Raw genomic sequence first — 93,098 nt, 5'->3', positions numbered from 1 at the left:
TCCACGTGCCGCGCGGGCCAAGCTCCGCATCCCCGAACCGCCTGGCCCGGCCACAACCTGTCATCCTGAGGAGCGCAGCGACGAAGGATCTCGCCTGTGTGGCTTCCGGCGCCGCTACGAGCACGCAACCCGGACACGTGACCGACGAGCCTTCCGGCATTCGGCCGCGTCGCCCTGATTGCCGAATCGAGGTCCTTCGGCCCGCCTGAGCGGGCCTCAGGATGACACCCGGGCGCGAACTCGCGACCGTCACACCGTCGCCGTGCCGCTCAGGATGACACCCGAGGGCGAACTCGCGACCGTCACATCGTCCACGTGCCGCTCAGGATGACATCCGAGAGTGACCCGCGATCGCGCGCCGCCCTCGTGCCGCACGGGAGTCACCGAAGTCCTCTTGCCCGCGCCTACCACGGCCCGCCGGCCGCGGCGCGGTCGGCCTCGACCTGCTCGAACCAGGTCTCCAGCGCGTCGGACATGCGGCGCACGCGCCGCGGGTGCTCGCCGGCCAGGTCATGCTCCTCGCGCGGGTCGTCGGCGATGTTGTACAGCTCCAGCGGATGCGGCTCCGGCAGTTCGCGCGGCGGGTAGGCGCCGGTGATCACGTCGTGGCCCTTCCACGGCTCGTTGCGGTAGGCGCTGTCGAGCTCCTGTTCCGCCGGGTCCGTCCGGAACGTCTCCTCGATCGACGGCCGCACGAGCTTCCAGTCACCGTCGCGCATCGCGGCGTTGCTCGTAACGACGGGCTGGTAGCGGTTCCACTGCCAGAACCGAACGGTCGGCACCTGGTTGCTCTCGCCGCGCAGCGCGGGCAGGACGTTCGCGCCGTCGACATCCAGTTCGGCAGGCACTTCGAGGCCGGCGGCGGCCAGCAGCGTCGGCAGCCAGTCGCAGAAATGCACCATGTGGTGCAGCTCCCGGCCGCCGTCCATCCCGGCCGGCCAGCGGAGGATCGCCGGCACGCGGATCCCCCCTTCGTAGACGAAGCTCTTCGAGCCGTGGAGGCCGCAGTTGAAGCGCGTCGTGCAGTCCTCGCCCCGGCCGCCGAACTGCGGGCCGTTGTCGCTGGTGAACAGGACGATCGTGTTGTCTTCCAGGCCCTCCCGGCGCAGCGTCTCCAGCACGCGCGCCACGCCGGCGTCCATCCGGTGGAGCATGCCGTAGATCGTGCTGACCCCGCGGTTGAACTTGCCGGTCTCGGCGAACGGCCGCACCTCGTCCTCGGGCGTCTGCAGCGGCGTGTGCGGCGCGTTGTAGGCCAGGTTCAGGAAGAACGGCCCGCCCTTGCGGCGCCGGATGAAGTCTACGGCCTCGTCCGTGAAGACATCGGTGAGGTAGCGGCCGTCGGATCTCTCGAAGCGGTCGTTGCGCTCCAGCACCCAGTGGAAGTAGTCCTGCCAGCCGCTGCGGAATCCGGCGAACTCGTCGAAGCCGCGCGCGTGGGGGTGGAACTCCTTGCGCAGACAGCCGTTATGCCACTTGCCCACGAGGCCGGTCGTGTATCCGGCGCGCTTCAGCAGGTCGGCGATGGTCGTCTCGCGCAGGGCCATGTTGCAGAGCCCGCGCAGTTCGCGCGTCTCGATGGCGCCCGTGCGGTGGGGATAGCGGCCGGTCATCAGCGCCGCCCGGGCGGGCGCGCAGATGGGCGAGGCGCTGTAGTGCTGGGAGAGGCAGACGCTCTGCTGCATCAGCGCGTCAAGCGTGGGCGTACTGGACAGGCCGCCGTTGAACGCGCTGAAGTCCCCGTAGCCCATGTCGTCCACAAGGATCAGCACGATGCTGGGCAACGTGCACGGTGCAGGCATACCACGATCCTCCGGAGTGGGCCGCAAGCCGGGCGAAGGCCGCCCCTAACCTGCCCTGCAGAGCGGGCCGCAGGTGCGGATCTGTTCGAGGAACGCCTTGCGGTTGCCGGGACGGCAGGGCCGCCAGGCCGTCAGGAGGATGCCCGTGCCGCCGTAGCGCAAGCAGGCGTCGCGCCAGGCGCGCACCAGCTCCGGCTTGCCGCCGGTGGCGCCCCAGACTTCAAAGCCCTTCCGGCGCAGATGGCGCACAAGATCCGGACTCGCGGCGCGGTAGCCCCACGGCACCTGGACGACGTCCTTCGGCGTGGTCTTCTCGGCCGCGCGGCTCTTCTCGCCCGGCCCCTCCCAAATGCCCGGCGTGATGATGGGGCTGTCCTTCCACATCACCGCGCGCAGCCCGCGCTCCTTCACGCCTTCCGCGAGCGTCCGCACGGCCAGGGCGAACTGCCGGTGCGAGCGGTCCATGTCCTCGTCCATACCGATGTGGACGAACCGCTCCGGCTCGCAGGCCGCGACGGCTTCGTCGATCAGCTCGAAGGCCAGCTTGTAGTACTGCTCGCTGTCGAACCAGCCGTGCGGGCGGAGCCACTGGTGGTGGAACTGGTAGCCGCTCTGCGAGAAGTTCAGCTTCGGCACCACTTCAATCCCGCGCTTGCGTGCGTACTGCGCCAGGCGCTTGAGCACACCCATCGGGACGCTGTAGGGACGCGTCAGTTCGGGATGCGACTTGTACTTCACGCCGTCCGCGATGTCGATCACCAGCAGGTTCATGTCCTCCTGCGCCATGGCGTCGATGACGTCGTTCGCCACCTTCGGGTCGAACGGCTTCTCGCGCGACTTCTTCTTCCACCACACCGGGTCGTAGTGGGTGACGTGGATCATGAACGCGCGCACCGGCAGGACCGTCGCGGCCATCGTGCTGCTCCTTCTGCTGGGAGGTGCGTGCAGCATACCCCCCGGCGCACGCCGGCGTCAAAGCGCGCTGCACGGTGCTCGGCCGGATGTCGCAGACGGTCCTGGAGACGGCCTGCCGCATGCGGGGCGTTGACCGGCTGTTCGTCGACCTCTGCGAGCGGCGCGCGGTGCGTGCGGACGCTGTTCGAGACGCCGTGCCGTCAGCGCTCCACGCGCGTGACCTCGTCGGGTGCCGCCGGCGTCAGGTCGGCGTCGGGAAAGGCGCCCGTCTCGGGCAGCACCAGCGTGAGCCGCGGCGTCAGGTCCCACTCGACCGTCCCGTGCTCCACCTCGAAGTCGAGCACATGCCCGCCGGCCTTGCGGTCGGCCGTGATGAAGTGCAGGTGGTAGCCGCTCATGTTCACGCCGTCCAGGTATTCCGGCAGGCGGAAGCCGACGAGGTCGCCGTCCACCTCGCGCAGGTCGAAGACCGGCTGCTCCTTCGTCACCTCGACAAGGCGCCGATACGGCGGCGTCTGCCGGGGGACGGCGCGGGTCTTTGCCCGGATGAAATGCCCCCGCACGCGCACGGCGAGCGGCACGTTCGGCGCGCCCGCAAGCCCGTCCAGGAACGCGCCGATGCTCGCCATGTCCGTCCCCGAAGGCACGGGCGCCGAGCCGTCGGGCTCGAAGAACGTCACAGCGGCGAACGGCGTGTGCCAGGCGCCGTCCGCCTTGTACGCCACGCCGTCGGACTTCATCTGGTAGACGTGCCCGTCGATCACGGCCATCTCGCCGTCGGCGCCGTCGAACGTGCCGATCCCGAGGTCGCCGTGCGCCGTCAGTTCCTCGATGGTGGTCGGCCCTTCGTAGAGCCCCGCCAGCAGCGCGTTGAGCGTGGAGACCTGGTAGAGCGTGTCCCGATCCCGGCCGACCGCGCATCCGCACAGGGCGGCGCACAACCCGAGGACGAGGACCAGCCGCGAACGCGTCCGTATGCTCTGCTGCATTGCGTCACCTCCCACCCGAGTTGCAGAAGGAGTGCCATCCGTCCTCCACGGTCCCGGGGGCCGGCGTCCCCGGGGCACGCGGCATGCCCTCCGAATGGACAGGGCGGGCATCCCTCCCCGCGGCCTCAGTGCAGCAGGACCATGAAAGACACGTGTGAGACCGCTCAGCCCGCCACTGAGCCGGCGGCTCGCACGGCGTCCATGCTACCACATGCGGCGGCGGTTTACGCACGGGCGGGCGTTTGGTATCATACGGTCCCGCGTGGAGCCGTCGGACCGGGGTGCCGGCAGAAGCGGACGCGCGGCGAGACCACCTTGTGAAGAGAGGGTGTGCCATGTCACTAAAGACCGACGTACGGCCGACCGGAACGTGTCTGCACTTCCTGCCCATCGAGACGCGGGTGCCCCTCAAGTTCGGGCCGGAGACGCTGACGCACGTCACGCTCGCACGCGTGCGCCTGACCGTGCGCGGAACCGATGGCCGCACGGCGGAGGGCTGGGGGGAGACCCCGCTGAGCGTCCAGTGGGTCTGGCCGTGCGACCTGAGCTACGAGGTGCGCAACGAGGCCCTGAAGGCCTTCACGATCCGCCTGGCGGAGGCCTGGGCGCAGTTCGACGTCTCCGGCCACCCCATCGAGGTCGGGCACGAGTTCATCTTCAAGGCCCTGCCCGGGCTGCTCGACGCCTTCAACGCCGGGGGCAATGCGCCGAAGCCGATGCCCTGGCTGGCCGGCCTCGTCTGCTGCTCCCTGTTCGACATCGCCCTGCACGACGCCTACGGGCAGCTCCACGGCGTGCCGGTCTACGAGACCTACAACAAGGACTACATGACGGCCGACCTGGCGCAGTTCATCTCGCCGGCCGAGGGGAGCAAGGTCTCCTTCGAGGGCAAGTACCCCGCCGACTACCTGGTGTTGCCGCGGGACCAGGTTCTGCCCGCCTGGCACCTGGTGGCCGGCAAGGACGTCATCGACGAGTCGGAACTGACCGGCACCGAGCCGGACGACGGCTACCCCGTGCTGCTGCGCGACTGGATCCGCAAGGACGGCCTGCAGTGCCTCAAGGTCAAACTGCGCGGCAACGATCCCGTCTGGGACTACGACCGCCTGACGAAGGTCGGCCGGATCGCCGCCGAGATGGACGTGCCCTGGCTCACCAGCGACTTCAACTGCACGGTCATGGACCCGGCGTACGTCACGGAGATCCTGGACAAGCTCAAGTGGGACGACCCGCTCTGCTACGGCAAGATCCTCTACGTCGAACAGCCCTTCCCGTATGAACTGGAGGAGCACCCGATCGACGTCCACAGCGTCTCGGCCCGCAAGCCCCTGTTCATGGACGAGAGCGCGCACGACTGGCGCCTGGTACGCCTGGGCCGCACGCTGGGCTGGACCGGCGTGGCGCTGAAAACGTGCAAGACGCAGACCGGCGCGCTGCTGACCCTCTGCTGGGCGAAGGCGCACGGCATGACGCTGATGGTGCAGGACCTGAGCAACCCGACGCTTGCCCAGATCCCCCACTGCCTGCTGGCCGCACACGCCGGCACCATCATGGGGGTCGAGACGAACGCCATGCAGTTCTACCCGGAGGCGTCACTCCCGGAAGCCGAGGTGCACCCGGGCGTCTACTGGCGACGCAACGGCTGCGTCGATCTGTCGACGCTTCAGGGCCCCGGCTTCGGCTATCGCATCGACGAGATCAAACGCGAGCTGCCCGCGCCGGCCGCCACCTTCGGCGGTTAGGTGACCGACGCGTGTCCTCCACGGTTCCGCTGAGCCGGCACCGCCGGGCGGGACTCACGGTTCGACTGGCGAAGAAGAGGAGAGGAGACACATGGCCTCGAAGACGCTCAAGAAGGTGCGTTTCGGCATCGTGGGCGCCGGTTACATCGGGAAGTGGCACGCCCAGACGATCCTGAAGCAGAGGAGCCCGAAGATGACGGTCGGCGCGATCGCCGACAGCTTCGGCGACGCGGCTCAGCGCGCGGGCGAGCAGTTCGGCATCCCCGCGTTCACCGATCCGGTGAAGATGTTCGAGTCCGGCCTGATCGACGCCGTCATCGTCGGCACGCCGCACTTCTGGCACGCGCCGGTGGCCATCCAGGCCGCGCGCGCCGGCCTGCACGTGATGTGCGAGAAGCCCCTGGCCGCCACGATCGGCCCGGCCCGGGCCATGGTGGAGGCGTGCCGGAAGAACGGCGTCGCCATGGGCTCGATGCTGCAGTTGCGCACGGCGCCCGCCATGCGCAAGATCAAGGAGATGGTCGACGGAGGGCGCCTGGGGGACCTCCTGCGCGTCAGCCTGGTCTGCACGAGCTGGTACCGCACCCAGGCCTACTACGCCAGCAGCCCCTGGCGCGGCACCTGGAACGGCGAAGGGGGCGGCATCCTGCAGAACCAGGCCCCCCATCAGATGGACGTGTTCCAGTGGATCGGCGGCATGCCGAGCAGCGTCACCTCCGTCATGAGCACGCGGCTGCACGACATCGAGGTGGAGAACACGGCGCACGTCGTGTTCGGCTACGAGGGCGAGAAGACGGGCTATTTCTTCGCCACGACGTCGGAGTTGCCGGGCGGCGACACGTTCACGCTGGTCGGCGACAGGGGCACCCTGGTGTGGGAGAACAACACCCTGCGGTTCGGGCAACTGGCCCAGCCCGTCTCGAAACACATCTTCGAGTGCCAGGAACCCCGCGCCGACTTCATCCCCGCGCCCAGGTGCACGTGGAAGGAGGTCAAGATCCCCGCGCGGTCCGGAGGCTCGCACATCAACGTCTTCCGGCCGTTCGTCGACCACCTCCTCAAAGGCACGCCGATGGTGGCCTCCGGCGAGGACGGGCTCAACGAAGTCGAACTGGCCAACGCCGCCTACGTGTCCGCGTTCAAGGGCCGCACCGTGCAGCTCCCGGTCGACGCCGAGGAGGTCGAGCGCGTCCTGGCGAAGCTGGAGAAGGAACGCTCACGCGACGGCGGCGTCAGCCAGCGCGCGGAAGCCCGCAAGGCGCTCCGCAAGCTGGTCGGTTCGTAAGGGCGCCCGCGAGAGGAGCACCATGCCGTTCGCCGGCAGGGACAAGACGTTGTTTCGCCTGTTCGGCCTGCCGATCAGGGCCAATGCGTCCTGGCTCATCCTGGTGGCCCTGGTGTTCCTGACGCTCGCGCAGGGGCCGTTCGGCGTCGGGCTGGGACCGGATGCGCCGCGGCTGCTCCGGTGGGGCCTGGCCGCCGCCGGCACGGCCGGGCTGTTCGCGTCGCTGCTGCTCCACGAGGTGGCCCACTCGCTCGTGGCCCGCGGGATGGGCATGCGCGTGGCCGGCATCACGCTGTTCGTGTTCGGCGGGGTCAGCCGGCTCGAGGATGAGCCCCCGACGGCCGCGTGCGAGTTCTTCATGGCCGTCGCCGGCCCGCTCACCAGCGTCGTGCTCGGCCTGCTCTCCACGGTGCTGCTGCTGGCGGCCGCCGCGCTGGGATGCCCGCGTGCCGTGCCGGCGCTCCTCGGGTTGCTGGCCGGGGCGAACTTCATCCTCGCAGCATTCAACAGCCTCCCGGCCTTCCCGCTCGACGGCGGCCGCGTGCTGCGCAGCGTCGTCTGGGGCGTCTCCGGCAGCCTGCATCTGGCCACGCGCGTCGCCGTCGGCATCGGCTCGCTGGCCAGCATGACCATGATGGCCGCCGGCGGGTTCCTGGTCCTGTTCCCCCCGCACAACCTGGGGGGCGTCTGGCCGATCATCCTCGGGTTCTTCGTATACCGGGCCGGCCGCAGCAGCATGCAGGCCGTCGTCCTGCGCGAGCAACTGACCGGAGAGACGGTGCGCCCGTTCGTGACGCCGCAGATGGTCACGGTCCCCGAGGACCTGAGCATCCACGCCTTCGTGCGCGATTACGCCTTCCGCTACCGGTTCAACTACTACCCCGTCGTCGATGCCTGGGGCCGGGTGGCCGGGCTGCTGGATGCCCGTGCGCCGGGCCGGGTCCCCGCCGAGTTCCGGACGCGCGCGGACGTGCGCGCGGTCATGCAGCCCGTGCACGAGACCAAGCTCCTGCACCCCGATACGCCGGCGATGGACGCCCTGCACCTGCTGCACCGCAGCGAGCCGGACGTGGCCCTGATCGTCGATGAAGGCCGGCCGGTCGGGATCGTGAGCATCGGGGCCCTGATGGAGTTCGTGTCGCTGAAGATGGCCCTGTCGCAGACGGCCCGCCTCAGGTAGCCGGCTTCCGGGAGCGCCGGGCGGGCCGCTTCGCCCGCACGTATTCCGTCAGTTCGTCGGCCCCCATGCAGTTCAGCACGTCGCCCGGCTCCAGCCAGCCCCGGCGCGCCGTGCCGATGCCGAGCGCCATCAGGCCGAAGTGCTCGGGCCGGTGGGCGTCCGTCCCGATCATCACGCGCACGTCGGCGTCCTTCGCGCGTCGGCAGATCGTGTCGTTGATGTCCAGTCGCTCGGTGTGGGCGTTCAGCTCCAGGGCGGTGCCCGACTCGGCGCAGGCCTCCAGGACCCGCCCCACGTCCACGGCGTAACCCTCCCGCTGGCCCAGCAGGCGGCCCGTCAGGTGGCCGATGGCCGCCACGTACGGACTGCGGACGGCCGCCAGGATGCGCTCGGTCATCTCGTCCTCGGCCATGCGGAAGTGGGTGTGCACCGAGGCGATCACGAAGTCCAGGCCGGCCAGCACCGATTCCGGGTAGTCCAGCGTGCCGTCGGGCAGGATGTCCGCCTCGGTGCCGCTCAGGATGCGGAAGCCCGGCAGCCGGCGCCGCGCCGCGCGGATCTCCTTCTGCTGCTCGCGCAGGCGTTTGGCCGAGAGCCCCCGCGCGATGCCCAGCGACGGGCTGTGGTCGGTGATGGCCAGGTAGGCGTAGCCGAGTTCCTGGGCGGCCGCGGCCATCTCGAACACGGGCAGCACGCCGTCGCTGTAGTCGGTGTGCGCGTGAAGGTCGCCGCGGATGTCGTCGAGCGTCACCAGGCGCGGGAGCGTGCCGGCCTCGGCCGCCTCGATCTCCCCGCGCTCCTCCCGCAGTTCCGGCGGGATCCAGCGCAGGCCCAGCGCCTCGTAGACCTCCTCCTCGGTCGCGCCGGCCACGCGGCGGTCCCCCTCGAAGACGCCGTACTCGTTGACCTTCAGGCCCATCTCGATGGCGCGGCCGCGGAGCCGGACGTTATGGGCCTTCGAACCGGTGAAGTAGTGCAGGGCCGCCCCGTAGCTCTCCGGCCGCACCACCCGCAGGTCCACCTGCAGCCCGTCCTCCGTGCGCACGGACCCCTTCGTGTCGCCGGCCGCCAGCACCTCGGCCACGCCCGGCAGCGCCGCAAAGGCGTCCACGATCCGCCGGCCGGCGGCGGCTTCGTCTCCGGGCGCCGCCTCGACGGTCGCCAGGATGTCGATGTCGCCGACCGTCTCCTGCATGCGCCGCAGCGAGCCGGCCGCCGTGATCGCTTTCAGGTCGCAGCCCTCCCTGAGCGCCCCGATGATCCGTTCGGCCACCGGCAGCGCCCGGCCGAGCAGGATGCGGCCGGCGCTGCGCTTCAGGAAGTCGATCCCGGACAGGATGTTCGCCACCGTCTTCTCGCCCATGCCCGGCAGCCCGGTCAACCCGCCCGTGCGGGCGGCCTGCTCCAGCGCATCGAGGCTGTCGATGCCCTTCTCGGCCATCAGCCTCCCCACCGTCTTCGGCCCCAGCCCGGGCACCCTCAGCATGTCGAGCGCGCCGAGGGGAAAGCCGTCCAGAAGCTCGTCATACGCCGCCACGCGGCCGGTCTCGAAGTACTGGGCGATCTTCTCCGCACTGCTCTGGCCGACGCCCGGCAACTCGGTCAGCTCGCCCCGCGTGTGGATCGCCTCGAGGTCCTCGGTCAGATCGCGCAGAATCCGGGCGACCTTGCGATAGGAGTTGACGCGGAAGGCGTTCTCGCCCTTGATCTCCATGACGTCGGCCATGGTCTCGAACAGCGCGGCGACGGCGGCGTTCTTCATCGGGCCCCCCGTTTGCCGGCCCCCGGCCCGCGCCGGACACGCTCCGGTCCGGCACCCCCGGATCCACAGAGTGGAGGAGAGACAAGGAAAACGGGCCGCAGCGTTCGGCTGCGGCCCGCAGACTCCTGCGTCAACGGTGCGGCGGTTCTCAGCGCTTCAGGTCGCCCATGAACGTATAGGCGGCGTCGCTGTACAGGTCGACTCCGACGAATCCCAGCATGAAGTCGAGAATCTGGGAGGGATCGACGCCGATCCGGCCGTAGAAGCCGGAGTGCAGCAGGAACGGCTCCGGAAAGGCTATTTCGAACGAGATCAGGCCCCAATCCTGCCAGCCGTGCGCCAGGTAGCGCGACGGCCGGGGATCGGACACGCCGGCGATGTAGTACTCATCGTCGTATTCCGGACGGGGCTCGAAGATCATGACCTTCGCCGGGCTGTGGAAGAGCGGGTCCTTGAGATCCAGCATGTGCTGGCGCCAGCCTTCCAGGTCGCTCTCGGGATCCTTGTGGCCCGTCGTGCACACGGGGCACTGCTCGATGGACACATAGTGGAAGGGGCCCAGGCCGAACTTCGCGCGCTTGTCGAACACGACGCCCAGGCTGCGACGGTCCCACTCGAGGTCACCCGTGAACTTGTAGAGCGCCCCCAGGTGGAACAGGTCGGTCGCCTGCATGTAGACACCGATCGCCGGCGGCACGAAGCCGACGGCTTTCGGGCCGTCGGCCGTCGGCACCACCGGCGGAACGATGCCGTGCGACCACATGCCGATGTCGAGCGCGTCGTCCCGCAAGTTCTTCAGATAGCCGCAGCCCGTGGTGCTGAACACCAGACCCACAAGTGCCAGCATGCCCACTACCCGCCAGGTCTTCCCGCGCGCCATGTTCGCCTCCCTGAACGTGATCAGCTCATTCCCTGTTTGCTGTGTGCAGCGAACGGAATCACCCGCGATGTTACTGTCCCCGGGGGGCAACGTCAAGCGTCTTTTCCGCAGCCTGACGCCGGATCGTCCCGACAGCGCAACGGCCGCCAGTAGGGTATAATGCTGTGAAACAGTCCGGACACTCTCGGAGACAAGAGCAAGGGAGGGGCGAGATGAGAACGAAGGTGGAGGTCCTGCTGGTCCTGGGGGCCCTGGTCGCACTGACGGCGGCCGGGCGCGCGGACGAACCGATGGCCGCACCGTCGCCGGCGGCCGATCCGGCGGTGGCCGTCGAGACGCCCGCGGCCGATGGAACGGTGCCGATGGTCCGGCTGGAGCTGCCGGGCCGGACCGTCGAGGGCCGCCTGGTCTATGAGGACGACGTTCTGCTGCGCGTGGAGCCCATCGGGGCCGGCATCATCGGCTACACCCGCGCCACCGTCCGCGACATGCAGCGCTTCACGATCACGGCGGCCGCCTTTGCCGAGCGCCAGGGCGACTTCCACCTCGGTCGCGCCTGGGAGGCCGAGGACCCGCCCGCCGAGTTCGTCCGCGCCCGCCAGGCCTACCAGCGCGCCGTGCTGGCCGGCCTGACGACCGAGGACCGCGACCGCATCAATGCCAAGCTCGAAGTCCTGTCCGACGAACGGGAAGAGTGGCAGCAGGAGGCGCTGCGCATGCAGGAACTCGACTACGGACGGCATCAGATCGACCTGGCCGTCCTGGAGAAGCAGTTGACGTCCCAGCGGATCGAGGCCCTGCAGCGGCAGGAGCAGGAACTGGCCGCACTCCGCACGGCCGTGCAGCGGCTCCAGGCCGACGGGCAGTTCCTCACACAGGTCGTGGAGAACATGCAGGCCGACCTGATGGACCTGCGCGACGACGTCCACGACCTGGGCAACGTGTTCGTCCACGTGAACACGTTCGCCGACCTGCGGCGCGCCCACGACCGGCTCGAACGCGACGTGCAGCGACTGGAACGCGCTATCGAACGCCGGTAGCCGCCGCGTCGCCGCGCACGTGCACGCACCACGGCCGGATGCAGCAGCCGACACACTGCGGCGAGCGGGCATGGCACACCCGCCGCCCGTGCGCGATGATGTTCAGGTGCCCGCTGTACTTGCGATCGTCCGCAACCAGCGCGTCCAGCAGCCCGTGCGCCTTCTCGCGCCCGCACCGCTCGGGCACCAGACGGAGCCGCCGGCTGACGCGCACCACGTGCGTGTCGACCACGAACACGGGACGGCCGAAGCCGAACAGAAGCGTCAGCCGCGCGGTCTTGATGCCCACGCCCTTGACCGCCGTCAGCGCCCGCTCGGCCTGCGCGGCGTCCAGGTCGGCCAGGAACTCGAGCGAGTAGCCCCCGCGGCCCCCGAGCCACTCCAGCACCGCCTTGATCGCCGCCGCCTTCTGCCCGGCCAGGCCCCCGCAGCGGACGGCACGGGCCACCTGCCCCACGGGGGCGGCGGCGACCGCTTCCCAGGTTCCGAACTCGCCCATCAGCTCGTCGAACGCCCGCGCACTGTTGACGTCGCTGGTGTTCTGCGACAGGATCCCCCGCACCAGAACGGCCAGAGGCTCCTCTCCCCCCTGCCACCGAGGGCGGCCGTAGGCCGCTTCCAGGGCATCCAGAACGGGCCCGATCTTCCGCTCGGGCGGCAGGGCATGGCGGGCCCGCCTCATGGTCGGGCGTCCTCCCCGGCAGCCTCGCGCACCCGCTCATAGAGGTCGCCGCCGTGGGCGTCGTTGACGACGACGGCCGGGAAGTCCTCCACGATCAGCCGCCGGACGGCCTCCGGGCCGAGTTCGGCGTAGGCGACCACCTCGACCTGCCGGATGCAGCGCGCCAGCAGGGCACCGGCCCCGCCGACGGCGGCCAGGTACAGCGCCCGGCACTCGGCCACGGCCCGGCGCACCTCGGGGGACCGGCCCCCCTTGCCGATGGTGGCCCGGATGCCGGCGCGGTAGAGGGCGGGCGCGTAGGCGTCCATGCGGCCGCTGGTGGTCGGGCCGGCGGCGCCGATGACCCGGCCCGGCGGGGCCGGCGACGGCCCCACGTAGTAGATGACCTGCCCCCGGGGGTCGAACGGCAACTGCCGGCCGGCCGCGAGCGCCTCGACCATGCGCTTGTGCGCAGCGTCGCGGGCGGTATACACGACGCCCGTCAGCACGACGCGGTCGCCGGCGTGCAGGGGCAGCACCCGGGCGTCGTCCAGGGGCGTGGTCAGTCGGCGGGGGCCGTCCGGATCGGATCCCTGCATGAGACCTCCAAGGAAGCGCCACGGGCGATCCGCCTCGCCCGGTCGGGTCGCCCCTATTATGCGGCGCCCCGGTCACAAGTCAAGCAATGGCCGCGTTCCGCCGGCGCCGACGCCGATGCGCCTGCGGACACTTGAAAAACGGCGTGCGCCGAATCAGAATGGCCGCGCAGGGCCGCGAAGGCTCGGCACATGGGAGTGGCGCTCGGCACACAGGAGGAAGGGCGATGGGCGAGACAGCACGACAGGTGGTATTCCCGGCCAAGGACGTAGTGGCAATCGAGGAGGTCGATCTACACGAGCCCGGCGAGGGGCAGCTTCTCATCGAGATGAAAAGGACCCTCATCAGCACGGGCACCGAGCTGGCCTACCTGCAGGGCATCACGGCGCAGATCCAGGCCGGCAAGCACAAGTACCCGATCGTGCCGGGCTACTCGTCGGCCGGCGACGTCATTGCGGTCGGTCCGGGCGTCACGGACTTCAAGGTGGGCGACCGCGTCTGCGGCTCGGCCAAGCATGCCACGCGCATCGTCGTGCCGGCCCGGGGTAGCGCCCACATCCCGGACGGCGTGTCGTATGAGGACTCCACGTTCTCCACCCTCGGCCTGGTCAGCATGAACGGCCTGCGCCTGGCCCAGCCGCAGCTCGGCGAGGTGGTCGTCGTGATGGGCATGGGCATCGTGGGGCAGCTCGCGCTGCAGTTCGCCCGGCTCACAGGCCCGCGCCTGCTCGTGGCGGTCGACGTGAGCAACGAGCGCCTGGCCATGATCGAGGGCATGGGCGCCGACGCGAAGATCAACCCCGCCGAGACCGACGCCGCGGCCGCCCTGAAGGATCTGACGAACGGCGAGATGGCCGACGTCGTTCTGGACGCCACCGGCTCGAACCGGGCGTTCAACACGGCGCTGGAGATGGGCGGGGAGCGGGCGCGCGTCGTCGCCGTGGGCTCCACGCGCGGCCTCGTCCCAGAGGTCGACGTCTACACGCACATCCACTGCAAGGGGCTGATCGTGATCGGCGCGCACGCCGGCACAAGTCCCCAGCATGCCACGCCATACAACAAGTGGACGCGCGAGCGCAACCGCCTGCTCACCCTGCAGCTCATGGCCGAGGGCAAGGTCAACGCGGCGCCGATGGTGACCCACAGGTTCCCGTTCGACGACGCCGTCCAGGGCTTCGAGTTGCTCGTCAAGGACCGCACGAAGGCCGTGGGCGTGATCATCGAGTACTGACGCGATCCCGACGGACGCCGTCCGCCCGATGGGTGGGGGCGCCCGCCCGTGCATGCACGCGCGGGCGCCCCGCCGTGGGCTATCCCCCCAATGGATAGGCACGGCCGCCCCCGGCCGTGCAGGTGTGTGCCGGACAGCGCCGCAGGACGCTTGTTGCCCGCGTCCAATCTGCGTGTCCCCCGGCGAGACGCCGGGGGCTACCCGCGATTGACACGCCACGCGCTACCCGACATCGCCGCCGGGGGCTACGCGTGCGATCGTGCCAGAGCCTCCTGAAGCAGCCGCACGTCCTCGCGCAGCATGTCGGGCTTGTCCTTCGCGTGGATGCCCACGCAGACGGCGTCGCCCGGCCGCATCTTCGCCGCCGCGTAGGCCAGCGCCTCGGCCGGATCGTTCCGCCCGGCCGCCAGCACCTTGTAGTGGATGACGGGCTTCGAGAGCGTCCGGATCAGTTCCGTCATCTCCTCCCGGTCCGCGGGGTCAAAGACCTCTTCGTCGCTGGAGGCGTGCTCGGCCGACGCGGTGCGGTCGATCGAGCCGTAGTAGGCGCACATGTAGTAGTCCACGGCGAGCCCATGCTCCTCGGCCCACCGGAACGTGCCCGGGTCGTGTCCGGCCAGGCCCACGGCCAGCCCCAGCGCGTGCCCGTACTGGACCGTCGGGATCAGTTCCGCCAGGCGCCCTGTCGCCAGCAGGTGGTCGGCATAGCCGCCGTGGATGTGGCACGCGGGCGCCCCGGCGCCGGCCACGCGCTGCAGGCAGCGCTCGGGCGACGCCACCTCGGGGCAGGTCTGCCCGAACCAGCGCACGGTGCCCCCCTCGTCCCAGTGCTCCAGCAGGACGCGCAGCATGTGGAAGTCCGCCCGCGCGATGATCGTGTCGATCCCCAGTGACTCCGCCTCGCGGATGGTCTCCTTGATGCGCGCGCACGTGTGGTAGTGGATCATCTCCCGGTCGCGGCGCGGTCCCTGATGGGAGAAGCCGCTGAAGGGGTTGCTGCCGAGGATGAAACGGCTGACGCCCAGGCCGCCGATCTTGACGGTGTCCACGATCCTGCTCCTGCCCGACCGCACGGGACTACATGTTGTCGATGACGGCCTGCCCGAACTCGCTGCATTTCAGCAGGGACGCGCCCTGCATCTGGCGTTCCAGATCGTAGGTGACCTTCTTCTGCGCGACGGCGGCCTTCAGGCCCTTCAGGACCAGGTCGGCGGCCTCCGTCCACCCCAGGTGCTCGAGCATCATGCGGGCGCTGAGGATCAGGCTGGAGGGGTTCACCTTGTCCTGGCCGGCGTACTTCGGCGCCGTGCCGTGCGTCGCCTCGAACAGCGCCACGCCGTCGCCGATGTTCGCGCCCGGCGCGATGCCCAGCCCGCCCACCTGCGCGGCCAGCGCGTCGGAGATGTAATCGCCGTTCAGGTTCGGGCTGACGATGACGTCGTATTCGTCCGGGCGCAGGAGGACCTGCTGGAACATCGCGTCGGCGATGCGGTCCTTCACCAGCACCTTGCCCTCGGGCATGGTGCCGCCGTGGGCGTCGTAGAGCTCCTGCTCGGTGACCGCCGCGCCCGCGAACTCCTCCCGCACGACCTCGTAGCACCAGTCGCGGAAGGCGCCCTCGGTGTACTTCATGATGTTGCCCTTGTGCATGATCGACACGCTGCGCCGGCCGTTGTCCAGCGCATGCTGCATGGCCATGCGCATCAGGCGCTTCGTGCCGAACTCGCTCATCGGCTTGATGCCGATCGCCGAGCCCTCGCGCACCGGGCGGTGGAGTTCATCGGCCAGGAACGCGGCCAGCCTGTCGGCCTCCGGGGAGCCGGCGGGGAACTCGATGCCGGCGTAGACGTCCTCGGTGTTCTCGCGGAAGACCACCACGTCGAGCTTCTGCGGCTCCTTGACCGGGCACGGCACGCCGGGCACCCAGAAGACGGGCCGCACGCAGGCATACAGGTCCAGCACCTGGCGCAGCGTCACGTTCGCGCTGCGATGGCCGCCGCCGATGGGCGTGTTCAGCGGCCCCTTGATGGCCATGCGGAAGCGGCGGATCGCCTCGAACGTCTCCTCCGGCACCCATTCGCCGAACAGCTCCAGCGCGCGGTCCGCCGCGTAGATCTGCGTCCAGCAGATTCTCCGATCCGTGCCGTAGGCCGTCCGCACGGCGGCCTCCACGACGGCCCGGGTCGCCCGCCAGATGTCCGGCCCGGTGCCGTCGCCCTCGATGAAGGGCACGATGGGGCGGTCCGGAACCCGGAGCCTGCCGTCGGAGTACTCGATCAGAACCCCGTCCTCGGGGACTTGTGGCTGCCTGCTCGGCTTCGCGCTCATGGTGCGTGCACTCGTCGGATGGAAGGGAATGGAAACGGCTCTACCGCCTCAGGAGGTTCAGACGTCCGCCGGCCAGAACGATCTCCCGCTCCCTGTCGCTCAGCTCGGCCAGCGCCTCGAACCGCGGGCCGTCCGCCCCGGCCCGGACGGTCAGCCGGCCGGCCTCGAGCCCGGCGGCCACGTCCTCGATCGCCAGGCGCGCGCCCTGCTCGACGCGCTCGTAGTCGGCCGGATCGGCGAACGTGAGCGGCAGGATGCCGAAGTTGACCAGGTTCGCCCTGTGGATGCGGCTGAAGCTGCGCGCCAGGACGGCGATCAGGCCCAGGTGCATGGGCGCCAGCGCCGCGTGCTCGCGGCTGGAGCCCTGCCCGTAGTTCTCGCCGGCGACGACGAACCCGCCGCCCGCCTCGCGCGCGCGCCGCGGAAACGTCGGGTCGATCCGCTCGAAAACGAACTCGCTGATGGCCGGGATGTTCGAACGCAGCGGCAGCACCTTCGCCCCGGCCGGCATGATGTGGTCGGTCGTGACGTTGTCGCCCACCTTCAGCAGGACGACGCCCTCGAGCCGGTCCGGCATCGGGCCGCGCCGGGGGATCGGCTTGATGTTCGGCCCGCGCACGATCTCGACGTCTCCGCCCTTCTCGGGCGGGAAGATGAACCCGGCGTCGTTCCGGGCGAACGCGGCCGGCCGTTCGATCGGCGGCGGCGCGTCCGCCAGCGTGCGCGGATCGGTGATGCACCCGTTCAGGGCCGACGCCACGGCCACGGCCGGGCTGCACAGGTAGCTGCGGGCGTCCGGCGTGCCCGAGCGCCCCTCGAAGTTGCGGTTGAACGTGCGCAGCGTCACTGCCCCGCTCGGCGGCGCCTGCCCCATGCCGATGCACGGCCCGCAGGCCACCTCCAGGATGCGCGCGCCGGCGTCCACCATCCGCGCCAGGGCACCGTCGGCCGCGATCGTGCTGAGCACCTGCCGGGAGCCCGGGCTGATGGCCAGGTCCACGTCCGCGTGCACCCGCCGCCCGGCCAGCAGGGCGGCCGTCAGGGCCAGGTCCTCGTAGGAGGAGTTCGTGCAGCTCCCGATCAGCACCTGCTGCACGCGCGTGCCGGCCGCCTCGGCCACGGGCACGACGTTGCCGGGGCTGTGCGGGCAGGCGATGAGCGGCTCCAGAGACGCGAGGTCCAGCTCGACGACCTCGTCGTAGCGCGCGTCGGGGTCGGCAGACAGGGCCCGGAAGTCGTCCTCGCGTCCCTGCGCGCGCAGCCAGGCGCGGGTGACGTCGTCGGACGGGAACACGCTGGTCGTCGCGCCGAGTTCAGCGCCCATGTTCGTAATCGTCGCGCGCTCCGGCACGCTGAGCGCGGCGACGCCCGGCCCGGCATATTCGAACACCTTGCCCACGCCGCCCTTGACGCCGAGCCGGCGCAGAAGCTCCAGGATGACGTCCTTGGCGCTGACCCACGGTGCCAGGGCGCCCGTCAGAACCACCTGCACGACGCGCGGCGCCGTCAGCTCGAACGGCAGGCCGGCCATCGCGCAGGCCACGTCCTGCCCCCCCGCGCCGATGGCGATCATGCCCAGGCCGCCGCCGGTGGGCGTGTGGCTGTCGCTGCCCAGCAGCGTCTTGCCCGGCACGCCGAACCGCTCCAGGTGCACCTGGTGGCAGATGCCGTTGCCCGGCCGGCTGAAGACGATCCCGTAGCGGGCGGCCACCGACCGAAGGTAGCGGTGGTCGTCCGCGTTGAGGGGGTCGGCCTGCAGCATGTTGTGGTCCACGTAGCTGACCGACAGCTCCGTGCGCACGTGGTCGACGCCCATCGCCTCGAACTGCAGGCAGGCGGCGGTGCCGGTGGCGTCCTGCGTCAGCGTCTGGTCGATGCGGATGGCGACCGGCCGCCCCGGCTCGGCCGTCCCTTCGGCCCGGTGCGCGCCGATGATCTTGTACGTCAGGCTCTCGCCCATGGAACCCCGTCCTTCCTCAACCCTGTATCTCGAAGAACCTGCGCAGACGCTCCTCGTCCTCGTAGACGAACTCGCTGCGCCAGTGGTCGGCCGCCCACCGGAAGCAGTCCCAGAACGACATCCCGCGCGCGGCGCCGGACCGCTGCAGGTCGGCCTCGCTGACCTCGCTCACCGCGCCGTCGGCGTAGAGCACAAACCGGACGTCTCCGTAAATGCCCTTGCGCGAGTAGGCGATGATGAAGTTCCCCGGCACGTTCGGCGGCACCTCGCCCGCGTAGAGGTAGCTGGTCGGCAGGCCGGATTGCGGATCGACCTGCGGCGCCGGGTCGGCGGGGTCGATCAGCATGTCCCGATCGGTCAGGTAGCCTTCGTCGAGCAGGGCCTTGAGGCTCGGCGGAAACTGCTGCTGGTGGTCGGCGCGGTACAGCACCATGCTCGTGAACAGGTTGCGGAGGTTGGCCATTCCGACGGCCGTCTGCGCCTGGGCGCGCGCCCGGCCCAGCGATTGCCCGAACATCATCATCTGCATGAACAGAGCCCCCTGGAGGGCCTGCGTCTGCTGCGGATTCAGGTCGATGCTCGCGCGGAAGTCCGGCCCCTCGGCCGTCAGCTCGATCGCGTCGAGCACCATGGCCGCCGAGGCCCTGACGGCCGCCATCGCGGGGTCGCCCTGAGCAGCCAGTTCCGTCCGCAGCGCGGCAATCCGCTCCTGTGCCGCGCCCCGCACGGCCTGCGCGGCGTCGGGGTTCAGGAACTTCAGATGCACGCGCGCGGCCAGGTTGGGTGCCAGATCGCACCCGAAGCCGGCGCCCGTCAGCTCGCGGATCCATTCGGGAGAGTCCTCTCGCGCGGACTCCGGGAACCCCTCCGCCAGCGGACGGGGGAGGGCCATGCCGCCGAAGAGCGTCCGGCCGGCGTGCGGCTCCGTGATGGCCTTCAGTCCGCCCGTCAGGCCCGCGCCGGCGCCCGCCCGGACGACCCGAACGGCCGCAGCCAGGGCGTCGCGGTCGCTCCCGAAGACCAGGGTCGTGTCGTCGACGAAGGCCGCCAGCAGGTCTGGGCCTCCGTAGACCGCGAGCCCCTCCAGCGGCTCGTCCTGACGCGCCCCGGTCAGCTCGGTCTCGAGCGCCCCGCGTTTCCCCTCGGCCAGCTCGACCAGCCCGCAGACGCGGCGCGGGCCCTCGTGCTCGTCCAGGGGCGGCTCCATCGGCAGGGCGAACGCGGCAGCCGTCCGGATGCCGCGCGCCTGCCTGGCGATGTCGGGGGCCATCATCGGGAGCGGCGCCAGCATGGGCGCCGCCAGCAGGCGCTCCAGGTCGACCGCGCCGGCCGCCCACGTGCCCTCGGGGGCGAACCGCAGCAGTTCGGCCGTCCGGCCGGCCACCGCCACGTCGCCGGCCGCCACGGCCCCGGCGGCCGCGACGGCCAGGACGGCCACCATCAGAAGCCCCGCACAGAGCCCCCGTCGCCTCGTTCCCAGCGCCCGTCTCGGTTCCATTGTCCCGCCCTTCCGTGCTCGAGTCGCGTACGGCCTCCGTCGGGTGCTGAGTCTGCCAGAAGCCCGCCACATTTTCAACCTGCGCCCGCGCCCGCGCGCGCCGCCAGGGCGCGTATCTCGGCGGGCGTGGCCGTGCCGGTGGTGTGCAGCTTCCTGACGGTGACGGCGGCGGCCAGGTTGGCCACGAGGGCGGCCGTGCGCGCATCGCCGCCGGAGCCCATGACGGCCGCCAGGGCGGCCACGGCCGTGTCGCCCGCCCCGACCGGATCCAGCGGCCCCTCCAGGGCGATGCCGGGCACGTGATCGAGGCGCCCGCCGTCCGCCACGCAGATGCCGTCGGCGCCGCACGTGACGAACGCGGGCCGGCCGGTGCGTCCGCACAGTTCGCGCGCGCACGCCTGCGCCTCCTCGCGGGGCACGGGCACGCCGAGCGGGCGCGGACGTCCGCACAGCCGGGCCGCCTCGTGCGCGTTGACCTTCAGCGAGCCGCCGCGGTAGAGCGCGGCGCGGTCGCGCGAATCGACCAGGAACGCGGGCGCCGGGTGGGCGGCCACCACGGCGTTGAGACGCTCGATGACGCCGGGCGGGCACGTCCCGCCGGGCACCTGCTGGTTCAGCACCACGGCCGTACAGCGGCGCGCCGCCGCGTCGAGCGCCCCGGCGAGCGCATCGGCGGCCCCGGCGGACGGCTCGTTGAACCCTCCGAAGTCGATGCGGTTCTGTTCGACGCCGCCGACGTGCGGCTTGCCGAAAACCATCGTCTGCCAGCCCGGTCCGCCGTCGAGCAGGCCGGAGACGTCCGCGCCGGCCTCGGAGAGGATGCGGCGGAGGAGGGGGCCGAAGACGTCGTCGCCCGCCAGGCCGACCACGTGCACCTCGCCCACGCCGAGCGCGCAGAGGTTGGCGACCACGTTGGCCGCGCCGCCGGGGCTGTAGTCCTGCGTGCGCACGCGGCGCACGGGCAGGCCGGTCTCCACGCTCACCTCGCCCTCGTCCGGGTCGATGTCCCAGTAGGCGTCCAGGCAGAAGTCGCCGCAGACGGCGACGTGCGCCTGCGGAAGGCGGGCCAGGGCCTCCGACAGCCGGGCGGTCATGGGGAAGTTCTCCCTCGCGGGGTTGTGCGCTCGGTGGACGGGATCAGTGCAGGCCGGTGGACCCGAAGCCGCCCATGTGCCGCTCGGTGCGGTCCAGGGCGTCGACCTCCACCAGCTCGGCCCGGCAGGCGCGGCAGATGACCATCTGGGCGATGCGCATGCCGCGTGTGACCGTGAACGGCTCGCGGCCGAAGTTGGCCAGGATCACGCCGACCTCGTTGCGGTAGTCGCTGTCGATGGTGCCGGGGGCGTTCAGCACGGTGACCATGCTCCGGAGGGCGAGTCCGCTGCGGGGGCGCACCTGGGCCTCGAAGCCGGGGGGCACGGCCACGTGCAGGCCGGTGGGCACCAGGGCGACCGCACCGGGGGCGATCGTCAGTTCGCCGTCGACGGCGGCGTGCAGGTCCATCCCGCTGGCGCCGGGGCTCTGGTAGCGCGGCAGGGGCAGGTCGTCGCAGCCCTCACGGCGACGCACGTGCACGCGGAGGGCGTTCGGGGGCATCTGTTCGCACATGGTGCGGGGGTCCTCCTGCGGTCTCGGTCCTTCGGGGACGCGGCCGGGGGAGTTCAACGGCGCAGGGCGGCGTTGACGGCCGCCACCACCTCCTGGACGGACGCCATGTGGCCCATGCCGGTGCGGCCGCTGGCCAGACGGCCCTCGACGGGGCCGACGAACGTCACCCCTTCGAGGGCCTGCAGATAGGCACAGTTGCGCTCGACGGCCGGGCTGCACCACATGCGGTCGTTCATGGCCGGGGCGAGCACCTTGGGGCAGTCGCAGGCCATCCACGTGCACGTGAGGATGTCGTCGGCCAGGCCGTTGGCGATCTTGCCCAGCACGTTGGCCGTGGCGGGCGCGATCGCCAGCACGTGCGCCCATTCGGCCAGCGAGATGTGGGGCAGGCTCGCGTGGGCGTCCTCGGCGAACATCTCAGTGAGGACCGGGCGGCCCGAGAGGGCGCGGAACGTCGCCGGGCCGACCAGCCGGCAGGCGGAGGCCGTCATGACCACCTGCACGGCGTGGCCCTGCGCGGTGAGGGCGCGCACGACGGCGGCGGCCTTGTAGGCGGCGATGCTGCCCGTCACGCCCAGGATCACGTTGCTGCTCGTGGGTTCCATCGGGGGAACTCCGGCGCATGGCGCGCGTCGGGGCGCGCGTCAGATCTGTTCGTCGGCCCCCAGCAGGTCCGACGGCTGCAGACCGGGCTCGATCTCGGCGCCCGGCTCGCGCTCTGCGAGCTGAATCGTGCCGTCCTCGATCTCATCGAGGATGTAGTTGAACAGCTCGTCGAAGTTCCGCACGCTGGGCATGAACGTGCGGCCGGCGGCGTAGTACTCCTGCGCCTGCTTCTGGATCAGCACGGTGAGCCGGAAACGGCCCCCGACCAGCTTGCTGAGTTCCTCCACCCGCCCTTCCTGGCTCTTGCTCTTCATCCGGCTCCCTCACACTTCAGGAACGTGTCTCGTCGTGTCCCGCACGCTGCGTCAGGATCTCGGCCACCGTCTCGACGGCCGTATCGAGGTCATCGTTGACGACGCGGAAGTCGTAATCCGCCGCCAGTGCACACTCCTCGAGCGCTCTCCGGATGCGGCGCTCGATGGTCTCGGCGTCGTCGCGTCCTCTGGTCCGGAGCCTCCGGCGCAACTCCGCCTCCGACGGCGGCTCCACGAAGATGAGCGTCACCGCCGGGAACCGCCGCTTCAACTGCAATCCGCCGTCCACGTCGATCGTCAGCACGACGGGCCGGCCCGATGCCCCGGCGGCCTCCACGGAGGCCAGGGGCGTCCCGTAGCGGTGGCCGACGTAGCACGTGGATTCGGCCAGCCGGCCCTCGCGAAGCCACCGGCCGAATTCCTCCTCGCTGACGAACAGGTAGTCGCGTCCGTGCTGCTCGCCGGGCTTGGCCGCCCGCGTGGTCGCGGTCACGGCGCGCACCGCCAGGCCGCGCGCACGCAGCCTGTCGGCGATGGTGTTCTTCCCCACGCCGCTCGGGCCCGAGAGGACGAACACCCGTCCGGGCCGGGCCAGCCGGCCGGCCGCGTCTCTGTTGCTCTTCGGTGCCAATCGCTCCGCCCGAAACCCTCCGGCTACTCGACGTTGCGCACCTGCTCGCGCACACGGTCGATCAGGCCCTTCAGATCCATCGCGTCCCGGATCTGATCGCCGGCCGGCAGCTTGGCCGCCATCGTGTTCGCCTCGCGCAGCATCTCCTGCCCCAGGAACTCCAGGCGCCGGCCCACGGCCTCCTCGTCGCTGTCGAGCGCATCCCGGAACTGCGCCACGTGGCTGCGCAGCCGGGCGACCTCCTCGCTGACGTCCGCCCGCTCGGCGAAGTAGGCCACCTCGCGCGCCAGCGCCTCCTCGCCGGCGGCCACGCCGGTGCCGTCCAGCAGCGTCTCGATCCGCTCCGTCAGCCGGTCCCGGTAGGCCGCCGTCACGTCCGGCACGGCCACCTCGATCCGGGCGACGGCCGCCTCGACGGCCGCACAGACCTCGTGGAGCTGCACGGCCAAGTTCGCTCCCTCGGTCTCGCGCATCGAGACCATGGCGGCCAGGGCCGCCTCGACCGACTCGAGCACGGAGGGCCAGAGCCGACCGCGCAACTCTCCGTCCGTCGTCACGTCCCGCAGGACGCCGGGCAGCCGCAACAGCCCCGCCAGGTCGATCTGCACGGGCACCCCGCCGCGTTCCGCCAGGGCCTTGAGCACCCGCACGTACCCTTCGATCTGCGCGGTGTCCACCAGCACGTCCGTCTGATCCGCCTTGACCTGCACGGAGACCGCCAGGCGCACGTGGCCGCGGCGCGCGCGCGCCTCGATGAGCCTCTGGAGTTCGATCTCCTTCGCGCCGAACGCGTCCGGCACGCGGAAGGACACCTGCAGGTCGCGGTGGTTGACCGAGCGCAGCTCCGCGCGCACGGTCCACTGCTCCGCCTGCACCTCGGCGGCCCCGAACCCCGTCATGCTCCTAATCATTGGCGACCGCCTCTTCCGGCTGCGGGGCCGCACCCGATTCCGGCTGGGCCGGCGGCGCGCCGGCATCCGCCGGGACGGCATCGGCCGGGGCGCCGGCATCGGCCGGCGCGCCGGCATCGGCCGGCGCGTCGGTCAACGGCGGCAGATCCCCGAGGGGCAACTGCACCGGGGCCTCCCTGACCGGCACGATCCCCTCGACCTCCTCGCGCGCGGGGCCCAGGCGCGCCGTGAGGATCAGGATGAAGAGGCACAGGGCCAGCATGATGTAAGTGGCCTTGGCGATGGGGGTGGCCGAATGGCTGCCGAGCATCGAATCGACGCCGAGGCCGCCCAGGGACGCGGCCAGGCCGCCTCCCTTGCCGCTCTGGATCAGGATGGCCAGCGTGGCCAGGAAGCCGACGACGATCACGTAGGCCACGAGCGCCGCGCGCCATTTCAGCAGGTAGAAGATCAGGGCCACGGCGAAGAACGAGGCGATCACGGCCGCCTTCTTGATCAGTCCGCGCAGTACCTCAGGTTCCATCCGTCCGCCTCATCGCGTGAGATTCAGGGCGGCGTGGATGATGCCGCCGAAGGAGTCGGCCTTCAGGCTCGCCCCGCCGACCAGCGCGCCGTCGACGTCGGGCATGGACAGCAGCCGCCCGGCGTTGTCCGCCTTGACGCTGCCGCCGTACTGGATGGCGGTGGCCTCGGCCGTTTCGGCCCCGTAGGCGTCGGTCAACAGGCGGCGCAGCAGGGCGTGGACCTCCTGGGCCTGCTCGGGGGAGGCGGTGCGCCCGGTGCCGATGGCCCAGACGGGCTCGTAGGCGATGGTGAGGTCCTCCATCTGCCGGGCGGAGACGCCCTGCAGGCCGCTCTCGAGCTGGCCGGCGATCACCTCGTCGGTGCGGTCGGCCTCGCGCTGTTCGAGCGTTTCGCCCACGCACAGGATCGGGGAGAGGCCCGTCTCGAGCGCGCGGTGGACCTTGCGGTTGATGAACTCGTCGCTTTCGCCCAGCACGTGGCGGCGTTCCGAATGGCCCAGGATGACGTAGCGGCAGCCCGCGTCGAGCAGCATCGAGCCGGCGACCTCGCCGGTGAAGGCGCCGGAGGGCTCGCTGGACATGTTCTGCCCGCCGACGGCGACGGCGCTGCCGGACAGCACGTCGGCGACGGACTTCAGATAGACGAACGGCGGGAACACGGCAATCCGCACCGCCCGCGTCTCGCCGAACTCGTTCCGCAGCGCGCCGGCCAGGGCCACGGCCCCTGCGCCGTCCAGGTTCATCTTCCAGTTGCCTGCGACGAACAACGCTCTCATGTGTTCAGCCTATTCTCAGGGTACGTGAAACGCCGAGGCCCCGGACGCTCAGCCCTCCCAGCGGGCGAATGCGCCGAGCACCTTGAAGGAGACGCATTCGGCCTCCATGGCCTGAAGCGCGCGTTGCGTCTCCTCGTGCTCGGGATGTCCGAGGAAGTCGACGAAGAAATGGTACTGCCAGGGGGCGGTCGGCGAGGGAAAGGACTCGATCTTCGTCATGTTGATGCCGAACTCCTTGAACGGCTCCAGCAGGTCGTGGAGCGCCCCGACCTTGTCGCGCACACTGCACAGGACGGCTGTCTTGTCGTTGCCCGTCGGCTCGCTCATGCTCCGCCCGAGCACGAAGAACCGCGTGGCGTTGTGCGCGTAGTCCTCGATGCGGTCCGCCAGCACGCGCAGGCCGTGCACGGGCGCCAGGCTGGCGCTGCCGATGGCGGCGGCGTCCGGCTCGGCGGCGGCCTGGGCCGCCGCCGCGCTGGTGCTGCGCATCTCGGCCAGCGCCACGCCGGGCATGTGCTCCTGGAGCCATCGCCGCGTCTGCCCCAGCACCTCGCCCTTGCTGTAGATCTTTCGCACGTCCTCCTGCGGGCACCGGGCCATCAGGGCGTGGTGGATCTCCAGCAGCACCTCCGCGCAGACCTTCAGCGGGCTGGACAGGAAGCGCGTGAGCGTCTCGTGAATCCCTCCGCCGGTTGAGTTCTCCACCGGCACCACGCCGTGATCGGCGCGGCCCCGCTCGACCTCCGAAAACACCTCATCCAGCGTGGCGGCCGGCAGGTAGCTCACCGAGTCTCCGAACTTCGTCCGTGCGGCCACGTGCGTAAAGGTGCCTTCAGGGCCCAGATACGCCACCTTCAGGGGCGTCTCCAGCGCCAGGCACCCGCTCATGATCTCCCGGTAGACGGCCTTCAGACACCGGTCCGGCAGCGGCCCCTCGTTGAGGGCCGAGATGTTGTCGTAGACGGTCTTCTCGCGCGACGGGACGTAGAGCGCGTTGTTGTCGCGCCTCTTCAGATGGCCGATCTCACAGGCCACCTTGGCCCGCTCGTTGACCAGGCGCACGATCTGCCTGTCGAGTTCGTCCACCTGTCTACGGAGTTCGTCCAGTGTCATCGCGACACTTTCGAAACAGGGCGGGCTTGTGCGCGCCGGCCGTTCCGGAGAAACGAAGTCCCCTGCTGCGCGTACACCGTGGGATCAGTATATGGAAACGGCCCCGGGCTGTCAAACGAAATGGGCCCGCTTCGCTGGCCGGGCCGGCCCGGCCGCGCTATAATGGAGGCGTTGGTCCCGCCCCGTGCCTTCGCGTCCTCACTTCAGTCAAGGCGGGATGTCGGATCCACTGGACAGGATCGGCGGCCTGGCCTCGGTGAGGCGGCTGCCGGACCTTCTGCGCGCCCGCGGGAAGGTCACGGTGATCGGCGCGGCCGGCAGCGGAGCCGCCCTGCTCGCTGCCTGGCTGGCGGAGAACGTACGTACGCCGACGCTGATCGTCTGCGCCACGGGCGAGGAGGCCGAGGAGTTCGCCGAGGACGTGGACCTGTTCCGCCCGGCGCTCGCCTGCCACTTCCCCCCCCTGGAGGTGCTGCCGGGCGACGCCGACGAGCCCAGCGAGGTGGTCCTGAGGGCCCGCCTGCACGTACTGCGCCACCTGGCCTTCGGCCCGGACCCCGACGACGGCCCGCCCGAGGCCGACGCCTACCTGGCCCCCACCGCTGCGACCCGCGTGGTGGCCGCAGCCGTCAACGCGCTGATGGAGCCGACCTCCTCGGCCGACGCCCTGCGCGAGGGCTCGCGCACCATCCGCCGCGGCGAGGCGGCGGACCCGCACGCGCTGGCCGCCTGGCTGGCCGACCACGGCTACCTGGCCCTGCCACAGGTCGCGGCCCCCGGGCAGTACGCCCTGCGCGGCGGCATCCTGGACGTCTATTCGCACGGGGCCACGCGGCCCGTACGCATCGAGTTCTTCGGCGACGAGGTCGAGTCGATCCGCAGCTTCGATCCCGCATCCCAGCTCTCCGTCGACCGGGCCCAGAGCTGCCTGCTGGCCGCCGCGGAGCATACGGGCGCGGGCGAACGGCCCTCGGCAAGCCTGCTGGACCACCTGCCGCAGGACGCCGCCGTGTACCTGGTCGACCCCGACCGGCTGCGCGGCCGCGCGCAGGAGGTCTATGACCAGGCCGAACAGAGCGGCCTGCTGGTGCCGCCGCCGGCCCTGTGGGCGGCGGTCGAGGGACGGCCGCGCGTGGAGTTCCGCACCGACGGCGAGGGGGCCGACGGGGACGTAGTCCGGGTGCCGATGGCTCAGCGGGACGTGTTCGGCCCCGACCTGGATTCGACGTTCGCAGAGCTGGCGCGCGTCTGTCGCGCGCACGACGCGGCGACCGTCTACTGCATGAGCGAGGCCGAGGCCCGCCGCCTGCGGGCGCTCCTTCAGGGCCGCGGGCCGAACGGGCTGGACGGCCTCCGGTTCGGCATCGGGCGGCTCAATCACGGCGTGCTCTGCGCGGAGGCCGGGCTGGCGCTGATCCCCCATCACCGCCTGTTCGGCCGGTATCGGCAGCGGCGGTTCGTGCCGCACGCGCAGGAGGGCCGGCCGGTCGAGTCGGTGCAGGACCTCTCGCCCGGCGACCTGGTCGTGCACGTCGATCACGGCATCGGGCGGTTCCTGGGCACCGGCGTGCTGGAGCAGGGCGGGCGCACGCGCGAGTACCTGGAGATCGAGTTTGCCGAGCAGGTGCACGTGCACGTGCCGTGCGACCGCATCGAGCTGGTGCACCGCTACATCGGCGTGGGCGGCCGCCGGCCCGAGCTGAGCCACATCCGGAGCGCCGGCTGGTGGCGCGCGAAGGAGCGCGCCCGAGAGGCGATCGAAGACATGGCCGCCGAGCTGCTCGAGGTGCAGGCCCTGCGCGAGACCCAGCAGGGCATCGCCGCCCCGGACGACACGGAGTGGCAGCAGCAGTTCGAGTCCGAGTTCCCCTACGAGGAGACCGAGGACCAGCTCCGGGCGGCCGAGGAGGTGCGGCGAGACATGTGTTCGCCGCAGCCCATGGACCGCCTGATCTGCGGCGACGTCGGCTACGGCAAGACGGAGATCGCCATGCGGGCGGCCTTCCGCTGCGTGATGGGCGGCCGCCAGGCGGCCATGCTCGTGCCCACCACCGTGCTGGCGCAGCAGCACTTCCGCACCTTCTCCGAACGCATGGCCGACTACCCCGTCCGCGTGGAGATGCTCAGCCGGTTCCTGACCGACGCCGAGACGCGCCGCGTGCTGGCGGGCCTGGCCGAGGGCACCGTGGACGTCGTCATCGGCACGCACCGCCTGGTGCAGAGCAGCGTCCGCATCAAGAACCTGGGGCTGGTCATCATCGACGAGGAGCAGCGGTTCGGCGTCGAACACAAGGAGTCCCTCAAGAAGCTGCGCCGCACCGTGGACGTGCTCACCCTGTCGGCCACCCCCATCCCCCGCACGCTCCACATGGCGCTGATGGGGCTGCGCGAGATCTCGGCCCTCCAGACGCCTCCCCACGACCGCCAGGCCATCGAGACGAGGGTCTCGCGCTTCAGCCCCCAGATACTGCGCCACGCCGTCCTGCGCGAGCTGAACCGCCAGGGGCAGGTCTTCGTCATCCACAACCGCGTGCACTCGATCACGGACTTCGCCGACCGCGTCCGGTCCATCGTGCCCGAGGCCACCGTGGCCGTCGCCCACGGCCGGATGCCCGAGAACGAGCTGGCCGGGACCATGGACGACTTCATCGACGGCAGGATCGACGTGCTGGTCAGCACCACGATCGTCGAGAGCGGCCTGGACATCCCGAACGCGAACACGATCGTCCTGAACCGGTCGGACCTGCTGGGCCTGGCGGAGATGCACCAGTTGCGCGGCCGCGTGGGCCGCTACATCCACAAGGCCTATGCCTACTTCTTCGTGCCGGAGAGCCGCCCCGTCACCCCCGAAGCCCAGAGCCGGCTGGACGCCATCCGCCGCTACTCGCACCTGGGCGCGGGGTTCGACATCGCCCTGCGCGACCTGGAGATGCGCGGCGCAGGCAACATCCTGGGGCCCGCCCAGTCGGGCCACATCGCCGCCGTCGGCTACAACCTCTACTGCCGCCTGCTCGCCCAGGCCGTGCGCGGACTCAAGGGCCGCCCGCCCGAGGAGCCGCCCGACGTGACCGTGGAACTGGGTCTGGACGCCTACCTGCCGGACGATTACGTGCCCACGCCGCGCCAGAAGATGGAGATCTACCGCCGGCTCCATCGCGCCACCGGGCTGGCCGGCATCCAGGAAGTCCGGGCGGCGCTGCGGGATCGCTTCGGACCGCCGCCCCGCCCGGCGGAGAACCTGCTCCTGCAGGCCGAGCTGCGCGTGCTCGCCGCGCGCGCCGGGCTCGCCGCCGTCCACGTCCGCGACGGCCGCATCCACCTGAGCGTACGGGACGAGGCGGCCATGGAACGCTGGTTCGCCACGGCGCCGGCCCGTCCCCGCAGGATCGCCGAAGACCTGGCCGTGATCGACCACGGCTTCCCGGCCGACAGCCCGGAAGCCACGGCCGCGTTCCTGCGCAAGCTGCTGGGCCGCGCGCCGGCCCGCGTGCCCTGACCGCCCGTCGATGGAGTGTGGAACCGCCCCCCGCCCTCGGCGCGTGACAGGCCGCACGCAGCGACGTATACTGCCCGACCGTTTCGACACTCTGGCTCGAGGGGCGCCCCGCCCTGCCGGGGCAGGAGGAGAGCATGGCCTTCCGAATCTGCACCATCGGCTGCGGCGGCATCGCCACCGGGCGACACGGCCCGTCCTATGCCGCCTATGCGGCCGCGCGGCCGGACACCGAGTTGGCCGCCTGCTGCGACCTGATCGCCGACCGCGCGGAGCGATTCCGCGACAAGTTCGGCTTCGCCCGCTGCTACACCGACCTGGACCGGATGCTCGAGACCGAGCGGCCGGACGCCGTCTGCCTGGTCTCCCCGGTGCCGGTCACGTGCGAGTTGTCCTGCCGGGTCATGTCGATGGGCTACCCCCTGATGATGGAGAAGCCGCCCGGCCGCACGCCCGAGGAGCTGGAGCAGATGATCGCGGCGGCCGAGGCGGCCGGCGTGGCCCAGCAGGTGGCGTTCAACCGGCGTTACGCCCCGCTGAATCGCGAGTTCCGCCGCATCCTCACCGAGGAGATCCCCCCCGAAGCCGTCCAGCACATCCGCTACGAGATGGTGCGCGTGCAGCGGAAGGACACGGACTTCTCGACGACGGCCATCCACGGCATCGACGCCACTCGCTTCCTGATCGGCAGCGACTACGCGCACGTGCGCTTCCACTACCGGGAGATGCCCGAGCTGGGGCCCGGCGTCGCCAACATCTTCATGGACTGCACGTTCAAATCCGGCGCGACCGGCCACCTGAGCTTCTGCCCCGTGGCGGGCATGACGGTCGAACGCGCACAGCTTCACGCGCTCGATCACACGATCGTCCTGCACCACCCCGTCAGCGGCTCCGACGTGGAGGGCCGGCTGGTGCACTTCCGCACCCGCGAGCCCGTGCACGACGTGACCGCCACGAAGCTGGCCGGGACGGACGAGGCGTTCGTCCTGGACGGCTTCTTCGGCGAGAACGCGTCGTTCTTCGACGACATCCGCGCCGGGCGCCGCCCGGTGGGCGACCTGCGCAGCGCGCGGCAGTCTCTCAAGATCGCGCAGTGCATGAGCGCGCGCCGGGACGAGTACACGGCCGACTGACGGCGCCCCGGGCGGTCCACCCGCCCGCCGTCGTCGTCCCCGTAGCGACGGCGGTGCCGCCGCCTGTCGAGGCCGCGGCCGGTTACACGTGCAGGCGCATCCAGGCGCGGGTGAGCGTCATGAACGGCACGGTGTAGCCGTGCGACTGGCCGCCGAGTTCCACGTAGGCGCGCGTGCCGGGCAGGCGCTCGAACAGCGCGCGGATGGTCTCCGGCGGGCAGGTGGTGTCGACCGAGCCCGCCGTCAGCAGCACCGGCATGGACAGCCGGTGGGCATGGCTGAGCGTGTCGACGAAGCCGAGCGCCTTCCACCCGGCCGCGAGCCGCTGCGGCCCGTCCTCGGCCAGGGCTTGGAGCGGCCCGGTGATCCGGGCGTAGGCCGCGCCGGACTTGTGCTCGTAGACCCACGCGAAGTCCGTCAGGTACGGCACGTCCGCCGCAACGGCCCGCACGCCCTCGTCGGCCAGGATGCTGCCGAGCAGCAGCGCGCCGCCGCCGCCCTGACTGGTGCCGAAGAACGCCGGGCCGTCTCCCCTGACGCCGTCCTGCCGGAGCGCCCAGAGGGTGGCCGCCGCCGCCTGGGTGAGCCAGTCGAAGTAGCCGCCCTCGCCGAGCGTGCGCACCGTGTCCGGCAGCACCGGCCAGGCGTCATCGACACGCTTCGAGAGGTCCGGCCCCTCGGGGGTGACGTAGCCGAGCGGGTTGACGTGCAGCACGTTGTAGCCGTCGGCCGTCAGTTCCGGATGCGCGCTCATCTCGGCCGCGTAGCCCGGCACGTGGACGAGCAGGGGGCCGCGGCCGGACGGGCACGGCTGCCAGATGCCGTACCACGTGCCCAGGGCTACGGAGTGGAACGCCACATAGCGCATGCGCGCGTGCCGGATGCCGCCGACGGCCGACCAGGGCAGCGGGTCCAGCAGTTCGCCGCCCACGTCGGCGCCTTCCGCGCGCCGGAACACGGCACGGCACCACCCATCCACTTCCGTCGCCGACGGATACCATTTCCGCGGGGATTCCATGCAGCCTCCATCAGTAGAAGACTCTTCCTCCGTGCACGTCACGCGTCCAGGCGCGGCAGTCCGTCGAAGGTCATCTGCGCGCCGATCTCGGCCACGCCCTGGAGCGTGCCGTTCGTCAGCGGCCGCATGCGCTCGATGTGCGCGTTGAGCCGCCTGGACAGGTCGGCCGTGACGTCGGGGTGCTGCGCGGCCACGTTTGTCAGTTCCTGCGGGTCCGCTTCCAGGTCGTAGAGCTTCTCTTCCATGTTCAGCGATCCGAACAGCCGGCCCTCGCGGACCTGCGTCGTGGCGGCCTTGAACCACGGCCGCACGTAGTTCCACTTCGCGGTGCGGCAGCAGGCATGGAAGCAGAAGGCGCTCACGACGTGGTCGGGCGCGCCGCCCTGGCCGAGGGCCTGCGGCCAGAGGCTGCGGCCCAGCACGCGGTCCGGCACGGGCTCGCCCAGGATGTCCAGGGCCGTGGGCATGATGTCCTGATGCTGGCAGAAGCCGGGCACACGCGCCCCCGCCGCCCGTCCGGCCGGGTGGCGGACGATCAGCGGCAGCTTCGTCACCTGGTTGTGCAGGCGGTCGGTGCCCTTGTGGATCAGGCCCTGCTCGCCCATCATGCAGCCGTGATCGCTGGTGAAGATGACCAGGGTCTCGTCCATGCGGCCGGTCTCGCGCAGGGCGTCCAGCAGGTGGCCGGTCCAGCGGTCCACCAGCGTCACCTCGCCGGCGTAGGCGGCACGGATGTTGCGGAAGTGCTGGTCGTCGCGCACGCCGTCCATGGTGGAGGGTGCCAGGCAGCCGTCCAGGCTGTCGCCGTAGTCGCGTTCATAGCGCCGGGCGTACTCGGCGGGCGGGTCCCAGGGCTCGTGCGGGTCGAAGACCTCCACGTGGAGGTAGAAGGGCTTGTCGAGGCTGTAGCCGCGCACCCAGTCGGCCGCGCGCGTCATGGTGCGGCCGACGATGGTGTCGGCGTCGCTCTTCCACTGCCGGCGCCGCAGCAGATGCTGGATGATCCAGGCGTCGTCGGCGATCTCCCGCCCCGGGGCGGCCCGCTCCAGCAGGTCGGCGACCTTCGCCCGGTCGGGCAGGATGTCCGGGTCGCCTTCCTGGCCGCGGACCCACTCCCACTGGCGGAATCCCCGGTGGAAGTTCTTGCCGGGCTTCATCAGGTGGTAGACGTCGTTGAAGAGGGCCGTGAAGTACCCGCGGTCGCGCAGGTGCTCGGCCAGCGTTACGTCCTCGTCATACAGCGGGTGCCAGCCGTGCTGCTGGATGGGGTCGGACCTTTGGGGGCGGTACTGGAACGGGAAGATGTGCCGCCCGGTGTAGATCACGCGCCGGGCGTTGATCGTCGGCAGGCCCTCGGCGAACGCGTCCAGGAACACGGTGCCCTCGGCGGCCAGCCTGTCCAGGTTGGGCGTATGGATGCGGTCGTTTCCGTACGCACCCATGTAGTCCCAACGAAACGTGTCGCTGACGATGATGACGAGGTTCACGATGCCTCCTCCCTCTCCGGAGGCGGACCTTCCAGCCAGACCCCCTGCTCGATGAGCGAGCGGCGCACCTGCACGCCGTCCACTTCCGCCGGCGACGCCTGCTCGCGCACGGCCAGGGCCGCCGCCGTGCCGGCCGCCTGCCCGATGGTGCAGGCCGGCGGCATGACGCGCATGGACGAGTGCACGGCATGGTCGACGCTGATGGGGCGGCCGGCCACCAGCAGGTTCTCGCAGCCGCGCGGCACGATGCAGCCGTAGGGTATCTCGTACCACTCCCCCGGCGGCATGGACACGATCTCGGTGCCCTCTCCCGTGGGGCTGTGGATGTCGATCACGTAGTTCACACGGCATATGCCGTCGGGGAACTTCGCGGCGCTCTCGTAGTCGCGGCGCGTCAGGTAGGCGCGCCCGCGCACGCGGCGGCTCTCGCGCACGCCCATCGTCACGGCCAGCGCGTGCAGCCGCGCCCGCTCGAACCCCGGCACGTCGCGCCGCAGGAACTCCACGTACTCCACGACCTGGCGGCGCCCCTCGACCTCGGCTTCGGAATAGGAGAGCGTGTCCGTGGCCCTGTACCCGACGATGCGCGTGGTGTTGAAGTGGATGCGGTCGGGTTCCAGCGTGCGGAACCAGAGCACGTTTTCGCGCGGGCAGTGCACCCGCCCTTCCGCCCGCGCCTTCTGGTACAGCTCGTTGATGACGTGTTGCCCGGGCATGGCGGCGAGGTCGACGCCGGCCATGTCGAAGCAGAGCGTCATGGGCTGCACCTGCCCGTCTTCGGGCCGGCCGTACTCGATGCGGCAGCCGGCGCGCGCGGCCAGGTCGGCATCGCCCGTGGCGTCGACGAAGACGCGGGCGCGATGGGCCGTCAGGCCGCTCTTGCCCAGCATCAGGACGCAGTCGATGTCGCGCCCCGCCATCACGGGCCGGTCCAGTTGCACGTGGTAGAGGAGCTGCACGCCCGCGTCCAGGCAGAGGTGTTCGGCGGCCAGCTTGGCGACTTCGGAGCAGAACGTGCTGCCGTTGGGCGCCAGGCCCCCCATGCGCTCCATCGCGGCGCACCACTCGCGGAAGATGCCCGTATCGAACCGCTGCCCCTCCAGGCCGCTCCACATGAACGGCTCGACGAGCCCGGCCGTGGCCATGCCGCCCAGGAAGCCGTACTGCTCGCACAGCAGCGTCCGGGCGCCCAGGCGGGCGGCCGCCACGGCGGCGCCGATGCCGCCCGGTCCGCCGCCGACGACGATCACGTCCACGTCATGAAGAACGCGGATGCCGCGTTCCTCCGTTCGCACGACTGTGTCGGTCATGGGGAAGCCCTCCCGGAACGAGGAGTCCGACCGGCCTCAACGGAAGTCCAGCCCGTGGGCCTCGAGCATCTCGTCCAGCAGCGGCGCCGCGACGTCCAGGTCGCCGACCAGCGGGTGGTTCAGCAGCGCCTGGAGGGCCGTCTTCCGGCTGCGCGTGACCGCCGCCTGGACCGTGAGCGTCTCGTACGCCTTGACGGCCAGCACCAGGCCCCGGAACGCCGGCGGGATCGGGCCGACGGGCACCGGGACGGGCCCCCGGCGGCCGAACCGGCAGACGACCTCGACCGACGCGTCGTCGTCGATCTGCTCGACCGTCCCCCGATTGGGCACACTGCACGCGATCTCGGCGCCCGTGTCGTTCCGGATGGCGTCCATGACGGAGAAGGTGACGTTCGAGTAGCCGCCGCCCCCGCGCTTCGCGAGCGCCTGGGGCTTGGTGTGCACGTCCTGGCGGGCGGCCTCCTCGAAGACGTCCTTCTGGATCTTCATGATCGCCTGCGCGCGCGTCTCGGGTGCCGCCTGGGCCTGCTCCACGCGCTGGCGGCGCCGGTAGAAGTAGTTCACGTAGCTGATCGGCACGGCATCGATCGTGTTGACCAGCCGGGCCACGGCCATCTGGGCGTTGTCCACCCCCGCCCGTTCGTCCTGCGAGTAGAGCCGCGCAATGGCGTCGGCCGTCACGTCGCGCCCGTCCGAGACCATGCGATGGACGAACCCGAGGTGGTTCAGGCCGACGCAGTAGACGTGCAGGTCGGGGTAGACGTCGGCGAGCTTCTCGCGGATGCGCTGGGTGATGCCCGGGAGGCCGGAACAGAGCCCCACGAAGCGCGCGCCCGTGTGTTTGGTCACGGCCTCGGTGACGATGCCGCTCGGGTTCGTGTAGTTCAGGATGAAGGCGTCGGGGCAGACGCGCTCGACCGCCCGGGCGATCTCGATCATGGGCGGGATCGTGCGCAGGGCCTTCATCATGCCGCCCGGGCCGGTGGTCTCCTGGCCGATGATGCCGTATTTCAGCGGGATGCTCTCGTCCAGGTAGCGCGCCTCCATGCCGCCGACGCGGACCTCGGTGACGACGAAGTCCGCTCCCTGAAGCATGGCGTCCAGCGAGACGTCGTCGCGGACCTCGACGTCGCTGCCCGCTGCGGCCACCATGCGGCGCGACAGGCCGGCCATGATGGAGAGGCGGCGCTCGTCGATGTCGGTCATGTGCACGGCGCCGATGGGCAGACGCTCGGGCGAGAGTCCCAGCAGGCCGTGCACGATCTCGGGCGTGTAGGAACTCCCGGCCCCCACGAGGCAGATGGTCAACCTATCGGTCATTGCCGCGTTCCCCTGACAACCCGTTGAAGAAGCCTTCCTGTGTGGCACAGGCGGCCTCGCCTGTGCGTCCTGGCCTGCAAGCCGGCCGTCACGTCCTCACTACGGACGGCCGCCGGCTCCAGTCCGTCCTGAGGGACTCGAACAACGCCGCCGGGTCTCCGCCGGCGTAGAAACAGCCCATGATGGCCGCCCCCAGGTCCGGCGGCAGTTCGGGCGGCCGCACGACGGCATCGGGGCACTCCGCCTTCACCCGCGCCGTCAGCATGCTCCAGAACTCCGGGGGCGCCTGCCGGATGACGCCCCCGCCGAAGATGGCCTCGGCCGCGCCGCCGCCGACGCGCCGGATCATGGCGCAGGCGGTGACGGCGTAGTCTGCGGCGGCCTGGGCGACGATCTCGGTCGCGACCGGATCGCCCTGCTGCCAGGCCGCGAACACCAGCGGCGCGCTGCGCGAGCGCGAGCCGAGCGGCACGCGGCCCTTGTAGACTCCTTCGGGGAACTGCTCCTCCGTCACACCCATGTAATCGAGCAGGGCGTCCTTCAGCGGCGTCACCTGCGTGCGGCCGTCCAGCATGCGCCCGACCTGGCGCACGACCTCGGCCCGCAGATCGAACTGCCGGCCGACGTTCAGATGGTCGAAGAGCCGCTCGGTGCCGTACCCGTTCCGATAGGCCGACGTGAACCCGGAGCCGTGCTGCAACAGCACCGCCCGCTCGGCGGCCGTCGCGCCCCAGAGCGCGCCGATGCCGTCGTTGGCCATGAAGCTGCGCTCGACCGGCACGCCGATCGCGTCGGCAACGACGCCGCGCTGCAGGGGCAGGTCCGCGGGGAAGTCCACTCCGTTCAGCGCCAGCCCGGCGAACGCGATGTCGCCGGCGCCGATCCCGGCCTGCCCGCAGACGGCGTCCACCAGTCCCTTCAGGACCGCGCACGCCTCGTCCGACGGGCGGCCGACGAACGCCGAGCGCCCGGCCAACTCGCGCGCGAGCAGGCGGCCCCCCTGGTCGACCAGGACGCCGGCCGTCTTCGTTCCTCCGCCATCGATACCCAGAAACATGACGCCTCCGCAGGCCGTGTGGGGGACCGTCCCATACGCGTCCCGGCATTCTACCGCCCGGCCGTCGCACCGGCAAGCCGCCCGGGGCACGCTACAGGACGGGCGGGAGGGTGCTCCAGCACCGCTCCGAGCGGGTCCGCTCGTGGACGGCGCGCAGCAGGGCCACGTCCTGGACCGTCTGCTCGATGCTGCGGCGGGCGAACATGCGCCGCTGGGTGGTCACGGCCTGGTCGATCGTGCACTCGGTCATCTGGCCGAACGAACGCGCGTAGTTGCAGAAGCTCGGCACGTTCTGCCCCACGAAGCCGTACAGCATGCTGGAGACGCCGATGATCTTGCCCGTGAAGATGCTCGTGTTGATGGCGCTCTTGGAGAAGTCGCCGATCACGCAGCCGAGGAACTGCAGGCCCGTGTCCAGCTTGCGCCCCTGGTGCTCCACGCGCACCGTGCCGTAGGTGTTCTTCAGGTCGCTGTTGCTCGTGCCGGCACCCAGGTTCACCCACGAGCCGACGTAGGCGTGCCCCAGGAAACCGTGATGCTGTTTGTTTGTGTGCGATTCGATCACCGAAGCCTCCACCTCGCCGCCGATCTTGCACAGGCGGCCGATGGAGACGGACTCCTTGACCGACGCGCGCTCGATGATGCGCGAATGGGGGCCCACGTAGAGCGGGCCGACCAGGTATGCGAACTCCATCACCTGCACGCCGTCGTCCAGCACGACGGGGCCCTTGTCGGCACGGACGACGGCCGTCTCGGCCAGATCGACGTCCGTGCCCACGAACACCCCCGGCCGGACCTCGCGAAGGCCGCCGGCGGCGATGCGCGCCTGCAGGTTGGCCGGGAACAGCTCCTCGAGCACGCCGATCAGGTGAAACGGGTAGTCGAACGTCCGCAGCCCCTCCTCCTCGCGCAGAGGCAGGCCGCGCTCCAGCAGCCAGGGCATGGCCGTGGCGGGCGACAGGTCGTCCGGCAGCGGCACCCCGGCCGGCACCAGGGCGGCCGCCACTCGCCGGCCGGTCGTGCACAGGAACGGCTCGCCCGCCGCCAGCAGGGCGCGCAGGCGCGCCACGTGCCGGGCGTCCGGCGCCAGGGCGGCGTTCAACATCAGCGTCGGGCCGGCCGCCGGCCGCTCGTCCGCATACAGGCACGCCGTCGTGTCCGCCAGGTAGTCGCGCACGACGTAGCCGACGCGCTCGCCGACCATGCGGGCCACGTCGTAGAGGTTCAGCGCGCCGCAGGTCACGGCGAACGCGGGCCGCGTCAGCGTGATGGGGTACATGTCGCTCACGAACTCGTCTTCGAACAGAACGACGCTGCCTTCGGGCATCGGTCTCACTCCACGGTAACGCTCTTGGCCAGGTTGCGCGGCCGGTCCACGTTGCAGCCCCGCCGCACGGCCACGTGGTAGGCCAGCAGTTGCAGGGGGACGACGGCCAGCATGGGCACCAGCGGGTCCAGCGTGGCCGGCACGAAGACGGTGCGCTCCGCCAGGCGGGGCAGCCGGTCGTCGCCCGCACGGGCCACGGCGATGATGCGCCCGCCGCGCGCACGAATCTCCTCCACGTTGTTCATGACCTTGCCCAGGACGCCCGACTGCGCCGCCAGCACGACGACCGGCATCTCCCGGTCCACCAGCGCGATCGGCCCGTGCTTCAGCTCGGCGGCCGGAATGCCCTCGGCATGCACATACGAGGTCTCCTTGAGCTTCAGCGCCCCCTCCAGGGCCACCGGGAACTCGTAGAGCCGCCCGACGTAGAGCGCATTGGCCGAGCGGAAAAACTCGTCGGCGATCTCCCGGACACCGCCCTCGCAGCCCAGGGCCTCCTCGACCTGCTCCGGCAGCCGCTCCAGCGCGTCCAGATACCGCAGCGCGTCGCGCAGCGGCATGTCCCGCATCCGGCCCATGTGCATGGCCAGCAGCGCCAGAACGGCCACCTGCGAGGTGAATGCCTTCGTGCTCGCCACCCCGATCTCCGGGCCGGCGTGCAGGTAGACGCCCTGCCCGCATTCGCGCGCAATGCTGGAGCCCACCACGTTGCAGACGCCGATCGCCGGGGTGCCCTGCCGCCGCACCTCGCGCACGGCGGCCAGGGTGTCGGCCGTCTCGCCCGACTGGCTGACGGCGATCACCAGCGTGCCGGGCTCGATGACCGGGCGCGCATAGCGGAACTCGGCCGCGTAGCTCACCTGCGTGGGCACGCGCGCCAGGTTCTCCAGCAGGTACTTGCCCACGAGCCCCGCGTGCCACGACGTGCCGCACGCCACGATGTGGCACCGGCGCGCGGCCCGCAGGAGGCGCTCGTCGATGCCCCCCAGCTTCGCCATGCCCGCCGCGCGCACGATGCGTCCGCGCAGCGCGTTGCGCACCGTGTCCGGCTGCTCGAATATCTCCTTGAGCATGAAGTGCGCGTAGCCGCCCCGCTGGATCTCCGGCAGGTCGCACGCGATCTGCCGGACCTTCTTCGTCAGCGGCGCCGAGTCCAGGTCGAACGTCTTGAAGCCCTCGCCCGTCACCGCCGCCGCCTCGCCGTCGTCCAGGTAGACGGCATCGCGCGTGTGGTCGATCAGCGCCGCCACGTCACTGGCCAGCAGCATCTCGCCCTGTCCCACGCCCAGCACCATGGGGCTGCCGCGCCGCGCCGCCAGGACGACGCCCGGCGCCGTCAACGAGAGCGCGGCGACCGCGTAGGGGCCCTCCAGCACCTTGAGCGCGCTCAGGAAGGCCGAGCGGAAGTCCTCGCCGTCCTTCAGGCACTCCTCCATGAGGTGGGCGATGACCTCCGTATCGGTCTCGCTGCGGAAGACGTGCCCCCGCGCCTCGAGGCCGGCCCGCAGTTCCGCGTGGTTCTCGACAATGCCGTTGTGCACCAGCGCCAGCCGACCCGCGCAGTCCGTGTGCGGATGGGCGTTCCGCTCCGTGGCGGGCCCGTGCGTGGCCCAGCGCGTGTGGCCGATCACGCCCCAGCATCCGGCGGGGTCGGCGGCCGGCGGCGGAGCAGCCGATATCTCCCCCGCCCGACGGTGGATCAGCAGCCCGCCGGCGTGCCCGAGGGCGAATCCCCACGAATCGTAGCCCCGGTACTCCAGCCGCTTCAGGCCCTCCATCAGCACGCGCACGCCCGCGCGTGGTCCGACGCAGCCGAAGATGCCGCACATGCCCTCTGTCCCCTCTGGCCGATGCCCCCTTGGAGGCACCACATTACCGCAGACTGGCAGCCCGCGTCAACGAGCGCCTGCGCCACCGTGCGTGGGGGCGCGTGCGCCCGTGCACGCGCCCCTGCCCGCGCCGCCCCCCCGCCGGGCGAGGGCGCCCGCCGCTGCCCCCGCACGTGCCCGGCGCCAACCCCAACACAGGAGGAACGGCTGGCGCGTGCGCCCGTGCGTGCGCCCGTGCACGCGCCCCTGCCCGCCGCCGCCCCCGTGCGCGCCCGGCGCCACCCCTGAGGCGACGAGCCCGCCGGGACGGAGCGATTTCCGTTGACACGCGGCCGCCGCGTGGTATACTGAACGACATTCATTTCCTGAGTCCAGTTCAGAGAGGGCGCGATTGAGCACCGGGGAACGGCGGGAACGGGAACGGCAGGAACGGCGCCAGGCCATCCTGGCGGCCGCCCGCACGCTGTTCTGGAGGCACGGATACGCCGCCACGACCGTGCCCCGAATCGCGCGCGCCGCCGAACTGGCGCCCGGCACGCTCTACCTCTACTTCCCCGGCAAGGGCGCCCTCTACGCCGAACTGCTCATGGAGGGCTTCGACCGCCTGATCGAACGCCTCGGCGGCGCCGGCAGCCCCTCCGACGATCCCCGCGTACAGGCCTCAAGGCTCATCGACGCGTTCATCGGGTTCGCCCGCGATTACCCGGAGTACTTCGACATCATCTTCTTCGTCATGCAGCGCGAGAAGCCGTACACGCGGGAATCGGCGCTCGACGAGGACCAGTTGAAGCGGCTGCGTGCAAAGGAAGACGCCTGCAAAGCGCTGGCTGCCCGCGCGCTGGAGCGCGCCGCCAGGCTGCACGCCCTGGAGGACCCCGCAGCCACCGTCGACGCGGTCTGGAGCATGCTGGTCGGCCTGGTGTTCTACTTCCGCAAGACGGGGGAGGAGACGTTCGCCCGCGTGGCGGCCCGCGCCAAGAGGCTGCTGCTGGATGCGGCGTTCGAACCGGGTTAGGCCGCGGGGCGGTCGGGGCGGGACGCCAGGACGCGCGTGTCTGTGCCGGTGGGCGAATGAGGTCCAGTCTGTGGATCGCGGACTTCTTCTCGGGGCTGGAGGGTGGAGGATGCCGGGGCTGACGGTACTTCGGTGGGCGACGCGGGCGCTCGGCGTTGCATTGGCATCGCGCGCGGCTATAATGGCCATTTCCACCCCGAGACGCAGTGCGGATCCTGTCCGACTCGCTCGTGAGGCGTCGGCGGGGCCATCGCCCCCCCGTCCGGGGTGGCGGCCGGGTGGCCGAACACGGACTGACGGGGCCGATACGGGAGGATCAGCTTGGCCATGGGCATGACGATCACCGAGAAGATCCTGGCGGCGCACAGCGGCGAAGAGGCCGTGGCGCCGGGCCAGTACGTGATGGCGAGCGTGGACCTGTGCCTCGGCAACGACGTGACCGCGCCGATCGCCATCGAGGAGTTCGAGAAGGCGGGCTTCGAGCGCGTGTTCGACGCGAAGAGGATCGCACTGGTGCCCGACCACTTCACGCCGAACAAGGACATCAAGGCCGCCACGCTGGGCCTGGCTCTGCGCAAGTTTGCCGAGAAGCACAAGATACGGAACTACTGGGAGGTGGGGCGCGTCGGCATCGAGCACGCCCTCCTGCCCGAGCAGGGCCTGGTGGGGCCCGGCCATCTGGTCATCGGCGCCGATTCGCACACGTGCACCTACGGCGCCGTGGGCGCCTTCAGCACGGGCGTGGGCAGCACGGACCTGGGGGCATGCTTCGCAACCGGCAAGGTCTGGCTGCGCGTGCCGGAGTCCATGCGGTTCGTCTTCACGGGCGAGCGCCCCCGCTGGGTCGGCGGCAAGGACCTGATCCTGCACACGATCGGCCAGATCGGGGTCGACGGCGCGCTCTACCGCGCCATGGAGTTCTGCGGCCCGGCCATCGAGGCGCTGCCGATGGACGACCGCTTCACGATGTGCAACATGGCCATCGAGGCGGGCGGCAAGAACGGCATCATCGCCCCGGACACCGCGACGAAGGAGTACTGCAAAGGCCGCCTGAAGGGCAAGGCCGTGCACTACGCCAGCGACGAGGACGCCCGGTACGTCGAGACCCGCCAGTGGGACGTCAGCGGCCTGAGCCCGCAGGTGGCCGCGCCGTTCCTGCCGTCGAACGTGCGCCCGGTCGAGGAGTTTGCCGACGTGTCGGTCGACCAGGTGGTCATCGGTTCGTGCACGAACGGGCGCATCAGCGACCTGCGGCTGGCGGCCGAGGTCCTGCGAGGCAAGAAGGTGGCGGCCAGGACCCGCCTGATCGTCTTCCCCGCCACCCAGGCGATCTACCGCCAGGCACTGGACGAGGGGCTGATCGACGTGTTCATCGACGCCCAGGCGGCCGTTTCGACGCCGACCTGCGGCCCCTGCCTGGGCGGCCACATGGGCGTGCTGGCAGCGGGCGAACGCGCACTGGCCACGACGAACCGCAACTTCCGCACGCGCATGGGGCACTTCGACAGCGAGGTGTACCTGTGCAACCCGGCCGTTGCAGCCGCCAGCGCCGTCACGGGCCGTATCACCCATCCGGACGACGTGGCCTGAGGGCCCGCCAGGGAGGTCCCGTCCGGCGGGGTCGGGCGGGACTGCTGCTGAGAGCGAACAAACGTGGGACAGGGATCATGTCGCACTACGTAGGACTGGATGTCGGTTCGATCAGCGTCGACGCCGTCGTCGTCACCGACGGGGCCGAGATCCTCGAGGCCCGGTACGTCCGGCACCTGGGGCGTCCGCTCCCGGCGGCCCTGGAGGTCCTCGAGTCGGTCCTGGCCGACCACGGCCCGGTCGAGGGCCTCTGCCTGACCGGCAGCGGGGCCTGTGTCATCGCCGACCTGCTGGGCGTCCCCTTCGTCAACGAAGTGATGGCCCAGGCCCGTGCCGCCGCCGTGCTGGCGCCCGGCGTGCGGACGGTCATCGAGATCGGCGGCACCGAGTCAAAGCTCATCGTGCTCGGGCGCTCTGCCGACGGCAAGGTGCGAGTCGAGGACTTCGCCATGAACTCGCTCTGCGCCGCCGGCACGGGCTCGTTCCTGGACCAGCAGGCCTCGCGCATGAAGGTCGACATCGAGGAGTTCAGCCGGCTGGCCCTGCGCAGCGAGACCCCGCCGCGAGTCGCCGGCCGCTGCTCGGTGTTCGCCAAGAGCGACATGATCCACCTGCAGCAGCTCGGCACGCCGGACTACGACATCATCGCCGGGCTCTGCTACGCCATGGCCCACAACTTCAAGGGCACGGTCGGGCTGGGCAAGGCCTTCGACCGGCCCATCGCCTTCCAGGGCGGCGTGGCCTCCAACGCCGGCATGGTCCGCGCCTTCCGGGACGTGCTGGGCCTCCACGACGGCGAGCTGATCATCCCCCCGCACTGCGGCTGCACCGGCGCGATCGGGGCCGTTCTGCAGACGCTCGACGAGGGCCGCGACTGCGCCCTGAAGGGGCTCGACCCGCTGCGCAACTACGTGAACGAGCCGCACCGGGAGGCCGTTCGGCTGCCGGCCCTCCGGGGCGACGACTACGCCCTGGACGTCGATCCCCGGCCCCTGCCGCAACGAGACGGCCCGGTCGACGTCTACGTCGGCGTGGACATCGGCTCGATCAGCACCAACGTCGTCGTCATCGACGCCGAACACAACGTGGTCGCCCGCCGCTACCTGATGACCGAGGGACGCCCCATCGAGGCCGTCCGCAGGGGCCTCTCCGAGGTCGGCCGGGAACTGGGCGACCGCGTGACCGTGCGCGGATGCGCCACGACCGGCAGCGGCCGCTACCTGATCGGCGAGCTGATCGGCGCCGACCTGATCAAGAACGAGATCACCACCCACGCGCGGGCCGCCGTCGAGGCCGACCCGCGGGTCGACACCGTCTTCGAGATCGGAGGCCAGGACGCCAAGTACATGTCGCTCCAGGACGGCGCGGTCGTGGACTTCGCCATGAACAAGGTCTGCGCCGCCGGCACGGGCTCGTTCCTGGAAGAACAGGCCGAGCGCCTGGGCCTGAAGATCGAGGAGGAGTTCGGCCGCGAGGCGCTCTCCAGCACCGAGCCCTGCAAGCTGGGCGAGCGCTGCACCGTCTTCATGGAAAGCGACCTGACCTACCACCAGCAGCGCGGCGTGCGGCGCCGCGACCTGGTGGGCGGGCTCTGCTACTCGATCGTCTCCAACTACCTGAACCGGGTGGTGGAGGGCCGCAAGGTCGGCGAGGTGATCTTCTTCCAGGGCGGCGTCGCCTTCAATCGCGGCGTGAAGGCCGCCTTCGAAGCCGTGCTGGGCCGGCCCGTCATCGTGCCCCCCCACCACGACATCCTGGGCGCCATCGGGGCGGCGATCCTCGCCCACGAGCACGCGGGGCCGACGTCGGCCTTCCGGGGCTTCGACCTGAGCAACCTGCGCTACGAGTTGAAGACCTTCGAGTGCACCAGGTGCGCGAACCGGTGCGAGATCCACCAGGTGGCCATCGAGGGCCGAAAGCCCCTGCATTACGGCAGCCGCTGCGGCCGCTTCGACGACGAAGCCCGGCACGACCTGGGCCGCGGGCTGCCCCGGCTGTTCGCCGAACGCGATGACGCCCTGCTGAACGCCTACCCGCAGGCCGAACCGCGCGAGCCCATCGGCCTGAGCATCGGCATCCCCCGGGCCCTGTCGTTCTTCGACCGCTACCCCTTCTGGAAGGCCTTCTTCACCGAGATCGGCTGCCGCGTCGTCCTCAGCAGCCCGACCAACAAACGGATCGTGCGCCTGGGCAGCGAGGCCATGCACACCGAGACCTGCTTCCCCATCTGCCTGGCCCACGGCCACGTGCTGGACCTGATGGACCAGGGGGTGGACTACGTGTTCGTGCCCAGCGTCGTGGACCTGGAGCACGAAGCCGAGGACGCCGTCCGCTCCTACGCATGCCCCCTCGCCCAGAGCCTGCCCTACCTGCTCAGGGCGGCCCTGCGCCCCGGACCGGACGGCCCGCAGTTCCTGGCCCCCGTCCTGCACTTCGCGTCCGGCCGGGCAACCGTCGACAAAGAGTTGCACCGCCTGGGCCGGGGCCTCGGAGTGCCCGCCGGGCGCGTGCAGACCGCCCTGGACGCCGCCTGGCAGGCCCAGGAGGCGTTCCGCCGCCGCCTGCTCGATCGCGGACGCGAAGTGATCGACGGACTCGGGAAGGACCAACACGCCGTCGTCATCGTCAGCCGGCCCTACAACGGCTGCGATCCCGGCGCCAACCTGGGCGTGCCGGACAAGCTGCGGGACATGGGGATGACGGCCATCCCGCTGGACATGCTGCCCCTGGACCTGCCGACGCTCGGACGGGACTTCCCGCACATGTACTGGAAGTACGGCCAGAGCATCCTGGCGGGAGCCCGCTACATCGCCGAACACCCGAATCTGCACGCGATCTACGTCACCAACTTCCGCTGCGGGCCCGATTCGTTCGTCACGAAGTTCTTCGACCGGATGCTCGGGCAGCCCTACCTGACGATCGAGATCGACCAGCACAGCGCCGACGTGGGCGCGCTGACGCGCTGCGAGGCGTTCGTGGACAGCATCCGCGGCGGCCGCGCGCGGGGCGGCCGCCCGGCCATGCGCACCGCCGCGGCCGTCACACCCCCCCGTCGCGACCGGCTGCGCACGGTCTGCGTCCCGCACATGGGCGACCACTCCATCGTCATGGCCGCCTGTGTCCGGGCCAACGGACTCGAAGCCGAGGCCCTGCCCATGTCCGACAGCGAGAGCCTGGAACTGGGCCGCCAGTTCACCACCGGCAAGGAATGCTACCCCTGCATCCTGACCACCGGCGACATGGTCAAGAGGACGCGCCGCCCCGACTTCGACCCCGAGACTACGGCGTTCTTCATGCCGCAGGCCTGCGGGCCGTGCCGGTTCGGCCAGTACCATCACTTCCACAGAATGGTGCTGGATGAACTGGGCCTCCGGGACGTGCCCATGATCGTGCTGGACCAGGGCCGGGGTTTCCGGAAGGACGTGCGCGGGTTCGGCCCCGGGTTCTACCGCACATGCTGGCAGCTCACGCTGATCGTCGACTTCCTGCTCAAGGCCGTGCACGAGATCCGCCCCTACGAGGTCAACGAGGGCGAGACGGACCGGGTCTACCAGGAGGGTCTGCAGGAACTGGCCGAGGTCGTGGAAGGACACGGAGACCACATGGCCAGGGCGGCCGAGATCCGCCGGCGCCTGGAGTCCATCCCGACCGACCGCTCCGAGCCGCGGCCGATCGTGGGCATCGTCGGCGAGATCTACGTGCGCAGCCACGCATTCGCCAACTCGTTCCTGGTCCGCAAGTTGGAGCGCCTGGGAGCGCAGGTGCTGCTGCCGCCGTTGCAGGAATGGCTCGACTACATCGCGGCCGAACGGCGCGCGACCTCCCGGCAGCGCGGGGCGTTCGGAGAACTCGCCCTGGAGGCCCTGGCCCAGTGGGTCTGCCGCCGGGACGAACGGCGTGTGGCCGCCGTCTTCGACGGACTGGCCGGCCCCATGCCCCGCGAGTCGTCCATGCGGGACGTCCTGCGCATCGGCAGCCGCTACCTCGATCCGTCCGTCAAGGGCGAGGCGATCCTCAGCATGGCCCGGGCGGCCGAGTACGCCCACCACGGGGTGCACGGCATCGTCAACGTCTCGCCGTTCGGGTGCATGCCCGGGGCCATCGTCAACGGCCTGCTGGAGGAGTTCCGCCGCGACCATGACGCCATACCGGTCCTGCGCCTCGCCTTCGACGGCGTGGACCAGCCCGGCGAGGACATGCTTCTGGATGCCTTCGTGCACCAGGCCCGGCAGCGCCTGAACGGCCGGCCCTGACGCAGAGCGCTGAAGCGCCGTTTGAGAGGAGCATTACCGTGGAAGGCAAGTGCTGGAAGTTCGGCGACGACGTCAACACCGACGAGATCATCCCGGCCCGTTACCTGAACGTGACCGACCAGGAGGAGCTGGCCGCCCACTGCATGGAGGGCGTCGACCCCCAGTTCGTCCGCAAGGTCCACCTCGGCGACATCATCGTGGCCGGCAGGAACTTCGGATGCGGCTCCTCGCGAGAGCACGCCCCCCTGGCCATCAAGGCATGCGGCATCCACTGCGTCGTTGCCGAGTCCTTTGCCCGCATCTTCTTCCGCAACGCCGTCAACATCGGCCTGCTGATCGCCGAATGCCCCGAGGCGGCGCGCGAGGCGGAGACCGGCCACTCGATGGAGGCCAACTTCGCCCTCGGCCGCATCGTCAACCACTCCACGGGCAGGAACTACGCCTTCCCCCCCTTCTCGCCCGAACTGCAGGCCATCGTCGACGCCGGCGGCCTCATGGCCTTCGCCAGGAAGGAAGCCGGCGGGTAGTCACGCGCGCACCACGCCCTTGCAGTCGGGATACCCCGAACAGCCCCAGAACTGCCGTCCGGCGTTCTTGCCCGTGCGCGCCGTGCGCAGAACCGTGGGCTTGCCGCAGAGGGGGCACGGCGGGATCGGATCGGGCGGATCCGACGGATCAGACTGATCGGCTTCAACGGCCCGCTCCCGGCTGCGCTCCGCAAGCCGGGCGGTGGCCAGTTGCTCACTGTAGCCGCCTTCCTTCACAAACTGCTCCTCGAGCGCAGCGATCTGCCGGTCGAGCAGGTAGTTCGCCTGGTTGATCAGGCAGATGAGCGCATTGGCCCGTATGGCTCCTTCCGCATGCTCCAGCCACGGCGCATAGAGCGCCCAGCGCTGGGCGTCCGTTAGGGCCGTGAGATCAGTCGGATCCGACCGATCCGACTGATCCTCCTTGAACTTGCGCGGCACATCCCGCACCGCCTTCGCCTCGGCCGAATCCGGCGCCCACTGCGCCAGGCGCCTGTGCCGCAGGAAGTCCTCGTAGTCGAGCAGCAGTTCCTCCAGGCTGGAACGCGCCACGTTCAGCAGGCGCAGCTCCGTCTGCGAAGAGGTCGCCGCTGCGCGGCTTCCTTCGGCGATGTTCTGCCGGCCCGACCGCGCGGCCTGCACCATCTGGTCTACAGTGCGCGAACGTTGATCGACAAACCGCTCGCAAAACCAGTACGTGGCATCATAGATGACCGTCGCCGCCTGGAAACTGACTGTGTTCCGGTACCCTCCGCCAGGCCGCAGCTTGCGCGCCATCGCCGCCTCCTCCCCGATGATCAGTCCGATCCGACCGATCCGTCTGATCGGCCGTCAGCGCCGCCATGCCCCCGCCGCCAACCTGTCCATCTCAGGTACCCGGGGGGGGCAGACTCAGGGCGTGGCGGGTTCTATCGGCGCGACGCCCTGCCAGTCCACGTGTTCCGCCTCGCCCCAGAGCAGTTCCAGGTCGTAGAGCCGCCGCGCCTCTTTCGTGAAGACGTGGACGACGACGTCGCCGAGGTCGATCAGGACCCAGCCGCAGTCGGCCTCCCCCTCCACGCCGATGACGCGGTGGCCGAGCCGGGCGGCCCGCTGGCGGACCTGCGTCGCGATGGCGGCGATCTGCCGCTCGTTCAGCCCGGTGGCGATCACGAAGTAGTCGGACACGAACGTCAGGGGTTCGACGTGGAGGACGACGACCTGCTCGGCCTTGCGTTCATCGGCCACGTGCGCACAGGTGCAGGCGAGGGCCTCGGCCTGGTTCGTCACGGGTGACTCCATCATTCTCGAGCGCGTGCGGACGCCCGCCGATTATAGGGTGCGCCCGGCTGCGGGGCAAACGGCGGACCGGTTCGGCCAAAGAGACGGCCCGGCGGCGCGGAGCCGTCGGGCCGTGCGTGTTCGCGACTGCGGGGAGCGCGTCAGACGTCTTCCATGCCAAGGCTCTCGCGGATCGTCGCGGTGCCCTTCAGCCCCGGCTTGAGCCGGAGGGCCTGGGAGAAGATGCTCTTGGCCTGCTTTTCGTCGCCGATCCGGCAGTAGACCTCCGCGATCTTCTTCAGGATGAACGCCTTCTCGCTCTTGTCGAGGTCGAACTTGAGGATGCGCTCGTAGCAGGCGATCTCCTCGTCTGCGTTGGCGGCGTCGCGCGGGAGCTTGCGGCTGTAGAGCTTCTTGATGCGCGCCTTGACCTCTTCGAAGAAGTAACGCTGGCGCGGCGGGTCCTTCTCGGCCTCGTAGAGTTCCTCGTAGAGCCGCGCCGCCTCCTTGAAGCGGCCGGCCCGCTCGCACTGCTCGGCCAGGAGGAACACCGCATCGAGGTAGTCCTTCGGCTCCAGGTGCTCCTTCAGGCTGAAGTCCGCCCGGGCGGCCAGGTGGTCGTATACGTTCAGCGCCTGGCGCCCGCGCCCTGCCAGCAGGCTGTGAAGCACGTCCTCGGCATACTCCCGCAGGGTGCGGGCCTCGCTGCGCCTGACCTCCTGCTGATTGGCGGGGCTCGCCTGCATCAGCACGTCGTACCGGGCGCGCTCGCGCTCGTTGCTCAGCACCCTGTAGGCCGTGATCACGCGCTCGAGCTTCTTGGCGGCCCGGTCATCTTCCCGATTCGTGTCGGGATGGTACTTCTTGGCCAGCCGGCGAAACGCACGCTTGATCTCGGGTTGGGTGGCGGTCCGCTGCACTGCCAGGACGTCGTAGTATGTCTGTTGCTGGGTTGTGGCCATCGCTACGAAGTTTCTCTATTGCGGGTAAACCCTGAATCGCCCGAATCCGAGCAGGCCGTCCGTGCCGACCCGCACGCTCTGAAGTTAGTGCCGGAGGCGCGTGTTCAGTTCACCAGGAACGCTGAATGCACCCCCATGGAATCCCAGACTGAAGGGGCTCGGATACCGCGACGCAACCCCTCCGAGGGAGCGGCAGGTGCAGAGACGACCCCCGGGCTTCCCAGATCATGGTACTATAACATATTTGCCCCGGTCCGGTCAATGGGCAAAAACGGCCCCGCCGCGATCACGGCCCCGTCACGCCCGGCCCGCCGGGGCACAAGGCGGCGGGCCTCCATGGCGCAGCCAACCGCCGGCGGGTGCCGGGGCGGCCCCTCAGTGGGAGAATCCCGCATTTCGGCGAATCCCGCACTTGACAGCGCGGGTTCCTGCACCTATAAACACCGTGGGTATTTATGCTTATTCCGAGGTGGGGAAAATGGCCCTGAGAGTCAAGTGTTCCGCGCCGGGATGCGGTGCCGTCTTCGAAGTGTCGGACGACCAGGCCGGAGAGACGGTCCTGTGCCCCGAATGCGGGGCGGGTATGGAGGTCCCGAGCGGTGAGGAGGACCACTTCGGCGACATCAAGGCGGCCGCCGGCCAGGAGGGAAAGGTGCTGCACCCGGCCCGCCAGCAATGCCCCAGTTGCGGCGCCACCCTCGGCGTCCGGGTCGCCATCTGCCCCCAGTGCGGTGCCGACATCCGCACGGGTGCGGTCACCCAGGTGACCCGACGGAAGGTCCGCGACTGGACGCCCTTCCTGATCGGCGGCGGCATCGCCGTCAGCCTGGTCGTGCTCGTCGTCCTGATCGTCGTGGCGGCCGGCCTGCTGAAGGAGCGCAAGCAGCAGACCGAACTGGCCACCCGCGAGCAGCAGCCCGAGACCGCCCAGCCCGTCGATGGCGAGCCGGTGGAGGTCCTCCCGCACGTCGAACTGGCCGAGGCGGACTTCGGCACGCTGGGCCGGCAGGAACAGCAGATCGCCGAGAGCGTCCGCACCTACCGGACGAGGCTCCGTGACGCGCTCGGGCAGATCCACGAATCGGACGCGACGAAGGCCGCCACGCTCTGGGCCGACCTGGCCGCGTTCTGCCGGGAGAACAACCTCCCGGCCGAGGCGGACCTGTGCTGGATCCGGGCCGCCCGCCTGGCCCCGCGCAGCGCATCGGTGAACGACAGGCTCGGACGGACCGAGACCTTCCGGGGCCACGCGGTCACGCCGGAGCAGAAGCAGTTCCTCGAAGGACTGCGCCCCACCATCCGCCTGCAGAACCAGTCCGCCACCCTCTCTGACCACACGGTGAAGGTCGGCGACGCCGCCGCGCAGGCCTTCGGGTGGAGCGATCAGCCGGTGGTCCGGGTCGACGCCGGCTCCGTTCGCATCGCCGTCGCCCCGGCCGGCAACTCCACCGAGGGGACGCACGCGATCACGCTGCCCGTGCAGGACGGCCTCGGCTACACGGTCACGTTCCGCGATCCCGCCGCCGCCCCGGGCCTCTCGTTCACCGAGCTGGAGAACCTGTTCACCGCAGTGATGGGCACGGGAGACGCCGAAGGGACGTCCGTCGAGCGCAACTGGCAGAACGAGGTCACGCTGGCCCGGTCCGGCCGGCTGGTCTTGACGGGCACCGCAGACGTCCCGCTCTCGATGGCGCTCGTCGCGCCCGGAGTCCTGGCCGTCTCGGGCCTGCTCACGCAGGAGGCCGGCGCGAGCGGGGACGGGGCCGTCTTCTGGGGCAGCCAGGAGGACCCGATCCTGTTCCGGATCAACACCGAGGCCAAGAGCGCCGCGTTCACCGAAGGCACCTTCTGCGTGGTGCGCAGGGACCTCGCCGACGGCCTGATGGGCGTGCTGGCAACCGCCCACGGAGACGCCGCCGACGCATGGGCTTACCGGCAACTGGCCGCCCGCGCGCGGAGGCAGGCCCGGGCTGACGTCGAGAAGGAGGCCCGCGGCGACTTCGCAGCCCCCTGGCGGGCTCTGGAGGCCAACTGGGAGGAGATGACCCTCCTGAAGGCCGAGGTGGACCGGCAGATGCAGTGCATCGACCACGCGGCCCGCAGGCCCGCAGGGATCGACAACGCCCGCGCGCTGGGCCTGTCCGACCGCGCGGCGAACCTGTACCTGAACTGGGAACGGTTCCGTCCCGCGCTGACGTCACTGACGGGAGACTGCGCCGATCTCCTGATCGAGGTCGCGGGACCGCAACAGCAGGTGACGGAACCGATCGAGGATCAGGGGCCGGCCGCCGGAACCCGGGGCCCGCGCGGGCCCCGGCGGAGGACAGGCCACGCGGGCGTCACCGCATACGTGCCGACCGCACGGGAGATGATCTACTCATCAGCCCCCGGCGTGCACGGCGGCGTGCCGATCACCATCCCCACGCCGACGTCGCCGCTGGCCCCGAACAGCCCCAGGCTGGACGAAGAGGCGCGCCGCTACGGGCTGATGAAGATGCTGGCCGTCCTCCCGGACGACCAGGCGCTCCGGCACGCGCGCAACTACTGGAACGGCCTGGACTACGACGGCAAGGTCACGGCCCTGGTCTCCCTGGAGCAGGTGGCCTCGCCGCAGGTGGTCGCCTTCCTGGCCGAACTCACCCAGGAGCTGAGCGACGTGGACGTCGTCGTCGCCGCCCTGCTGTCGCTGGGCAGCATCGGGACGCCCGAAGCCCTCCAGCACACCGAGACCCCGACCGTGCACCAGGAGATCCGCTGGGCCGCCGTGGTGGCACACGTCATCGCGGGCCGGCCGAAGGCCCTGGACGACCTGCCGCACACGCTGAGCAGCGCCGGCGAGGATGCCCGCAAGATGATCCTGAGCTTCCTGGCAGACACGGACGCCCCCGCCACTCTGCCGGCCCTGTCGGCCGCCATCGACGCCTGCACCGACGCCGAGAGCCGGGCCCGGATCGCCGCCGCACTGGTGCGGATCGGCGGACACGCCGCGATGGCCGAACTGGCGCGCCTCATGGAGTCCGCCCAGGACCTCTACCCCGCCCTGCTGCCGTCCGTCGCGCCGGAGGATGCGCTCCTCCTGGTGCGGCCCATCGGCACTGCGGTCGCCCGGGGAGAGGGCACGCCCGAGACGGTGAGCTTCCTGCTCGAGCACGGCGGCCCGGCCGGACGGGCGTTCCTGCGAGCGGCGGCCGTCAACCACGGCAGCCCGGCCGCCCTGTCCGCCCTGATCGAACTGGGCGACACCGAGTCCATCCGAACCCTCCTCGACACCTATCATCACACAACGATCGACACCCTCAAGCAGGTGCGGGGCCACTGGCTGGTCACGGACCAGAAGCCGGACGGATGGCAGTGGAACTCCGGGATCGACTCCCCGGCGGCCGGGGGGTACCTGCGCACCGTGCTGGAAGAAAGCAAGGACCCGAAGGTCCGCCTCGGTGCGGCCTGGATGATGATGCAGGTCGGCGAGCCGCCGGATGCCCGGCAACTGCTGACCCTCGTCGAGATGCCCGAGCCGGAGACCGGAGTGCGCCGGCCCAGAGGAACGCAGGCCGACGCCCCCGAACGCAGCGCCCGGGGCACCCGGGGCGGGTCCGGGCGCGGGATGTCCGCAGCGGGCACGCAGACACGTCGGCCGGCCGGCGAATACGCCCCGGAGGGGTTCACCGAGCCGGCGGGCAGGCCGCGCATTCCGTCCGACCTGCAGATGGACGACAAGCCGGCCCTGTACGCACTGGGCCTGCTGACCCGGGTCGGTGACGCGTCGATCGCGCAGGAACTCCGCACCCTCATCGACTCCTGTCCGGACGAAGAAGTCGTCCGGGCCATGTTCCTGACCATCGCCGCCATCGGCGGCCCGCAGGACATCGAGTTCCTCCGGGAACAGGCCCTCGTGCGGGCCGACACCTACGCCAACACCGCCGACGTGGCCGCGGAACTGCACGGCCGGCTCGTGGCTCTGGCCGCACTCGGCAGGGCCCGCGACGCCGACTTCCTGCCGCGCCTCGACCAGATGCTGGACGAAGCGCCGCCGGCCGACGACGCCATCACCGACGTGGCCGACTACGACACGCTCAATGCCTGGTGGCAGACGCGCCTCCGCCAGGAGGTCTGCGACACAATCGTCGGCGTGTGCACCGAGAAGCAGTTGTTCGAGCTGACCGGCAACGGCGACCTGCAGCGTCGCCTGACGGACCGTCTCCAGAGGCTGATCGAGAATCCGGGCGGAGGCGGATCCAGCCTGGCCGACGCACGCGACCGCCTCAAGGCCAGCGCGCTGAGGGCCTACGCCCGGTGCGCCAGCGCGTATGATGGGAACACCCTTCTGCTGCTCAAGCACGTGGCCCTGGCCCTGTCGGCGCCCGGCTCACCCGCGAGCCGTGCGCCCGCCTCGCGCCTGGCCTCGGGAACGCGGACCCAGGCACGGGACGACATGACCGACGACTCGCTGGACTATGCACTGCGCGACGCGGTCGTCCGCGTCGCCCTGCACGGCGGCGGCCCGAACGTGCTGCAGGAAGTCCGCGGCATTCTCCCCGCCGCAGGCCAGACGAGCGAGGCATGGGGCCGTCTGCTCTGCGACCTGGCGGCGGCCCCGTCGCCGCAGTTCTTCGAACTGGTCAACATGGTCTCCGGCTCCCTGACGGACGAGAGCCGCCAGCGGGTCTTCGAGACCGCGCGAAGCCGGGTGGACAAGTCGGACCGGGGCTACGCCCTCTTCGTGGCCGGGATGATCCGGCGCCCGACCCAGGACCGGACGGTCGAGGACGAAGCCGCCGTGGACATGGTGGTGTCCGCCGAGGAAGCCCAGGAGCTGATGGAAATGCCCCCCGAGGCCATCGAGATGATGCGGGAGCAGGAGAGGATCGAGGACGAGGTGCGGATGGGCGCCCTCGGAGTGAGGGATCGCGTGCCGGCCGGGCGCCGCCGCACCCAGGAGAAGCGCGAGCAGAAGGCGTACAGCCGGCTCGGCTCGCGACGCCAGGGGCTCTGGGCGTACTCCCTGGAGGACACCGCCGAGGACATCCGGATCCTGCGGCGCAAGTGGGCCCTGGTGGAGCACATCTTCGAATGCGGCCCCACGGCCGTGGCCGTGGCCATCCAGGATGAGCAGCTCTTCAACCACCGCGACTTCGGGCCCGAGATCGCCGTCCGCTACGCGCGCATGTCCAATGCCGCTCGGAGCTTCGTCCTGCAGAACATGCGGGACCTCCTGATCGGCGAGACCGAAGTGGTGCCCGCCGGCCCCCGGAGCCGCACAGCACAACTGGTGCGAAGAGAGGCCGCCCTGACCGCCCGACGGAGTGCCACCCTTGTCCTGCGGAGGCTGGGCGACGACCAGGCCGCCGCGGTCCTGTATGACGCGCTGGTGGGCCCTCCCACGGAACGGATCGAGATCCCCCTGCTGCCCGGGGACGACCCGGTCGCGCCCCCCGACATCGAGCCCGGGCGCCCGGGCGCACGGCGCGGCGGCGAGGTCGACGAAGGAATCGTCTACGTAGCCCGGGCGCTGGGCAGCATGGGGCACGTCGATCTGCTCCGAGCCGCACTGAACGCACCCGGCCGGTCGCTGTTCGACCGCAACTCGACGGGCGTCCAGACGGCCGCCCTGGAGGGCATGGTCTTCCTGCCGGACCGGATGCAGGCGCTGGCCGTCCTGACCGAGCTGTTCGGCCTGGCCGGCACGCCCGAACTGCGCAACGCGGTCTCCACCGCCATCCTGAAGACCCTGCAAAGGACGCTGCCGGCCTGAACGCGAGCCGGCGGGCGGGACGCCTCCCCGGCCCCGCCCGCCGCGGCCGCGCGGCCCGAACGGCCGTGGGGCCTTGTTCTCATACTCCGAGGCCCGGCCGTGACTGAGCAGAGCCTGCGCAGACTCGTTCGCCTGCACTATGACCGGCTCTTCCGGGCCGCCCGGTTCATGTGTGGCAATGTGTCCGTCGCCGAAGACCTGGTGCAGGACACCTTCCTGGCCGCCGCCAAGTCCCTGAAGACCTTCGAGGGACGCTCTTCGCCGTACACCTGGCTCTACGGCATCCTGCTGAACAAGTTCCGCCAGTGGCTCCGTCGCAAGGACTCCGCCGCGGCCCCCCTGCACATGGGGCACCCGGACGGGGAAGGCGCCGCACCGGAGGACTTCCTGCCCTCGTCCCTGCCCGGCCCCGAGGAACTGGCCGAGCGAAGCGAAGCCGCCCGCATGGTCCGCGCCGTGCTGGACGAGCTGTCCGAGGACCACCGAAGCGTCGTCACCCTCCGCTTCATCGAGGGCCTGTCCTATGAGGAGATCGCCGAAGCCATCGACTGCCCGATCGGCACCGTCAAGTCCCGCATCCACTACGCCCTGCGGAAGATCGGCGAGCGATTGACCGAGGAAGGGCTGTCCGCACCCGAGGACTGAGAAGCGCATTTGAACCCTGCGGCCTCTGGCGACACTAACACTGCGAAAGGAGTTGCCGTGGACTGCGCCGAGTGCAAATCCTGGATGATCGAGGCCGCCGAAGGCGATCTCGCCGAGGAACGCGCGGCTTCGTTCCGCAGCCATCTGGCCTCCTGCGAATCCTGTCGCACCGCTTTCGACCTGGTGGAACGGGGCGCCGGCATCCTGCGCGAGACAATCCCCTTGCTGGCGCCCCGTGAGACCTACCTGACGCGCGCCCGAATGGACCAGATACTGGCGGCCCGTTCCGGCGAGACGAAGATCTTCCGGCTGTTCTCATACCGGCAGTTCGTCTCCGCCGCCGCAGCCGCCGCCATCCTGATCTCCGCCGCCTTCATCGCCGGAGGCCTGGCGAGCATGCGGAGCGCCCCGCCCGACGAGACGCCCATCGCACGCGTGGCTCCGGCCGAATACCTCCCGATCGTGCTGGCCGCCACAGGTCGCGAAGACCCCGGCCACGCGCTCGGCCACATGGCCGTGGTCAAAGGGGCCCGCACCTCCTGGGCCTGGAGGCCCCAGGGCGAACGCCCGGTGAGCATGGACTCCCCCGGCGTCGTCGTGCCCGTCCAGCACGCCTTCTACGATCCGGCCGAGTCTCCTTACTGGTGGTAGCCATGCGCCGAAGGCTTCCCCGGGCGCTTGCCGCGTGCGCGGCCCTGCTGGCCGCCATGGCGGCCCGAGGGGCCGCACAGGACCCGCGGGCCGCTCTCGAACGGGCCGCGCCCGTGGTCGCCTGTGTCCGTTCCACCCTCTCGCTGCCCGAGGAATCCCCCCCGGCCGGCGAGGCGCACTTCTCCAACGCCGGCTTCTTCGTCGGCACCCAGGGCGAGATGCTCACCAGCCTGCTCGGGCTGGCCGGATGCCGCGAAATCCGCGTGTTCTGCCCGGACGGACGCCAGTCCGAGGCGACCGTCGCCGCCCTCGACCAGGCCAGCGGGCTCGCCCTGCTGCGGACGGAACTGCGCGACACGGCCCCCTTCGCACCCGCCCCCGCCCTGCCGAGCCCCGGCGCCTGGGCACTGGTGGCCTCTGTGCGGCAACGGGCCGACGGCCTCTCGACCGTCCTCTCCCCCGGCCTCGTCACCCGGCACAACGCCGACGTCCGCATCCACGGCGTCGCCTGGGACGGCATGCTCGGCCTGGCCGGCCACGTCTGGTCCGGATGCGCCGGGGCCCCCGTCCTCGACATGGAGGGCCGCCTGGCGGGCGTCGTGCTGGCGGTGACCTACGAGGCAGCCCGGGAGCCGGAAGTCCTGGTGCTGCCGGAGGGCGACCTGGCCCCGATCCTCGCCCGCCTCAAGCAGGGCGAGACGCGCCGCCTCGGATGGCTCGGCATCACGCTCACCGGCGAACCGGGCGCCCGCGAAGGTGCCCGCATCCGCTCCGTACTGAAGGACTCGCCCGCCCAGAGGGCCCGCCTGCACGCCGACGACATCATCCTGCAGATCGGCCCGCACGTCGTCGACGACCCCGCCGTCGTCGCCCGGCACGTCGTGGAGGCCGGCCCGGGCCGGACGGTCGAACTGAAGGTCCTCCGGGGAGACGCCATCCTGACCATCCCGGTCGCGCTGGAGGCCCGCCCCCTGCTGGTCTCCGGCGGCATGCGCCAGCCTCCGCCCGATCGCATCCGCCCCTGGCCGACCCTGGACGGCATGCCGCTCGCCCCGGAGTTCGCCGACCTCGTCCGCGAGAACCAGCGCCTGCAGGAACGCCTCCGCGAACTCGAACGCCAGGTGCAGGCGCCGGCGCTCCAACGCCGCTGACCGCCGCACGGTTCCGGCGCCTTTCTGGTGCCCTCGGGCATTGCCTGCAGGCCCGGCGCCCTGTATCATGGTTGAATAACTGCGCGGGAGGAGCGTATCGTGTTATGTCCGGCTTGCGAAGACGTCGAGATGTTCACGCTCGAATTCGAGCAGGTCGAGATCGACTACTGCCCGGGCTGCCGCGGCGTGTGGCTGGATTCCGGCGAGCTGGCGCTGGTCGGCCGGCGGGCCGGCGCGCTGCGGATGGGCATCCTCGATGAGATCGAGACGCGGTCCGGACGGCAGACGAAGGCCGAGCCGTCCCGCCGGTGTCCGGTCTGCGGCAAGCGCCTCATCGAGGTCCGCGCGCAGGGCGAGCCGGGCATCGTGGTCGACCGATGCCCCCGCGGGCACGGCCTGTGGTTTGACCGTGGTGAACTGGAAGCCGTCGTGGCGCGCGCAGAGGCGGAGGAGGGCAACGTCCTGGCCCGGTTCTTCGCCGACCTGAGCGGCCCGCAACGCGCCTCGTGAGAGGGAAGGAGAGCTTACGATGACCGGAGGGGTGATCGCTTTGATTGTAGTCGGCGGCCTGCTCGTTCTCGTTGTGCTCTGGGCCATCGGCACCTACAACGGGTTGATCCGGCTGCGCAACCAGGTCGAGAATGCCTGGGCGCAGATCGACGTGCAACTGAAGCGCCGCCACGACCTGATCCCGAACCTGATCGAGACCGCCAAGGGCTACATGACCCACGAGCGCGGCACGCTCGAGGCGGTGGTCAAGGCGCGGAACCTGGCCGCCCAGGCCGCCGGGCCGGGCGAGGCGTCCCAGGCCGAACAGGGCCTCAACGGCGCCCTGAGCCAGTTCTTCGTCGTCGTCGAGCGCTACCCCGACCTGAAGGCCAACCAGAACTTCCTGGCCCTGCAGGAGGAGCTGGCCTCGACCGAAAACAAGATCGGGTTCGCCCGGCAGTTCTACAACGACCAGACGATGCAGTACAACATCCGGATCCAGAGCTTCCCGGCGAACATCCTGGCCGGGATGTTCAACTTCGCCCGCAAGGACCTGTTCGAGCTGGAATCCGAGGCCGAGAGGGCCGTGCCGAAGGTCCAGTTCTGACGATCGATCCTCGGCCCGGGGCCGCCTCTCCCGGCGGCCCCCGCCCTGCCTGCAACACGTGCCGGGCCTATGTGGGAAGCCATACGCGCCAACAAGCAGCGGTCCGTCCTCCTGATCGCCTCGATGGGCCTCATGCTGGCCGGAGCCGGCTATGCCCTGGGGCTCATCTGGGCGCCCGAGGCGGCTTCCCTGGGCATCGTCGCGGCCGTCGTCATCTGGATGGTCCTCTGGATGATCGCCGTGAGCGCCGGCAAGGACGTCATGCTCGGCAGCATGAAGGCCCGCCGGATCGAACACGACGACTACCCGATCCTCTTCAACATCGTTGAAGAGATGAGCGTCGCCGCCGGCCTGCCCGGAGTGCCGGACGTCTACATCGTGGACATGGACGCCCCCAACGCCTTCGCCGTGGGGACGGAGAAGAAGGCGACCGTTGCGGTCACGGCCGGGCTGCTCAGAACGCTGAACCGCGATGAACTCCAGGGCGTCATCGCGCACGAGATCGGCCATGTCAAGAACCACGACACGCGGTTCATGGTCCTGGCCGGCGTCATGATGGGGGCGATCCTCCTCCTGTCCGACGTTGCCCTGCGCAGCATGTTCTACGGCGGGGACCGACGGCGCTCGCGCGGCCGCGGCGGCGGACAGGGCCAGGCCGTCGTCATGATCATCGCGCTGGTGTTCATCATCCTGTCGCCCATCCTGGCGCGGCTGCTCTACTTCGCATGCTCCCGCCGGCGCGAGTACCTGGCCGATGCCAGCGCCGCGCGCTTCACCCGGTATCCCGAGGGGCTCGCCCGGGCGCTGGAGAAGATCGCCGGTTCGGCCCGTGCCACCGCACCGGTCAACCGGGCCGTCGCCCCCATGCTCACGGTCAACCCCCTGCGGGGCGCCGCCGCGCGCAGCCTGTTCAGCACCCATCCGCCGACGGAGAGCCGCGTGCGGATCCTGCGCGCCATGGGGTCCGGGGCCGCCTACGCGGACTACGAGGCGGCGTACGAGAAGGTCAACGGTGGCCGCATCCTCGGCGAGCGCACCGTCGCAGAGTCCCACCAGCTCGCCGCGCGCGGGCCCTCGACCGAGCACGAACCGGATGAAGTGGACCGCGCCCGCGAGACGGGCGACCTGCTCCACCGGGCGGCCGGCATGCTCTTCCTCACCTGCGCCTGCGGCCTGAAGATCAAGCTGCCGCCGGGCTTCAAGAGCCGGGAGGTCGACTGCCCACGGTGCGGCCGGAGCCTCCCCGTGCCCGTGGCGGCCGCCGCGCTGGCCGGAGCCGCCGGGCTCCGCGACGAACTGGGACGCGAACTGGCCGGGGAGCCGCAACCCTCCGAGGCCCCCGAGGCCGCCGTCACCTACCGGCCCGGCCGGTGGCAGTCGTTCCGCTGCCCGTGCGACCGCACGATCAACCTCAGCCCCAGCTTCCAGGGCTCGCACGTCGACTGCCCGTCCTGCGGAAGGTCCATCCGCGTAGACCGCGCGTGAGGATTCCCGGACGGATCACCGCAGGTTACCTCCCGTCCGGCCGTTTAACCCCTCAGAACCCGATACACGCTCGAGGTATGAACATGAACAAGACCACAACGGAAATGACCGCCGCACTGCACCTGGCCGCCGCCCAGGGCCATTCGGACTTCGTCGAGGCGCTCCTCGCCAAGGGCGCACAGGTCAACGCCTGTGCCGACGGGGGCATCGCCGCCATCCACCTGGCCGCCGAGAGCGGCAACGCTCGGGTGGTCGAGCGGCTGCTGTCCCGCGGAGCCGATCCCAGCGCACGCACCGCCAGCGGATGGACCCCGCTGCACGGCGCGTGCGCGGCCGGCCACGAGAAGATCGTCCGGCTGCTCCTGCAACACGGCGCCGACCCCGGCGCGCGCGACACCGCCGGTTCCAGCCCCGCCCACGTCGCACGCTTGCTGCACCGCGACCCGCTCGCCCGCCTGGTACAGAAGTATGCCGAATGCCCCCTCGCTGCCGCCGTCTGAGCAGCCACCCGGCCCGGCTCAGCGCGTGGCGCGCATCCGGTCCAGCATGTCGTCGGCGTTCACCTCCCGCGTCACAACGTCCGCGTGTCCCTCCGTGTCGATGAGGACGATCGTGGGGACGCCCCGCAGGTTGTACGCCTCCCGCATGCGCCGAGTCTGCTCCTCACTGAGGGCGTCCACGTCGATCTTCGCGCAGACGAAGCGGCGCGACTCGGCCACGACGCGCGGATCGACGAACGTCGTCCGGAACATGCGCAGGCAGGGCGCGCAGGTCTCGGACCAGAAGTCCAGCAGGACCGGCCGGCCCTCCGCTGCGGCCAGGGCCAGGGCCTCCTCCTCGGACTCCAGCCAGTCCACCCCCCGCTCCTGACCCGCCGGCGCCGCGCCCGGAAGCGCGCGCGTCCACACCGGCTGCACGAACGCCATGACGGCGCCCGCCAGAAGAAGCAGGCCGACCGCCTTCCGCAGACGCAGGCGCCGGCCGGCATCGGGGGCCAGGGAGTCGAACGCGCCGACGAACACGCTGCCGACGAGCAGGCCCCCCCCGAGCAGCATCTGCGCCCACAGAGCGGGCAGCAGCCGGCTCTTCATCACGAACCACACCGCGCACGCCAGCAGCAGGCCGCCGAGCGCGTGCTTCACCGTCACCATCCACTGCCCGGACTTCGGCAGCGACTGCGCCAGCCCCGCGAACGTGCCCACCAGCACCAGCGGCGTGCCCATCCCCCAGGCCATCGCGAAGAAGACCGTCCAACCCAGCAGCAGGCTGCCGCTGGTCGCCACGTAGCCCAGCGCCGCAACGATGACCGGCGCGATGCACGCCGTTGCGGCCGCCCCGGAGAGCATGCCGATGGCCAGCACGCCGGCCAGCCCGGCCTTGCCGCGCAACGCCAGTTGCAGACGCTGCAGGCGCTGCGAACTCAGGTCGATCGTGTAGACGTCGAACATGCCCCCCGCCAGCAGCACGAACGCCACGGCCAGCGCGATGCTGACCGCCGGGCCGTTCGCCACCTGCCCGAACAGGCCGCCGCCCGCCGCGGCCACCACCCCCACTGCCGAGTAGGTTATGCTGATGCCCAGCACGTAGAGGAGCGACCGCAGGAGTGCGCCCACGCGGCCTCCGGCCGACGTGGCGCCCACCACCCCGATGGTGACCGGGATCAGGGGATAGACGCACGGCGTCAGCGTGAGCCCCAGGCCGAGCAGATAGGCCAGCAGGACCACGACCAGCGGGCTGTGCCCCGCAAAGGGATCCTCGCCCGCAGCCGCAGCAACCAGCTCGGCCGCCTCCGGCGGCGAACCGGGGGGCTCCGGACCCGCCGCAGGCGCCGCGGCCGGATCCACGACGAGCGTGACCTGCAGGGCGGCCTGGTCGAAGCGGCACAGGTCGGGCCCGCACAGCGTGTAGCGGAGCGTCAGCCTCACGGGGTACTCGCCGGGTGCCGCCCCATCCGGCACGCGCAGCCCCACGCCGACCTCGAACGCGCCGTCCAGGTAGGCCACCGTCCGCTCGAGCGTCTCGTCGTACTTCTCCTTCGCCGGCGGCAGGGCCAGGCCCGTCACCGTCAACCCGTCCGGCCCATCGCCCAGAGTCGCGCGGAAGGAGTCGTGCCAGGCGTAGTAGTCCGGCGGGCAGTCGACGCGAACGGGCACCGACGTCCACGAACCGGGGCGCACGGCCGCCGGCTCCGAGGCCGTCACGGTCGCCGCATCCCGGGGGGCCGCACGCACGGGCCCGCCCGGAAGGCCCTCGACGCCGATTCCGAAGCCGGCCCCGCCGGCGGAGACGGACGCCCCCGACAGCGCAGAGGCGATCAGCACGCAGAGCAGCGTTCGCAGCACGGGCGGCATATCGGTTCCCCCACCTCTCGCACGGAGTCACCCCGGCGGCCCGGGCCCGGCCGCCGCCTCTCCCCATATTAGCAGACCGCTGCCCCGCCGGCCATTCCCCCGGCCGTGCCGGCAGCCGGACCGCCGCGGGGCGTCCCTTGGACGCGCGGCGCCGAACCTGCGACAATACGGCCGCTTCAGCGGGAGCTGCGCGTGAAGGATTCCACGGCCATCGGAGCCGCGACGTTTGCCGATCTGGAGGCGGCGTTCGTCCAATGCCTGGGGGAGACGGCGGGCCGACCGCCGGGGACGGTCTGGGTGCTCGTGCCCACCAACCTGCTGGGCCTGCACCTGAGGCGGCTGGCCGCGCACCGCCTGGGCGGCCTCGCCGGCGTGGAGTTCCTGACGCTGCAGGACGCCGCCCGGCGCCTGGCTCTGCCGGCGCTGGCCCGGCGGGGCGCACGCCCGTTGCCGGCGGGCGCCGCGGAGCTGTTCCTCAAGCGCCAACTGGACGCCGTGCCGGCCGGGTCGTACTTTCACGAGTTGTCCCGGTTTCCCAACGGCGCGTCCGCCGTCGAGAGCGCCATCCGGACCCTGGAGGAGTGTCTCTGGGCCCCCGAGGCGCTTGCACGGGCGGCGGCCGAGGGCAACCACGCCGACGACCCGGGGGCGCCGCGCCGTCTGCAGGAGCTGGCGCGCATCTGGGGTGCGCTTCGCGACTGGAAGGAGGGCGCCGGCCTGTTCGAAGAGGCCGATCTGGTGCCCCTGGCCGGGCGGGCGCCCGGCGCGCCGCCCGCCTGGCCGGGCGTCCTGTGCATCTACGGCTTCTACGACCTGAACCCCGCGCAACGGTTGCTCGTGCGGCGGCTGGCGGAGGTCGCGGAGGTCCGCCGGCTGTTCGTGCTCTGGGTCGAATGCGAGGGTGAGCCGGCGCCGGGGTACGAGTACGCTGCGCCGACGGTCTCATGGCTGTGCGACCTGCTGGGCGTGGAGCGCGTCGACTGCCTGCCGGCGCGCGGGCCGCAGGGCAACCTGCGCCGGCTGACCGAGGGCCTCTTCCAGGCGCACCCCCCGGCCTCCGACGGGCCGGAGCCGCCGGCGCCGGACGGATCGGTGCGCGTGCTCAACTGCCCGGGCGCCGAGGCCGAGGCGGCGGAGGTGGTGCGCGAGGTGCTGCGCGCGGCCGACGCCGAGGGGGGGCCGCCGCCGAGCGTCGGCGTCCTGTTGCGCGGCGGCGAAGACGTCGGCCGTCTGCTGACCGAGGCGTTCGCGTGCGCGGGAGTGCGCCACTACCAGCGCGAAGGCATCGCGCTGGACGAGACGCCGGCCGGCCGCATCGCCGCGGCCCTCCTGGACCTGGCCATGGGCGAGGCGGAGCGTGCGGACGTCGTGGACTTCCTGAGCCTGGTGGACGTCGACTGGCCGGCGGGGCTGTCCCCCAGCGCGGTGGACCGCGTGGCGCGCCAGGCCGGCGTGGTGCGCGGCCGGGTGCACTGGATGGAGCGGCTGCGCACGCGGGCGGCCGACCTGGCAGGCCGGGCGGGCGCCGGCGGCGACGACGCCGGCGGCGACGACGCGGGCGGGGACGCGTCGGGCCGCGAGTCCACGCTGTGCACCACGGCGGCGGGCTTCCTGGAGGCGCTGTTCCAGGCGATCGAGCCCCTGCGGACCGTGCGCACGTGGGCGGAGGCCGCCGGCATCATGGAGGGCCTGACAGGCCGCTATGCGCCGTCGGACGATGCGGGGACCGGGCCCGTGCGCGAGGTGATCCGGGGCATGGCCGGCCTGGACGTGGCCGGCGTGCCCGCCGACCCGGGGCGGGTCCGCGCCATGCTCCAGAGGCGGCTGGGCCGGCAGCGGCTGCGGCACGGACGCTTCCAGCACACCCCCGTTGCGGTGGCCCCCATCATGGACGCACGCGGCGTGTCATTCGACCTGGTGGTCATCCCGGCGCTCGACGAGGGCAACTTCCCCCGTTCCCCGTCGCCCCAGCCCCTGCTGACCGAATCGGACCGGGAGGCGCTCAACGAGGTGGCGGGCCGTTGCGGCTGCGGCGCACTGCCCCGGCAGCGGCGCCGTCCGGACGAGGAGCGCTGCCTCTTCCGCATCGCGGCGGCGTCCGCCCGGCGCGCGCTGGTGCTGGCGCACTCGCGGCTGGATCAGGGGGCGGGGCGCATGCGGATGCCGTCGCGGTTCCTGCTCGAGGCGTGCTCGGCCGTCGTCGGGGCGGCCGTGCCTGCATCCGAGGTGCAGGAGGGGCGCCCCTCGGGGCTCGTGCACAGGGTGTCGCGGGAGCGGCGGTTGCACGGGGGAGCCGAGCCGGCCTACGCCGTGGACGAAGTGGAGTATGACGCCGCCGTCTTCGAAGCTCCGGACGGGGCCGGGCTGCGCACCGGCTACCTGGCGGCCGTGAACAGGCACTTTGCGCGGGCCGTGGCCCTGGAACACGGGCGCTGGGGGCGGCCGCTGTTCGGGCCCTGCGACGGTCGCCTGGAGGCGCCGGACGTGCGGGCGTGCCTGCGCGAGACGCACGGTCGTTTCGCCGGCGCCGTCAGCCCCAGCCGGTTTGAGACGTACGCACGGTGTCCCTTCGAGTACTTCCTCCGCTACGTGCTCGGCGTTGAGGAGGTGGAGGCGCCGCCGGACGAACTGGAGCTGCCCGCCCTGGAGCGCGGCTCGCTTCTGCACGAGGTGCTGCGGGGCCTCTACCAGGAACGGCTGCAGGGCCGTGCCCTGGGACGCCTGAGCGATGACGACGTCGCCGCCGCCGTCGAGCACGCCCTGGAACGGATGGACGACTGCGGCCGCGTGCACGCCGAGAACCACCCGCTGACCTGGGAGGCGGAACGGGCGCGGACGGTGCGGCGGCTTCGCCGGATGCTGCGGCATGAGCGCAGTGCGCACGCGGAGGCGACCCCGGTGCGGTTCGAGTGCGACTTCGGCATGGGCGGCGAGCCGGGCTACACGCTGAGCCTGGGCGGCGGTGGAGACGTCGCCTTCCGCGGGCGCATCGACCGGATCGACGCCCTGCCGGACGGGGCCATCGCCATCGTGGACTACAAGACGGGGAAGGGGGCCGCCCTGAAGGGCCGCGACCTGGCCGGCGGCACGCAACTGCAGTTGCCCATCTACCTTCTGGCGGCCTGCCGGATGATGGATGTGACGGACGGCAGCGCCCGCTATCTCCTGGTGGACGTGCCGAAGGACGTGCCGCAGTTCACGCGGCGCGAACTGGAGGAGCGGCTGGAGGACTTCCGGCGTGTGGTCGGCGGCATCCTGCAGGGGATCGCGGCGGGCGACTTCTGCCCGCTGCCGGCGCAGTCGGCCGGCAGCCACTGCGAACGGTACTGCTCGTTCCGCGCGGTCTGCGGGGCCGCCCGGGGCTTCCTGGCGCAGATGAAGGCGGCCGACCCGGCAGCTCAGCGTCTGCAGGACCTGCGAGCCGACCACTGACCCATGGAACGCGAACTGGCCGTCTGCGAGGTCTTCCGGAGCATTCAGGGGGAGACCACGCGCGCCGGCCTGCCCTGCACCTTCGTCCGCACGGCGGGCTGCAACCTGCACTGCGCGTGGTGCGACACGGAGTATGCGCGCACCGGCCCCGGCGAGCCGACGCCCCTTGCCCGGGTGCGGGACGCCGTGCTGGCCCTCGGCACGCGGCTGGTGTGCATCACGGGGGGCGAGCCGCTTCTGCAGGCGGAGGCGGTCGGGGCGCTCTCGACGGCGCTTCTGGCGGCCGGCCGGACCGTCCTGCTGGAGACGAACGGTTCGCTGGACATGTCGGCCGTGCCCGCCGGCGTGGTGCGCATCATGGACGTCAAGTGCCCCGGCAGCGGCGAATGCGGCACGACGCGGGCCGACAACGTGGCCGCCCTGCGTGCGGTGGACGAGGCGAAGTTCGTGCTGGCGGACCGGGCGGACTTCGACTGGGCCGTGGACTTCGTGCGCGGGCACGGACTGGAGCACGGCCCGCAGGTCCTGTTCTCGGCCGTGCAGGGGCGGCTGGAGCCGCGCGACCTGGCTGCGTGGATCCTGAAAGCCGGCCTGGAGGTGCGGCTGCAGGTGCAACTCCACAAGCTGCTCTGGCCCGGTCGCGACCGGGGCGTCTGATCCGCGGCGGACGTTGCTGCCGCCCCGGCCGGCCGATATCATCCCCTGGCGGCTCGGAGCCCGATTGAGCGAAGGAGACGACATGGCGGAGCGGAAGACCAGGCTGGGCATCGTCGGATGCGGCAACATCAGCGGCATCTACATGCAGAACGCGCAGCAGCTCTTCGAGGCCATCGAGGTGGTCGCGTGCGCGGACATCATCCCGGAGCGGTCCGCGGCGAGGGCCGAGGAGTTCGGCGTGCCGCGCGTCTGCACGGCCGAGGAACTGGTGGCGGACCCGGACGTGGACATCGTCGTGAACCTGACGACACCCGCGACGCACGTGCCGGTCCAGATGGCCGCCATCGACGCGGGCAAGCACGTCTACACGGAGAAGCCCCAGGCGACGACCCGTGAGGACGGGGCGCGCGTGGTTGCCGCCGCGCGGGAGGCCGGCGTGCGCGTGGGCTGCGCGCCGGACACGTTCCTCGGCGCCGGCATCCAGACGTGCCGCAAGCTGATCGACGAGGGCCGCATCGGCCGCCCCGTCGCCGCCATCGCCTTCATGATGAACCACGGGCACGAGAGCTGGCACCCCGACCCGGACTTCTACTACCAACCCGGCGGCGGTCCCATGTTCGACATGGGCCCCTACTACTTGACCGCCCTCGTCAACCTGATCGGCCCGGTCCGCCGGGTGACGAGTTCGACGCAGATCTCCTTCCCCGAGCGCACGATCGGCAGCGAGCCGCACCGCGGCGAGATCATCAGGGTCAACACGCCGACGCACATCGCCGGCTCGATCGACTTCGAGTGCGGCGCCGTGGGCACGATCATCACGAGCTTCGACGTCTACGCGGCACGCGTGCCGCGCATCCAGGTGTTCGGCTCCGAGGGCACGCTCACGGTGCCCGATCCCAACGGGTTCGGCGGCCCGGTCGGCCTCTGGCGTCCGGACGCGGAGGATTGGCAGGACGTGCCGCTCACGCACACCTACGACGAGAACAGCCGCGGCCTCGGTGTGGCCGACATGGCCGCCGCTATCCGTTCGGGCCGCGCCCACCGGGCCAACGGTGACCTGGCCTTCCACGTGCTGGACGTCATGCAGGCATTCCTGGAGGCCTCCGAGACCGGCCGGCACGTCGAGATCGAGAGCACGTGCGAGCGCCCGGCGCCGCTGCCCACAGGCCTTCGGCCGGGCACGCTGGACGATTGAGGGGCTCCCACTCATGCCCCGCCGTTCTGCGCCGTTAGCGTCCCGGGGCGTCTCGCCCCGCGGGTCGATGGCACCGAACCGGCCGGGACTGGTGTTCGGCCTCTCGGGCGCCGGCGGGGACGGCACGCGCCCCTTGTGGAGCGCCGGCCGCCGTTGTATCCTCCGCGGCTCGCGGCTATGATTCTGCGCTGGGCTCTGTTTGAGAATTCGTCGTCGGCCGGAGCCAGAGGAATTCTCAGACAAAGCCGAATCCGGTGTGCGACTCACGGAAGGAGACGTTATGGCAGGGCGGAAGACGAGGCTGGGAATCGTCGGGTGCGGCAACATCAGCGGCATCTACCTGAAGAACGCGCAGCAGCTCTTCGAGAACCTCGAAGTCGTCGCGTGCGCGGACATCATCCCGGAGCGGTCCGCGGCGAGGGCCGAGGAGTTCGGCGTGCCGCGCGTCTGCACGACCGAGGATCTGATGGCCGATCCGGACGTGGACATCGTCGTGAACCTGACGCCCCCGGCCGTGCACGCCGAGATCGAGCTGGCCGCCGTGGCGGCCGCCAAGCACGTGCACACCGAGAAGCCTCTGGCGACCTCGCGCGAGGACGGCGCGCGCGTGGTGGCCGCCGCCCGGGAGGCCGGCGTGCGCGTGGGCTGCGCGCCGGACACGTTCCTCGGCGCCGGCATCCAGACCTGCCGCAAGGTCATCGAGGACGGGCGCATCGGCCGGCCGGTTGCCGCCGTCGCGTTCATGATGGGCCGCGGGATGGAGAACTGGCACCCGGACCCGAACTTCTTCTACCAGCCGGGCGCCGGCCCCATGTTCGACATGGGCCCCTACTACCTGACCGCCCTGGTCAACCTGGTCGGCCCGATCCGGCGCGTGACGGGCATGGCGCAGATATCCTTCCCCGAGCGCGTGATCGGCAGCGAACCGCACCGCGGCGAGATCATCAAGGTCAACACGCCGACGCACATCGCCGGCTCGATCGACTTCGAGTGCGGCGCCGTGGGCACGATCATCACGAGCTTCGACGTCTACGCGGCACGCGTGCCACGCATCCAGGTGTTCGGCACCGAGGGAACGCTCAGCGTGCCGGACCCGAACACCTTCGGCGGCACGGTCAGCCTCTGGCGCCCGGACGCCGGGGACTGGGAAGAGATCCCGCACACGCACAGCAACGACGAGAACAGCCGCGGCCTCGGCGTGGCCGACCTGGCCAACGCGATCCGGTCGGGGCGCCCGCACCGGGCCAACGGCGACATGGCCTTCCACGTGCTCGACGCCATGCAGGCATTCCTGGAGTCGGCGAAGACGGGCCGCCACGTGGAACTCGGGAGCACGTGCGAACGTCCCGCGCCGCTCCCGACGGGCCTTCGGCCGGGGACGCTCGACGAGTGAGGTGCGGCCCGGCAAAGGCCGCATGAACCGGTAGATGCGGGACGAGCCGATGGAGCAGTCACTGACCGTGCTGGCGCTGGCCCTGTTCGGGGCTGCGGCCGTGGCCTTCACCCGGCAGCGCCGCGTCGTGATGGCGATCTGCGGCGGGCTGTTCGTGCCCGTGGCGACCGCGGCGACGCTGGCCGTCTGGTGGGCGCTGAGCATCCCCGTCGCCGTGGCGCTGCTGGCCGTCTTCCTGGCGCTTCCCGCTGCCATGGCGGTGGTGTTCCTCATCGACCTGGTCTGGGCGCCGTTCGCACTGGAGATGACCTACGCGGCGATGCTCTGCTGGGTGCTCTGGCCGCTGCTGCTCGCGGCCGACTTTGCCGGCCTGCTGATTGCGCCCCTCCCGGCCTGAGCGCGGCCGCGCCCGGTTGCCGGACGGACCTTCGCCCGTGCGGGGAAGGTGCGCAGGCGGGTCGCCGCTGCCGGACTTGAGTCGCCGCGTCGCGATCTGGTATAGTGGCGCCCTTTGAGCGCGTCGACCGAGCCCCCCCGAGGAGTCCCCGCGATGCCCGAACGCAGCCTGCCCGGCGAGTTCACCAAGGGCGTGTTCGAGCAGAACGCCGTCTTCGTTCTGGCCGTCGGCCTCTGCCCCACCCTGGCCGTTACGACGTCGCTTCAGAACGCCGTCGCCATGGGCGTGGCCGTCATCTTCGTGCTCGTCTGCGCCAATGCGATGGTGGCCCTGCTGCGGCACGTCATCCCGCCGGAGGTGCGGATCCCGTGCTTCATCGTCATCATCGGCTCGTTCGTGACGATGGTCGAGATCGTCTTCAAGGGCAAGCTGCCTCCGGAGCTGAACGCCAGCCTGGGCATCTTCATCCCGCTGATCGTCGTCAACTGCATCATCCTCTACCGGGCGGAGTCCTTTGCCTACAAGAACGGGGTGCTGCGCTCGGTGCTGGACGGCCTGGGCATCGGGCTGGGGTACACGCTGGCGCTGTGCCTGGTGGCGGGCATCCGCGAGGTGCTCGGCAGCGGCACGATCTGGGGTTACCCCTGGCTGCCGACCTCGTGGGCCGTGCGCTACGTGCCGGCCAGCATCCTGATCCAGGCGCCGGGCGCATTCCTGGTGCTGGGGCTCCTGCTGGGGTTCTTCAACTGGCTGCGCATGAGGCGTTCCTCCGCATAGGGCAGACGACATGGACATCGGGCAGTTCTTCAGCATCGCGTTCTCGGCCATCTTCGTCAGCAACTTCTTGCTGGCGCGCTTCCTGGGGCTGTGTCCGTTCATCGGCGTGACGCAGAAGACGGAGAGCGCCGTCGGCATGGGGGCGGCCGTCACGTTCGTGATGTTCCTGGCCAGCTTCGTCACGTTCCTGCTCTACAGACTCCTGCTGCTCCCGTCCGGCCTGGCGCTGGCGCTCAAGACACCGATGTTCATCCTCGTCATCGCGGCGCTGGTACAGCTCCTGGAGCTGTTTATGCGCGCGCGGTTGCCGTCGCTCTACCAGGCGCTGGGCATCTACCTGCCGCTGATTACCACGAACTGCGCCGTCATGGGCGTGGCGCTGCTGAACACGTCGGACGCGCCGGAGGAGTTCGCCGCGATGACCGTCGGCGCCGGCCTGCTGGCGGCCTCCTGGCGCGGCATCTGTGCCGGCCTGGGGTTCACGCTCGCCATGCTGCTCATGAGCGGCGTGCGGGAGCGCCTGGCGCGCGTGGACGTGCCGGCGCCCCTGCGCGGCATGCCCATCGCCTTCATCTGCACCGGCATGATGGCCATGGCGTTCCTCGGGTTCGCCGGAATGGTGTGAATGGGGGCCGCCGCGGCCCCGGCTCTTTGGGGACCTGCCGATGCCGTCCCGCGTCTGGCTGCTGCCGGCCGTTCTGCTCGCCTTCGTGCTCCCCGCCCGTGCCCGTGCCGATACCGTGGCGCTCGTCAACGGTCAGGCGCTCTCGCGGCGGGAGTTCGGGCTTGCGCTCGTGCGCTCCCTCGGCCCGAGCGCCATCGAGACCTACCTCGACTGGACGCTGATCGAGCAGGAGGCCGAGCGCCGGGGCATCCGGGTGACCGAGGAGGATCTGGCGGCGCGGCACGAACTCGACGTCCACCTGCGCATGCAGGCCGTGATCGATAACGCCCGCCTGAGCCCGCAGGAGTTCAGCGAGTCGGCCCGGCGACGCGGGTGGGAGCCGGCCGCGCTGCGCGACGAGCTGGCGCGCACGATCTCTCCCAACGCGCTGCGTGCGCGGCATCTGGCCGAAAGGATCCTCGAGCCCGGCCTGGACCTGAGCGAGGCCGCACTTCGCCGGCGGTACGAGTGGACGCGGGGCGCGCGCCGCTGCGCCGCGCACATCGTCGTGTCGACGCAGCGGCAGGCGGAGGAGCTGCTGCGCGTCCTGCAGGAGAGGCCGGAGTTCTGGACCGAAGCCGTCATCCGCTACAGCCTGGACCGGCCCGGCGTCGCGCACAACGGGCGCATCCGGCCCGTGCCCGTCACGTCCCGGCTCGGCCGGGCGCTGGCGGAGGTGCCCGAGGGCGGGCTGACGCTGTTCGAGGAGGCCGGCCAGTGGCACGTGGTGAGGGCGCTCGGCATGGTTTCGGCGGCGGCGGAGCCGTTCGAGGACGTCGCGGACCTCCTGCAGGCCGAGGCCGTCGTCCTGCAGTCCGACGGGGCCTATGAACGTCTCCTGGCCGATCTGCACGCGCGGGCCGTGATCATCCTCAACCTGTCGGCCGATCCGGCGCGGCCCGCCCCTCTGGGGACGGATGCCGCGGCGTTCGTCAACGGGCGAGCGGTCGCCCGCGACGACTTCGCCGAGGTGCTCGTCCAGGAGTACGGGCGCTCGATGCTCGAACCCTACCTGGAGCGGACGCTGATCTTCCAGGAAGCGGAGCGGCGGGGACTGAGCGTGCCGGACGAGGTCTACCGGACGCGGCTGGACCGGATCGCCGAGCAGCTCCAGGCGAACCAGGCCGCACAGGGCGGCGGGGACGGCGACGCGCTGGAGCGCCGGCTGCTGCGCTCGGGCCTGACGCCGGAGGAGTTCCGGGCCGAACTCGTGAACCGCCTGGTGGATCCCGCCGACGTGCGCGCCACACTGCTGGCGGAGATGATGGTCGACGGCGAGGCGGCCGTCTCGGAGGCCGAGATCCTGGCCGCGCACCGGGAACTGCACGGGGAGCGCATCGTGGTGAAGGAGCTGACGGCGGAGAACGCGATCCGGGCCGAGCAGATGTATCGCAAGCTGGCGATGGGCATCGAGCCGGACCTGGTGGCGCGCACCGAGATGGTCGGCCCGGGGCTCTGGATGGAGGGGGCCCCGGAGGTCGTCGTGAGGCCCGAACACCCGTACTGGCCGCACGCGCAGGGGCTGGGGCGGGGCGAGGTGAGCGGTATCTTTAAAGAGGGGGGGCGGTATCGTATAATACAACTCCTTGATCGTACTTCCCCCGCCGAGGCGCCGCCCCTGGAGTCCGTGCGCTCGTCTCTGGAACGGGAACTGCGGCTGCGCAAGGCGCGTGCGCGCAGCCGCGCCCTGCTGATCAAGCTCAAGGCCGAGGCAGAGATCAGAGTCACGCTGGATTGAGGCAGCCATGAAGGCGAAGCTGGCGAAGCGGATTGCGGACCTGCCCGAATACGTGTTCGGCAGGCTGAATGCGACGAAGCTCGCGCGTCGTCGCGAGGGCATCGACATCATCGACCTGGGCATGGGCAACCCGAGCGACCCCACCCCGGAACCTATCGTCGAGAAGCTGATCGAGGTCGCCCGGCAGCCCCGGAACCACCGATACAGCGTCAGTGCGGACGGCATCGCCAACCTGAAACGCTCGGTGGCCGCCTTCTACGACCGCGAGTACGGCGTCGAACTCGACCCGGAGACGGAGGTCATCTGCACCATCGGCAGCAAGGAAGGCATATCGCACCTGAGCCTTGCGCTCGTGGACCACGGCGACACCGTGATCGTGCCGGTGCCCGCCTTCCCGCCGCACCTCTACAGCGTGGCGTTCGCCGGCGGCAGGTTCGTGAACGTCCCCGTGGGCGACACGCCCGAGTTCTTCGACCGGCTGGACGACCTGGTGCCGACCATCGAGCCGAAGCCCAAGATGCTGATCCTGAACTTTCCGCACAACCCCACCGCGCTGACCGTGGAGCCGCCGTACTTCGAGCGCGCCGTGGAGTTCGGCCGCCGGCACGACATCGTCATCATGCACGACTTCGCCTACAGCCACGTCACGTTCGACGGCTATCGCGCGCCCAGCCTGCTCCAGGCGCCCGGGGCGAAGGACGTGGGCGTCGAGTTCTCCACCCTGTCCAAGAGCTTCAACATGGCGGGCTGGCGCGTGGGCTTCTGCGTGGGGAACCGCGACATCGTCCAGGCCCTGGCGCGCGTGAAGGGCTACTACGACTACGGCCTGTTCATGCCCGTGCAGATCGCGGCGATCATCGCGCTGCGCGACTGCGCCGACCACGTGGCGAGGCAGGCGGCCATCTACCAGGAACGGCGCGACGTGCTCTGTCGTGGTCTGGCCCAGTACGGGTGGGACGTGCCGAGCCCCCGCGGCAGCATGTTCGTCTGGGCCCCGCTGCCCGAGCCGCTCCGCGCCATGGGCTCGGTCGAGTTCTGCACGATGCTGCTGAACGAGGCCAACGTGGCCATCGCCCCGGGATCGGCCTTCGGCGCGGCCGGCGACGGGTTCGTGCGCATGGCCATCGTCGAGAAGAAGCAGCGCCTTCAGCAGGCCGTGCGCCAGATCGGCCGCGCCCTCCGCGCCCATTGCCCGACACCCTGAAGACCCCTGCGTCCCCAATGGCTACAGACACCAAAACACGCACGTTCCCCCGGGGCGGGGTGCACCCCGCCGATGGCAAGGCCCGCACAAGCGGAATGCCTTTGGCGGCCTCCGATCCCCCCGCCGAAGTCGCCGTCCTGATGGCCCAGCACATCGGCGCGCCCGCCGCACCCGTGGTGGACAAGAAGGACAGGGTGCGCAAGGGGCAGATCGTCGGCCAGGCCCGGGGCTTTGTCAGCGCCAACGCCCACGCGCCCGTCAGCGGGACCGTTCGGGCGGTTGAGAACCGCATCTTCTCGGTCACGGGCGCCCGCGTCCCGGCCGTCATCATCGAGAGCGACGGCGAGGAGCGGTGGGCCGACGGCCTGAACGAGCCGCAGGACGTCGAGGCCATGGACGCGAAGCGGATGGTTGAACTGGTGCAGGAGTGCGGCATCGTGGGCCTGGGCGGCGCCACGTTCCCTGCGCACGTCAAGCTCAGCCCGCCGCCCGACATGCCCGTTACGGACGTGTTCATCAACGGCACCGAATGCGAGCCGTTCGTCACCGTCGACCACCGGCTGATGATCGAGCGCACCGAGGACATCATCGACGGGCTGCGCCTGATCATGCGCATCGTCGGTGCTTCGAACGGCTACGTGGGAATCGAACTCAACAAGCCGGACGCCGTCGAGGCGTTCGAACGGGCTCTTGCGGGCGACCCGGACTTGCGCGTCGTCCCCCTCCGGGTGAAATACCCGCAGGGCGCCGAGCAGCAGCTCATCACGGCCGTCACGGGCCGGGAAGTGCCCAGCCAGGGCGGCCTGCCGGGCGACGTCGGCTGCCTCGTGCACAACGTTGCCACGGCCATCGCCATCCGCGACGCGGTGCGCTTCCGGCGGCCCCTGATCGAACGCCCGGTGACCGTGACGGGCGACGGCGTCGAGAACGCCGGGAACTTCATCGAGCGCATCGGCACGAACGTCGGCGACATCGTGTGCCGGCAGGGCCTGCGGGAGGACGCCAACCAGGTCATCCTGGGCGGCCCCATGATGGGCCTCGCCCAGGGCACGCTCGACGTGCCACTGATCAAGGGCAACGGCTGCATCCTGGTGCGCCGCGCCGTCTCCGTGCCGCCGCAGCGCGACTGCATCCGGTGCGGGCGCTGCGTGCAGCACTGTCCGCTGGGCCTGATGCCGGGCGAGATGAGCATCGCCATGGAGCGGCACGACTGGGACGCCGCCGTCGAGTACGGGATGCTCGAGTGCAAGGAGTGCGGCTGCTGCGCCTACGTCTGCCCGGCGGGGCGGCGGATCGTCCACATGGTCAAGTTCGGCAAGGCCGAACTCCGCCGCCGCAAGCAGCAGCAGGCCAGGAAGAGCTGAGCGGACGCGCCCCCGCATGTGCAAAGGATAGCCATGGAATCGCAGCTTGTGGTCAGTTCGTCCCCGCACGTGCGGCACCCCGACTCCGTCGAGCGGATCATGTGGACGGTGGTCGCCGCGCTTCTGCCGGCCGTCGCCGTGAGCCTCTACGCCTTCGGGCCGGCCGCGCTGAAGGTCTACGTCCTGAGCATCGTCGCCTGCGAGGTGGCCGAGCTGGCCTGCCTGCGCATCCGCGGCAGGCCGCTCTCGCACGCGGCCGATGGCAGCGCGCTCATCACGGGCCTGCTGCTGGCCATGGTGCTGCCGGCCGGCGTGGGCGCGTACGTGCCCCTGGTCGGCGGAGCGTTCGCGATCGCCATCGCCAAGCACACGTTCGGCGGACTCGGCAACAACGTGTGGAACCCCGCCCTGGTCGGGCGCATCTTCCTGCAGTTCGCGTATCCCACGCAGATCAGCCTGGCCTCCTGGCCGGTCCCGCGCGCCCTGTGGGGGCGTGCGGCGGCCGACGCGGTCACGGCAGCCTCCCCGCTGGCCGGGGAGACGGCCGGCCGGGCGTGGTCGTACCTCGACCTCCTGGCCGGCAACGGCGTCCCCGGCTGCATCGGCGAGACGTGCAAGGCGGCCCTGATCGTCGGCGGCCTGTTCCTGATCGCCCGCCGGATCATCGACTGGCGCATCCCCGTCTGCTACATCGGCACGGTGTTCGCCCTCACCTGGCTGCTGCCGGCCGGGCAGGACGCCCCCGCGTGGGCCCGCGACCCGCTCTATCATGTGTTGAGCGGCGGGCTCGTCCTCGGGGCGTTCTTCATGGCGACCGACCTGGTCACAACGCCCGTCACTCCGGCCGGCCGGGCGATCTTCGCCGTCGGCTGCGGGCTGCTTGTCTCTCTGATCCGCCGCTACGGCGGCTATCCCGAAGGCGTCGCCTACTCGATCGTGCTCATGAACACGGCGACGCCGCTGATCGACCGCTGGGTCCGCCCGCGGGTGTACGGCTCGCGGACCCCGAAAGCCTCTCCGAGGGGAACATGACTGAGGATCTGCAGGCGAGGCCCGGATCGCGCCGGCCGCCCACCGCCGTCATCGTGCTCGCCGCTATCTGCCTGGTCAGCGGGCTCGGCGTCGCCGCGCTCTACCAGGCCATGAAATCCGACATCGAAGAGAACATGGCCAGGGCGTTCCGGCAGGCGCTGCAGGCCGTTCTGGGCGAAGCGGACGAGTACGGCACGGTGGGCGCCTACGCGCAGGACGTCGCCGACGAGGACAAAGTATACGTCTGCCGCGACGACGGGCGGACCCTCTACGCCGCTAGGGGCGAGGCCAAGGGCTACCAGAGTACCGTCGAGGTCATCGTGTCCGTGCGTGCCGACTCGCCGAACGGTGCGCTGGCCGCCGACCCCGTCATCCACGCCATGGCCGTGTTCGAGAGTGGTGAGACTCCGGGCCTGGGCGAGAACATCCGGGCCGTCGAGAAGGACGTGTCCGTCTGGGGCGCGCTCGCCGGGGCGAGACCGGCGGAGCGGCGTCCATGGTTCCAGGACCAGTTCTCCGGCAAGCGGCTCAGCGATCTGGTCGTGGAGACGCGGAAGGACACCGACCGGATCGCGGCCGTGACGGGCGCCACGAGGACCAGCGAGGCGACCACGCTGGCCGTCCGCAATGCCGTGGGACGTATCATCGAACGCACGGCGGAGGTCTACGGCCGATGAGCGACCAGGAAGTGCCGGCCGAACATCCCGTGCAGGAACCCGCCGCGGACGACCAGCCCGAGGAGCCGGAAGCCGCCGAGCCGGCCCAAGGCCCCGAGGCGGACGAGGACGGGGAGCCGCTCGATCCGACTGATTCGACCGATTCGACTGATCTGTCCGAACTGAAGGCGATCGTTGAAGCGCTGCTCTTCAGCACGGACCGTCCCGTGAGCGTCCGGCGGCTGAGCGAGGCCGCCGGGACGGCCGACGGCCGGCAGGTGCGCGCGGCCCTGAAGGAACTCAAGCGCCAGTACGACGAGGGCGGACACGCCTTCTCGCTGGAAGAGATCGCCGGCGGCTTCCAGATGCTCACGCGCCCCGAATACGCCCCCTGGATCGGCCGCCTGAACACCCAGCAGCGCCAGGAGACCCTCAGCAAGGCCGCCCTGGAGACGCTCGCCGTCGTCGCCTACCGCCAGCCGATCACGCGCGCCGAGGTCGACGATATCCGCGGCGTGCAGGCCGGTTCGATCCTGCGGGCCCTCGCCGGCCGGCGGCTCATCAAGGTGGTCGGCCGCAGCGAGGAGCTGGGCCGCCCCCTCCTCTACGGCACGACGAAGCACTTCCTGGAGGTCTTCGGCCTCCGCTCGATCAAGGACCTGCCCAAGCGGGCCGACTTCGACCGGCTCGCCGCGAACCGGCCGGGCTCTGCGCCGTCCGTCGACAAGGCCGGGGTCGACACTCCGACCGCTCCCGAGCCGACGGCGTCGGCCGAGGAGGCCCCCCGGGCGGACGACGAACCCGACGCGACGGCCCCGTGACGCCCCCGTCGTCCCGTTTCCGACGTCAGACGTGGTCCCACTGCCCCTGGGTGGGATGGTTGTTGGGGAAGAGCACCTCGACCAGGCGCCGGGCGTCGCCCATCAGCCTCATGCCGGCGTCCTTGACGACCTCGCCGGGCTCGTCGGAGCCGATGAGGAGCCGCGCGATGTGATTCCCGCCGGAGATGGAGTGCTTCGTGCGGGCCGGCGGTCCCACCTCAACCTTCGAGCGGTCGATCAGGAGCGTGGCCTTCTCGTTGGCGTCGGCGATGACCAGGCTTCCCTGCCAGTCGGCGGCCGATGAGTCCTTCAGGCGCCTCGAGAACTCGCCGGCCAGCTTCGTGAGCGTGGAGGCCAGGTTGATCGTTGTGATCATCGGGCCGCCGGTGCTGCGGTAGCGCGTGGTGGCTGTGGCGCAGAACTGCCCGATCACGCGCGTACGCAGCGGGTCGTCGTAGTGCATGCCTTTGAAGGCCAGGATTTCGCTGCCGTGCTTCCGAACGAGCGAGCAGAGCACGGCGAACGTGTCGGCGTCGTTGCCCGCCCAGTCGAGGGCGCGGAGGGTGCTTTTTTCCTTCGAGACGATGACGTAGCCCGCGAGCTTGCCGTCGGTGTCGTTCCAGCGATAGCCGAACCACTGACCGGGCCGCTGGTTCTTCAGGAACGTGGGCCGCATGACGGTGCACGTGCGCCGCGCGTTCCGGCGGTTGTAGAGCTTCGCCAGATCGGCGTGATGGCCCGGCTCGAACGTGCGGATGCGGACGCCGGGCTTCTCGTCCGGCAGGTGGTGCGCCTCGACGCTGTAGTCCGTGACGTTCCAGGCCGGCACGTAGCCGAAGCGGTCGTAGTAGTGGGCGATGCCGGTGACGGTGGACATGTCGTAGCCGTTCTCGCGCATCAGCTCCATGCTGCGGTTGGCCGTCAGCGTCATCAGCCCGCGCTTGCGGTAGTCGGGGTGGGTGGCCACGAGCCCGACGCCCGTCTTGCGGATGCGCGCCGAGCCGATGCGCATCACGTAGCCCCAGATGCCGTAGTGCGTGACGATGCGCCCGTCCAGGATGCCGATCGTCGCCGTGTTCCAGTCGTAGTGCGAGTTCCCGATGTAGGCGTTCCTGCACCATTCGAGGAAGGTTGCGTGGCGCTCGGGCTTGCTGAAAACCTTGGCGCACATCTCGTACATCTCGGGCAGGTGGACCTTCGGATCCGGCGCAACGACCTGGAGTTCGGGGGCGGCGCCCATGCGGTTCCCTCTCTGCTGTGGTGAACGTGCTTCCGCCGGCGGCGTTCGGCGCTCACGGCCTGAGCAGCTCGGCGAGCGCCGCGACGTCGGCGGTGTCTTCGAGGCCCATGATACACTCCCACACGGCCTCGGTCCGCTCCCTGTCCAGAGTCCCGGCGGCGCACCGCGACAGCTTGTGGACCTCGTCGCTGGCGATGACTTCCTTCGTGGTAGATCCGTTGCTGCCTCACGCGAACTGCGGGAGCCACTGCGCCTGCGCGGCCAGCATCTCGTCCATCATGGGCTGCGCCTGCGGCAGCGAGTCCACGAGCGGGTCGGCCATCAGGGCGTAGAGCAGCCTGTCGCGGTCGCCGCTGAACGCCGCGTCCACCGCCAGCTTGCGGCTGCGCGCCAGCATCTCGGTCATCGGCAGCACGAAGTCCGGCAGGTCGCCGACCGCGAACGGGATCGCCCCGAACGCGCCCACCAGCGCCGATGACTCGACGATCTCGCCACGCGGCATGTTCGTGATCTGCCCGTTGTTCGGCATGTTCACGGCGAAGACCTTGCGGTCGTCGTTCGCGATCGTGATGACCAGGTCGACGGCCAGGTCGCTCACCGTGCCTACCAGGTGCGGCAGGCCGGGGATGTCCATGTCGAACCGCGGGTCGTCCGCCTTCGCGAGCGCCTCGTAGTGATCCCACACGACGCTGCGTCCGCCGCCGGCCGGCTTCGCCAGGCCCCAGTGGCCGCTCTCGCGCGCGTGCTCGACCGACTCGCGGCGCCAGAAGTAGTCCACCATGTGGCCGCCCGGGATGGGCACGATGCCGTAGATCCTGGCCAGCTCGACCGTGCGCTGCCAGCCAAAGGAGGACTTGCTCGTGTCGGACACGATGAGCTTCTCACGCAGCTCAGGCGCCACGTCCTTGCCGTCCACGTAGGCATGCAGGAGCCAGGTGTAGTGGTTGACGCCCGCCGTGATCGGCACGACCTTCTCGCGCGGGATTCCCAGGAACTGCTCGACCAGCCCGGCCACGCCCATGAAGCCGCTGCAGATCGATATCTCCTCGATCGTGCTCTGGCGGCGCACGGCGTCGGCGACGAACGAGGTGGGGTTCGCGTAGTTGACCAGCACGGCGTCCGGGCAGAGCCGCTCCATGCGCTTGGCGATGTCCACGACGACGGGGATGGTGCGGCAGGCGAAGAAGATGCCGCCGGGCCCGGAGGTCTCGTCGCCGTAGATGCCGTACTTGAGCGGGATGGACACGTCCAGGTTCAGCGCCTCGAACCCGCCGATGCGGAAGCACGTGATGACGAAGTCCGCGTCCGTCAGGGCCTCGTCCAGGTCGAGCGTCGCGCTGATCTCGATGTCCGCGCCGCGCGCGCGGAACAGGTTCCGCCCGAGTGCCAGCATCGTCTCCTGCCGTTCGGGCTTCACGTCCTCCAGCACGACGGACCACCCGGCCATCTCATCGGCACGCTCGGCGAGCGTGTTCAGGATGCCGGCGACAAACGCGCTCCCAGCACCGATCACAGCGACCTTACCTGCCATGGCCCGACCTCCCGGCAAAGCCCAGAACGCCCCATCTACACGCCGCGTCAAGATGGCAGGGCAGGTGGACCTTGGGGTCCGGGGGGACGACCTGAAGCTGCGAGGCGGCAGTCATTGAGATCCTCCGGTAGTTGTGGACCGCTCGTCTCTCCGCGCATTGCGCGGCCTCTTCCACGACGCCCTGCGCTGCGTCGTGCTCACGGCCTGAGCAGTTCGGCGAGCGCCGCGACGTCGGCGGTGTCTTCGAGACCCATGATACACTCCCACACGGCCTCGGTCCGCTCCCTGCCCAGAGTCCCGGCGGCGCACCGCGTGAGCTTGTCGAAGCGGTCCCGGTCGGTGAACTTCGTTTCCTCCCACCAGGGGTCTCCCTTGACCCGGTCCGCGCTCTTGCTGAAGGCCTTCCCGGCACACTGGACATCCACCTGGGAGAAGATCCTCTTGGGGAAGCCGCAGGCCCGAATGTCCTCCACGCCCGTCCGGGGCGCCTCGCCCGAGGGTTGCGTGAACACCTTCCGCATGAACGCCCGCACCTTCGGGTCGTCCGCATTGCCCTCGGCATGCCATTCGTGGGTCGGCGTCATCCCGAACGCCGCCATGGCCAGGTTGTAGGGGATGTTGTGCGTGCAGGGGATCCCTTGCATGACCTGCACGGTCTGGTCCGCAAAGCCCATCGCGTGCGACGGGCGCAGGTGCACGGTCACCCTCTCGATGTCCTCGACGCGGAGCCCGTTCTCCTCGACGAGTTCGAGGAACAGGTGCAGCGGCGTGTGTACGTACTTGCAGCACGGGTGGGTCTTCAGGGCCGAGTCGGACACGCACCAATGCTCCTGGTCTCGGGCGAGGCCGTGCGTGAGCATGTCCTCGTTGACGCCCTCGCCGCCCATAATCCTCATGTATCCGTGCCGGCCGTCCAGGGAGTGCCGGTTGGCGACGAAGCCCGTCTTGGCGTAGACGGCGCTCATGACGCCGGTAAAGGTGGACCATCCGGCGTCGCAGTATTTTGCCATGTAGCCCGCATCGCCATAAGTCGGCGGCTCCAGCGCCGATTCGCTGCTCCGGATGAGGGAAGGCGCGAAGTAGCCGCACACGCCGAGCGCGGTCGCGGCCGCCTGCTCGTCCAGCCCGAGCGCTTTGACGGCAGCCGCCGCTGCGCCGAAGACGTTCGCCCCGAACACGAGCCGCTCGCTGCCGCCGCCGTAGACCAGTTGGCCGGTGACCTTCCAGAAGTTGGCGGCCAGCGCGATCCGCGCCGCCACCTCGTAGCCGGCGGCCACCGCGACGATCACCTCCCGGCCCGAGCGATGCAGCGATTCACCGAGTGCCAGCGGCGCCATCGTGGCCTGCGGAGCGAAGTGCGCAATGTTCATGAAGCAGTCGTCCAGGTCGATGGCGTTGGCCATCTTGGCGTTCACCATCGCGGCGAGCGGCGGCGACGTCCGGTCCCGCGTGCCGATCACGCTTGCCTGCGCACCGCCGCCGAGGTAGTTGCTGACCTCCCTGGTGATGCGTGCGGAGGCCACGTCCCGGCCGGTCAGGGCGCAGGAGATGGTGTCGAGGATGAGGTGCTTCGTGTCCGTCACCACCCCAGCCGGCAGGTCGTCATAGTCGACCCGACTCACGAAGGCGGCGACGTCTCTTGTGTGGCGGCCGACCGTGCCCGGGGTTTCATCGAACATCCCCGGGTTGAGCCGTTCCCACGCACCGGCCGGCTCCGTTGTCATAGCGGCACCCCCTGGTCGCGAAGCTGGTTCTGCAATGCGCTTACGTTGACCTCCTCGGGGCGGATGTCCTGATCCGCGCTCCACGCCGCCGCAACGCCGGCCGCCTCGCCGATGGCGAAGCAGGTGCCGATCACGCGCAGCGAAGACATGGCCTCGTGTGAGGCCGAAACGCAGCGGCCCGAGATGAGGAGATTGTCGATGTCCTGCGCCACGAGGCACCCGTAGGGGATGTCGTAATACTCGCCTTTGGGCAGGTAGGGGTCGTCGAGGAGATGGTCCTCGTAACTGGTCTTCATGATGCAGTTGGGCGCCATCTTGCAGCGCTTGGTGCAGACCGCCGAGGTGAAATCGTTCCCCGGATAGCAGCGTCCGAGCGGGCAGTGCATGTCGAAGAACCAGCAGCCTCGGGCGACGGTCGTCTCCGGGAACTTCCTTACCTTGGCCACGTCGTCGGTGGTGAGGGTGTACTTCCCCGCGATCTGCCGCGTCTCCCGCACGCCGACCCCGAAGGGCGTGTCGATGAGATACGAGGACTCGAAGCCGGGCACCTTCTCCTTCAGGAAGTTCAGGATGTCCATCGTGTCCTTGCGGATCTGCAGCTCGCCGCGCGTGAGGTCCCGCATGTCGGTGCCGTCGCCCATACGCCGGGTGATGTCGGGCGTGCTCTCGTTCGGGCGCACCGACGAGCCGCACTCCTCGAAGTCACTGGCCGACAGCATGTGGACCTCGTCACTGGCGATGACTTCCTTCGAGAGATCGATGCACTGCTGCTTCTCCTCAGGCGTCCTGGGCCTGAGGCCGCCGATCCGGAACCTGGACCCGAATGCCAGCATGGCGCCGTCCGCCTCCCGCCCCTTGGCATAGGAGCAACCGCTGAAGAACGCGACGTCGCCGTCGCCCGTGGCGTCGATGAACACCTTGCCCGTCACCGCCTGCCGGCCCGACTTGCTCTCGATGACGACCGCTTTGATCTTCCTGTCCTCGACGATCGTGTTCACCGTGTAGGCGTGGAGCAGGATGATCGCCCCGGACTCCTCGACGATGTCGTCTGCGACGAACTTGAAGAGTTCCGGATCGAACTTCACCGCTTGCCAGTCGATGGCGTTGTCATCCGGCGCGCCGCCGATCTGCTGGAGCCTCCGCACGATCTCCACCGGGATCCCGCCCAGGAGGTTCTCCGAACCCGCCTGATGGAAGTCGAAGTACCCGAATGGTGCGTAGCCGAAGAGCGGTCCCATGAGGCATGTCGTGGCCAGCCCGCCCAGGATGCCGTACCTCTCGATGACCACCGTCTTCGCGCCCGCCCGAGCGGCGGCGACCGCAGCGGGGATCCCGCCGGGACCTCCACCCACCACGACCACGTCCGCTGACTCGATGATCTCAACATCCCGTGCCGGCTCGTGAACCCTCTGCTTGTCCATCCGTCTGATTCCTTCTTCCTGTTGCTGATCCTGCAGAACGCCGGGGCGTCTCTCCTACGCCGCCTGCCCGCCTGCCTCCGACGAAAGCCTGACGGACAGGTTCTTCCCGGCCCTTCTGAGCGACTCGATCACGTCCGCACGGTGCTTGCCGCGGAAACGCACACTCGGCAGGTAGACGCCCAGGGCGGCCACGGCCTCCGCACCGCAGAAGACGGGCACGCCCAGCGCCACCACGTCCCGGCCGCGCGGGTGGTACTCCGAGAGCCCGTTCTCTCGGACCTCCTGCAGGGCGGCCTTCAGCGCCCCGAGGGGCTCTGCCTCGCCGCCCGCCCGCTGCAGGGCGTCTCTCACTTCCTCCTCGCCCCGGTGGGCGAGGATCGCGCGGCCCGTTGCCGACCCGGCCGCCGTGATGCCGAGCACAACCGTGTTCACAATGAGGTCATGCCGGCTGCGGGTCTCGGCCAGCACGTAGCGCTCCCCGTCGCGAAGCACGACGAGCTGGGCCGACTCGCCTGTGGCGTCCGCCAGCGCCAGGACCGCCTCACGCCCGAACCGAGCGAGGGCCTCCTTCTGAAGCTGCGGCCGGGCGATCTGCCCGAGCCTCGGCCCCAGCCGATAGGTGCCGCGCCCCGACCTCGTCACGTAGCCGAGCTGCGCGAGCGTCTTCAGGATGTTGCAGAGCGTGCTCTTCTTGAGCCCGCTGGACGCTGCAAGCTCCTTGACGGAGCCGGATTCCCGCGCCGACAGCTCCTCGAGTATCCCCAGCGCCCGGCTCAGAACCTGGATCATGGATGTTCCACATAAATGAATGTATTCATTCTCATGGAATACTCTACCGGCGCCCGCGCCCCGTTGTCAAGCCCCTTTCACGTGTAAGGCCGGCCCCGGTGCCGTATAATCCCATGCATTCGTCGGGGAATGCCCGAATCCCAGGCCTTCAATCCCATCCCGGGGCATCGCATGCGCGCGCGCAAGCTCCGCGACGCCGTCCACAAGGACATCTACCTCGATCCGGGGGAGATGGCTGCGCTCGATACCCCGCAGATGCAGCGCCTGCGGGGCATCCGCCAGCTCGGCGCCGCCTACCAGGTCTACCCCTCCGCCCAGCACACGCGGTTCGAGCACTGCCTGGGCGCCTGCTGGATGGCCAAGCGCATCGTGGAGCAGATCGAGCGTTCGGGCGACTTCGCCTTCCCTGAGGTCCACAAGCGCGCCGTCTTCCTGGCCTCGCTCGTGCACGACGTCACGCACATCCCGTTCGGCCACACCTTCGAGGACGAGCGCCGGCTGCTGGACCGCCACGACCACAGCCGTTCGCGGTTTCGGCTTCTCCTGGGGGGCGGCGAGCTGCGCGAGCGCCTGGAGGCGACCGAGGAAGGCCGCCTGGCGCTGCAACTGCTCGAACCCGGCCGGGCCGTGCCGCCCAGGCTGGAGGGGCTGCGCCAGATCGTCAGCGGCACCATCTGCGCCGACCTGCTCGACTACCTGAAGCGCGACAACTACTTCTGCGGGCTCTCGCGCGACTTCGACGAGCGCGTCTTCCATTACTTCCGCATCGCCGACGGCCGGCTGGTGATCGACCTGCGCCACGACGGCTTCTTCCGCCGCGACGCCCTCAGCGAGGTCACCAACCTGCTGCGCATCCGCTACGTCCTGAGCGAGCGCGTCTACTACCACCACGCCAAGATCGCCGCCGGCGTCATGATCTCGAAGGCCGTGGAGCGGGCGCTGGCCGGCGGGCTGACCGAGGCGGACCTGTGCACCCTGACCGACGAGGCGCTGCTCCATCACCTGGGGCGGGAGTTCGGGGGCGATGAGGCACTGCGCGAGCTTCTGGACGGCTTCCGCATGCGGCGGCTCTTCAAGCGCTGCTACATGCTCTCGCGCCAGATCGGAGAGGACGCCGTCGAGGATGCCGTCCGCCGCCACCACCTCAACGAGAACGGCGCCCGGGACCAGGCCGAGCGGCGCATCGCCGACGCGCTCGGCGCGCCCCCGCACCGCGTGGCCATCTACTGCGCGCCCGCCGGCATGGCGCTCAAGGAGGCCGACGTGCCCGTCCTGGTGCCCGAGGCGACGCTGACGCGCCTCTCGGACCTGAACAGCGACGAGGTGCAGGTGCTCAAGCGACAGCACCAGGCGCTCTGGAAGCTCTACGTCTTCCTCTCCCCCGCCTTCGCGGACCGCACCGCCGAAGCGGGGGCCGCATGTGAGCGGGTCATCGGCTTCCCCAACGAACTCCCGGCCGAGAAGCGCGGACACCTGCTGTAGCCGGGGCCGCTGAGCAGCAGGAATCAGCCTCTGCGGGCTGCCGACCGCCGCCATCAAGAGAGCTTATGGCCTCGGTCTCCGGCAGACGGTGCAGAGACGCCCCCTTTTCAGAAATGGTATCCCTTCTTCTCTGCGTCGGATCGCCCGGAAAACAGCAGCAAGACAATCCCGAGTCCCCAGCCGACGACAAACACGTAGCCGAACGCCAGCAGAATCCCGGAGAGTGCAAGCAGGGCCACTGGCACGCCCAGCCGGAACCAGGGAGTCAGGCCCGACCACCACTCGATGAACCCAAGCACCGGCCGGAGCATATACGTGAACATCGCCTACCTCCTTTGGACAACAGCTTCCGCCATGTATACGGCGCCAGCCGCCACTCTATTCGTTGGCCCTTTCCCCCGTGGACACATTTACAGCATGATGCCCTGGCCTCCACGGCGCATGGCGTGCCGGCCGTCGGCCGCCATCCCCTCGGCATAAGCCGCTCGGCCGATCTCCCGTATGCGCCGGATGCAGGCCCGGCGGTCGGAACGGAAGATGAGGCCGAAGAGGCGGCTCACGACGTTGTGGAACTTCCGGCATTCGCGCGGATCGGCGTACGTCGCACAGTCGGCGCAGGTGGCGTAGCCGTTTTCCCGGCAGCAGGAGCGGATCTTGCACCACGCGGCCTTCTGGTTATCGTGGCAGCCCGGGCAGCGGCCCTTCACGTGGGCGCCGCAGGCCGCGCAGTAGAGGCCGCAGTACGCGACCGACTCCTTGTCGACCGGCACCGTCGTCATCGTTCGCTCCCTCCCCCCTCATCCCTCCGCGTCGTTCTCAGGGTGGGGCGGCCGCGCCGACTGCGCCGGCCGCTGGAGTCAGGGTGCCACGCAGGGGGCGGGAATGCAAGCTCCGGCGGGACGGTCCGCCCGTGCGGCGGACGTCGCCGGTGGACTTGACACGGGCGGGCGGCTGCACTATAGTTGGGTCTTCGCCGAGGGGTGAAGTGTGTCTGTGTGCAGGCCCCATCCGTGGGGTCGCGTTCGGCGTGCACTCCAGAGAACTGCGGTGAAGCAGGGCATCCGAAACACCTGAAGGGAGCGGTGGAGCATGACGATCAAGGTGGGAATCAACGGATTCGGCAGAATCGGTCGGCTCGTCTTCCGCGCGATGATGCAGCGCGAGGGCTTCGAGGTGGCGGCCGTCAACGACCTGGGCAGCGCCGAGGCACTGGGCTACCTGCTGAAGTATGACACGGTGCACGGGCGCTATCCGGGCACGGTCCAGGTGCAGGGCGAGAACCTGGTCGTGGACGGCAAGACGATTCCGGTCCTCAGCGAGCGCAGCCCGAAGGCCCTGCCGTGGGGCGACATGGGCGTCTACTTCGCCGTCGAGTCCACCGGCGTGTTCCGTTCCCGTTCCGGCCCGAAGGGCGGCTACGGCGATCACATCGAAGCCGGCGCGAAGAAGGTGCTCCTGACGGTGCCCGCGAAGGACAACGTCGACGCAACGATCGTTCTGGGAGTGAACGACCAGGCCCTGAAGGCCGAGCACACCTGCATCTCCAACGCCTCGTGCACGACCAACTGCCTGGCCCCCGTCGCCAAGGTCCTCGACGACCAGTTCGGGATCAAGCACGGCCTGATGACCACCTGCCACGGGTTCACGAATGACCAGGTCACCTGCGACCAGCTCCACTCGGACCTGGCCCGCGGCCGTGCGGCGTCGATGAACATCATCCCGACCTCCACCGGCGCCGCCAAGGCGATCGGCTCGGTCATCCCGTCGCTGGACGGCAAGCTGAACGGCCTGGCGCTGCGTGTGCCGGTCGCCGACGGCTCGGTGGTCGACCTGGTGGCCGAACTCGGGACCGCCACGACGGCCGAGGCCGTCAACGCCGCCATGAGGGCCGCTGCGGAAGGCCCCATGAAGGGCATCCTGAGCTACGTCGAAGACCCGATCGTCAGCAGCGACGTCATCGGCGACGCGCACAGTTCCGTCTTCGCCGCCAAGCAGACGATGGTCATCGGCGGCACGATGGTCAAGGTCGTGTCCTGGTATGACAACGAGTGGGGCTACTCGAACCGCGTCGTGGACCTGATGGCCAAGGCTGCGGCCATGTAACGCCTCAGGCCCGAGGCTGCTCTGCAACTGTTGAGGACCCGGGGCGCCGACCCGCAAGGGGGCGCCCCGGCTGTCCAATGGGCATCAGAACGAGAACGGCGACCATGAAGACGATCCGCGACTTCGAAGACAGGCTGGCCGGCGCGCGCGTGCTCATGCGCGTGGACTTCAACCTGCCGATGGACAAGGCCACCGGCCGGATCACCAATGACCTGCGCATCCGCATGGCCCTGCCGACGATCCGGTTCGCCGTCGAGCGGGGCGCGCGCGTCATCCTGATGAGCCACCTGGGCCGCCCCAAGGGCAAGCCCAACCCCGACTTCAGCATGAAGCAGGTCGCCGAGCGGCTCGCAGAACTGCTGGGCGCACCCGTCGCCTTCGCGCCCGACTGCGTCGGCCCTGAGGCCGAGGCGGCCGTGCGGGCCATGAAGGACGGCGACGTGCTGATGCTGGAGAACACGCGGTTCCACGCCGGCGAGGAGAAGAACGACCCCGAACTCGTCCGCCGGCTGGCCGCCCTGGGCGACCTGTTCATCAACGATGCCTTCGGCACGGCGCACCGCGCGCACGCGTCCACGGCCGGCGTGGCCGACCACCTGCCCGCCGCCGCCGGGTTCCTGATCGAGAAGGAAGTCAACTACCTCTCCCGGGCCACGCAGAATCCCGAGCATCCCTACGTCGCCGTCATGGGCGGCGCCAAGGTGTCCGACAAGATCAAGGTCATCCGCAACCTGCTCGGCAAGGTGGACGGCATGCTCATCGGCGGGGCGATGGCCTACACGTTCCTGAAGCAGCAGGGCAAGGGCGTCGGCAAGAGCCTCGTGGAGGAGGACCGGCTGGAGGTCGCCGCCGAACTGCTGGCCGAGGCCGGCGGGAAGATCCTGCTGCCGGTCGACCACGTCTGTGCCCGCGAGATCGCCCCGGATGCCGAGGCGCAGGTCTTCGAAGGCGAGATACCGGACGGGTGGATCGGCCTGGACATCGGCCCCAGGACGGCGGCGCTCTATGCCGAACGCATCCGCGACGCCGCGCTGGTCACCTGGAACGGGCCGGTCGGCTACTTCGAGATCGATCAGTTCGCGAAAGGCACCGAGGCGATCGCCCGAGCGATGGCCGAGTCGAACGCCACGAGCATCGTCGGCGGCGGCGAGACCGCCGAGGCCGTGGAGGAACTGGGTCTGCAGGACAGGATCAGCCACGTCTCGACCGGCGGCGGCGCCTCGCTGGAGTTCCTGGCCGGCGACACCCTGCCCGGCATCGCCGTGCTCGAATGAGCCGATCACAGAAGGGAACACCGATGCCGATCAAGATTGCGCCCTCGATGGTCGACGCCGACCTGACCGACCTGCGGGCCGCCGTGACCGAACTGGAGGCCGGCGGCGCCGACCGCCTGCATGTCGACGTGGCCGACGGGCACTTCGTCCCCAACATCATGCTGGGGCCCTACGTCGCCGCCGCCGTCGCCCGGTGTGCCCGCGTGCCCGTGGGCGCCCACCTGATGGTGACCGATCCGGTCAGGTACGCCCCCCCGTTCGCCGAAGCCGGCTGCGACACGATCTTCTTCCATGCCGAGGCGGTCCCGGACCTCGAGGCCGCCGTGGCGGCCGTCCGGGAGCTGGGCGTCGCCGTGGGCGTCGCGCTCAAGGTGCATACGCCGGCGGAGGCCGTGGAGTCGCTCGTCGGGCGGATCGACTGCCTGATGGCGATGACGGTCGAGCCGGGCTTCAGCGGGCAGGGCTTCCTGGAAGAGGGGTGCCACAAGATTCCGGCGCTGCGGCGCATGTTCGGGCCGGACCTCGACATCTACGTCGACGGCGGCATCGGGCCGGCAACGGCCGGGGTGGCGGTCGGCTACGGGGCCAACGTGCTGGTGGCCGCCTCAGCGGTCTTCCGGGCCGACGTGCCGCCGGCCCGGGCTCTGCAGCGCCTGCGGGAGGCCGCGCTGGCCCCACGAGCCCCGCAGGAACGTTCATAGGGAGGTCCTGCCGATGCTGCGCTTCCGACGCAAGAAGAAGCCGGTGCCCGACGGCCTGTTCGTCAAGTGCGACGGCTGCGGGGCGCTCGTCTATCGCAAGAACGTCGAAGAGCGCATGCAGACCTGCCCGGAGTGCAACCACCATTTCCGCATCGGCGCCTGGTCCCGCATCGCCCTCCACACCGACGAGGGCAGTTTCCAGGAGTGCGACAAGGACATGGAGTCGTGCGACCCCCTGGAGTTCGTCGCGGTCAAGGCCTATCGCGACCAGCTCAAGAAGTATGTGGACGGCTGCGGGCTCAAGGAAGCCATCGTCTGCGGCACGTGCACGATCGAGAGCCGGCCGTGCGTCTTCGCCGCCATGGACTTCCGCTTCGCCGGCGCCAGCATGGGCAGCGTCGTCGGCGAGAAGCTCTCGCGCGCGGTGGAGCTGGCCGGCGAGCGCCGCCTGCCGCTCGTGACCGTGGCCGCCTCCGGCGGAGCCCGCATGCAGGAGAGCGCCTTCTCCCTGATGCAGATGGCCAAGACCTGCGCGGCGCTGAACCGCTTCAGCCGCGCGGGCGGGGCGTTCATCAGCATCCTGACCGACCCGACCACCGGCGGCGTCACCGCCAGCTGGGCCAGCATGGGCGACGTGCTCATCGCCGAGCCCGGGGCGCTCATCGGCTTCGCCGGCCGGCGCGTCATCGAGCAGACGATCAAGCAGGAGCTTCCGGACGACTTTCAGACCGCCGAGTTCCTGCTCGAACACGGCTTCCTGGACATGATCGTCGAGCGCAGCCAGATCAAACCCACCGTGGCCGGCCTGCTCGAATACCTCAGTTGAGCGCCGTCCCCCGGCCGTCCGCCGTTTACTTGACACCGTGCGGCCGTCCCCGTACGCTGGCCGAACAAGGGAGTTCACTCCAGGCGATCCACTATCCCCCCAAGACGGGAGGCTGCAATGTTCTTCTCCGGTATTGCCGATGAGGCGGGCGACGACCTCGCCACCCAGATCAAGGCCCACACGGAACTGGGCTGGAAGCACATCGAACTGCGCAACATCAGCGGGATCGGCGTCGCCGACCTGAGCGACCGTGCCTTCGACGAAGCCGTGGCCGCCCTCGGAGATGCCGGGATCGGCGTCTCCTGCTTCGCCGCGCAGCTCTGCAACTGGTCGCGTCCCATCACCAAACATCCCGATATCGACCGCCACGAACTGGCGCGAGCCATCCCCCGCATGCAGCGGCTCGGATGCCCCTTCATCCGCAGCATGAGCTATCCCAACGCCGGGTGGCCCGAGGACGAATGGCGCGACGAGGTCGTCGCGCGGCTCAAGGTGCTCGCCCGCATGGCCGAGGACGGCGGCGTGACCATCGTGCATGAGAACTGCAACGGCTGGGGCGGCCTTGGGCCCAGGCAGACGCTCGAACTGCTCGAACGCGTCGACTCGCCCGCCATGAAGCTCGTCTGGGACACCGGCAATCCCCTCGGCCACGGCCAGGACCCGTGGGAGTACTACAGCGCCATCAAGGACCACGTCGTCTACGTGCACATCAAGGAAGGGGTCCGGCACGCTGACGGCCGCGTCGACTGGACTTACCCGGGCGAGGGCCAGGCCCGCATCCCCGACGTCCTGAACGACCTGATGGACAGGGGGTACGACAACGGGATCTCCATCGAGCCGCACGTGGCCGCCGTCGTGCACGTGGGCAAGGCGGCCTCGGACGCCGAGGGCGCCTACGAGAAGTACGTCGAGTACGGCCGCCGGCTGATGGCCCTGGTGGACCGGGTGAAGGCCGCCCGCTGACGGGCCCGGCCGCCCCATCGGGCTCCGGATGACACGGGAGACCGCGCATGCTGTCCAAAGCCGACATGATGGCCAAGATCCAGCAGCTCTACCGCGAGGATCGCCCCATCCCCTATCTGACGTTCATGCACGTCTTCAACGACCTGCTGGAGAACCCCCGCGAACTCCGGCCCAAGGAGCCCTGCGACGAGCTGCGGGAGACGTTCCGGGCAGCCTGCATGTGCGCGGCCGCCGGCATCTTCGACCGAGAGGGGCGGGCCGACCAGCGCCTGGTCGAGTTCAGGGAGAAGATCTGTCCTCGATGGAAGGAGAAGCTGGGCGCCGAGCAGTTCTTGCCCTACGAGGACATCATGGAGGCCGCCAAGCGCCGCCGTGCGCGCGCGATCCGGGACCTGGAGGAGTCGCAGGGCATCGACGACCGCTCGCGCGAGCTGCTCCGGAAGCTCGGGCTGGTCCGCAAGCCCGGCCCCGAGGCCGCCGCCCCACCGACCGAGGAACCGGCGCCCGCCGCACCGCCGGCACCCGACGCACCAGCGTCGGCCGACCCGGGCATCTTCGAGAACGTGGATGAACTGAACCGGGCGATCCGCCACGGGAGCCTGAAGGACGAATACGGCCCGCTTGACAGCCCGGTCGACCTGGCCCGCTA

77 protein-coding genes are annotated in these 93,098 nt (G+C 70.4%); 39 read left to right on the top strand and 38 right to left on the bottom strand.

Annotated elements, in window-relative coordinates:
- Positions 1 to 404 precede the first annotated feature (404 nt).
- The 3 genes from GXY85_04115 to budA all read right to left on the bottom strand — a co-directional run bounded on the left by GXY85_04115 (position 405) and on the right by budA (position 3,706).
- Positions 405 to 1,802, bottom strand: a complete 1,398-nt coding sequence (locus GXY85_04115) for a sulfatase-like hydrolase/transferase (GenBank protein NLW50015.1) — start codon at positions 1,800 to 1,802, stop codon at positions 405 to 407.
- A gap of 45 nt (positions 1,803 to 1,847) precedes the next feature.
- The gene (locus tag GXY85_04110; GenBank protein ID NLW50014.1) at positions 1,848 to 2,717 is read right to left on the bottom strand and encodes a hypothetical protein; all 870 of its coding nucleotides are present in this window, start codon (positions 2,715 to 2,717) and stop codon (positions 1,848 to 1,850) included.
- 200 nt (positions 2,718 to 2,917) lie between these two features.
- Positions 2,918 to 3,706: an acetolactate decarboxylase gene (gene budA / locus GXY85_04105; GenBank protein NLW50013.1), complete on the bottom strand. Its 789-nt coding sequence runs from the start codon at positions 3,704 to 3,706 to the stop codon at positions 2,918 to 2,920.
- Positions 3,707 to 4,041: 335 nt separating this feature from the next.
- On the opposite strand from budA, the gene GXY85_04100 reads away from it, so the two are divergent.
- The 3 genes from GXY85_04100 (at position 4,042) to GXY85_04090 (ending at position 7,913) form a co-directional block, all read left to right on the top strand.
- The gene (locus GXY85_04100) at positions 4,042 to 5,448 is read left to right on the top strand and encodes a mandelate racemase/muconate lactonizing enzyme family protein (protein NLW50012.1); all 1,407 of its coding nucleotides are present in this window, start codon (positions 4,042 to 4,044) and stop codon (positions 5,446 to 5,448) included.
- A gap of 91 nt (positions 5,449 to 5,539) precedes the next feature.
- Positions 5,540 to 6,733: a Gfo/Idh/MocA family oxidoreductase gene (locus tag GXY85_04095; GenBank protein NLW50011.1), complete on the top strand. Its 1,194-nt coding sequence runs from the start codon at positions 5,540 to 5,542 to the stop codon at positions 6,731 to 6,733.
- A 22-nt stretch (positions 6,734 to 6,755) separates the two neighbouring features.
- Entirely contained in the window at positions 6,756 to 7,913 is a 1,158-nt protein-coding gene (locus tag GXY85_04090) for a CBS domain-containing protein (GenBank protein NLW50010.1), read from the top strand.
- Here the strand turns inward: GXY85_04090 and polX are convergent.
- Both polX and GXY85_04080 read right to left on the bottom strand, forming a co-directional pair.
- Positions 7,906 to 9,675 carry a DNA polymerase/3'-5' exonuclease PolX gene (polX, locus tag GXY85_04085; protein ID NLW50009.1) on the bottom strand — a complete coding sequence of 590 codons (1,770 nt, stop codon included), beginning with the start codon at positions 9,673 to 9,675 and terminating at the stop codon, positions 7,906 to 7,908. The genes GXY85_04090 and polX overlap by 8 nt on opposite strands.
- A gap of 148 nt (positions 9,676 to 9,823) precedes the next feature.
- Positions 9,824 to 10,555 (bottom strand): hypothetical protein, encoded by a 732-nt coding sequence (locus tag GXY85_04080; protein ID NLW50008.1) that lies wholly within the window; start codon positions 10,553 to 10,555, stop codon positions 9,824 to 9,826.
- A gap of 212 nt (positions 10,556 to 10,767) precedes the next feature.
- Between GXY85_04080 and GXY85_04075 the strand changes: the two genes are divergently transcribed.
- On the top strand, positions 10,768 to 11,595 hold the full coding sequence (locus GXY85_04075) for a hypothetical protein (protein NLW50007.1): 828 nt from the start codon (positions 10,768 to 10,770) through the stop codon (positions 11,593 to 11,595).
- Here GXY85_04075 and GXY85_04070 read toward each other — a convergent pair.
- Together GXY85_04070 and GXY85_04065 are read right to left on the bottom strand one after the other, a co-directional pair.
- The gene (locus tag GXY85_04070) at positions 11,579 to 12,277 is read right to left on the bottom strand and encodes an endonuclease III (protein NLW50006.1); all 699 of its coding nucleotides are present in this window, start codon (positions 12,275 to 12,277) and stop codon (positions 11,579 to 11,581) included. The two genes, GXY85_04075 and GXY85_04070, sit on opposite strands and share 17 nt — an antisense overlap.
- Complete coding sequence (locus GXY85_04065) at positions 12,274 to 12,855, bottom strand: TRZ/ATZ family protein (GenBank protein NLW50005.1); 582 nt, start codon at positions 12,853 to 12,855, stop codon at positions 12,274 to 12,276. Before GXY85_04065 ends, GXY85_04070 begins: the two co-directional genes overlap by 4 nt.
- 224 nt (positions 12,856 to 13,079) lie before the next feature.
- Between GXY85_04065 and GXY85_04060 the strand changes: the two genes are divergently transcribed.
- On the top strand, positions 13,080 to 14,084 hold the full coding sequence (locus tag GXY85_04060) for a zinc-binding alcohol dehydrogenase (GenBank protein ID NLW50004.1): 1,005 nt from the start codon (positions 13,080 to 13,082) through the stop codon (positions 14,082 to 14,084).
- A 245-nt stretch (positions 14,085 to 14,329) separates the two neighbouring features.
- Here the strand turns inward: GXY85_04060 and GXY85_04055 are convergent, their stop codons facing one another.
- The 13 genes from GXY85_04055 to pheA all read right to left on the bottom strand — a co-directional run bounded on the left by GXY85_04055 (position 14,330) and on the right by pheA (position 26,353).
- Positions 14,330 to 15,133 (bottom strand): hypothetical protein, encoded by an 804-nt coding sequence (locus GXY85_04055; protein NLW50003.1) that lies wholly within the window; start codon positions 15,131 to 15,133, stop codon positions 14,330 to 14,332.
- A gap of 28 nt (positions 15,134 to 15,161) precedes the next feature.
- Positions 15,162 to 16,412: an isocitrate dehydrogenase (NADP(+)) gene (gene icd, locus GXY85_04050; GenBank protein NLW50002.1), complete on the bottom strand. Its 1,251-nt coding sequence runs from the start codon at positions 16,410 to 16,412 to the stop codon at positions 15,162 to 15,164.
- A 40-nt stretch (positions 16,413 to 16,452) separates the two neighbouring features.
- Entirely contained in the window at positions 16,453 to 18,372 is a 1,920-nt protein-coding gene (locus GXY85_04045; protein NLW50001.1) for an aconitate hydratase, read from the bottom strand.
- 16 nt (positions 18,373 to 18,388) lie between these two features.
- Complete coding sequence (locus GXY85_04040) at positions 18,389 to 19,870, bottom strand: hypothetical protein (GenBank protein ID NLW50000.1); 1,482 nt, start codon at positions 19,868 to 19,870, stop codon at positions 18,389 to 18,391.
- Positions 19,871 to 19,944: 74 nt separating this feature from the next.
- On the bottom strand, positions 19,945 to 20,964 hold the full coding sequence (locus GXY85_04035) for a carbohydrate kinase (GenBank protein NLW49999.1): 1,020 nt from the start codon (positions 20,962 to 20,964) through the stop codon (positions 19,945 to 19,947).
- A gap of 43 nt (positions 20,965 to 21,007) precedes the next feature.
- On the bottom strand, positions 21,008 to 21,466 hold the full coding sequence (gene dut / locus GXY85_04030; GenBank protein NLW49998.1) for a dUTP diphosphatase: 459 nt from the start codon (positions 21,464 to 21,466) through the stop codon (positions 21,008 to 21,010).
- A gap of 65 nt (positions 21,467 to 21,531) precedes the next feature.
- Positions 21,532 to 22,083 (bottom strand): phosphopantothenoylcysteine decarboxylase, encoded by a 552-nt coding sequence (locus GXY85_04025; GenBank protein ID NLW49997.1) that lies wholly within the window; start codon positions 22,081 to 22,083, stop codon positions 21,532 to 21,534.
- 39 nt (positions 22,084 to 22,122) lie between these two features.
- Positions 22,123 to 22,398 (bottom strand): hypothetical protein, encoded by a 276-nt coding sequence (locus GXY85_04020; protein ID NLW49996.1) that lies wholly within the window; start codon positions 22,396 to 22,398, stop codon positions 22,123 to 22,125.
- 16 nt (positions 22,399 to 22,414) lie between these two features.
- Complete coding sequence (gene gmk, locus GXY85_04015) at positions 22,415 to 23,029, bottom strand: guanylate kinase (protein NLW49995.1); 615 nt, start codon at positions 23,027 to 23,029, stop codon at positions 22,415 to 22,417.
- A 23-nt stretch (positions 23,030 to 23,052) separates the two neighbouring features.
- Positions 23,053 to 23,940: a YicC family protein gene (locus GXY85_04010; protein NLW49994.1), complete on the bottom strand. Its 888-nt coding sequence runs from the start codon at positions 23,938 to 23,940 to the stop codon at positions 23,053 to 23,055.
- Positions 23,933 to 24,463 (bottom strand): preprotein translocase subunit SecG, encoded by a 531-nt coding sequence (gene secG / locus GXY85_04005; GenBank protein NLW49993.1) that lies wholly within the window; start codon positions 24,461 to 24,463, stop codon positions 23,933 to 23,935. The genes GXY85_04010 and secG overlap by 8 nt, the downstream gene beginning before the upstream one ends.
- Positions 24,464 to 24,472: 9 nt before the next feature.
- Complete coding sequence (locus GXY85_04000) at positions 24,473 to 25,240, bottom strand: triose-phosphate isomerase (GenBank protein ID NLW49992.1); 768 nt, start codon at positions 25,238 to 25,240, stop codon at positions 24,473 to 24,475.
- Between the two features lie 48 nt (positions 25,241 to 25,288).
- Positions 25,289 to 26,353 (bottom strand): prephenate dehydratase, encoded by a 1,065-nt coding sequence (pheA, locus tag GXY85_03995; protein NLW49991.1) that lies wholly within the window; start codon positions 26,351 to 26,353, stop codon positions 25,289 to 25,291.
- Positions 26,354 to 26,570: 217 nt separating this feature from the next.
- Here pheA and mfd point away from each other — a divergent pair, with 217 nt between their 5' ends.
- Positions 26,571 to 29,849, top strand: a complete 3,279-nt coding sequence (gene mfd / locus GXY85_03990) for a transcription-repair coupling factor (protein NLW49990.1) — start codon at positions 26,571 to 26,573, stop codon at positions 29,847 to 29,849.
- A 134-nt stretch (positions 29,850 to 29,983) separates the two neighbouring features.
- Entirely contained in the window at positions 29,984 to 30,979 is a 996-nt protein-coding gene (locus GXY85_03985) for a Gfo/Idh/MocA family oxidoreductase (GenBank protein ID NLW49989.1), read from the top strand.
- A gap of 82 nt (positions 30,980 to 31,061) precedes the next feature.
- Here the strand turns inward: GXY85_03985 and GXY85_03980 are convergent, their stop codons facing one another.
- The 7 genes from GXY85_03980 to glmS all read right to left on the bottom strand — a co-directional run bounded on the left by GXY85_03980 (position 31,062) and on the right by glmS (position 40,327).
- Entirely contained in the window at positions 31,062 to 31,997 is a 936-nt protein-coding gene (locus GXY85_03980; protein NLW49988.1) for an acetylxylan esterase, read from the bottom strand.
- Between the two features lie 38 nt (positions 31,998 to 32,035).
- The gene (locus GXY85_03975; GenBank protein ID NLW49987.1) at positions 32,036 to 33,484 is read right to left on the bottom strand and encodes a sulfatase-like hydrolase/transferase; all 1,449 of its coding nucleotides are present in this window, start codon (positions 33,482 to 33,484) and stop codon (positions 32,036 to 32,038) included.
- Positions 33,481 to 34,794, bottom strand: a complete 1,314-nt coding sequence (locus tag GXY85_03970) for an FAD-dependent oxidoreductase (protein ID NLW49986.1) — start codon at positions 34,792 to 34,794, stop codon at positions 33,481 to 33,483. Before GXY85_03970 ends, GXY85_03975 begins: the two co-directional genes overlap by 4 nt.
- 36 nt (positions 34,795 to 34,830) lie before the next feature.
- The gene (locus tag GXY85_03965) at positions 34,831 to 36,114 is read right to left on the bottom strand and encodes a 6-phospho-beta-glucosidase (protein NLW49985.1); all 1,284 of its coding nucleotides are present in this window, start codon (positions 36,112 to 36,114) and stop codon (positions 34,831 to 34,833) included.
- 88 nt (positions 36,115 to 36,202) lie between these two features.
- Positions 36,203 to 37,171, bottom strand: a complete 969-nt coding sequence (locus GXY85_03960; protein ID NLW49984.1) for a hypothetical protein — start codon at positions 37,169 to 37,171, stop codon at positions 36,203 to 36,205.
- Positions 37,172 to 37,262: 91 nt separating this feature from the next.
- On the bottom strand, positions 37,263 to 38,498 hold the full coding sequence (locus tag GXY85_03955) for a glucose-1-phosphate thymidylyltransferase (GenBank protein ID NLW49983.1): 1,236 nt from the start codon (positions 38,496 to 38,498) through the stop codon (positions 37,263 to 37,265).
- A 5-nt stretch (positions 38,499 to 38,503) separates the two neighbouring features.
- Complete coding sequence (gene glmS, locus GXY85_03950) at positions 38,504 to 40,327, bottom strand: glutamine--fructose-6-phosphate transaminase (isomerizing) (protein ID NLW49982.1); 1,824 nt, start codon at positions 40,325 to 40,327, stop codon at positions 38,504 to 38,506.
- Positions 40,328 to 40,718: 391 nt separating this feature from the next.
- Between glmS and GXY85_03945 the strand changes: the two genes are divergently transcribed.
- The 4 genes from GXY85_03945 (at position 40,719) to GXY85_03930 (ending at position 47,712) form a co-directional block, all read left to right on the top strand.
- Entirely contained in the window at positions 40,719 to 41,342 is a 624-nt protein-coding gene (locus GXY85_03945) for a TetR/AcrR family transcriptional regulator (GenBank protein NLW49981.1), read from the top strand.
- A 327-nt stretch (positions 41,343 to 41,669) separates the two neighbouring features.
- Positions 41,670 to 42,932, top strand: coding sequence for a 3-isopropylmalate dehydratase large subunit (gene leuC, locus GXY85_03940; GenBank protein NLW49980.1), 1,263 nt, complete (start codon positions 41,670 to 41,672; stop codon positions 42,930 to 42,932).
- A gap of 77 nt (positions 42,933 to 43,009) precedes the next feature.
- A complete protein-coding gene (locus GXY85_03935; protein ID NLW49979.1) occupies positions 43,010 to 47,185 on the top strand; it encodes a CoA activase in 4,176 nt (1,391 codons plus the stop codon).
- A 32-nt stretch (positions 47,186 to 47,217) separates the two neighbouring features.
- Positions 47,218 to 47,712: a 3-isopropylmalate dehydratase small subunit gene (locus tag GXY85_03930; protein NLW49978.1), complete on the top strand. Its 495-nt coding sequence runs from the start codon at positions 47,218 to 47,220 to the stop codon at positions 47,710 to 47,712.
- Here the strand turns inward: GXY85_03930 and GXY85_03925 are convergent, their stop codons facing one another.
- The 3 genes from GXY85_03925 to GXY85_03915 all read right to left on the bottom strand — a co-directional run bounded on the left by GXY85_03925 (position 47,713) and on the right by GXY85_03915 (position 49,934).
- Entirely contained in the window at positions 47,713 to 48,489 is a 777-nt protein-coding gene (locus GXY85_03925; protein NLW49977.1) for a four helix bundle protein, read from the bottom strand.
- A gap of 114 nt (positions 48,490 to 48,603) precedes the next feature.
- Positions 48,604 to 48,993 (bottom strand): ribosome silencing factor, encoded by a 390-nt coding sequence (gene rsfS / locus GXY85_03920; GenBank protein NLW49976.1) that lies wholly within the window; start codon positions 48,991 to 48,993, stop codon positions 48,604 to 48,606.
- A 140-nt stretch (positions 48,994 to 49,133) separates the two neighbouring features.
- Positions 49,134 to 49,934: a DnaJ domain-containing protein gene (locus GXY85_03915; protein ID NLW49975.1), complete on the bottom strand. Its 801-nt coding sequence runs from the start codon at positions 49,932 to 49,934 to the stop codon at positions 49,134 to 49,136.
- Between the two features lie 478 nt (positions 49,935 to 50,412).
- Between GXY85_03915 and GXY85_03910 the strand changes: the two genes are divergently transcribed.
- From GXY85_03910 to GXY85_03875, 8 genes are all read left to right on the top strand, one after another.
- The gene (locus tag GXY85_03910; GenBank protein ID NLW49974.1) at positions 50,413 to 55,686 is read left to right on the top strand and encodes a hypothetical protein; all 5,274 of its coding nucleotides are present in this window, start codon (positions 50,413 to 50,415) and stop codon (positions 55,684 to 55,686) included.
- Between the two features lie 99 nt (positions 55,687 to 55,785).
- The gene (locus GXY85_03905) at positions 55,786 to 56,331 is read left to right on the top strand and encodes a sigma-70 family RNA polymerase sigma factor (GenBank protein NLW49973.1); all 546 of its coding nucleotides are present in this window, start codon (positions 55,786 to 55,788) and stop codon (positions 56,329 to 56,331) included.
- Between the two features lie 57 nt (positions 56,332 to 56,388).
- On the top strand, positions 56,389 to 56,982 hold the full coding sequence (locus GXY85_03900; protein ID NLW49972.1) for a zf-HC2 domain-containing protein: 594 nt from the start codon (positions 56,389 to 56,391) through the stop codon (positions 56,980 to 56,982).
- A 2-nt stretch (positions 56,983 to 56,984) separates the two neighbouring features.
- Complete coding sequence (locus GXY85_03895) at positions 56,985 to 58,133, top strand: serine protease (protein ID NLW49971.1); 1,149 nt, start codon at positions 56,985 to 56,987, stop codon at positions 58,131 to 58,133.
- Between the two features lie 99 nt (positions 58,134 to 58,232).
- Complete coding sequence (locus tag GXY85_03890; GenBank protein ID NLW49970.1) at positions 58,233 to 58,643, top strand: hypothetical protein; 411 nt, start codon at positions 58,233 to 58,235, stop codon at positions 58,641 to 58,643.
- 19 nt (positions 58,644 to 58,662) lie between these two features.
- A complete protein-coding gene (locus GXY85_03885; protein ID NLW49969.1) occupies positions 58,663 to 59,229 on the top strand; it encodes a LemA family protein in 567 nt (188 codons plus the stop codon).
- A 69-nt stretch (positions 59,230 to 59,298) separates the two neighbouring features.
- The gene (locus GXY85_03880) at positions 59,299 to 60,714 is read left to right on the top strand and encodes a M48 family metallopeptidase (protein ID NLW49968.1); all 1,416 of its coding nucleotides are present in this window, start codon (positions 59,299 to 59,301) and stop codon (positions 60,712 to 60,714) included.
- Between the two features lie 83 nt (positions 60,715 to 60,797).
- Positions 60,798 to 61,214 (top strand): hypothetical protein, encoded by a 417-nt coding sequence (locus GXY85_03875; protein NLW49967.1) that lies wholly within the window; start codon positions 60,798 to 60,800, stop codon positions 61,212 to 61,214.
- 18 nt (positions 61,215 to 61,232) lie between these two features.
- Here GXY85_03875 and GXY85_03870 read toward each other — a convergent pair whose 3' ends face one another.
- Positions 61,233 to 63,065 carry a thioredoxin fold domain-containing protein gene (locus GXY85_03870; protein NLW49966.1) on the bottom strand — a complete coding sequence of 611 codons (1,833 nt, stop codon included), beginning with the start codon at positions 63,063 to 63,065 and terminating at the stop codon, positions 61,233 to 61,235.
- Between the two features lie 192 nt (positions 63,066 to 63,257).
- Here GXY85_03870 and GXY85_03865 point away from each other — a divergent pair, with 192 nt between their 5' ends.
- The 13 genes from GXY85_03865 (at position 63,258) to scpB (ending at position 78,395) form a co-directional block, all read left to right on the top strand.
- Positions 63,258 to 66,497: a PD-(D/E)XK nuclease family protein gene (locus tag GXY85_03865; protein NLW49965.1), complete on the top strand. Its 3,240-nt coding sequence runs from the start codon at positions 63,258 to 63,260 to the stop codon at positions 66,495 to 66,497.
- Between the two features lie 3 nt (positions 66,498 to 66,500).
- Positions 66,501 to 67,154, top strand: coding sequence for a radical SAM protein (locus tag GXY85_03860; protein ID NLW49964.1), 654 nt, complete (start codon positions 66,501 to 66,503; stop codon positions 67,152 to 67,154).
- Positions 67,155 to 67,236: 82 nt separating this feature from the next.
- Positions 67,237 to 68,349 carry a Gfo/Idh/MocA family oxidoreductase gene (locus GXY85_03855; GenBank protein ID NLW49963.1) on the top strand — a complete coding sequence of 371 codons (1,113 nt, stop codon included), beginning with the start codon at positions 67,237 to 67,239 and terminating at the stop codon, positions 68,347 to 68,349.
- A 280-nt stretch (positions 68,350 to 68,629) separates the two neighbouring features.
- Complete coding sequence (locus GXY85_03850; GenBank protein ID NLW49962.1) at positions 68,630 to 69,742, top strand: Gfo/Idh/MocA family oxidoreductase; 1,113 nt, start codon at positions 68,630 to 68,632, stop codon at positions 69,740 to 69,742.
- Between the two features lie 49 nt (positions 69,743 to 69,791).
- Entirely contained in the window at positions 69,792 to 70,139 is a 348-nt protein-coding gene (locus tag GXY85_03845; GenBank protein NLW49961.1) for a hypothetical protein, read from the top strand.
- A 153-nt stretch (positions 70,140 to 70,292) separates the two neighbouring features.
- Positions 70,293 to 70,916, top strand: coding sequence for an electron transport complex subunit RsxE (gene rsxE / locus GXY85_03840; protein NLW49960.1), 624 nt, complete (start codon positions 70,293 to 70,295; stop codon positions 70,914 to 70,916).
- A 10-nt stretch (positions 70,917 to 70,926) separates the two neighbouring features.
- Positions 70,927 to 71,541 carry an electron transport complex subunit RsxA gene (locus GXY85_03835; protein NLW49959.1) on the top strand — a complete coding sequence of 205 codons (615 nt, stop codon included), beginning with the start codon at positions 70,927 to 70,929 and terminating at the stop codon, positions 71,539 to 71,541.
- Positions 71,542 to 71,581: 40 nt separating this feature from the next.
- Positions 71,582 to 73,318: a hypothetical protein gene (locus GXY85_03830; GenBank protein ID NLW49958.1), complete on the top strand. Its 1,737-nt coding sequence runs from the start codon at positions 71,582 to 71,584 to the stop codon at positions 73,316 to 73,318.
- Positions 73,319 to 73,325: 7 nt separating this feature from the next.
- Positions 73,326 to 74,522: an aminotransferase class I/II-fold pyridoxal phosphate-dependent enzyme gene (locus tag GXY85_03825; protein ID NLW49957.1), complete on the top strand. Its 1,197-nt coding sequence runs from the start codon at positions 73,326 to 73,328 to the stop codon at positions 74,520 to 74,522.
- Between the two features lie 17 nt (positions 74,523 to 74,539).
- Entirely contained in the window at positions 74,540 to 75,886 is a 1,347-nt protein-coding gene (gene rsxC, locus GXY85_03820) for an electron transport complex subunit RsxC (protein NLW49956.1), read from the top strand.
- Positions 75,887 to 75,919: 33 nt separating this feature from the next.
- Positions 75,920 to 76,918, top strand: coding sequence for an RnfABCDGE type electron transport complex subunit D (locus GXY85_03815; GenBank protein ID NLW49955.1), 999 nt, complete (start codon positions 75,920 to 75,922; stop codon positions 76,916 to 76,918).
- The gene (locus GXY85_03810) at positions 76,915 to 77,595 is read left to right on the top strand and encodes an FMN-binding protein (protein ID NLW49954.1); all 681 of its coding nucleotides are present in this window, start codon (positions 76,915 to 76,917) and stop codon (positions 77,593 to 77,595) included. The genes GXY85_03815 and GXY85_03810 overlap by 4 nt, the downstream gene beginning before the upstream one ends.
- Positions 77,592 to 78,395: an SMC-Scp complex subunit ScpB gene (gene scpB / locus GXY85_03805; GenBank protein ID NLW49953.1), complete on the top strand. Its 804-nt coding sequence runs from the start codon at positions 77,592 to 77,594 to the stop codon at positions 78,393 to 78,395. Before GXY85_03810 ends, scpB begins: the two co-directional genes overlap by 4 nt.
- Positions 78,396 to 78,420: 25 nt before the next feature.
- Here scpB and GXY85_03800 read toward each other — a convergent pair whose 3' ends face one another.
- The 5 genes from GXY85_03800 to GXY85_03780 all read right to left on the bottom strand — a co-directional run bounded on the left by GXY85_03800 (position 78,421) and on the right by GXY85_03780 (position 85,100).
- Complete coding sequence (locus GXY85_03800; GenBank protein ID NLW49952.1) at positions 78,421 to 79,635, bottom strand: GNAT family N-acetyltransferase; 1,215 nt, start codon at positions 79,633 to 79,635, stop codon at positions 78,421 to 78,423.
- A gap of 226 nt (positions 79,636 to 79,861) precedes the next feature.
- Complete coding sequence (locus tag GXY85_03795; protein ID NLW49951.1) at positions 79,862 to 81,166, bottom strand: hypothetical protein; 1,305 nt, start codon at positions 81,164 to 81,166, stop codon at positions 79,862 to 79,864.
- Between the two features lie 197 nt (positions 81,167 to 81,363).
- Complete coding sequence (locus GXY85_03790) at positions 81,364 to 82,890, bottom strand: MmgE/PrpD family protein (protein NLW49950.1); 1,527 nt, start codon at positions 82,888 to 82,890, stop codon at positions 81,364 to 81,366.
- Positions 82,887 to 84,311, bottom strand: coding sequence for an FAD-dependent oxidoreductase (locus GXY85_03785; protein ID NLW49949.1), 1,425 nt, complete (start codon positions 84,309 to 84,311; stop codon positions 82,887 to 82,889). The genes GXY85_03790 and GXY85_03785 overlap by 4 nt, the downstream gene beginning before the upstream one ends.
- A gap of 54 nt (positions 84,312 to 84,365) precedes the next feature.
- Positions 84,366 to 85,100 carry a helix-turn-helix domain-containing protein gene (locus GXY85_03780; GenBank protein ID NLW49948.1) on the bottom strand — a complete coding sequence of 245 codons (735 nt, stop codon included), beginning with the start codon at positions 85,098 to 85,100 and terminating at the stop codon, positions 84,366 to 84,368.
- Between the two features lie 171 nt (positions 85,101 to 85,271).
- Here GXY85_03780 and GXY85_03775 point away from each other — a divergent pair, with 171 nt between their 5' ends.
- Positions 85,272 to 86,582 (top strand): HD domain-containing protein, encoded by a 1,311-nt coding sequence (locus GXY85_03775; GenBank protein NLW49947.1) that lies wholly within the window; start codon positions 85,272 to 85,274, stop codon positions 86,580 to 86,582.
- 107 nt (positions 86,583 to 86,689) lie between these two features.
- Here the strand turns inward: GXY85_03775 and GXY85_03770 are convergent, their stop codons facing one another.
- Complete coding sequence (locus tag GXY85_03770; protein NLW49946.1) at positions 86,690 to 86,905, bottom strand: hypothetical protein; 216 nt, start codon at positions 86,903 to 86,905, stop codon at positions 86,690 to 86,692.
- A gap of 87 nt (positions 86,906 to 86,992) precedes the next feature.
- A complete protein-coding gene (locus tag GXY85_03765; GenBank protein ID NLW49945.1) occupies positions 86,993 to 87,361 on the bottom strand; it encodes a DUF3795 domain-containing protein in 369 nt (122 codons plus the stop codon).
- 310 nt (positions 87,362 to 87,671) lie between these two features.
- Here GXY85_03765 and gap point away from each other — a divergent pair, with 310 nt between their 5' ends.
- From gap to GXY85_03735, 6 genes are all read left to right on the top strand, one after another.
- The gene (gene gap / locus GXY85_03760; protein NLW49944.1) at positions 87,672 to 88,685 is read left to right on the top strand and encodes a type I glyceraldehyde-3-phosphate dehydrogenase; all 1,014 of its coding nucleotides are present in this window, start codon (positions 87,672 to 87,674) and stop codon (positions 88,683 to 88,685) included.
- A gap of 104 nt (positions 88,686 to 88,789) precedes the next feature.
- The gene (locus tag GXY85_03755; protein NLW49943.1) at positions 88,790 to 89,959 is read left to right on the top strand and encodes a phosphoglycerate kinase; all 1,170 of its coding nucleotides are present in this window, start codon (positions 88,790 to 88,792) and stop codon (positions 89,957 to 89,959) included.
- Between the two features lie 23 nt (positions 89,960 to 89,982).
- A complete protein-coding gene (locus GXY85_03750) occupies positions 89,983 to 90,660 on the top strand; it encodes a ribulose-phosphate 3-epimerase (protein NLW49942.1) in 678 nt (225 codons plus the stop codon).
- Between the two features lie 13 nt (positions 90,661 to 90,673).
- On the top strand, positions 90,674 to 91,486 hold the full coding sequence (locus GXY85_03745) for an acetyl-CoA carboxylase carboxyltransferase subunit beta (protein ID NLW49941.1): 813 nt from the start codon (positions 90,674 to 90,676) through the stop codon (positions 91,484 to 91,486).
- A 117-nt stretch (positions 91,487 to 91,603) separates the two neighbouring features.
- Complete coding sequence (locus tag GXY85_03740) at positions 91,604 to 92,449, top strand: sugar phosphate isomerase/epimerase (GenBank protein NLW49940.1); 846 nt, start codon at positions 91,604 to 91,606, stop codon at positions 92,447 to 92,449.
- Positions 92,450 to 92,496: 47 nt separating this feature from the next.
- Positions 92,497 to 93,098: hypothetical protein (locus GXY85_03735; GenBank protein NLW49939.1), on the top strand; the 602-nt coding region annotated here is incomplete at its 3' end.

This window comes from Candidatus Brocadiaceae bacterium (assembly GCA_012728835.1).
In the GTDB taxonomy this organism is placed as follows: domain Bacteria; phylum Planctomycetota; class Brocadiia; order SM23-32; family SM23-32; genus JAAYEJ01.
The sequence above is the reverse complement of the archived record's forward strand: the minus strand, read 5'-3'. Positions and strand labels throughout refer to the sequence as shown.

What these genes read in the sequence shown, in the direction of transcription:
- GXY85_04035 (NLW49999.1), bottom strand. Translation starts at nt 20,964, where the DNA reads ATGACCGCCCGGCTGTCGGAGGCCCTGGCCCGCCTTCCGCAGGCGCAC.
- GXY85_03810 (NLW49954.1), top strand. Translation starts at nt 76,915, where the DNA reads ATGACTGAGGATCTGCAGGCGAGGCCCGGATCGCGCCGGCCGCCCACC.
- GXY85_03815 (NLW49955.1), top strand. Translation starts at nt 75,920, where the DNA reads ATGGAATCGCAGCTTGTGGTCAGTTCGTCCCCGCACGTGCGGCACCCC.
- leuC (NLW49980.1), top strand. Translation starts at nt 41,670, where the DNA reads ATGGGCATGACGATCACCGAGAAGATCCTGGCGGCGCACAGCGGCGAA.
- GXY85_03770 (NLW49946.1), bottom strand. Translation starts at nt 86,905, where the DNA reads ATGTTCACGTATATGCTCCGGCCGGTGCTTGGGTTCATCGAGTGGTGG.
- GXY85_04020 (NLW49996.1), bottom strand. Translation starts at nt 22,398, where the DNA reads ATGAAGAGCAAGAGCCAGGAAGGGCGGGTGGAGGAACTCAGCAAGCTG.
- GXY85_03955 (NLW49983.1), bottom strand. Translation starts at nt 38,498, where the DNA reads ATGCCCGAAGGCAGCGTCGTTCTGTTCGAAGACGAGTTCGTGAGCGAC.
- mfd (NLW49990.1), top strand. Translation starts at nt 26,571, where the DNA reads ATGTCGGATCCACTGGACAGGATCGGCGGCCTGGCCTCGGTGAGGCGG.
- GXY85_03970 (NLW49986.1), bottom strand. Translation starts at nt 34,794, where the DNA reads ATGACCGACACAGTCGTGCGAACGGAGGAACGCGGCATCCGCGTTCTT.
- gap (NLW49944.1), top strand. Translation starts at nt 87,672, where the DNA reads ATGACGATCAAGGTGGGAATCAACGGATTCGGCAGAATCGGTCGGCTC.
- rsfS (NLW49976.1), bottom strand. Translation starts at nt 48,993, where the DNA reads ATGGAGTCACCCGTGACGAACCAGGCCGAGGCCCTCGCCTGCACCTGT.
- polX (NLW50009.1), bottom strand. Translation starts at nt 9,675, where the DNA reads ATGAAGAACGCCGCCGTCGCCGCGCTGTTCGAGACCATGGCCGACGTC.
- GXY85_03935 (NLW49979.1), top strand. Translation starts at nt 43,010, where the DNA reads ATGTCGCACTACGTAGGACTGGATGTCGGTTCGATCAGCGTCGACGCC.
- rsxE (NLW49960.1), top strand. Translation starts at nt 70,293, where the DNA reads ATGCCCGAACGCAGCCTGCCCGGCGAGTTCACCAAGGGCGTGTTCGAG.
- GXY85_03885 (NLW49969.1), top strand. Translation starts at nt 58,663, where the DNA reads ATGACCGGAGGGGTGATCGCTTTGATTGTAGTCGGCGGCCTGCTCGTT.
- GXY85_03745 (NLW49941.1), top strand. Translation starts at nt 90,674, where the DNA reads ATGCTGCGCTTCCGACGCAAGAAGAAGCCGGTGCCCGACGGCCTGTTC.
- GXY85_04010 (NLW49994.1), bottom strand. Translation starts at nt 23,940, where the DNA reads ATGATTAGGAGCATGACGGGGTTCGGGGCCGCCGAGGTGCAGGCGGAG.
- GXY85_03860 (NLW49964.1), top strand. Translation starts at nt 66,501, where the DNA reads ATGGAACGCGAACTGGCCGTCTGCGAGGTCTTCCGGAGCATTCAGGGG.
- GXY85_03740 (NLW49940.1), top strand. Translation starts at nt 91,604, where the DNA reads ATGTTCTTCTCCGGTATTGCCGATGAGGCGGGCGACGACCTCGCCACC.
- GXY85_04080 (NLW50008.1), bottom strand. Translation starts at nt 10,555, where the DNA reads ATGGCGCGCGGGAAGACCTGGCGGGTAGTGGGCATGCTGGCACTTGTG.
- GXY85_03850 (NLW49962.1), top strand. Translation starts at nt 68,630, where the DNA reads ATGGCAGGGCGGAAGACGAGGCTGGGAATCGTCGGGTGCGGCAACATC.
- GXY85_03755 (NLW49943.1), top strand. Translation starts at nt 88,790, where the DNA reads ATGAAGACGATCCGCGACTTCGAAGACAGGCTGGCCGGCGCGCGCGTG.
- GXY85_03855 (NLW49963.1), top strand. Translation starts at nt 67,237, where the DNA reads ATGGCGGAGCGGAAGACCAGGCTGGGCATCGTCGGATGCGGCAACATC.
- GXY85_03775 (NLW49947.1), top strand. Translation starts at nt 85,272, where the DNA reads ATGCGCGCGCGCAAGCTCCGCGACGCCGTCCACAAGGACATCTACCTC.
- GXY85_03835 (NLW49959.1), top strand. Translation starts at nt 70,927, where the DNA reads ATGGACATCGGGCAGTTCTTCAGCATCGCGTTCTCGGCCATCTTCGTC.
- GXY85_04095 (NLW50011.1), top strand. Translation starts at nt 5,540, where the DNA reads ATGGCCTCGAAGACGCTCAAGAAGGTGCGTTTCGGCATCGTGGGCGCC.
- secG (NLW49993.1), bottom strand. Translation starts at nt 24,463, where the DNA reads ATGGAACCTGAGGTACTGCGCGGACTGATCAAGAAGGCGGCCGTGATC.
- GXY85_03830 (NLW49958.1), top strand. Translation starts at nt 71,582, where the DNA reads ATGCCGTCCCGCGTCTGGCTGCTGCCGGCCGTTCTGCTCGCCTTCGTG.
- budA (NLW50013.1), bottom strand. Translation starts at nt 3,706, where the DNA reads ATGCAGCAGAGCATACGGACGCGTTCGCGGCTGGTCCTCGTCCTCGGG.
- GXY85_03910 (NLW49974.1), top strand. Translation starts at nt 50,413, where the DNA reads ATGGCCCTGAGAGTCAAGTGTTCCGCGCCGGGATGCGGTGCCGTCTTC.
- scpB (NLW49953.1), top strand. Translation starts at nt 77,592, where the DNA reads ATGAGCGACCAGGAAGTGCCGGCCGAACATCCCGTGCAGGAACCCGCC.
- GXY85_03925 (NLW49977.1), bottom strand. Translation starts at nt 48,489, where the DNA reads ATGGCGCGCAAGCTGCGGCCTGGCGGAGGGTACCGGAACACAGTCAGT.
- glmS (NLW49982.1), bottom strand. Translation starts at nt 40,327, where the DNA reads ATGTGCGGCATCTTCGGCTGCGTCGGACCACGCGCGGGCGTGCGCGTG.
- GXY85_04065 (NLW50005.1), bottom strand. Translation starts at nt 12,855, where the DNA reads ATGCAGGGATCCGATCCGGACGGCCCCCGCCGACTGACCACGCCCCTG.
- GXY85_03895 (NLW49971.1), top strand. Translation starts at nt 56,985, where the DNA reads ATGCGCCGAAGGCTTCCCCGGGCGCTTGCCGCGTGCGCGGCCCTGCTG.
- GXY85_03980 (NLW49988.1), bottom strand. Translation starts at nt 31,997, where the DNA reads ATGGAATCCCCGCGGAAATGGTATCCGTCGGCGACGGAAGTGGATGGG.
- GXY85_04070 (NLW50006.1), bottom strand. Translation starts at nt 12,277, where the DNA reads ATGAGGCGGGCCCGCCATGCCCTGCCGCCCGAGCGGAAGATCGGGCCC.
- GXY85_03960 (NLW49984.1), bottom strand. Translation starts at nt 37,171, where the DNA reads ATGTTTCTGGGTATCGATGGCGGAGGAACGAAGACGGCCGGCGTCCTG.
- GXY85_03800 (NLW49952.1), bottom strand. Translation starts at nt 79,635, where the DNA reads ATGGGCGCCGCCCCCGAACTCCAGGTCGTTGCGCCGGATCCGAAGGTC.
- GXY85_04040 (NLW50000.1), bottom strand. Translation starts at nt 19,870, where the DNA reads ATGGAACCGAGACGGGCGCTGGGAACGAGGCGACGGGGGCTCTGTGCG.
- dut (NLW49998.1), bottom strand. Translation starts at nt 21,466, where the DNA reads ATGCCCCCGAACGCCCTCCGCGTGCACGTGCGTCGCCGTGAGGGCTGC.
- GXY85_03795 (NLW49951.1), bottom strand. Translation starts at nt 81,166, where the DNA reads ATGGCAGGTAAGGTCGCTGTGATCGGTGCTGGGAGCGCGTTTGTCGCC.
- GXY85_04075 (NLW50007.1), top strand. Translation starts at nt 10,768, where the DNA reads ATGAGAACGAAGGTGGAGGTCCTGCTGGTCCTGGGGGCCCTGGTCGCA.
- GXY85_04060 (NLW50004.1), top strand. Translation starts at nt 13,080, where the DNA reads ATGGGCGAGACAGCACGACAGGTGGTATTCCCGGCCAAGGACGTAGTG.
- GXY85_03870 (NLW49966.1), bottom strand. Translation starts at nt 63,065, where the DNA reads ATGCCGCCCGTGCTGCGAACGCTGCTCTGCGTGCTGATCGCCTCTGCG.
- GXY85_03790 (NLW49950.1), bottom strand. Translation starts at nt 82,890, where the DNA reads ATGACAACGGAGCCGGCCGGTGCGTGGGAACGGCTCAACCCGGGGATG.
- GXY85_03985 (NLW49989.1), top strand. Translation starts at nt 29,984, where the DNA reads ATGGCCTTCCGAATCTGCACCATCGGCTGCGGCGGCATCGCCACCGGG.
- GXY85_03965 (NLW49985.1), bottom strand. Translation starts at nt 36,114, where the DNA reads ATGACCGATAGGTTGACCATCTGCCTCGTGGGGGCCGGGAGTTCCTAC.
- GXY85_03845 (NLW49961.1), top strand. Translation starts at nt 69,792, where the DNA reads ATGGAGCAGTCACTGACCGTGCTGGCGCTGGCCCTGTTCGGGGCTGCG.
- GXY85_04025 (NLW49997.1), bottom strand. Translation starts at nt 22,083, where the DNA reads ATGGAACCCACGAGCAGCAACGTGATCCTGGGCGTGACGGGCAGCATC.
- GXY85_03915 (NLW49975.1), bottom strand. Translation starts at nt 49,934, where the DNA reads ATGGCCACAACCCAGCAACAGACATACTACGACGTCCTGGCAGTGCAG.
- GXY85_03875 (NLW49967.1), top strand. Translation starts at nt 60,798, where the DNA reads ATGAACAAGACCACAACGGAAATGACCGCCGCACTGCACCTGGCCGCC.
- GXY85_04115 (NLW50015.1), bottom strand. Translation starts at nt 1,802, where the DNA reads ATGCCTGCACCGTGCACGTTGCCCAGCATCGTGCTGATCCTTGTGGAC.
- GXY85_03765 (NLW49945.1), bottom strand. Translation starts at nt 87,361, where the DNA reads ATGACGACGGTGCCGGTCGACAAGGAGTCGGTCGCGTACTGCGGCCTC.
- GXY85_03750 (NLW49942.1), top strand. Translation starts at nt 89,983, where the DNA reads ATGCCGATCAAGATTGCGCCCTCGATGGTCGACGCCGACCTGACCGAC.
- GXY85_04100 (NLW50012.1), top strand. Translation starts at nt 4,042, where the DNA reads ATGTCACTAAAGACCGACGTACGGCCGACCGGAACGTGTCTGCACTTC.
- icd (NLW50002.1), bottom strand. Translation starts at nt 16,412, where the DNA reads ATGAGCGCGAAGCCGAGCAGGCAGCCACAAGTCCCCGAGGACGGGGTT.
- GXY85_04110 (NLW50014.1), bottom strand. Translation starts at nt 2,717, where the DNA reads ATGGCCGCGACGGTCCTGCCGGTGCGCGCGTTCATGATCCACGTCACC.
- GXY85_03825 (NLW49957.1), top strand. Translation starts at nt 73,326, where the DNA reads ATGAAGGCGAAGCTGGCGAAGCGGATTGCGGACCTGCCCGAATACGTG.
- pheA (NLW49991.1), bottom strand. Translation starts at nt 26,353, where the DNA reads ATGACACTGGACGAACTCCGTAGACAGGTGGACGAACTCGACAGGCAG.
- GXY85_04045 (NLW50001.1), bottom strand. Translation starts at nt 18,372, where the DNA reads ATGGGCGAGAGCCTGACGTACAAGATCATCGGCGCGCACCGGGCCGAA.
- GXY85_03785 (NLW49949.1), bottom strand. Translation starts at nt 84,311, where the DNA reads ATGGACAAGCAGAGGGTTCACGAGCCGGCACGGGATGTTGAGATCATC.
- GXY85_04090 (NLW50010.1), top strand. Translation starts at nt 6,756, where the DNA reads ATGCCGTTCGCCGGCAGGGACAAGACGTTGTTTCGCCTGTTCGGCCTG.
- rsxC (NLW49956.1), top strand. Translation starts at nt 74,540, where the DNA reads ATGGCTACAGACACCAAAACACGCACGTTCCCCCGGGGCGGGGTGCAC.
- GXY85_04000 (NLW49992.1), bottom strand. Translation starts at nt 25,240, where the DNA reads ATGAGAGCGTTGTTCGTCGCAGGCAACTGGAAGATGAACCTGGACGGC.
- GXY85_03780 (NLW49948.1), bottom strand. Translation starts at nt 85,100, where the DNA reads ATGATCCAGGTTCTGAGCCGGGCGCTGGGGATACTCGAGGAGCTGTCG.
- GXY85_03880 (NLW49968.1), top strand. Translation starts at nt 59,299, where the DNA reads ATGTGGGAAGCCATACGCGCCAACAAGCAGCGGTCCGTCCTCCTGATC.